Below are 115,343 nucleotides of genomic sequence, written 5' to 3'. Positions count from 1 at the left end.
ATACTTTCGAAAGTCTATTTGGGCAAAAAACAAAATGACAAAGCTATTTTCTATGTTAATCAGGCTCAAAAAGAAAACCTGAATTATACGAATACAAAGGATATTTACAATCAGTTTTCGAACCTGTATTTCAGTTTGGGAAATTATGATAAGGCTTTACAATACAAGGATTCTGTTATTATTGTTAAGGATTCGCTTAATGCCATTAAAAATCAGGCGATGTACCAAAACAGTGAGATCAAACTGAAACTTCAGGACTCACAAAAAGAATTGAAAAGCGAAAAAAGGTTAAAATTTTACGTTGCCGCGTTTTGTATTTCAATTTTGGCTTTATTAAGCTGGCTGTTCAGAACACTTTATTTAAAAAACCGACAAAAAAGAACCATTGCCGAGCGAAACGAACAAATCATTACTTTAGAATTAAAAAATAAAGAAAACGACAATCTTTTACTCGAACAACAGATCAAAGAAAAGGAAACCGAAGCTCTTCTGGAAAAAGAAAAACTCAAAAACGAGCTGGAAAGCAGAAACCGAAAATTAGCGGCAAACGCCATCCACATTGCTCAAAGAAATGATAAAATTGAGGAATATATTCTTAAACTGAAAAAAAATCCGGAAATTATTAAAAATGATCAGCTTTCTCAACAATTGGATCAGTTAAAATTAATTCTGACCAAGGAAGACAGTAATGACGATGATTTTTTAACCCACTTCGAAAAAATCAACAGTAAATTTATCGACAACTTAAAAGAAAAACATCCAGATCTTACTTTGAATGATATCCGATATATCAGTTATATTTATATGAATCTTTCCACCAAAGAAATTTCATCTATCTTTAATATCACCATTGAGGCCTGCAGAAAGAGAAAAGAAAGAGTTTCGAAGAAATTGAATCTCGCCAACTCAAACGACCTATATAGTTATTTATCAAATATTTAAATGGAAAAGTCACGTTTTTTCTCGTTCCGGTCTTACTAATTCCCTCGTGATTTAGCTTAAAGTTTTTTTCAAAAAATAAATTTGTGTCTATTAATCAATAGAACAGTTATTATGAAGAAAACAGCATTTACTTTATTTTTTATTCTGATTCTGCAGTTTACCTATGCGCAGGTAAGTTTCGCAGGAAATCCGGAATATGGACAGTTACGAAATTTTGTTTACGATAAAACCGTTCCCAACAAAATTTACGCAACAACTTATATTGATAAGCACATCATGGTCTCCAACAACAATGGAACAACCTGGAATGTCTTATACACCCTTCCCTATCCGGAATATGCGCCAAGTATTTCACAAATGAGACTTATGAATAATGGTACAGCATTGAGCTTCATCCAATATTTTGGTTTAGGAAGTTCGCTGAACAGGGTTATTGTATTGAATTTATCAACTTTAAGTATTTTAAAAGAATACAATATGCCTCCCAACGAAGCTGTTGAAAGCATAAGCAATTATTCTATTCTTGATAATGGTAATATGAATACTGCAACCATGTTTGCAAAAGGCGACAATGATAAATTTTTCAAAACTACCAACGGCGGAACTACCTGGACGAAGGTTTTTGATGCTGCAAATTATGAAAATGTTCTTGTAAACGATGCTATCATGGATCCTACAGACCCTCAAAAACTTTACATCGTTCGTAACGGAGGTCCCGGAAATGTAGATGGAGGTTTATTAAAATCAACAGATGCAGGAGCAACCTGGACAGAAAAACTTAATGGACTTATTCTACAATCAATCGCTATCAATCCTGTTAATCCGAACATTATTTACGCAGGAACAGGTGTTCTTTGGACATATCCAACTCAGCATGAGGCGGTTTACAAGTCTACAGATGCAGGAAATACTTGGACAGAACAAACCGGTATTACGTGGTCTACCAGTACTCAAGGATTAAAAAATGTTCCTAAAATTGAAATAAATCCCTATAAACCGAGCCATGTTATTGTTTTAGCAGACGACAGAGTTGCAGTAACAACAAATGACGGGACAACGTGGACTACCACTCCACATGCAGGCTTAACAGACGGAAGCTCTTATTTTTATGGGATTGATGCCACATTTGATCCTAATAATTTAAACAATGTTATCATTTCTAATAACCGTTTTCCAAAATTCTCATCAGACAGAGGAGTAACACTTACTTCCATTGCAAATCCGTTTTTTAATGGAATGGGAAAAATAAATGTAATTAATGACAACAGTGTTGATAAGTTAATTTACGGAGTGCAATATGGCTACACTGTGAAAAACCTTACCAACAATCAGGAAACGCCAATCAACGTAATGCCTCTTAACGAAAGCCCGATGGATGGACAAATCGGCTTAATGTATATCGACAAAAAGCATGCGGGAAGAGTCTACACCTATGAATCATCTTTTATGGGTAACAATATTAATGTAAGTGATGATTACGGAGCTACTGTAACGCCGCTTTACAATACTTATGACACTGGTTTTACAGCTGCAGAAACAGATCCTGTTAATCAAAATATCGCTTGGATTGCAACTTTCAATGGTGTTAACGCAACTTTGATTAAATCTGACTTTACAAATACAGGAAGTCCTGTAAACGACATCATCACTTTACCTTATGATGAAGATTATATTTATGGAATTAAAGTAAATCAAAACAACTCCAATGAAGTATTGGTAACTGTTGGTAACAGATTGTTTAAAACTACAAACAGCGGAACTTCATGGACGGAAATTACAGCAGGTTTGCAAGGTTTAACGCTTCCAAATATTGCTTTAAGCTTAGTTCAGAATCCATTAAATGCAAGTCAGTACACAATGGCCGCTTCAAATGGTATTTACACCTCTCTTGATGCAGGAAATACATGGTCTAAGATCTACGACGGAATGGTAAATAAAGTTGAACATTCCACAAAACAAAACGGACAGATTATAGGAATTACCAACACGTATTTATCTACTCTTCCAAAGGTTATCTACACCAGCAACGGAGGAACAAACTGGCAGGAAAGAACAGCTTCCAACTATTTCAACACAACAGTTTTAGACGGTACAGCCCGTTTTGTAGATGCTACAACTGCTGAAGTTTATTTAACTACTAATTCTTTAGGTATTTTAAAAGATGTTATCTCTTTCACAAACTTAGGAACTTCAAATCCTGGTATTGTAAAAGATGACATTAGTATTTATCCGAATCCGACTCAGGACGTGATTAATATTAAATTAGGTAAAAATGCTACAAAGTTTAAAGTAACGATCTACAGCACAGCAGGACAATTGATTTTAACGTCAGAAAATAAATCAAGTATAGATATTTCCGGTTTAACGAAAGGAGTTTATCTTCTAAAAATAGATCAGGCAAATACACCGACAATAATTAAAAAGGTTATCAAAAAATAGCTTCTTTAACGTTTTTTTACAATCCTTAAACCGCCTCTCCCAAAGGCGGTTTTTTAAATTATACCTGAATTTTAATCAATAAAGAATAAAAAATCAATTATTGTAAATAAAAGAAGAATAACCGTTCATTTTTTATATTTTCATTAAAATCTTATAACATTTTATACCTCAGTTATCATTTTAATATATAAAAACAAATCATACTTTCAATACTATTCATCCTCCGTTTACGTTGAAAATAAGTATATTCGCTTTTTTAATTTTAAATCGAACATGAAGAAGATCATCTCTGGATTATTTTTATTCTCTACCATCATTACATTTGCTCAGGAAGCAATAAAGTTTCAGGAGTTGCCGTTTAAAGATCTCGTTGCTAAAGCAAAAAAAGAAAACAAAATTGTTTTTATAGACGCTTATGCTTCTTGGTGTGGCCCATGTAAAATGATGGAGAAAAATATTTTTACTCAAAAATCTGTCGGAGATTATTTCAATTCCAGTTTTGTGAGTGCAAGATTTGATATGGAGAAAGGTGAAGGAAGAGAAATTGCTGCAAAATATGGAGTCCGTTCTTATCCAACTTATCTGTTTTTAAATGGTGACGGAGAATTGGTTTCTCAAAATTCTGGTTATATGGAAGAAAGTCTTTTCTTATCGATGGCCAAAGAAGTGAACTCACCAAATAACAAAAAAGGTTCTCTAAAAGACCGTTTTGCGAAAGGGGAAAAAGATGCTGAATTTTTGATTAATATCATGAAATTAAACTCAACAAGTGATTTTGAGTTCGCCAAAAAAGCCTCTGAAAGATATTTTGAAAATAAAAAGAAAACCGATGAACTTACAAAAGATGATATCGGATTTTTATTCTTCTTTTTAAAGTCCACCGAAGATCCTAATTATAAAGTTTTTTCTTCTAAAAAAGCTGAAATCATTAAATTTTTACCTGAGGAAACTTACAAAGAATTTGATAATCAGTTAAAATTAGCAAAAGTTGTTGAGGAGTCTATTGATGATAAAAATAAAAAGATCAACGACGAATATTTCATGAAAACAGCCGAGCCTTTGGTTGGAAAATTGGATGCTCAGACTAAGCTTAATCAGACAAAATTAGCCTATTACGAACAAAACGCGAATTTTCCTGAATATGAAAAAACAGCGTTAGAATATTATAAAAATTCTGATTCTTTTGAACCAAACGAATTACTAAAAACAGCATGGATTTTTTCTGAACACGTAAAAACGCCATCATCATTAAAGAAAGCTCTTGAATGGGCAGAAAAATCTGTAATGAGAGGCGAAACTTCGGAAAACACCTATATTTTGGCAAGACTTTATTTCTTAACCGGAAATAATGAAATGGCAAAAACCTTTGCTGAAATGTCTAAAAATATAGCTTCTCAATCTCAAAAAGATTCTACTCTGGCAGAAGGGTTATTAAAACAAATAAAATAACAAATGTTAAAAGTTAAATTGCTCACAGGATTCCTAACCTTATCTTTATTAGGAACAATCAATGCTCAGGAACAAATTAGTGAAAAGAGTGTTTATCTAAAAGTAAATGCTCCGTTCTTAGCTATAGGAATTTTAAATGCAGGTCTGGAGCATCAAATCAGTAAAAAATACACCGTACAAGCTGATGCTTTTATCTCTCCATGGAAATCTTTCGCAGGTCATGAATTACAAAACTACTCTGTATCTGTAGAAGGAAGATACTACTTTAATGAAGCTTTTAAACATTGGTATGTTGGAGTAAACCTTGCCGGATCAGCCTTTAATTTGCAAAAATGGAATTATTGGAATGATAACATTTCAGAAAGTGAAGACGGCTTAACAACCCATATAAATTCAAATCTTTATCAAAAAGGCTATTCTATTTCATTGGGAGTTACCGGAGGTTATCAATTCCAGTTATCAGACAGATGGAATATGGATATATATGCAACTGTCGGAACATCTCAAGGCTTTTACAAAGGATATGACCGTAGTACAGGCGAGCGTTATGATGTTGCCACCAAATATAATAAAAGTGGCGAAATTATCCCATACAGAGGAGGAATTATGATCTCTTATAAATTAAAATAATACAATGAAACTTTTCGGAAGAAACCATATCATCATTTCAGCAATCACTTTTGTCATTCTTTTTTTAATGAATTTCATTGGAAATGATCAGACTGATAAATTACAAAGCGCCCTAATGATAGCTGGTGCAGGAGTAATCGGCTTAACCATCGGACTTTTTATTCTGAATAAAGGTAAAGATGACAAAACTCCGCCGCCGGATTTTGACTAGTCAGAAGGTGAATGGTCAATTTAGCTTCGATAGTCAATCGTGAATTTTAAAATTCACAAGCGTAGCGAATTGACCATTGACAATTCACTTTTTCATCAGTTTTCGTAAACAACATATTTCGTTCTTATTTTCTCGAATTTATCTAAATCTGATTTCCAAGAAGCTTTGATTTCTTTGATAGATTTTCCAGCGATGATTTGTTTTCTCAGCTCATCTGTTCCAGCCAAAGTATCAAACCATAAGTTTTTAAGAAAGAAATCCTGTTGTGAATTTTTGTAGTTTTTATATGCTTTAATAACCCACTCAAGGTTTAATTCTTTTAAATCTGTTGGATAATTAGATAAATTTTCACCGTAACATAATTTACCGTTTAAGAAAGGATCTTTTGCCCCAAAGTTAGGTTTTGGAGTAAATTGATAAGGCAGATCTTTCGTCCATGGAGAACCATAAATTTGAAAAGGTAAGTCCGTTCCTCTTCCAGCAGAAACCTGAGTTCCTTCAAAAAAACATAAACTCGGATATAAATTGATTGATTTATCGTTCGGTAAATTCGGAGATGGTTTATCTAAAATTGGATAACGCATTTTCTTATGATAATTTTGCATCTGGATCAGAGTATATTTTGTCTGAACTCCATTTTTCAGCCACTTTTCGCCGTTGACCATTTTTCCATATTCTCCGATTGTGAGTCCGTAAACGACAGGAACTTCATGCATTCCTACAAAACTTGTCCATTTTTTCTTTAAAACTGGTCCGTCCGTATAACCATCGTGTGGATTTGGTCGGTCTAAAACCATGATCTCCACATTATTTTCTGCTCCGGCTTCCATTAAATAGGTTAAAGTAGAAATATAAGTGTAAAATCTAGCCCCAACATCCTGAATATCAAAGATAACAATATCAAGTCCTTTCAATTGCTCAGGCTTTGGCTTTTTATTATTACCGTACAAAGAAACAATGGGAATTCCTGTTTTCACATCTACTCCATTTTTCACCTTTTCACCTGCATCGGCATCTCCTCTGAAACCATGTTCAGGAGCGAAAATTGACTTTATCTTAATATTATTTTTAACTAAAAAATCTACCAGATGAGTTTTATCAATCATCAAACCTGTCTGATTGGTCACAATCCCGACCGTTTTTCCTTTTAATAATGGTAAATATGTTTCAGGACGGTCTGCTCCGGTTTTAAAAGTACCAACATTGCCCGTTTGAGAATAATACTGATTGAATACTCCTAAAAAAATTAGGCAAATCAGAAGTAAATTTTTAATTTTGAAATCTAAATTCATAAGCTTGAAATTTCCTTTATATTTCTCTAGAAAAATAGCGTTTTCCAAAGATAACAAAAATAACCTTTCAAGGGTTATCATCTTCATAGGCAGACTTTCTGTGGCTTTAGGAATTATCGTTTCACTGATCACGGTTTCCACAGGTTTCGGATCCAAAAAAGCGATTAAAGAAAGACTGGCAGATTTCAGCGGACATATTACGGTAAAATCTACACGATCGAATTCGTCCTACAATACTTCCGTTCTCGATAGTCAGGGGTTGGATATTCCAAAAATAAAAGAAATTCCCGATGTAGAAACCGTTCAGAAATATGCAATGACTACAGGAATTATGCGTAACGAACATAATTTTGCAGGAATTATATTTAAAGGTGTCGGAAAGGATTTTGACAGTTTAAGATTCAAAAAATTTCTTGTTGCAGGAACGACTCCAAAAATTACAGAAATAGGATATAATAATGGCGTTACTATTTCTCAAAAAATAGCAAATGATCTTCATTTAAAGGTTAAAGACAGCATTGTTACGATATTTTCGAAAGCAGATCAGAAGCCTATTTACAGAAAATTTGAAGTTGTCGGAATTTACAAGACCGATATCAAAATGATTGATGAACAGTTCGTTATCGGCGGAATCAATCATGTGAGAAAAATTCAGGATATGAAACCTAATGAGATCGGCGGAATTGATATTTTCCTGAAAAATGTAAACGATATCGACAGGGATTTCCCCGAAATTGAAAAGTTAATCGGCTACAAAAACTACGCAGAAAAAGCAACAGAAAAATTCCCGCAAATTACAGACTGGATCAGTATTTTTGACACCAATATTGCATTGATCATCGTCATTATGCTGGTTGTAGTTGTCATTAATATTATCATGGTTCTTTTGATTCTTATTATTGAAAGAACAAATTCTATTGGTTTACTTAAAACCTTGGGCGCAAGCAATTCTCAAATCAGAGCGACTTTCATTAATTATACTTTGATTATTATGATTCCCGGACTTTTGTATGGAAACATTATTGGTCTTGGATTGATTTTATTACAGAAGTTTTTTGGAATTATTAAATTAAATCCTGAAAATTATTACGTGAGTACCGTTCCTGTAGATCTGAATCCTATCGCGATTATTTCAATTTCTGTTGGGATCTTGATTATTTCAGGATTGGCTTTGATTATTCCTAGTTATTTGATTAGTAAGATTTCTCCGGTTAAGGCGATTAAGTATAATTAAAAGTGAATTGTGAATTTCGCTTCGCTAGTTAATTGTGAATTTTACTTTGCATAAAGTTTATCATTCCGGAGGAATCTAGACTCGCATTAGCCTTTCAACCGTTGAGATTCCTACGGAATGACAAAGAGAATGTTGAAATTAATGCTTTAATTTTTAAAGAGATTGCTTCGTCGCTGCGCTTCTCGCAAAGACAAATAGGAATAATGGTGACAAATATCCTAGCCCCGATTGCAGCATTTGTTTGAGCTCATTTTTCAGGTTTCGGCGGCGGCTTTGCCGCCGCCGAAACCTGAAAAATAGCGAGTGCGGAAAGCGGGAAATAGCTCCCGAAAAATGAGTAATAAATAATTGGTAATAAGTAATAATTTATTCGGCTTTCAAAATTCACCATTGAGAATTCACTTAATAATATCCAAATCATAATCGTTAATTATCTGAAAGCTGTATCTTTGCACCGCATATAAAAAACATTTATGAAATACGCAAAAAACATCCTTGAAACTATCGGAAATACGCCACTTGTAAAGCTTAATAAGGTTTTGGGTGAAGATTTTCCGGCATTAGTTTTGGCAAAGGTTGAAACCTTCAATCCCGGGAATTCTGTGAAAGACAGAATGGCCCTGAAAATGATTGAAGATGCTGAAAAAGATGGGAGACTAAAACCCGGCGGAACCATTATTGAAGGGACTTCCGGAAATACCGGGATGGGATTGGCTCTTGCTGCCATCATCAAAGGTTACAAATGTATTTTTGTAACAAACGCTAAACAGTCAAAAGAAAAATGTGATATTCTTCGTGCTGTAGGTGCTGAAGTAATCGTTTGTCCAACAGACGTTAAGCCTACAGATCCGCGTTCTTACTATTCGGTTTCTAAGAGATTGGCAACTGAAACAGAAAACGGATGGTACGTTAATCAATACGATAATTTATCAAACAGAACAGCTCATTACGAGTCTACTGCACCTGAAATCTGGGAACAGACAGACGGACAATTAACTCACTTTGTAGCCGGAGCCGGAACAGGAGGTACCGTTACAGGTTGTGGAACTTTCTTTAAAGAAAGAAATCCTAACATTAAAGTGATTGGTGTTGATACGTACGGTTCTATTTTGAAGGAATTTCATGAAACGGGTGAATTGCATTATGATCATGCTTACACATACATCACAGAAGGAATTGGTGAAGACATTATTCCTGAAAACTACGATATGTCTGTAATTGATCATTTCGAAAAAGTGACTGATAAAGACGGAGCAATCTACGCTAGAAAATTAGCTAAAGAAGAAGGAATTTTCTGCGGATATTCTGCGGGAAGTGCGATTGCTTCTTTGATTCAGATGAAAGATCAGTTTACGAAAGATGATGTAATTGTTGTGCTTCTACACGATCATGGTTCAAGATATGTAGGGAAAATCTACAACGACGAATGGATGAAAGAAATGGGTTGGTTGGATTAATCAATTTTCATTATAAAAACAAAAATCAGAGTAAAATTTACTCTGATTTTTTTATTGTTTGATATTTTTCTTAAATACTTGTTTCAGTAAGCTGTACTCTTTTTCGCTCATTGATTTTCGTGGAAACATATAATTGAATTTGCCTTCCAGAGAAATAAATTCGTTATTTGATTCAAAATACTTAAAATCTTCCCACTTACTTAATTCTTCCTGATGATTAAGATTGACGTTAAAAATTTCATCATTAAATCTCAATTCATAGATTTTAGAATTTTCCAATGACTTTAAATATCCATTAACCTGTTTTTTCCATTTTGAAACCTTGTTGATGCTTAAAGAAAGATAAACCGCACAAAGTAGAAATAAAAAGCTTACAAAATATAAAATCCCAAATTTTTCTTTACTTAAATCACCTTTAAAACAAAAGAGAATCAACAAAATCAATCCTACAACAATGGTTGTAACAGTTTTCCCTCTTGTCGTTGGTGAAAAAAATAAACTTCCCTGATTACCATTGAAATAAATTTCTTCGAAATCCTGTCTTTTAGGTTTTAATACAATAACCTTTTCTTCATTCATAATAATTTGATCTAATATTTACAAAGATAGGATTTTCATCCTATCCTGAATTAAGTCGTTCCTTCGGAACTCCTTAAAATATTGACAAATCAAATATCTTCATATTGAGAACTTATTCCGGAAAGTTTGTTCATTAATTCACGATTTTTACTTTTTAAATCTTCCATTTTACGAAGCATATCATGAATGACTTCTAAACCGGGAAGATTAATTTCCAGATCATAATGCCAATTGGTAAATCTTTCAAAAACCGGCAGATCTTCATACATCAGATAACGGATTTCATTTTCAGTCTGAATAGTCAGCAATCCGGAATCTACCAATTCATCAAAAAAAGTGATCTCAATATTGTATATTTTTACGAGCTCTTCTCGCGATATTCTTTCACTCATAGCCTAGGAATTTTTAAGTTGTTCAAAAAGTTCTTTTTGCTTTTCTGTAAGATTTGTCGGTAATTTTACTTCATAAGTCACAAACAGATCACCAAATTGTCCTTCTTTTTTGTATACAGGAAAGCCTTTTCCTTTCAATCTCACCGTAGTTCCGCTTTGTGTTTCGGGTTTTACTTTGAGGTTGACACTTCCATCCAACGTATTTACTTTTACGTCGCCACCTAAAACTGCTGTGTACAAGTCAATCGGAATCTTTGTTTTCAAATCATCACCAATTCTTTCAAAATCAGCATCAACCGGAATATTGAAAATGATGTATAAATCTCCGTTCGGGCCGCCGCTAGCTCCAGGATTTCCGTGACCTTTTAACTTAATTTGCTGTCCGTCATACACCCCTGCAGGAATCGTAATTCTTACTTTTTTACCATTAATATCAAAAGTTTGCGGATGAGTTGTTGCAGCATCTCTTAAATTTAAATTCAGTTCTGCATGAACATCCTGACCTTTGAATTTTCCTGATGCACTTCCTCTGGAACTTCTGCCAAAACCACCACCTTCTCCACCAAACATACTTTGGAAAAAATCTGAAAAATCTTCACCTTCGCCAAAATCAGCACCGGAAAATCCGCCACCATAATTGCCACCTTGATTTTGCCTTTGTTGCTGCTGAGCCTTTTCGTATTCTTCACCGTGCTTCCAGTTTTCTCCGTATTTATCATACTTTGTACGATTTTCGGGATTACTGAGAACTTCATTGGCTTCGTTCAGCTCTTTGAATTTTTTTTCAGCTTCTTTATCGTTGGGATTAAGATCAGGATGAAGTTTTCTCGCCTGTTTTCGATACGCTTTCTTAATCTCATCCTGCGTCGCGCTTTTATCTACGCCTAAAATTTTATAGTAATCTATATAAGCCATAAAAACGATTATTTACTCAAATTTAACAAATTTATGCCTGAAAATAATATAACGGAATGTTAAAAATAAAACTATCTTTGATAAAAAACCTGCATGAAAGAAGTGTTTAAAAACTACTCAGGAATTATACTTTTACTCCTCGGGATCACTGTTGGAAGCATTATCGGAATCGTTGCTCCCAATTTTGTTGATTACATAAAACCTTTGGGAGATATTTTCCTGAATCTTCTTTTTGTAAGTGTAGTTCCGTTGGTATTTTTTGCCGTTTCTAATTCTATCGCTTCCCTGGAACAGCAATCGAAGTTTGGTAAAATCATGCTGACGATGGTTTTTACTTTTCTTTTTTTCATTTTAACAGCAGCTATTTTTACCATTTGTGTTGTTTATCTCTTTCCTGTTTCCGGAGTTTCGGGAAGTAAGGAAATTGTGGAAGAAGCGGCTAATAGCGACAGTTGGGGAAATAGAATTGTAGGTTTCTTTACCGTAGGAGAATTTACTCAGCTTTTTTCAAGACAAAATATGCTGGCTCTTTTAATTTTTGCTTTCATGACAGGATTTTCAGCTAGAAAAGCGGGAGAAAAAGGACAGGCTTTCAGATCTTTTATTGCATCAGGATATGAAGTTATGAAAGAATTACTTTTATTAATTATGAAAGTAGCACCGATTGGGTTGGGAGCTTATTTTGCGTATCAGGTCGCGACTTTAGGACCTCAGCTTTTCGGATTTTATGCTAAACCTTTAGGTTTATATTATATTGCAGGAATTGTTTATTTTATAGTATTTTTTTCATTGTATGCTTTTATGGCCAATGGACAAAATGGAGTGAAAAGTTTCTGGAAAAATGCAATATACCCTACTCTTACCGCTTTAAGTACGTGTAGCAGTTTTGCGACAATGCCTGCCAATTTACAGGCTGCCTCTAAAATTGGTATTCCAAGTTCTATTGCGAATCTTGTGATTCCGATTGGGACGACTTTGCATAAAAATGGTTCTTCTATGTCTTCGATTATTAAAATCTATGTTGCTTTCTTAATTATCGGAAGAGATTTTTTTGATCCGATGAATCTACTTTTAGCATTAGGAATTACTGTTTTTGTAAGTATCGTTGCAGGTGGAATACCTAATGGTGGATATATTGGAGAAATGCTGATGATTTCGGTTTATAAATTACCTCAGGAAGCCATTCCAGCGGTGATGATTATCGGAACATTGGTTGATCCTTTGGCAACGGTTTTAAATGCAGTTGGGCAAGTTGTGGCCTCGATGTTTGTGAATCGGTTTGTTAAGACTTGATGTTTTGTTTGTTTAAACACTAATTACACGAATGTTTCTCACTAATTTTCATAAATAATTTAAACTCAAATATCTGTGTTATTTATGAAATCTGTGGAGACTTTTAACCACAGATTTTCACAAATTTGCACAGATTTTTTTGTTTCGTGGATTTTGCGGGATTGAGCAGATTTTTATTCACTACGTTTTACAGGTTCTAGGTTTTTGAATTCTTCAGGAGTAAAAAGTTTATATTCTACTTTAAATGTTTTTCCTAAAGGCGTTTCTAATGAAAATCCACCTGGTCCGAAGCCGTCTACAACATCCAATGTAAAGTGAGAATATTTCCAGTATTCGAATAAATCGCGGTCGATCCAAAATTCGTGACCGTTGATAGTTCCGATCATGGCATCATTCATTCTTGGATAGAATCCTCCTTTTTCGAAACATTGGGGTTGGGTTCCTTCGCAGCATCCTCCGGCTTGGTAAAACATAAGTTCGCCATATTTTCTTTCTAACTCCCAAATGACTTCAAGGGCTTTTTCTGTGACTGAGACTCTGGATATTTTTGTTTCCATTTTTTTGTTTTATTGGATTTATTAAAGTTAAAAAATATATAGTGTAAATTATGTTTATTTTTCATTTTATATAGAATAATACCCGATCACAAGTTATATTATTAAAAAATAATGGAACCCATTTTTATTAGCCAATTTATATCTTGTTACACATAAAAGAAATTTATCCCTAAAAAGAAATGCAATAAATATGAAAATAGAATTGATAATTTTTACTAACATTTTTTAAATGAAGATTAAAAATATAAATGCTGAATGGATCTAATCCGATTCAGCATCTATAATAACAAAAAAAGGCTTACAAATTATTACTATCTTGTAGTATATCCACCATTTGCAAAAATGGTTTGCCCTGTAATCCACCAGCCATCAGTTACCAAGAACTCTACCAGTGGAGCAATATCTTTGATATCTGTTAACCCACCCAAAGCTGCAGCTGATTTGTGATATGCAACAGCATCATCGGCCTCTTGGCCATAGAAAAAAGGGGTGTCCATAGGGCCGGGAGCAACTGCTGTCACAGAAATTCCTCGTGCTCCAAATTCTTTTGATGCTGCTCTTGTGAAATGCTCTACAGGCGCTTTCATACCTGCGTAAGTAGAATATAGTCCTGTGTAAGCAGCAAGAAGTGAAGTTACGATAGTACATATTTTACCTCCATCGCTTACCTTTTTCCCGGCTTCCTGAAGGAAGAAGTAAGCTACCTTTGAATTTACATCAGACATGATATCATATTCTGCTTCTGTGGTTTCTGTAAATGGCTTCTTTAATACCATACCCACCGTATTGATTGCAATATCTACAGCTCCAAACTTAGCTTTGGTTTCATCAAAGAATTTGGTAATATTTTCAACATTTTTTAAATCTCCCTGAAACAAGAACGCCTCAGCTCCCAAAGCCTGTACTTCTGCTAATGTTTTTTCGCTCTCTTCTCTTGAGCTTTCGCTGTTGTAGTGAATTGCAAGCTTAGCTCCTTTTGCTGCAAAATTTTTACTTAATAATCCACCTAAGTTTTTACCTCCTCCGGCGATCAAAACTACTTTTCCTATCAAATTGTGTGTTGTCATTTTTTAAATTTTGTTTTAGTTAATATTATAATTTTGTTTAATTTTTAGCTGAAAGTATTTTATTACTTCCCTTTTTGTTAATCCACAAATATTAGTTTAGTTCAAAGAAATAATTCTATTTCGCATATAATTTCCGCCACTTGGTTACCGTATTCCTACTTAGATTAAAATAATTTGCCAGCTGAGTATTATTCAGCATTTGTTTTTGCTGGTAATCCAATATTTTTAAAATAGTTTTTTGATCGTAGGATTTACGTTTTTGATTAAAAGCCAAAGTATCTTTATCCTTCAGATTAAATATTTTAGAATTTAGGGTAATAACATCCATGATCGAAAATTGCTTCTTCTCAAGATAATTTTTGAATTCTTCTTTTCTTTCCGGATATTTTTTTATGATAATATCTTCGAATATTCTTTGATAATCAGGTTTACTATTTTTCATTTTTGTAAATTCTTTCTTAAGCCATGGTTGATTTTTTTTAGCGAAAACTACATCTGCAATTTGTATCTTTTGATGCTGACATGTTATTGTACCTCATCAGATTTGCTTATCCATTTGTATAAAGTTGTTTTGGGTATTCTGTAGCCTTCCATAATCTGTTGTTTTGTTTTTTCACCAGACTTTAGAGAATCAAGAATAAAATCTATAATTTCTTTTGTGTATATGTTTTTTCTAAATTGTGGTAATGAAGTTTCTTTAGATTTCATCTCTTTTTGATTTGAAGAATAAAACAAAAGGTGTTGAGAATAAATTCTAAAAAAATCATATTCCAGCAGTTTACTCCATCTTAACAAAATATTAGAATCAATGCTTGTTGATGCATACATTTTTTCAATATCTTGTTGCTCACATCCTAAAAATTTACATATCCGAAAGATGTCGATGTTTGTCTCTTGTACTCGCTTTTCAATCAGGTTACCTATGTGTATATTCTTAAAGTCCATTTTAAAATCGTTTTTTATTTTTATCTGTTATATCTTCATTTAAATACATTTCAATTCAGATTGTAGAAATACTTATGACTTTCTATTTTAGCCTTTTGCTTTTTTAAAACTATTAATAACTATAATTAGCCTTTTCTAGTCACAGAAAGAAATATTTTCTTTTCAGTACCAACTTCCATACACCACCATTTGAATTCATACCATCTGTAGGTAACAGGATCCACCTGAACCTGTAAATTTGTTGTAATAACTTCTGCAGCAGAATTAGTCCAGAATACAATATTGTTGGCATCAACCTGTACAAAGTTTCCTGATGTCAAACTATTGTTAAGGGAAGTTTCATTTTCATTTACCTGAGTTGCAAAGGTCTGATAACTTACCAATTGTGTACCCGTCGCGACATTATAGACTCTAGGATCATAATATGATGAGCTTACTCCCTGTAAATTCATTTCTAACCCGTCTAATTGAGGTAAAGCAGAAAGACTGTTTGCAGTAACATAAGTTTTCAGGTTAAAAGAACTCGCATTTGCTGTAGCAGCAGGAACAGTGTAAACTCTTGATAGAGTTTCCCCGATATTTATAGTACCACTACCTGAACCGGCAGTTGTTGGAAGACCAGTAACATACCCCAATACACCATTCGCATCAGCAACTACCGTTCTTGTCGCTGTAAAAGTTTGGTTTTGAGTTGCAGAAGCACCTCCGCCACTTTGAGTATAAATTGCATTAGCTGTTCCGTTTAAAGGAAGAACTCTTAGACGGGTATTTCCATTAACATCAAGTCTTTCGGTAGGAGGAGATGTATTAATAGCAACATTTCCTTCCCCTGTTATTCTCATTTTTTCTGTACCGACCGCACTTGAGCCTGCACTTGTTGTAAATATAAGAGGGGCAGTAGTTGTAGTATAACTAGTCCCTAAATAAAATCCACGGGAATCACTTGTTGATACTATTTGACTTGCGCTCTCCGGATCCTGAAACAATTGAAGATTAGAGTTTATTCCATTACTATTATTATCATCAGATGCTATAATAATACTTCCTCTCTTACCATTGCCAAATCCTCTTTGGTTTATTCCTCCGTCATTATACCAGATTGTAGACTGTTCAGCACCGGCAAAAGTTAGCGAAAATCCATTATTGGTTAAAGTTCTGCTGCTTGTTAATGATCCGTTATTGTTATAAATATTCACATCATTTATTTTCATTCTCTGCCATGCAGTTCCGTCAAAATAATAATATCCTGCAGAAGTAACGTTAATAGTCTGCCCCGCCGGAGCCGTATCAGCTGCTGTTGCATAAACTATTGCAGCTAACTGGTTGTTTGTATACGTTTTAGCTCTCATCTGACTTCCCGTTAACCTTGGAGCTCTTATACCATCCAGAATAGTAGCAGTAGCAGGAGTTCCTGCAACATCTAATGTAACTTGAGGATTGGCAGTCGTTATCCCGACATTGCCTTCTCCGGTGATACGCATCTTTTCCGTCGCTAATGCACCTCCTCCTATACTTGTGCTTATGGTAAGCGGGGCAGAAGCAGTAGAGCCATTTGTCCCTATATCCAGAGAGGTGGAATTAGAAGCAGCCTGAATTTGTGCAGGTCCATTATAAAACTGTTGTAAAAACAAGTTAGAACTGTTCCCTCCGGAAATTACAATTGCACCATTTCCTCCAGAACCCTGACGGTTTTCCTGGTACAGAACACCCGTCGTGCTCCACGAAGTCCTTTGATTTGGTCCAGTAATATTAAATTCTTTACCATTCAATGTCATTGTTCTAGAAGCTCCAGCTCCTACTAAAGAGCCATCAGAATTATATATATTTTTATATAATACTTTCTGCCATACATTTCCGTCAAAAGAATAATATCCAGCTTCGTTGATATTAACTCTTTGTCCAGATGTATCACCTCCTGATATATCGGTAATATAGATCAAAGCACCTCTCTGATCCGCTGCATACGTTGCAGTATTGGCTGTAAGCTCAGCACGCGTAATACGTGGAGCCTGAAGCCCCAATATCTGGGTATTATCCGTGATATTGCCTCCTGTATCACGCTTGGCACTTACGTCCATTGTTGTTTTAGGAGTTGCTGTGTTTACTCCGATCTGGGCTGAAACTGTTGCACTTACTAAGATAAGCGCTCCTGCTAGTAATGTAAATTTTTTCATTAGTGTTAGAATTTTGTTTTTAAATATTGCTTGTTTTTATACTTGTACTCAAGTTTCCATTGAAATAATATTTTCATGGTTTGTTAAAATCAGAGCACCCCTTTTTAGTGATGATTACTCTAAAAAAATATTAGTTATTTAGTTTTGCATTATAAATTCGAATTATAATAGTGTACTGATGGTTGCTTATCAGACTATTTAATGCTCTTATTAGATCCCTTTATTTTATGAACATGTTCTAAACTGTAACCCATCGCATTTTTATCAGTCTTCTTTGCATTAATCACTATTCCCCCTAAGCCTATATAAGCATTCAGCTTCACGGCATCATTGGGAGAGAACCCATCTTTACCTGAAATAACAACATCATATTTACTTTTAAGATCAGCCACAGATAAATCTGTATTAGACAAGTCGACATTTACATCTGACAGGGTAAAACTTTTCGTTTTCTTTAGTTTTTCCGCGAGATCATATTTCAACGCAGAATCCAGCTGGCTGATCAGTAAATTATTGTTATTCACAAAATCCCACCCGTCCTTTGTGTATCCTATTTTTATAAGTTGGGCTGCTTTAGCACTCGCACTACTTCTGAAACATTCTGACCATGCCGGGGGAGATCCCTGATACCCTTTTACACATTTATCCGTCAGATCATATATCATCATTCCCGGTTGCGGATTGGCTATTATTCCGGTATTGGCTACCCTGTTAAGATACAGGGCCTTATTATTAGAGGCAAGATCAAGATCCGCACTTTCATGAGGAGTTTCTGTCTTCACGCCTATTTGGCTGTACATCATAGCACTCACCAAAAATGCTAATGTTTTTATCAACTGTTTAAACATCATTTTCTTAATTATTTGGTATTATTAGCTAAATAAATCACTGTCCTAATTTTGAATACATCTCACAGCATGGCCATTCATACGTGTACTATTTTCATAAGGTCTTGCATCTTGTGATGCACCGGCTGAAAATTCATAAATCATGACATAAATATACCCTGCTGCCGGAGCTACAGCTGTTGTGGTGGTAGAACTCCAATATCCTCCAAAGTCTCCAAATGTTGCCGAATTTCCTGCACGCGTAGGCTCTAAAGACATCTTAAGTGCCGTATTGTATCCAGAGTTGTTAAATCCTTCGCCTGTTACACGTGCTTTCGCCATCCAGTTATTCACTTCAAAAGTCGCAGGCACTCTGAAACCGCGTGGGCAAGGGTTGTTGGCACTCGATTCACTTTGCCATAATGTATTATCCAGATTTACCCTCCAATCCGAAGTAGCATTTCCTGTAGTATTATAGATAAATTGCGCGTGGGTAGGATTATCACTTTTTACAGTACTCACAGGATTTACCCCTGTACCACTGGATCCATTCGTCCAGTTCATCAGCTCATGTCCATCAGGCTTTCTGCCCCATTCGAAACAGCTTCCGAATGCTCTGAAATCATTGCCTGCCGTAGCCTGCTGAAGAGGATTAAAATTAGCATTTCCCACTAGGGAATAGGTAGCCCCCAAATTATTATTCAGCCATATTTTTCCATCTTCTGCCAACACCGGGAGATAGAGAAAATTGTGCCTATTTTGGGTACCCGCTCCTCCATTATCCTGCAATCCAAACATTCTGTCGGGGATACCAGGGATATCTCTCAGTTCATAATTCGTTAATGCTCCTGTACTGTTGTAAGGATACTGAAACATTCCCAGTAATATTCCCAGATAATCGGCACCAATACCTGCATTAAGATCTAGCTGCTTTACATTAAGTGTACCGCCAATAGACCTTATAGTTGCTGTAATAGAAGTTGTAGCGCCACTGTAGGCTTGTGATGCCCACAGAAGCTCCAATTGGCGAGAGATTCCATCCTGAGTGAGAGATGCCGGAACGGTAATAATACTGCTCCATGCATTGACGGTTCCACTTCCCGAAGCATTATCCACAGGGATACTTACGGTAATACCAGTAGTGGTAATAGCTCCCTGTAAATTTAATAATGTGGCTTCATTCACTCCGTCTGCGTTTACCGTATTGGTAGTCGCGGATCCTGTAGGGGCTGTGTATGGGAGATAATCCTGATCATATAGGGAGATCATCCAATATTTTCTGTTCTGCATTAAAGTGATAGATCCCGGTAATACTCCTGAAGAATTTGCAGTAACAGGGAGCGATACAGTACACGTTTGCCCGCCTATACTGATAGGAAAAGAAGCTGTTCCCGAAGCAGATGGAGTACCACTTACTGACAAATGAAGACTTCCATTTCCTGTTGCAAATAGACCAGCCTGCAAAGTCGCCGTTAGTCCGGTAATTCCGGTTGATGCTATGGTTTGTGCAGGATAATAGCCACCATCCCCTCCATTATAAGGTACTGTAAGTGTCCCGGAATAGGGCTGTCCCTGTGCAACTCCCGCAGGATTCAGCGTTGCAGAACTACAGGTAAGAGAAGTTATTGTTCCGGAAGCTACCGCCGTTCCGCTGAAGCAATCAGACCATAGCGCCGGAATACCCTGATAGGCTTTTATACAATTGTTTGCCATGTCATAAATAATCATTCCTACCTGAGGATTTGCCACAGCTCCTGTATTGGCTACTCTATTAAGATAAAGTGCTTTATTGTTAGATCCCAATTCAAGATCTGCACTTGTATGGGGGGTTGGTGTATTGATTCCGATCTGACCTGATACTTTTGTCATCAAAAAGGAAAAAACCACCGTAGCTAATAGTAATGTGTTTTTCATATATGTATGCTTTTTTATATTTTTTTGTTGTTTCAGAATTTGTATCATTTTCCCATGAATGCTACTTTTAAATCTTTTATAGAAATAACCGCAGTATTGTTATAATACATTGTATAGAGCCGGAAAAATTTGTTTGACAGAAGAATACAAGCGTCTGTTTATTCTTTAAATGATATACAGATTATATTCTTACAGTAGCATCAGCTTTGTAAACTATAATAAATAGTGACAAAGTAATCTGGTGGTATACTAAAATGATATTTCAGCATATATTGTGAATCCTAAACAGAAATGCGACCTCATCATAAATTGTTTGTTTCATACTTCTATATAAATCTGCTAAGATTTCTTTTTTAAAACTGTATCAGAAGAGATACATTGTAGTGTAGTTCGGCATAATTTTTTTTTGTGTTGTTTTTTATTTTAAAAGAAAAGGAGGAAGACTTTTTTTCAGCCTTCCTTTTTCCCTTGAGTTTTTATGGTTTCCAGAAAGACCAAACTGTACCGTTGTATACGGCAAGCTGTCTTTTTGTAGTATCATATACCATCATTCCCGCACTCGGATTAATGATGTTAAGATGCGGACTTGCCACTTTTGGTAAGACCATTGCTTTATTGGTGTCTCCCAATACAAGTATTCCCGGTGTATTATCCGTACCTCCTGTTGTGTAAATCGTAACTTTAGCTCCGGGCTGCTCTGTCTTGTCATTTCCTTGAATTCTTAGATCAGCTACTCCGGTAGTATCAACACTTAGGTCGAACCAACTGTTATCTTTCAAGTATTTTACTTTATGATCTGTGGTATCGTAGATTACTGTTCCATTTTCCGTGATCCCGGTTTTATCTGTGACGTATGGAAGAATAAGTCCTCTGTTTTCTGTATCACCAAATTCCAGAGAAACAGATCCGTTTGACACACTCGCTTTACTGATTCCAATCTGCGCATGGATATAATAAGTGGAAAAAGAAACCATTAATAATGTTATTATTTTTTTCATTGTTATTGATTTTATGTTTAATAAAAAGGAGGCTGAGACATGAATTCCTCAACCCCCAACCATAACTAATTAATATCTAGTCCGGACAAGTCTGTGTCGTTAAACAGTACCATCCGTAAGTAGTACCTCCATCCTGTGATGTGTACATTTTCATACACTTATTAGTAATATCATATACCAACATTCCTTCTACAAAATTCGCCGGTGCAATACCTACAGGATTTCCTGCTGAAAATGCCAATCTGTTCGGAACAAAACCTTTTGTTTTAGCTTCTAACACCAACCATGCTCCTGTACGCACTGCAGGCCAGTTATCGCCTGCCGCACCCGCTCTGTCAAGAGAACTAATACCTACTTTACTGATTAATGCAGGATTACCTACACTTGCCACAGCACCAGGTTTGTAACATGCTGTAAGAGCATCTCCTTCTGCGAAAGTGATATATCTGGCAGTGTTGTCTGTGTCAAAACTATTGTTAAAGACCCATTTACCGGATCCTGTGCTTGTACCTGATACAACTTTTACATTAGTGGTAAAAGCAGGATCATCTGCAATCAACATAAAGACAGTTTTCCCCAGAGTAGTTCCAATTCCTGTGTAAGCAACAAGGTTACTTTCGAAGTATAAACCTCCGGGAGTATTGGTACGTTGAGACAGCCATGTTCTTGCAATTCTTCTATAAAGTGCTGAAGAGACTGTAAGGTTTGCAAGTGGTGTCGTTGTAATATTATTATCTCCCAACAAAAAGTAAGTAACATCATTTGTAAATGCGCTACGGCTTGCATCAAGGTTTGGCAATACAAAATTATTAGTAGTAGCAACCGTAAGTATTGTACCTGCATTGACACTTTTTGATACTTTTTGATCAAATGCCTCAATATTATCTTTAGCAACACCAAATACGTTATTGTTATAAGTTGTATTTAGCGCACCACTCCAAACTGTACTTCCTTCTGTTGCTATGTAATGATCTGTTGCAACACGTCCCAATGTAATACCATATTTAATGGCAAGATAAGTATCAACTTTTCTTCTTTCTGCTGGGGTAATATTTCCGCCACCGTAGATGATGGTTTCACCGATATCTCCTATAATACCTCCATTATCGCTGGTATTGCCAGTCCAACGGGTATCACCAAATACATGGCCTCCTAAAGCAAGTCCCATTGCTCCGGTATTTACTGTACCCACATTAGCTGCACCATTCAGCCCTCTTGCCAAAGTTGTATTGGTGAATGTATTATACATAATACTAGGAATTGTTGCAGAATAATCTAATCCTGAACCAGGTAATTGTGTTCCGCCTCCTACAGGTCTTCTTTCTATCACAGTACTTGGTAGAAATCCTAAATAATCCCAAGACGAAGCATCAGTTGTCGCATTATTTGCCGTTATACTGAAGAAGTGAGGGTTTGGACTTGAAGGAGATGTTATTCCGCTCTTAGTAAGTGTAAATACATCATTGCTCGTATTGGTGATTGTTTGCGTAGTATTATTACCCAATGTCTGAGTAATTGCTGTAAAACTAACTCCCGGATTGTAGTTGAAAGAAGTAACATCTCCAACTTTATATTTCGGTAATGCTTTTCCTGCAATCTGAGCTGAAACTGTACCTGCAAAATAATCTTTCCAAGAAGTTACGTCTGTACTGTTCCCGGTATTAGCAGCATCAATATCTGCTCTGTACCACTGGCTTAGTCCGTTGATAACACCTCCCGGAGCATGTCCAAATGCTGCGAAAGTGAAATACTGTCCATTTGCCAATGTTACCTCTGCATAGTTATAAGTAACACCATTCACTGTTTGAATATTCAGGGACATATCTGTTACCGTATCTGTATTATCAATTACAGCATCAGCACTCTGAATCAGTCTAAGCGATGTTAAACCTGCAGGCCAGGTAACACGAACTGTTCCAACGCTTCCTGTGTTCTGAGTTTTCCAGATAGATTCGAAACGATAATTAACTCCTGTAATTCCACTGATAGGAATTGTAAGACTTTGTTTTAATCCATTGTCTCCTACCATTAGGAATTGTCCGTCTGTTAAAGTATTGGTGTTTAAAGCATTTGTGTTTGCCAATGCACCTCCGGCACCGATAATTAATTTCTGCCCATCATTAATGCTTTTTGACTGTTTTTGATGTAAATCAGAGACATAATCATATGCGATACCAAAAATATTATTATTGTAGCCAGTGTTCACGGAACCATTCCATACATTCGTAGAGCTACTGCTTAAATAATTTGGAGTATTGGCAGTATTTAATGTAATACCTCCTTTTATAGCCAGGTATGAATCAACCTTGTTGACATCATTGGCAGAAAGTGTACCATCAAAAACAATAGTTTCAGACATGGTCATTCCGGCTCCATCATCATCGCCGCCGGCATTTGCATTTCTTCCCAATATAATTCCTCCATCTGGACCTGTTGTTATGCTGGAATAAGTAATGTTTCCTCCAGGAACAGCTCCATTGAACGCTCTTGTAAATAATGTATTGGTGAAGCTATTTCTTACAATTGTAGTATTTGTAAGCTGATTATATCTATACCCTGTAGCAACTGTACTAAATAAAGGAGCTGCCGCTGTATTAGTTCTAACTATTACATTATCGGCACCAAGTCCGGGGCTATCATAAGAGTTACCTCCTGTTAGATTTGAATAATTTAATCCCATAATTCTATCCCAGTTATTTCCTGTAACCGGAGTAGTGCTTGTATAGACTGTGTAATTTGCTCCTGAAAGAGAATTTAGAACACTTGAGTTTCCTAAAGCATTTGCAGATACAAATGTTACTCCCGGATTAAAGTTTAGATTAAGTCCGGTTCCGGTCACTGAAGTCGGAGCAGATGTACTGCTTGATAATGTAGGTATAACAGGTACTTTACCTGCTGAGTAATCTGTCCAAGTTGTTACTGCGCCAGTTGCTGGAGCGACCCCTTTATCAGCTCTGTACCAAAGTGAAGAAAGTACACCTCCCGGAGCATGAACGTATGCAGCGAAAGTAAAATAATTTCCATCACCAAATGTTACGGTTGCTGTGTTATACGTAACACCATTAACTGTTGTTGTTCCAGACATTGGAATAAATGTATCCGCAGCATCTATTGTTGCATCAGTAGAACGGACTAAATGAAATCCTTGCATCCCTGTCGAAGGTCAAGCCACTGTAACAGTTCCTACACTTGATGTATTTTGTACTTTCCAAATAGAAGCAAAACGATAACTAGTAGCTCCTCCGGGAGCTGCAGGATTAGCTAAAGCTACAGAAAGACCTTGCTTTAAACCATTATCTCCGACTATTAAGAATTGACCGTTCGTTAAGCTATTTGTATTAAGGGCATTTGTATCGGCTAAGGAATTTCCCGCTCCAATAATTAGTTTTTGTCCGTCATTGACACTTTTAGATTGTTTTTGATTTAATGCTCCATCATCTTCTCTCGCGATCCCGACAATATTGCTATTATACCCGGTGTTAGTTGTTGAATTCCATACAACTGCTGCTGAACGATTCAGATAATCAGTTGGTAAAGTGCCCAATGCATTTGTGAGGGTAATACCATACTTAATACCTAAATACGAATTCACCTGTAGTTTCTCCGTATCGGTCAATACTCTATCGAAACTGATAACTTCTGAGATATTTCCTCCTGAAGAGTTATTTGTACCTCCATCTTCATGGATAAATAAATTATTCCCAATTCCCCTGTTAGCGTTTACACCTCCAGATGCAGTTGATGTAGCTCCATTCATACTCAAAGTAGTGGTATGGGTTCCAGATATCCATTTTGGCAGATAATAAGAATTAATGGTAGGGATATTACTATATCTTGCTAAAGAATTAGGATAGTTAGGCGTTGCCTGATAATTGTCCTGCCAGAAGAAATAGGATTCAGTTGCAGATTGACTCGCAAACCAGGGCACATCTAAGCTGCTTCCCGGAACAACATTATTCCCAAAAGACACCATCGTTAGTTGTTGTGCAAGATTAGCCTGACTCTGCAATACAAAAGTACTCAAGTCTCTGTGTGAAAAGTCCGGGAAAACATCAGCCAAAACTAATCCATCATGTGTTGATAAAGTAATATCTGTAACAGAAGGATTAAAATTATGAATTGCATTCTGAAAAACAGGAGATCCTGTATAAGCCTGTACTGCTGTACCGCCAGATAGTCCATAGTTGACCCATGAAGTTACATTACTTCCTGTTGTAGTTGTGTTGGTTCCATCGTTTGCTCTTAACCATACTGCTGGTAAAGCAACTCCTCCAGGAGTCTGCATATACGCTGCAAAGGTAAAATACTGGCCATTTGCCAATGTTACATCTGCATAATTATAGATAACACCATTTACAGTCTGAGTATTGACAGACATATCCGTTATTGTATCTGTATTGTTAATCACCACGTCAGCACTCTGAATAAGTCTTAAATTAGTTAATCCTGATGGCCAAGCAATACGTACCGTACCAACACTTCCTGTATTCTGAGCTTTCCAGATAGATTCGAAACGATAGTTAACTCCTGTAATTCCACTAATAGGAACAGCAAGACTTTGTTTTAAACCATTATCTCCCCAGATTAAATACTGTCCATTATTAAGAGAAGTTGCATTCGCCGCATTAGTATTTGCTAATCCGGTTGTTGAAATTAATACTTGCTTGCCCGAATTCGTACTCCAAGACTGTTTTTGGTTCAATCCTGTGGCATCTCTAGCAATACCTGCAATATTATTGTTATAGCCTGTGTTTCCTGAAGCACTCCAGACTACGGCACTTGATGAGTTTTTGTAATCTCTGGTTCCCTGAGCATAAGTTGTTCCATACTTTATTGCCAAATAAGATTCAACCCTGTCCATTTCATCAGCAGTAAGTCTATTCTCAAAGATCAACATTTCGTTTACCTGGCCGTTTATAGAACCATAATTGGTATCTCCACCTACGCGGATATCTCTGGCATTGACATCAAGAACAGCATTTTGTAACTGACTTCCTGAGTAATCTGTTCTACTACCATTTAGAGATACGGTAGAGGCAGCATAAGAAGCATTTGTACCCGCTCCATTTTGCCAGTTTACTCCTGCAGTGAAATAAAAATTACTTTGAAAACTATTAGTCGTTACTCCTTGATAACCCGGACCTCCGGTAAAAAATAATAAATTATTAAGTCCATTGTTAGAAGTATGTAATCCCGGATAATCCATAGTAGAATCGAATCCGAAAATACCACCTTGCGTTAATGTATTTAGATATCCTGCCGTAAATAATGTTCCATTTGTACGGTCTATGATATTTACTCCAGCTCCAGGTTGGAACTCCATCCATTTACTCTGAAATGTAACAGTGGGATTAAAGTTTGCTAATGTGGTACTATTTGAAAATGTAGGGCGTAATCCGGCAGTTGCCTGCAAAAGATTGAATCCGTTACCTTGAGCATCATTCCATTGATACACTGTCGAGTTATTAGCTGAGCCAGTAACTCCGGCATCTGAAAACAATGTACCCGAAGCATCAGCTTTGTACCAAGCAGCAGGAGTAACTCCTCCCGGTGACTGTCCGAATATTGGAACAATTGTGCAAATTAATGCAAGGCTTATTATTCTTAGAAAATATTGAGGGATCATATTTTCGATATTTATTTTGGTTATACATTTCAGATTAAGTGTAATTAACTTTAAACCTGAATTAGAAAAAATTCCGTGAAAAATTGTGTGCAAATTTTCTCTTGAGATGTGCTTTATGAATGACAGCAAGTATCTCAAATGAAAAAATTAATTAGAGATTAAGATTCTCTTCAACCGTATAAATTCTATTAGAAGAAAGATTTATAAAGATTCGCAGATTTTCCAGTTAAGTATGAATTAAGATAATATAGCAGGTGGAGGCCTTGTAAAATTATATCGATCTGTAATACTCTTTATAAAAGGGAAAGAATATGTGTAGTAAAACTTTTTATTATATAAATTAGGAATTACAAAATCATACGTTTGGATCAACTCAGCAGATTTGAAAGTATTGTTGGTTGTAATAGTTCCAACTTTGATGTAATCACCGCCTGTTTGAAAAGAACTGTCTGACGGATCTTTTGATACGTGTGTTGTGATTTCCGGCTTTGGAATTTTATTTTCAATCTGAACTTCCTTTTTCGCCTTTACAACTGCTTTTACTTTTTTCTTCACATGTTTCTTATAACCTTTACTAATGGAAGAGGATAAGGGTTTAGATGTTTGTGAAAAATTTTCTATTCCATATACGCTGGTTCCTTCTGCAACACGAATTACCGTTGCTTCTGTTTGATCAACCGAGGAAACAATAGAAGAGTCTACAACATTTTCAGAGGAAGGCTTGTCTGGAAAAGCGAAAACAGAATTTGAAATAAGAATTAGGAATAATGAAAAAAAGAAACCAAATTTCCCGTGGTAATTTGTACCACGTTTGGGAAAATTGGATTCTTGTCCTTTTGCATCATTCACAGTTTTAGTTTTTATGATTTTATTTCAATAAGTAAGAGGAAATATCCTTATTGGAATCTTGGACAATATTACAGTGATATTTTATGGTTAAATAAAAGATGTTATAAGCAATTCAGTAATTCTGATAAAAATTATTGTTTTACAAATAAATATAATTGATTTGCAGTACTTTATCTGTTTTAACGAAATAACGATCAATGGAAAAAATGATTAGTTTAATCAAGAACGGATATGAAATTATAGTACATTCTAGTAAAATTGTACAACGATAATTTTCTTAAAATTAAAAATATCAACTGTTCTTTGAGGAATTTAAATAAAAAATCCATCGCAACAAGTAATGGATTTATTATTTTAAACTTAGCATGATTTGTGAGCAAAAGTTTTACATATAATTATTCTGTGTTTTAGAGACTGAATGTAGAAGATTTACAATGAGATCAAAAAATTGATTTGTTTTAGAAATGATAAAATTATAGCTAAAAAGATTTTTTGTTTTATCCTTGCTGAATAAAATTAGATGTTATCTTCATTAAGTTTCTGAATAAAATAAGCGGGTGTTACTCCATTTATTTTTTTAAAAGCTACAAAAAAGACCTGTGGCGATGCATATCCGCAGATTTCCGCAAGATGACTTATTTTATAGCTTCGATACTTTGGTTCATTATAGAGTTTATGAACGATATAGTCAATCTTTAAACTATTACTATAACTGCTAAAACTATGAGATTTATGATTCTTTATGATTTCAGAAAGATATTTGGCATTTGTATTTAGCTGAGTAGAAAGCAAACTGATGGTGAAATTGGGCTTAAGAAACTCTTCTGAATTTTCAAAAGCTTCCAATTGATCAAGAATTCTTTTCTCCGTATCAGATGAGATTAAATTTTTGGGTACTGTATTAGTTTCTATCGTATGAGGTACTGATTCATTTTTAATTTTGTCTATCATCAACTCGTAGTTCTTATGCAGCTTTTTATTGTTTCTTCGCCAAAGAATAATTGTTGCCAATCCTGCAATTAATATGAAAGCTCCTGTAATGATCCATAGGTTTTTATAATTTTCCTTATTTTCTGTATCAATTTGAGCGACTATTTTCTTCATGGTAGAATTAGATGCTTTCCTTTCTTCGGAATATAAGCTGTCATTAAGAGTGGTATATACAGATTGATAAAATTTTGAATTTTCATTATCATCCTTTTCTAAATAAGCTTCAAGAAGAAGTTTATAAGATTGCAGTCTTGTGTTGGGATTGCTATGTTGTTTTTCAAATTTTAGTGCTTTTACACTATATTCAATCGATTTTTCTGTTTTCTTTTCTTCAAGATACAGTCTAGATATGACATTATAGGTTTGTGCTTTGTTTACCGGATCAGTGTTAAGTTTTTTGTTTTCATAAATTTCCAACGCATCCAAAAGATGCTTTTCTGCCAAACTTAATCTGTCTTTTTTTTGTATATCATCCAGATATAGTATGGCTACTTGCATATTGTTATAAGCGATAAGGTCGTATTTTTCATCAATAGATACAATGTTTCCTCTGTTACTTATCATTTTTGCCATTTCAAGACTTTTCATGTAATTACTATACATGGAGTCAATTGCACCTTTTTCTTTTTTTCTACTTTCATAGTAGATATTCATATTTTCATAAGTATATGCAAGTGCTCTTCTTTTTTTATCATTATTTTCAATTTCTGATGCGTAGCTAATTGCTTTTCTAAAATCCATTAGACTTGCATCAGGTAGTCCAAAATATCCTAATACTAATGCATTTCGTCTATAAATATTGGATATATGGCCGTATGTATCTTTTTTATTTTTTGCCGTTTTTTTTAGTTCGTTTCCGAGATCTATTACTTTCTTATCTTTTTCTATCCCCATATACAACCCCATTAAATAATCACCGCTACGCAGAACGCCGTCTTCGTAAGCATATTTTTGTGATTCAGATTTTAATTTTAAAAGTTGTGGCTCATGTTTTGGGTCAATAAATGTTTTACTGTCTTTAAGAATTTTGTTTAATTCTTTGTCGATAGCTTTTGTTTCAGGAGTATTGCCCGCAGGTTCCACACTTTGAGCCCATAAGACTTGGAACGAAAACAGAATAAACAATAAGTAGAATTTCGTCTTAATGGGGATCTGGTTCATTAGTTTTGAAGGTTATTAGTATTTAAATCAAAAATACAATAATACTAGATTATCTAAAGATAAATTTTGTTAATTGCATATTCGAAGTAAAAAACATCTTTAGTTTAATCCCAATTAATTTAATCTGAGCAATAAATATGAAAATATTAAGAGAAGCGATGAAGAGAATTAAAGTTCTTCCCAGGGAAGAACTTTTTTAAAATTTAATTATCCTTCTACTGGTATATCTGGCACTATAATATAGCATTCTGCATTAATTGGGACACATACTGCAGCTTCAGGACAATAGTAATTCCCAGGAAGACATTTTGAAATAGATGCCGCTCCTTCAATTGCTTTCAGTTCTTTTCTTGACAGAATTTTTAAATTTTTCATAATAATAGAATTTGGTTTAGTTAAAAAATTTTGTGACTTTTATATACTCTAAGTTAGTAAAACATTTTTTGAGATTGATAATTAAAATTTATTTATAATCAAATCTGTCTTCGTCAGGATACCAATAGGAATATAAACTTGGTGTCATAGTTCCATTTTCGTACGACTTTATATTATTTTCCAAACTCATTGCACTAGCAAATGCAACTACCCTACCTGAACTTTTTTCCACTAAAAAAGGGGTACCTGGTGTCAATGCTTTGTTAATATTTCCTGTTAAAATAAATTCTTTAGATTGATAATAATAAATGCTACCATAATATTTTTTAATAATTTCTTCTGTTAATATTACCACTTCAATATCAGATCCTCCAAATTCTGCTTTTCTTTTTAAATAACGTTCTGCTAAATTTAACATCTCTTTTTCTGTTAACATATTTTCATTTTTAGTCCTTTTAATTCAAGGAATTATTTTAATCGTTTTTTGACATGTATTTTTTATCTATCATACGTTTTTCAACTACAAGAAGTTGACTATTTATGATTTATTTATTAGATAAATGTAACGATTAGGGCATTACATTTCTAATCACTACATATAATTAAGCTATTTATTCTCTCGTCCAGGTTACAATAATATAAAATGAGGTTCCTCGTTACTCATGTTATACCTTTAGGCAATGTAATTATCTCAAGGAATCTCAACGCATCTTCAATAATGTATGGCCTTATACTTTCTTTTGGTTTCCAACCATTATGAAGAAAATATCGAATTAGCTCTGCTATAACAGCCGGCCGATTCAAATTGATCTCATCAGTTTGTTGCTCATTAACTGGGTATGTTTTATTATTAGGTAAACGAGGTTTATACTTATACAACCAAATTACTCCATCATCGGGATAACCTACGCGCCATTTTTCTTTTTTTACATCTGATTTAAGAGTTAAATTATCCTCTTCTCTAAACGAAAGTTGAAGCGGAGATTTTTTATATCCTTCAAGATAAATCACAACCTTTTCAACACATGTTGAGTATTCATAATTTGTTAAATGAAGATGCAACCTTTTCCATAAGTAAGTCTCATTATCTATTTTAATTTTCCGTAATATTTTTTTTTCATTAACTGTGTTTTTAAAATGCATTATGACTTTCAAATTACGCATTGCGTCAATCTGATTTATATAATATTCGTAAAGCTATTTATGCCTCTAATATAAAATTTATTTTGATCTTTATTTAAGAAGTACGTCGCAAGTTTATTGGAAGCCATAAAATATACTTGCAAATATTTTAATTAAGCAAAAATATTTAGGATAAAAGGCGAGTTTACTTTTACACTCATCAACACCACCTTAACATGAGTTTAAATTTGTAGTAATTCTCTTTACAACACCACCTTAAGATGAATATAATTTTGTAAGTAATTAATGGAAACTGCTAATATCCTCTCAGAGTAGCTTCAGAAGATAAGGTAAGCAAAAATGAAAAAGGAACTTCATTTTGTCTTTATATCTAAAGTATTTTGATGTAACAGAAGTTTAGAGAGACTGAATATAAAATTTTATATATAAAAATCACACAATTTTATCTTTAGAGTATAGAGAAATATGAATTACAATTTTATTAAAAACAGTAAAACATGGTTAAATTTTAATAAATAAATAAATAAATAAATAAATAATAGAATAATGAACATCATTACTTTATGCGTCCTTCTTATCGGACTTGGATTATTGATCCTATTCGGAATAGGATTATTTAGAAAGAAAAAGTTTAAAGGGTATTTAAAAGTCCTTAATCTTTTTGAGGGAGGATTTGAATCTGAAGATTGATGCTTGTTCAGGATTGGGTGGATTTAGCCCCCCCCTTCCTTTTTTTTGATGTATTATTCAGCTAAAGTTTAGCAAACCCATCTTATCTCAAATCGGGAAGATATTTCTTACAAAAGATTTACCTCTAGAAATAAAAATATTTATCAAAGAAAAGTCCGGAGAAAAACTCTACCGGACTTCTTAAACTCATATAATTTAACTTGCACTTCCGGCAATATCGAGAACGATCCTGCCATCGATCTGTCCCGCTTTCATTTTATCGAAAACTTCGTTGATGTCTTCTAATTTTGCTGAAGTTACCGTTGCCTTGACCAATCCTTCATTCGCAAAATCCAATGCTTCTTGAAGATCTTTTCTTGTTCCAACGATTGAACCTCTTACTGTGATTCTTTTTAAAACCGTTTCGAAAATCGGAAGTTCAAAAGAACCGGGAGGAAGTCCGTTTAAGGCGATCGTTCCTTTTCTTCTAAGAACATCAATTCCTTGTTTGAAAGCTATTGGAGAAACAGCTGTGATCAATGCGCCGTGCATTCCGCCGACTTCCTTATGTAGATATTCTCCAGGATCTGTGTTTTTTGCATTGACCACTAAATCTGCTCCTAATTTTTTTGCTAATTCTAATTTATCATCTGAAACATCAATTGCAGCGACATGCATTCCCATTGCTTTTGCATATTGTACGGCAACGTGCCCCAATCCGCCAATTCCTGAAATAGCCACCCATTCTCCAGGCTTTGTTTCGGTTTCTTTTAAGCCTTTATAAACGGTTACTCCCGCGCAAAGAATTGGGGCAATTTCTAAAAAGTTGACATCTGATTTTAAATGTCCGACATATCTTGAATCTGCAATCACATATTCTGCAAAACCACCATCAACACTATAACCGCCATTCTGCTGAGCATGACACAATGTTTCCCAACCAGTGATACAATAATCACAACAGCCACAAGCAGAATATAACCATGGAACTCCAACTGCATCACCTTCTTTTACCATCGCTTCCGGTCCGCAGGCTACGACAATTCCGACTCCTTCATGTCCGGGAATTAATGGCATTTTGGGTTTTGCAGGCCAGTCACCGTCTACAGCGTGTAAATCTGTGTGACAAACACCACAGGCGATTACTTTTACTAAAACTTCATATCTTCCCGGCACTTTTACAGGAACTTCTTGGATTTGTAGCGGTTGTCCGTAGCCTTGAACGACTGCGGCTTTCATTGTTTTTGGGATCATATTTTGATTTTTTTTGGTTAGTTTTTAGTTTGATTTTTTGCTTTTTCTTGAAAGCCTTGTCAAGGTTTTGAACCTTGACAAGGCTCATAAGATATCCTGCTCATCCGGAAAATACCAAATAAGTGAAAATAAACGTACTTTTTGCGTGAGGGATAGGAAGGGTCTCGTTTGAAAAACGAGAGTACGGAGCGAAGCGGAGCACCGAAACGAAGTGGAGCTCTGGATAGCCCGACCGTTTTGCCTCGGCCTAAGCTGAGGCAAACGGGCACGCCCTAATATTTAAAATTAAAAGAAACCTAGTTTGTTTTTGTTGTAAGAAATCAACATGTTTTTGGTCTGACGGTAGTGATCTAACATCATTTTGTGGTTTTCGCGACCGATTCCTGACTGTTTATAACCTCCGAAAGGTGCTCCTGCAGGATAAGAATGGTATTGATTGACCCAAACTCTTCCCGCTTGGATCTGGCGCGGAACGTTGTATAACTGATGCGCATCTCTAGTCCAAACTCCTGCTCCAAGACCATAAATTGTATCATTCGCAATTTTGATTCCTTCTTCTTCATCTTTGAAAGTCGTGAACGCCAAAACAGGTCCGAAAATCTCTTCCTGAAAAATTCTCATTCTGTTGTTTCCTTTGAAGATCGTTGGCTGGATGTAATATCCGTTTTCAAGACCTTCTCCAACATGATTCACTTCACCTCCGACAAGAACCTCAGCACCTTCTTCTTTTCCTAATTTGATGTAAGAAAGAATTTTATCTTTTTGAATCTGAGACGCCTGAGCTCCCATCATCACCGTTTTATCAAGAGGATTTCCGACTTTGATGGCTTTTACTCTTTCGATCACTTTTGCAATAAATGCATCTGCAATGTCTTCCTGAACCAATAATCTCGACGGACAAGTACAGATTTCACCCTGATTTAGAGCAAAAAGAACCGCACCTTCGATTGCTTTGTCTAAAAATGCATCGTCTGCATCCATTACCGAACTAAAGAAAACGTTTGGAGATTTTCCGCCTAATTCCAATGTCACCGGAATGATATTTTCTGTTGCGTATTGCATTACCAGACGACCTGTAGCCGTAGAACCTGTGAATGCCGCTTTATTCACTTTTGGATTCGTAACCAACGCTCTTCCCAATTCTGCCCCGAAACCGTTAACGATGTTCACTACCCCATTTGGAAGCAAATCTCCGATGATTTCCATTAAAACCATGATAGAAATTGGGGTGCTTTCTGCCGGTTTTAGAACTACACAGTTTCCTGCTGCCAAAGCTGGAGCAAGCTTCCAGATTGCCATTAATAAAGGAAAATTCCATGGAATGATTTGAGCGATTACTCCAAGTGGCTCATGAACGATCAATGAAACAGTATCTTTATCCAGTTCGTTGTGAGAACCTTCATCTGCTCTGATCACTGAAGCAAAATATCTGAAATGATCGATTGCCAAAGGTAAATCTGCTGCCAAAGTTTCTCTTACAGCTTTACCATTGTCGATGGTTTCAACTGTTGCTAAATATTCAAGATCTTGCTCGATCCTATCGGCAATTTTGTTTAAAATAATACTTCTTTGCGTTGAAGAAGTGTCTTTCCAAGTCTGGAATGCTTTTTCTGCCGCGTTGACAGCCAATTCTAGATCTTCTTTAGATGAATGTGCTGCCTGAGTGAAATTTTTCCCGTCAACCGGAGAAACTACGTCAAAATATTGACCATTGACAGGAGCTGTAAATTTTCCGTCAATATAGTTATCATATTTGCTTTTGAATTCAGGCCACTGTAAAGCTGTGCCTGATTGTTGTTCTGTAATAGTGCTCATATTAGTATAATTTTAATTTTTCTGTTCAACCAAATTACACTTACCTAGCACAAACGTATAGCATAATCCTACAAAAAAACATCAAAATAGTGCAGATGGCTAATTTTATAGTTTTATTAACAACTGCGTAGCGTATAAATTTCTATATTTGATAGAAGAGGCAATAAAAAATGTTTAGAAATGAATGATAATAAATTTTTATTAAATACTCCTGAATTAAAGACGGAGAATCAGCTTTTAAACTTAATTGAAAATCAGACGAAATTTAATCTAAACAATTGTGAATTTAGCATCTATGAAACTCACAAGACTGCTTTTGATGTAAAACTTCATTTTGAAAATATCGCTTTTACAGCCATGCTCCGTGGCAAAAAACATATGAAACTGGATAATAAAACGAGTTATTTCGACTATTTTCCGGGAGAAAGTATTTTGGTTGCCCCCGGAGAAACAATGGTGATTGATTTTCCTGAAGCCGATGAAACTCCGTCACAATGCATTTCTTTAAGCCTTAATCCAGAATTTATCGAGAATTCTTTAAATCATTTAAATTATCATTTACCAAAAGTTGACGAAACTTCACAATGGAATATTCAGCTTGATGAGTATTTTCTTTTTAATAATAAATCTCTTACCTCTGCAACCAACAACATTATGAGAATTGCGATGGATGATAATTCTCAAAAAGACATTATGGCAGATTTTGCTTTGAAAGAACTTCTCATAAGACTCATGCAAACCCAAGCAAGGAGTATGGTTGAGAAAAATATTGCTAAAAATAAATCTAGAATTGGTTTTACAGTGGATTATATTAAAAATAACCTTCATCAAAAATTATCGATTGACAGCATTGCTAAGTTGGCTTATGTAAGTAAATCCAATTTCTTTAAAATGTTTAAAGACGAGCTAGGAACTTCTCCGAATGAATTTATTTTGCAGGAAAGAATTAATAAGGCAAAAGAATTATTGGCGAGTCAGAACAGTATTAAGGAAACAGCCTATCAGACAGGATTTTCTGATACTAATTATTTTACCCGAGTGTTTAAGCAGTTGGTGGGGGTAACTCCGAAAAGTTTTCAGGATAATACTACGTTTAATAAGTAGATTGTTATTATTATTCAAATCATTTCTACAACATCAAAATTTGCATCTTTTTTGCAGCACCTCATCTAAGATAGCCTAAGTTATCCGCTTATTACGATGAGAGCATTTATTATCATTACTGCTTTATTATTTTCTGCCAATGCATCAATCAATGCACAAGGTAAAGGGCAAAAATTCAGCATTCAGAATAGCTTAAAACAAATTGATTTATGGCCATCCCATATGCCGAATGCAGGAGGTACTCGGAGTTCGGAGCTCATTAGCGATAAAGGATCTGTAACGAATGTTTCCACCCCAAGACTGATCGTTCATCCCCCCAAAAACCCAATGGAACTGCAATTTTAGTGATCAGTGGCGGTGGATATGCTCACATTGAGCTAGGAAAAGAAAGTACCCCAACCGCTAATTGGTTGCAATCTGAAGGAGTGACAGCATTTGAACTCATTTACCGTTTACCTCAGGAAAATTGGAGCAGTACAGATGTTCCTTTTCAAGATGCTCAGCGCTCTATTAGAATGATTCGCAATCTGGCAAAGCATTACAACATTGATCAAAATAAAATCGGAATACTCGGATTTTCCGCAGGCGGGCATTTGGCAGGTATTACCTCTACTCTTTTCAATAAAAAATTTTACAAGCCTGTTGATAAAATAGATTCCTTATCTGCGAAACCTGATTTTGAAGGACTTATTTACCCCGTGATCTCAATGCTTCCTCCCAATAATAAAACCCACGCCCAAAAAAGTATTCTGGGAACTCAGCCAACAACCGAACAAGAGATTGATTTTTCTGTAGAAAGGCAGGTGAATACAAATACTCCACCCACATTTTTAGCACAGGCCTTAGATGATCCTATTTCTCCGGTAGACAATAGTTACCTGATGGATAAAGCATTAAAAAATGCAAACATTCCTGTTGAAATGCATATTTTTCAGACCGGTGGACATGGCTGGAGATTAGGTAAAAAGAATAGTGAGGTTTCTGCTTGGCCCGGACTTTTTAAGACATGGGTTCAGAATAGTGGCTTTTGGAAAAATTGAATATTCACATAAAAACCACCTCATTAAGAAGTGGCCTTAAAAATTTATGATAATTAATTCTTATTTCTGATAGTGATAATACCTAGCTCCCATCAAAACAGGACTTTCCGATTCTACAGATTCCAACCCAAATCCTTTATAATTTTGATTAACAGATTCTTCCAATTGTTTTCTATGAAGCTTTTCATAAGTCTCAAAATCAATAGATTTTCTATTTTTAAGATTTTCAAATAGATCCCATTTGGAAACAACACTTTTCCAATTTCCAGAAACTCTTCCTACGAAAATTTTAGATTTTGATCCGCTTCCGTAGCCTAGAAACCCAATTTCAGAATCTTTTAATTCTTCATTTTCATTAAAAGAAGTCTGTAATGCTGAAAGTAAAGCCATAAAAATTGAAGCGGTGTACATATTTCCGATTTCAGAGGATGCACGTTGTGATTTTTCAATTGTATCATTAATAAACTGAATATACTTTTCGGATTTCGCTACCGCTTTTTGTTCCTCTGGAGTTTCATACGGAAGTCCGTTTTCCAAGCTGTAAATTTCAGTGAAAACTCTTTTGCCGTGGAAAGCATAAGGAAGATGGAAGATCAAATATTTCCAATTTTCATAAGGTTTGTTTTTGCCTGTAATTTCTTTATAATGATCGTAAGCTTCTCTTATCCTGCCCTGATAACATTGGTTGGAATATTGTCCGTCAAAAACCGGTTCATCTGTAAAAATTTCAATTTTATCCGGAAAAGTTTCTGAAGCGTTTGTTAAATCTTCTTTTTTATACTGACGTCTCGGTTTAAAAAAATCAAAAACACTTTCTGTGGCTACTCCCCAATTATTTTCGATTTCCAACAAATCAGGTTTTGAAGAAATCAATAAAGAAACTGCGCCACCACCCTGCGTATATTCTCCGGAAGAAGCCAATTCGTATTTAGCGTAATCACTGGCGATTACGATTGCTTTTTTATCAGGATTCACTCTTACAAAGTCTAAAGAATTATGTAATGCATCTACTGCTCCTACACATGCGAAAGTCATATCCACAACATCACAATTTCGGAAACATCTTTCTCCAAATTTACTTTCTAAGATTTTTTCAACCATTTGCATTGCGTAAGAAGCGGTTGGTTTTGCGGCATCCAATGCACTTTCTGTACCCAGATAAATTCTGGCAATATCTTTTGGATTAATCGTATAATCTTTTATTAATTTTAATAAAGCTTCTGCTGCGAAAGTAGCTGCATCTTCATGAACATCCGGAAATCCCATTTTATGTAACCCTAATCCCTTTTCCAATTTTGCGGGTTCAATTCCTCTTTTTTCTGCTAAATCTTTAATTTCCAAATATAAAGACGGTACATAATAGCTAGCTGCCTCGATTCCAAAAGTCATAATTCTGTAATTTTAATACTAAATTATAAAAGATAATTCAAAAAAACGGTTGTTATTTACCTATTTTTTATCATTAATTATATTTAAATTAAAAAAGCATCCCAAAATGAGATGCTTTACAATTTATATTTTGTTTTTTATTATTTAAAATCTTCGATCGCTTTATTCAGAACATCAATTTGAGGATTGATACTTGATGCTTTTTGAGGATTTTGTTTTAACAAGTCCATTTTTTTGCTTAAACCATCCTTCAATATCTGAGAGATCATCATTTTTGCCTGTGGATTATCTCCCATTTGGCTTTTTGCATGACCTATCATTTTAGTAATACTTTCTGTTGCTTTTAGATTGTCGGAAGACATGATCCAATTGAATCCTTCTTCCGCAGATTTACCCAACTCCGGATTTTGGAATTTAACAAAAGGATAAAATGCTGCAATCGGAGCAATATTAGCCATTTGAGAAGTCACTTTATTTTTGACAACAATAGGTAACATTTGCGTCAAAAGATCTTCTGAAGCACCGCTTAAATCAATTTTATCCGCTAAAGAAGCCATTCTTGATGGGTCAATTGCCGAAATAGCTCCCAATGAATTCCCTCTCACGGCATTAGAAACAGCATTCACGCCTTTTTCAAAAATCGGAAGGTATTTTTTATCTTTCGTTTTTGCTAAAGCTGCAATAGCCGAGGCCTGAGTTAAGGTTTTCGGATCGTTTGATGCTATTTTTTCAACATCAGTTCCTAAAGCTTTCATTTGTTCTGGATTCGTTAAATCCATCAATTCCAACGCTTTCATTCTCACTCTGAAATATGGATCTTTTATCCCCGCAGCCAACAATTTCGTTGCGGCAGGATTTTTTCCAACCTGATCTTTAATCCCGTTCAAAGCAGCATATCTGTTTTTGAATTCTTTTGAATTCGTGAACTGCATTAAATATTGCTCAGGAGTTTTTGTATCCGTAATATCTGCCACTAAAACACCATCTGCATTAATATTAATTAAATCCGGTGCTTTTGAAACATCAAAAGTAAAGATCGTTTTAGGCTCTGCATTTACCCAAACATTATATCTTTTTGGTTTACCATTGTCATAAACATCAATCGCCAAAGGAAATTCAAAAGGTTGATCCTGAGTTTGGTTGATCGTTACCGTAACTTGTTTTTTAACAGGTTCAAAAGTAGAAGAATAGTTCAATTTCGGGTTTCCGTTTCCGAAATACCATTGATTGAAGAACCAGTTCAGGTCTTTTCCGGAAACTTTTTCGAATGATAATCTTAACTGATGCGCTTCTGCATTTTGATATTCATTGGTTTTTAAATAATCATTCATACCTGCGAAGAATGCATCGTCACCTAAGTAGTTTCTTAACATGTGAAGAATTCCTCCGCCTTTTTGGTAAGTCACCAAATCGAAAACATCTTCACGAGATTCATAATTAAATCTCACCAAGTTTTTCTTGAAATCAGAAGGATTGTGAATGTATCTGTTAACATCTTCCAATTGATGATAATCGGCCTGATCTTTTCCATACTTATATTCATTCCAAAGGTATTCGGAATAGTTGGCAAAAGATTCGTTTACCGTAAGATTACTCCAACTTTCTGCAGTCACCAAATCTCCAAACCAATGGTGAAATAATTCGTGGGCGATTGTGTCTTCCCAAGTATTTTCATCAATTAACTGTCCAGGTTTTTGCAGAATATCACTTCCGTGAAGAGTCGCTGTTGTGTTTTCCATCGCTCCACTTACGTAATCTCTTCCTGAAATTTGCGCATATTTTGCCCAAGGATAATCGTAACCCATTTTTTTAGAGAAAAACTCGATCATTTCTGGAGTATTTCCGTAGATCTGTTTTGCATAAGGTTCGTATTCCTTTTCAATATAATAATCTACAGGAATATTTTTCCATTTGTCTTTCACGATCGCATATTCGCCCACTCCCATGAAAAAAAGATAGGTTGAATGTCTTTTATCCATCACCCAATGGTCGGTTCTCAATCCGTTTGATTCTTTTTGAGAATCTTTCATAATTCCGTTTGAAAGCGTGACATATTTATCAGGAACCGTCATATAGATTTCCTGAGTAGACTTTTGATTCGGCTTATCAATTGTTGGAAACCAAGCCGAAGAAGATTCTGTTTCTCCCTGCGTCCAGATTTGGGTTGGCATATCGGGATCTTTTCCTTGTGCGTTAATGAAATACAACCCTTTTGCATCATTAATTGCCGCACTTCCCTCCTGTTTCACCTCATTTGGGCGAGAAGTATATTTAATGTAAACCGTATAATCCTGATTTTTCTGATAGGTCTTATCTAAACTGATCTTTAAAACATCATTTTTATAGTCATATTTTAAAGGAGATTTTTTGCCGTTGATATCTAAAGCTACCTCATGAATCAACATTCCTTTTGCATCAAGCGTCAATTCGTTGGTAGGATAAAAATAAGGTGAAGCCGTTAACCATTCTTCCCCGTTCATTTGCTCCTTCTGATAATCGAAATTTACTTTTAGCTTGGTGTGTTTCAGTTCTGTTACTTTGGTATGAGTCGCTCTGTACACCTTTTCTCTGCCCGAAGTTTCGGTTTGTGCCGATACATTTGCGGAAAAGAAAATTCCAAGTATAGCAATCGATAAAATGGCCTTTTTCATCTTTATTTATTAATTATTTTTTAGAATTATTTTTTGTTAGAATATCGAAAATATCATTGACTACCGTTTCGTAATCACCTTTTTTAAACTGTTCTTTGGTTTTATTAAAAGCTTTTTTCAGTTCGCTTTCGGGGTTGTCATCATCAATGATTTCTATTGAATCTACTCCTTTTACCTGAAATAAAAGTTCTTTCAGCTTTTCGGCATCTGCGTTTTCTTCAATATTGATTTTTAGATATTTCATATTTGATAAGTGTAAAATTTGCTTTGAAAGTTACAAAAAAAGTGAAGTTTGTAGGCTTCACTTTAATTTATATTTTATTTTTAATTAAATCGCAACAGGCGCTTTAATTCCCGGATGCGGATCATAATTTTCTAAAGTAAAATCTTCAAAATTAAAATCAAAAATATCTTTAATTTCCGGATTTAATTTCATCGTCGGCAACGGTCTTGTTTCTCTTGAAAGTTGTCTGTTTACCTGCTCAAAATGATTGTTATAAATATGAACATCTCCAAAGCTATGAACATAATCCCCAACTTCAAGATCGCAAACCTGTGCAACCATCATTAATAACAATGCATAACTCGCAATATTAAAAGGAACTCCCAAGAAAACATCGGCGCTTCTCTGATATAATTGAAGTGATAATTTTCCATCTGCTACATAAAACTGAAATAAAGCGTGACAAGGCGCCAAAGCCATATTTGGAATTTCAGCAACATTCCATGCAGAAACAATCAATCTTCTAGAATCTGGATTTTTTTTGATCTGATCGATAACATCAGTAATCTGATCTACAATTTTTCCGTCTGCACCATTCCAGCTTCTCCATTGCGCTCCGTAAACAGGACCGAGATCACCATTTTCGTTTGCCCATTCGTCCCAAATGCTTACTCCGTTATCATTTAAATATTTAACGTTGGTATCGCCTTTCAAGAACCAAAGAAGTTCATAAATAATAGACTTCAAATGCACTTTTTTAGTCGTTACCAAAGGAAAACCTTTCGAAAGATCATATCTCAGCTGATACCCGAAAACGCTTCTTGTTCCGGTGCCTGTTCTGTCAGTTTTATCGGTTCCGTTGTCTAAAATATGTTGTAAAAGTTCTAAGTAATTTTGCATTTTGAAAAGCTATTTTGATGGTTCAAATTTAGAAAAATATAAGCGATTTTTTATTATCATAGGTCATAAAAAAAGCATCTATTCTCATAGGTGCTGTATATTATTTGTAGTAAATTTTACTTAAATCGCTGTGTATCCACCATCCACAAGATAATATCCTCCTGTCATGAATGAGGATTTTTCAGAGCTTAAGAATAATACCAATTCTGCAACTTCCTGTGGTTTTCCTAATCTTCCCATTGGGTGTTTTGCAACCAAAGCTTCTTTCATATCTCCACTTGCGCTATCCAACAATGGTGTTTCAATGTAAGCGGGACCGACTGAATTACAACGAATTCCTTTCTGCCCGTATTCTGCTCCGATATTTTTTGTTAATCCTACCACAGCATGTTTTGCAGTTGTATAAGCTGATGAAAGCGGTGCCGCAACCGTCCCGTGGATAGAGGCAATATTAACAATAACTCCACCTCCGTTTTTTTCCATTTGCTGGATTGCATATTTACAACCATAGAAAACTCCGTCTAAGTTTACACTTAAAACCTTTCTCCAACTATCTAGATTGTAATCTCCTGTGAGAGCCGGCTCGCCACCAATTCCTGCATTGTTGCAGATGATATCTAGCCTTCCGTATATTTCTGTGGTTGTTTTCACTAAAGCCTCAACTTCTGTAGGGTTTGATGTATCTGCTTTTACAAAGGATGCTTCATTTCCTTCCGATTTTATCTGCTCTACAGCCTGTTTTCCATGTTCTTCATTGATGTCTGAAACAATAACTTTCGCACCCTCTTTTGCATATGTAAGCGCAATAGCCAAACCGATTCCTGAACCTGCTCCTGTAACTATAGCCACTTTATTATCTAAAATTCCCATATTGATAAAATTTTATATGATTTTTTATTAAATATTTATGTCTAAGTTACGATGAAAATTCTTAATGCTTCAAAAGTAAGCAATAAAGTTTTCTTAATTTTTTAAAGAAAAATGTTAATTTAAATTTAGCTTACCAAATATTCTCAATCGTTTGATGAATATTATTTATAGCGAATGTTTCGCCGGCTTTCTTAGCATACATTGCTTTCACTAACGGTGATTCAGCAGAGACAGTCATAATTTTTTGATTATCAAAAATGATTTCTCCCAACGATGCCGAAATATAAAATAATCCTTTATCTGTTTTAACCAATGCTCCGTTTTGAACTTTCGAAGATGGTTCTGCACTTATTTTCTGAACAATAGCTTGTTGATTTAAAGTTTCATTCAGTTGCCTTTGTAGATTATTGATTTCCTGTTGCAACATTTCTCTTCCCGTTTCATATTTATCCCCCATTGAGCTTTTGGTATCGTTGCTTGATGCTCTGATTTCGGCAATAAGGGTTTCAAAGTTTTGAATTTTTTCTGAGATCTTCAATTTTATGATCTCCAGTATTTTAGATTTATCCATTTTCATATTTTGACATCACACAAATGTATTTATTTTCATTAAAAAATCTGTTTTTTTCATCTTTTTAATTTGTCAACATAATACCACTATGAAAAGATAATTTTTCACCATAATTTGAATAATATAAAATTCTATTCTAAAATTTCAATTTATTCATTAATTAAATAAAATAAATCAATTATAATCAATCATTAGAGTTAATTAATAATTTATATATAATTAACACAACGAATAATTATATTATATATATTTGCCGACTAAATAAAAAAAACGACATGAAAAAAAAATTATCTCTTCTTACATTTACTTTAATGTATACTACATTTTTCGCACAGGTTGGAATAAATACGTCGAATCCACACACCTCTTCTGCTCTTGATGTACAATCTGATACTAAAGGACTTATCGTTCCAAGATTGACTTCTACCGCAATTACAAGTCTTGCCAGTTCAGCAAGTGAAGGACTTATTGTTTTTGATAAAGACCAAAAGAAATTTTTAGGCTGGGACGGAACAAAATGGCAGAATTTAGGATTTGAAGGAACCGGAGGCGGAGGTTCATTATTAACAGGAACTATTTTTACACAAAGTTTTGAAACTGGTGATTCTGTAAACTATACAACTACAGGATTCGCACCTTCAAGTTTTAATTTTACAACCGGCTCTACGGTAACAGGAGATGCTCCCGCTTCATCAAGTTTATTTTCTGATGGATCAAGAGGCTTCGGATACTCAAACAATAACAGTAGCGGAACAAATTCTTATATAGAATTTAATACTGTTGACGCTTCTACTTACACGAGTAATATCACATTGAGTTTTGATGTTGCTGCATTTTCTATTGGAAGTACGGGTAACGGCGTTGAAAATAGTGATGTAGTAACGATAGAAGTAAGTACCGATGGCGGAGCTAATTACAATACAAAATTGACATTAACAGGAGGAAATTCGTCAACAGGTTCTAACACAAGATGGGCATTTTCAGGAAGCGGAACAGGAACAAACACTTATTCTGCATCAGGAATTACGGTAGCATCATCCAATGCTTCAACAAGCTCAGGAATTACACTTACAGGTGCACAGGCGATTACAAAATTGTCTGTAACAGGAATTCCTAATTCAAGCCAATTGAAAGTAAGAATTGGTGCCAGAAACAATGCTTCAACAGAACTTTGGGTTGTTGATAATGTTAAATTACAGGCTTTGTAATTTCTTGATTTGAATAAAATAATGAAAGCGGACATGAATTGTCCGCTTTTTTACTTTTTGACTAATATTTTAATTTATTTTTCAAATACAGCGTAATCTGAAACTTTGAAATTGAAATCTTTTCCGTTGGTGAAGTCTCTTTTTAAGCCATCAAAAACATTTTTAAAGCTTCCTGAAAGATTATCATCCTGAATACTGAAATTTACAGGCTCTTTTGACATATTTAAAACAACCAGAACCTCATCTTTTCCATTTTTTCTAATGTAGGCTAAAATTTTATCGTTTGCTGTCGTGTTTAAAAGATGGGTTCCAACATTTGAATCACCTCCTCTTAGTGCCGGATTTGATGATTTTAAACTTAACAACGTTTTATAAAAATCTGAAACCTGATAGATATTTGTCCATTTTATAACATCTTTTTCAAAGAATTCCAGTCTTTTCATATTGGGAAGTTCCTGTCCGGAATATAATAATGGAATACCATTCCAAGTTGCAGAAAATACAGCCATTGGTTTTGTGATTACACCGTATTTTTCATATTCTGTTCCGTTCCATGAATTTTCGTCATGGTTTGTTGTAAACCAAGCTCTCATGGAAGAATCTCCAATGTTTGAGTACTTAATCAACAGGTCTTTTAAATCCTGCAAAGGCAGATTTTTATTGTAATAATCTGCAGATTTGTGCATCCAAGACCAAGAATAACTTGCATCGAAAACTTTTCCGTATTCGGGAGTTTCAAGTTCATCAAATTCACCTAACCAGAAAAGTGGCTTTACAGTTTCAACTTCAGGACGAGCCTGTTGCCAGAAATCGACTTCTACCCACGAAGCAAGATCACATCTGAAACCGTCGATATTGGTTTCTTTAACCCAAAATTTCATAGCATCGATCATTGCTTTACGCATTTCCTGGTTTTTATAATCCAGTTCGATGATATCATCCATTCCTGATGCAATGTGGAATTTCCCGTCCGGATCTTTTAAATAAAATTCTGGATGTGTTTTTGTCCAGACGTGATCCCAGCCTGTATGATTTGCAACCCAGTCGATGATAACCTTGAATCCCAATCTGTGAGCTTCGTTCACCATGTGTTTGAAATCGTTAAGCGTTCCAAATTCAGGATTGATGGAAGTGTAATCTGATGCAGCATATGGACTTCCCAAACTTCCTTTTTTCTTTTCCTGAGCAATCGGAGTGATCGGCATGAACCAAAGCGTCTTTACTCCCATTGATTTTAAGCGTGGCATTTCTTTTTCGAATGCTTTAAAAGTTCCTTCCTTGGTATATTGTCTGACGTTGACTTCGTAAATATTAGTAGAGTGTTTCCATTCCTTCGGCAAATCCATAGTGTTTTTATTTATATTTTGAGTGGTACAGGAAACAATTCCCAGACCAATTACGGCAAGTAAAAATAATTTTTTCATTAATCAAGTTTTAACAAAAATAATGAATCGTAATGTAAGTGAGTGAATTGTTAATGGTGAATTTTGCTTTGAAAGTGAATTTTTTTAGTGAAATGAAGAAGTAAATAGGTGAATTTTATTTTTTTTAACGCAAGGCTCGCAAGGTTTTTTTTGATTTTCGTTGTGTTTTTAAGATCGCAAAGGCGTTTCACTCAGCGAAGGCTTGGAGTCATTGCGAGGAGCGTAGCGACGAAGCAATCTCTGTTAATTAATAGCTTTTTTGAGATTCTATGTTTAGATTCTTACAGAATGACAAAGTGTATGTTATCTTATTGTTTTGAGATTGCTTCGTCGCTACGCTCCTCGCAATGACGGGAAAAATTGAAAAAGGCGACAAATACCCTAGCCACGATAGTAACGGTTACCCCGCAACAAGGAGTTGGGGAGTTGGAGGGTTGAGGCGTTGGAGCGCGTTGGCGTGAGGAGTATGAGTGGATAGCGGGAAATAGCTCCTGAAAAATAAAGGAAGTTGGAAGAGGGAAGCTGGAAGTTTATCATGTGACAGATTCCTCCTTCGTCGGAATGACAAATATTACGTTGATTTTTTAAATAAAAAAGCCCTGAATTTTCATTCAGGGCTGTATATTTTAAGTATTATCTTTCGTCGTCGTTATCGTCGTCATCATCGAAAACATCGTCGTCATAGTTTTCTTCTTCCTCATCATCGAAATTGTCATCATCTTCATCTGCAAAACTGCTTCCTCCTGCAAAGTCGTCCTCGAAAGCAAAATCGTCTTCCATTAAAGGCATTGCAGATTTCTTTTTACCTCCTGCACTTCCGTTTTTGCTTGGTGCTTTCAACGGAACGTTTCCAAATCTGTAGACTGTGATCGGATAATTTACTCCTTTTGTCTCGTCGATCACCTCAACAAGCTCACAGAAGAATTCCCAAAGATCCAGAAATCCGTATTGGAACTGCGCCTTTTTACCAGCACTTTCAAACGCCTCATCAATGTATACATCCGACATAATCTCCCCATCACCATCATCACTCATATCTTCTAACGGAACAGTTTTTACGATCGTACCGTCATCTTCCAATAAATTAAAAGTTGATAGTTCCTCGCCCTGAAGGCTGAACGCACTTTTAATTCCTAAGTGTAAGTTCCATAGCGTCTGTTTTCCTTTAACTTCGATATCACGGAAAATATCTTCTTTTGCATCTAATATTACGCGGATTTTGTAAACCATATCAGTTTTATAAATTACTTTTTTGCCTTTGTTATTATGATTAATCTCTGTTGCAAATATATAATAAATGACATGTGACAAAAAAATATTTATGAATTTTTTAAAATATTTTTTTTTCTTACATTTTGCAGAAATTATTTACTTTTCTCAAGCATAAAACTGAACTTCGTACCTTCGAGATAGACACTCTCTACCGTAATGTTTTCGTTATGAGCCTCAAGGATATGCTTTACGATGGCCAATCCTAATCCTGAACCACCCTCTCTTCTACTTCTGCTGGTTTCTACACGGTAGAATCTCTCAAAAATTCTTGATAAAACTTCTGATTTTATTCCCATTCCGTTATCGATGACTTCTATCAGAACTTTATTTTTCAGCACGCTTGTTTTTACAACAACTTTTGCTTCCTGTCTGTTCGCGTAATGAATCGCATTGGAAACTAAATTGATGAAAACCTGCGAAATCTTTTGTTTATCGGCATCCACAAAAATCTGAGGATTTAAGGTCTGAATCTGCAATGTTGTGTTGTGTTTTTCAGCTTCGAGGTCTAGGAGATCGAAAATTTCTTTGATCAATAAATTAACATCAAATCTGGAAACAGTAAGATTGATTTCTCCGGCTTCAAGCCTGTTGATCATATCCAGATCTGTAACAATGGCAATTAATCTTTCAACCGAAATATCAATTCTTTCTAAATATTTATCACGAATCGTAAGATTATCAACTCCGCCATCTCTCAACGTCTCCACATATCCCTGAATGGAAAAAAGTGGCGTTTTAAGCTCATGAGAAACGTTTCCGATGTATTCTTTACGGTAGCTTTCCATTTCTTTCATCATATCAAGCTCGGTAACTTTTTGTTGATTAAGATCTGAAAATCTTTCTCCCAATTCTTTAATGGTAATATTTTCATCGTTATCATGAACAATTTCCTGCGGTAAAAGCAAAGAAAGTCCACGAACCTGTTTTTTACCATAATAATTAAACAATAGTTCTAAAACCAAATAATTAATGATAAAAATAAGGATGAGACATATAAACAGTCCAATTTTAAAGAATGGGGTTTTGTAATAGATATCCTTTAGTGAATCAAAAACGATTACTAGAAAGAACATCACCAATGTCAATAGACATGATGCGACGAGGGTAAGTCTGTAAAATTTCAATTTTACAAAGTTTTTATTGGTTTATGTAAAGTTAGGTTTTTTAAGCTATAAAACGATCAGCTTATACCCAATCCCTTTTAGAGTCTGAATGGTATTAATTCCCAGTTTTTCTCTTAATCTTCTGATGTGAACGTCGATCGTTCTTTCTCCAACGATAACATCGTTCCCCCAAACTTTCTCCAGAATCTCTTCTCTTTTAAATACTTTTTCTGTATTTGAAGCTAATAAATAAAGAAGATCGAATTCTTTTTTCGGAAGTAAGAACTGTTGCCCGGCTTTTGATACTCTGAAGTTATCTTTATCAATAATTAAATCTCCGATTTCAATTAATTTAGCATTATCTGAAACCTGAGAAGTTAACTGTAATAAAGCATTAACTTTAGAAATAAGAATTTTCGGTTTGATTAGTTTTACGATGTAATCATTCGCTCCTGCCTGAAAACCTGCTAACTGAGAGAACTCCTCGCTTCTTGCAGAAAGGAAAACAATAAGTGTTTTGTGAAGTTCTTTTATTTTACGAAGTTCCTGACAAGTTTCAATACCGTCTTTTTCCGGCATCATTACATCTAATAAGATAAGATCCGGAATAATTTGTTTAGCTTTCTCAATCCCTTCATTACCATTGGTAGCAGTGGAGATATCATAACCTTCCTTTTCTAAGTTATAAGACAGGATCTCTAAAATATCCAGTTCATCGTCTATTAAGAGTATTTTCTTTTGGTTCATTTTTAATTTTTACTGAGTCAAAGTTAACAATTTTTAAAGCATAGATTAATAAATAAACTATCGTTCACATAAAGTTAACAATAATGACATTTTGTTAATGTTTAGTTAAGGAAAATTTAAATTTCGCTAAACCATTTTCACCACTAATGTTTTATTCCTTTGCACCGAAAGAATCAGTAAATAAAGTAAGTAAAATAATGAAAATTTATAAACTTAGTGTTGCAGTCTTATTTTTATCCGGATCTGTATTTTATGCTCAAGAAGTAAAAAAAGATACAATAAGTAAGGAGAAAAGAATTGAAGGCGTAGTAATCCAAGGAAGCAGTAGTAAGAAAACTGAAACTGCTGTATTAGGAGAGCAAAAGAAAGCTATTATTCAAAAACAGGCTGTAAGTGCTGAAGAAATTTCCAGAAAAGGAATTTCCAACGTAGAGCAAGGTCTTACAAAAGTAACCGGAATCACTACGGTAGAAGGAAGAGGACTTTTCGTAAGAGGTTTGGAAGAAAGATACAATTACCTGTTGATCAACGGACTTGGATCACCTTCCAATAACCCATTCCAAAAGATCATCGCATTAAAGCAATTCCCAACCGATGTTGTTGGTAAATTAAATATCTACAAAACCTTCAACTCTAATCTTTACGGAGATTTTGCAGGAGCGACTTTTGATATTGAAACGCTGACGATCGATAAGCCATTTACAAAAATAGAATTCAGCGTAGGTGTAAATACATTGAGTACTTTTAGAAACAATTTTAAGATCGCTGAAGGAGCAGATGGCATGAACGGGTATTTGGGATTGAATTCCAGAGATAGAAGATTACCTAGCGAAATTAAAAACTCAAGACCGAATAATTACAGATTTACAGCAGATGAATCATTAAGTTCATTTAAAGACTCTTGGAATGTAGATAACGTAAAGACAATGCCTAATACAAGTATTGGATTTACAACTGCTCAGAAAGTAAAAATGGGTGGATCAGGTAGTTTAGGAGTTCTATTTTCTTTGAACCAATCAAACAAATTTGAGTATAAAGACGGTGCTAATAATCAGTTTAGAGCACAAGGTCAAGGTTCACCTATTGAAAACATGAACTATCTTAATCGTAAACAATATAATTACGAAACAGAATCTTCGGTTTTATTAGGATTAGGATATAAAAATAAGGGAACCAATGTTAACTTAAATGCTATCTATTTACAAAACGCAAATAATATTATTGAAGACAACTTTGGATATAAAGATCAAAGAGTTCAAAATATTAATGATGGTTTTTTTAGAACAAATCAATTGGATATTTCAAGATTTTTGGATTTGCAGCTGACTGCTTCCCAAAAAATCAACGACAGAAATCAAATAAAAGCAGGAGCTAGTTATGTAATCAATAACTACAGTCAACCAGACAGAAAGATAATAGAAGGGAACCGTAGTGATCCTACAAATAACGGTCAACTACTTTCTGATGGATATGTACAAATGAATTACGGAGGAAACAACCTTATCCGTCAATATTTAGATGTAGATTCTAGATTCTATGGTTCAGCTTTTGCGGAATATCAATTGTCTTTAGGTGAAAAAGGAGATAGAAAAGAGTATCCTATTCAGATTGCATTGGGATATAATGGATTTACAGATTTTAGAAAAACATCTTATCGATTTATTTTCGGACGTCCTAAAACAGGATTCTCAAATCCGATTTTTGTAACGAATGTAGATACTCCTCAAGCAATATTTGATGAATCAATAAAAAATGGAAATTTGTATTTCCAGGAAGGTTCTGATATTTCTCAATTCTACTCTAGTTTTTATCAGATTATCAACGGTGGTTATGCTAATATTAATTTTAAACCAAATGATTCTTGGGATATTTTAGTAGGTGCCAGATATGAAAATGATATGACACTTATTCGTTATTCTGAACCAAGTGCTGAAAATAAAATAAACTTAGACAAAAAAAACGATTTCTTTTTACCATCATTGGCTGTAAAAAAAGCTCTTAATAGTAAAAATAATTTAAGATTCTCATTCAGTAAGACTATTACACGCCCAATCCTTATTGAGACAATGCCAATCACTTATATCAATCCAGATAACGTAAATATTGTCGGTAATCCGGAGATTAAGAATAGTGAAAACTACAACATCGACTTGAAATGGGAATATTTCCCAACTACAAAAGAAATGTTTGCAGTAAACCTATTTGCAAAAAGAATAGACAATGCAATTGAACGTTCATTGGTAGCTTCAGGAAATGCAACAGGTTCTACCATCACTTTTTATAATGCCAAAAAAGCAGATTTATTTGGGGTTGAGCTTGAAGGAATTTTAAATTTAAATAGAATTTCAGAATCTCTGCACAATTTCACTTTAGGTGCAAATGCTACAATCATGCATTCTAATGTTGAAAGAAGCGAGAAACAATTGAATATGGAACAACCGGAATGGTTTGCAACAACCGGAGAAACACTTCGTAAAAGAGGTTTACAGGGAGCATCTCCTTATACAATCAATGCAGATTTAAAATATGAGCTAAAAAACAAAAATAATCTTGCACACACATTCTCTCTTGTTTACAATGTTTCCGGTAGTAAAATCTATGCGACAGGAGGTGCTGGTACAGATAATTACTATGAAAAACCTTTTAATCAATTCGATTTTGTATATCAAGGACAACTAACAAAAAATTGGAATTTAAAATTTGCAGTACTAAATATTTTAGACAGCAAATACAAAATCTTACTTGGTGACAAAAACTATCTGCCACTTAACCTAGAAAATGACAACAATACCCTTACTGACTATTACAGAGGTATCACATTCAACTTCACTGTAGGTTATACATTCTAAAATAATTAAAAAATAAAAAAAGTATAAAATGAAAAGAAGAGTTTTATCATTATTATCGTTAACAGCTGTGTTAACTCTAGCCTTAAACTCATGTACAATTGATGTAAATGACGGCTTAGGAGAAGGAACTACGGTTACAACTCCAGGAACGACTGAAAGTGTATTAAGCGGAAGCGGAACATTAGCAGGAACAATTTCAAAAGACCTTTTAATTAAAAAAGGAACCTATACATTAGACGGAATCGTTAAAGTAACTAATAACGCAACAATCACAATTGAAGCTGGGGCTACTTTTAATGTCGTTACAACTAAAACAAGTGGTTTAGTAATTCTACAAGATGGGAACATCAACGCTGTAGGTACAGCTTCCGAGCCTATCGTATTTACTACATCTACTAAAACTCCAGGAGATTGGGGAGGTATTACATTATACGGAAATGCTCCAATTAAAGCTATAAATGGAAACGCATCTGCTCTTTCTGAGGATGGAAACAATGTGTATTACGGAGGAAATGATGCCAATGACAATTCTGGAACGATGAAATTTGTTCGTGTTGAATATGCAGGTAAAAAGATCGGTGACGGTACATCTGAAACCAACTCTATGACATTCTATGCTGTAGGAGCTGGAACTACTTTAGAAAACCTTGTGACTTATAAAGGAACTGATGACGGTTATGAATTCTTCGGAGGAACAGTAAGTGCAAAAAACATTGTTTCTTACGGTAATTTCGATGATTCTTTCGACTGGCAGGATGCTTGGAGTGGACAAAACAATACAAACTGGTACGCTTTCCAAACAGGAACAGGAAACTTCGGAATGGAAATTGAAGCTTCTAGTAACGTTGATAATGTAGCTCCAAAGATCTCTAACATTACGTTAATCAGAGATGCTAATACAAACCCTGAATCTGCTAACTCTCCTGAGATCTCTGCGATTCAGTTCAAAAAGCACGGAACAGGTATTTTCTCTAATGTTTATATCAGTGGATACAAAAATATCGGTAACCAAAAAGGATATTCAGTTCTTATTCAAGATGCTGCAACAGAAACAAGCCAGGTAAATACTGGTAAAATAAAAGTAGAACCTCTTACTTATTTGAATTCTGATAACGCAGGAGTTTGGGGATATGCTTACACTCCAAACGGAGGAAAAACCTTCACTAATGTATCTACAGTAACTAAAGTTGCTTTAACAGCAGGAGCTTGGGCTACGGTAGACGGAGTAAACCTTTTAGCTGGACTACAATAATCAAGTAATTAGTTTCTTCATATCAAATTGAGAACCAGCCTTGGAAATATACTTTCCGAGGCTGGTTTATTTTATATATTTTTGATGTTATAATTTTCAAATTATAAAAGCTTTATTTTTTATAAACAGAAAACTTCGGTTGGGAAATAGACAGAAAAATGGTAATTTGGATCTCAAAATTATTTAATTTAAAATAATATCTATTTTTTAGAGTTTTAAATAATAACAAAGCACTAAAGACAGCAAAAGAATAAAATCTAAAAATATTATGAAAAAAAATCACTTAAAATTAATTGCCGCAGCTTTATTCATCAGCACTACGTTTACGATATATTCTTGCAGTAAGGATGATGATGAAACTCCAACAATAACTCCTGTGGGGATTGCTGTAGATTTTAATAATTTCAAAGGTGAAGTTCCAAGCGGGCAAACGGTAACGTTAGACCCTACCAAAGTATATAAATTAACAGGATCTGTCATTATTAAAGATGGCGGAAAACTTGTAATTCCTGCCGGAACAAGAATTGTTGCCATCAGCGGAGCTTCTTGTTATGTTACCGTTGAACAAGGCGGTCAGCTCTTTGCAAACGGAACAGCGGGATCTCCGGTTTTATTCACTTCAAGTGCTGCCACTCCGGGAAGCTGGGGCGGAATCGTTATTTGCGGTAAAGCGCCAATCAATACAGGAACAACTGCAACATCCGAATTAGGAAATGCAACGTATGGAGGAACATTAGCAACTGATAATTCCGGATCTTTATCCTTTGTAAGAATTGAATATGCAGGAGCCATTTTTACAGGAACTACAGAATTCAACGGACTGTCTTTATTCGGTGTTGGTAACGCAACGGTAGTAAACAATATTGCTTTGCTTAATGGTTCAGACGACGGTATTCAAATTTATGGTGGAACAGTAAGTCTTTCCAACATTGTTTCTCTAGGTAATGAAGACGACGCTTTTGAATGGACTGACGGCTGGAACGGAACCGCAACCGGAATCTACACAAAAAGAAGAGCCAACGGAACCGGAAATACAGGAATCAAGGGCAGTAATAACGCAACCAATCCGGATGCAACGCCAAGATCTAATCCGACCATCAAAAATGTAACTTTCATTGGAGGTACAACAGGAGAAGCTGATGCCGTAAAATTAAAACTTGGAACTTACGCAACCTTTAACAATGTAGTCACTTCCAACTGGAACACAGGAGTGAATATTCAAAGTGATGCTTCTGCAACATATTTTAATGGTACCGAAAAAATAACTGACGTATTGTTTGGCACTGATGTTACCAAAAAGGTTTCGATAACAAATACAGCTGGTACAGATATAACTCTATTACCTGATACTTACACTGAAAAATCAGACGCTACAGGAGCTGGAAACGGAATTTTAACGCCGACTTGGGCTACAGGAGGCTGGTCTTCTCTTTAAATTTAAATATAAAAAATACATAGAACAACAGCCTCGAAAATTACTTTTCGAGGCTGTTTCATTATAAAAACAAGGATTAAAAAATATATTAGATTTTATTTATAGTAATCTTACTTCTTCCAAAATAAATTACCATTATTCATTAAAGCTTCAACAGCAGACATTCTTGAAACAGCTTCTGCGGAACAGCTTGCATCAACCAAAATAACATTCGCTTTATCTCCAACTTTTGGCCATTGCTGGTTTCCTTTATCATCTAACGGAAGAATATTTTGCGTCGCAAACTGCAACGTTCTAGAAAGTTGAAATTCTGTAGCATATCTGTATAATTCGGCAATTAAATTCGCTTTTTGAAGCATATTTCCCGATCCGAAAGTACTCCAGTAATCCTGAACGTTATCATTTCCGATCAAAACTTCTACCCCATATTTTTTCAACGTCGGAATCGGCATCACTTTTCCGGTGAATGGAACGGACGAAGCAATTCCCACTTTTGCAGAAGCTAATCTTTCCGCAATTTGTTCTGCTTCTTTCTGATTTAAATGAGCTAAAGCAAAAGCGTGACTTACGAAAGTTTTTCCTTGAAGTTTAGGATTTTCAATGGCTTTATCAATTAAATAATTAATGGTTTTCATCCCAGACTCTCCTACTTCATGCAAATGAATATCAATTCCTTTATTATTGTCCAAGGCTAATTGCACTGTAAAATCAAGCACTTTTTCAATACTTCCGTCGATACTCAAAGGATCAAGTCCACCAATAAATCCTACATGCGGTAATTTTGCCACCTCTTTCATCAAAGGAACAGAATCCGTATAATACAAACCATGTTGCGGAAAAGCCACCAATTCTGCACCGAAAGAATCTTTTTTATTCTCTAAAGCTTTCTCCAGATTTTCTAACGATTTCAAGCCTGAAGTCGGATCAATATTGAAATGCGTTCTTACATAATTGGTTCCATAACTTTGCAGCAGATCAATTAATTGTTCTGCCCTTTCTACCGAAGTTTTCAACAGTTCCGTAATGATTTCCTGTTCGTAAGAAATCATATCTTTTACTGTTTTCTTTTTCGGAGAAAGTGTTTGCCACGGCAGTCCGTACCATGTTTTATCCAAGTGAACATGCATATCTTTGAAAGCAGGAAGCATTAGTTTCCCTTTTGCGTCAACAGCATCAGAATTTGCATTGTTTGGTTTAATTGATTTTATTTTTCCGTCTTCAATTTCAACACAGAATAAGTCTGTTTTTGTTTTGATAATTTCTTCATTATCATATTCGAAACCCGTTTCCAAACGGACATTTTTCAACGTATAATTTCCTTTAGCAAGAGGGTGATTTTGTAATTGCATGATCCCAAGTTTAGTCCTACAAAATTACACCCGCAAAATCTTAAACAGGAGTATCAATTATGTCTTGTTTTGTATCAATTATTCTTTGAATTGAGAAGGCGTCATTCCGGTTTGTGCCTTAAAAAATTTTGAAAAACTCGCATGATCATAAAAACCGAGGTCGTAAACAATATCTTTTACAGACATTTCCGAGACTTTTAATAAACGTTTCGCTTCGAGTAAAATTCTGTCCTGAATAAGTGAAGAAGCCGATGTATTAAGGTTTTTCTTACAGACAATATTTAAATAATTGGCAGAAATATTAAGTTTTTCGGCATAAAAAGAAACCGACCGTTCTGTTTTAAAATGAATATCAATTAAGTTTAAAAATTTAGAAATAATTGGATTAGAATTATACACTTCAAAATCTTTGAAAGCACCTTCAACTGATTTACTCACCAGCAAACCAATCAATTCGCTTCTCTTTTGAATCACTTCCCAAAAGGTATTTTCTTCATTTAATTCCTTTTGAATGGTTTTAAATTCATGTAAAATTAGGTGATAAATTTCCTCTGAAACAGTAAAAGCAGGATGTTGAAAATAATAGGAAGCCGAAAATCTCAACGCCGGAAGAAAACTTTCATACCATTCCCGGCTGATCATTAATTGATACCCAACCGTCTCTTTTTCAATCACCCATTGATGAACCTGATCCGGAAAAACCAGATGAATCTGATGATTTTCAACCTGATATTCTACAAAATCAATTGTGTGAGAACCTTTTCCTTTTTCGAAAAGATTAATGATGAAAAAATCGTGTTTATGAGGTTCATCAATTCTTCTTTCACCATACAATTCATTGAATAACAAATTACAACCCTGCGATTGCTTTTCTGCAAATTCATGAATTCCTAAAATGGGAAAATAATCCGGTTGATGGCTCATTGTGTGTAATTTTTCTCAAAAATATAATAAAATTAATCTCTGATCTACACGCAAGGTAAGATTTTAACTATTACTCTAATTTTAATAATCTACAATAATATGTTTTCAATAAGCCTTGTCAAGGTTTAAAACCTTTACAAGGCTCACGATCCTGAAATACATTTAAAAATCAAAACACAATATTTCCCTGATGGATCAAAGATTCTACATTTGAAATTCTTGAAACTGCCTCTGCTGAACAGCTTGCATTAAGGAAACTCAAATCTGCATTGTCTCCAACTTTTGGCCATTGTTGAACTCCTTTATCCTCCAATGGAAGAATATTTGCCGTTGCCAATTTTAAGCTTCTAGATAATAAAAACTCTGTTGACTGACCATATAATTGCGCCATTAAATTGGCTTTTTGCAATACACTTCCCGTTCCGAAAGTGTTCCAATGATCGACGATGCTGTCGTTTCCTGTTAAAACCTCAACATTATATTTATACAAGGTCGGGATCGGCATAATTAAGCTTCCGAAAGGGATTGTAGAGACAATTCCGATTTTTGCGTTGGCTAATTTTTCTGCTATTTCTTCCTGCTTTGGTTTTTCTAGTTTCCCTAAAACGAAGCAATGACTTAGATAAGTTTTTCTTTTTAATGAAGGATTTTCATTCACTTTATCAATTAAATATTCAACAGTTTTCAAACCAGATTCTCCGCTTTCATGCAAGTGAATATCGATTCCTTTTTTGTTGTCTAAAGCCAGTTGAACTGTAAAATCAATTGTTTTTTCAATCGCTCCGTCAATTGTGAAAGGGTCTACTCCACCAATAAAATCGATATCCATTTTCGCTGCCTCTTTCAAATACGGAACCGAGTCTGTATAAAAAACACCATGCTGCGGAAAAGCTACCAATTCTGCTCCGAAAGTTTTCTTTTTGTTGTCTAAAGCTTTCTGTAGATTTTTTAAAGATTCTAATTTTGACGTCGGTTCAATATTCACATGACTTCTGGCGAAAGATGTTCCTTTTGATTGTAACAATTCAATCATTTTCTCAGCTTTAAACGTTGAGTTTTTCAACATTTCTGGAAGCATTTTTTGCTCCAAAGCGATCATTCCTTTTACTCCGCCTGTTCTTTTTCGGACTGCCTGCCATTTGTCTCCGTAAAAAGTTTTATCCAAATGAATATGCATATCTTTAAAAGCAGGGAGCATTAAAAATCCTTTGGCGTCAACCGCTTTTGCATTCGGTTGATTGGGAGCTATTTTTGAGATTTTTCCGTTCTCAATTTCGATGTAAAATAAATCGGTTTTTGTTGAAATTACTTCACCTTCTTCATATTCAAAACCTGTTTCAAGACGAACATTTTTTAAGCTTAATTTTCCTTTTGCAGAAATCGTTTCGCTATCAAAAATTGAATTTGCCATCATAATGTTGGGAGCTAAAGTTAGTCCGGCCATTGCCAGCGCTGAGCTTTTAAGAAAATCTTTACGAGATATGTTTGAAGTGTTCATTTCCAATCTATTTATTACAAATTTAAAAAGAACTGAAATGTTGGAAGTGTATGGTTTATTGCATTGTTTGTATGATTTATTGAAAATTCTTTTCACAAATTATTTTTAATCACATAAAACAGCATCTTCGTCATCCTGGAAGTATTTCAACAGCTTTATTGATAAAATAGTCTAGATTCCTGCGGAATATTTTTTCTCCCACAGATTTCACAGATTTACACAGATGATTGTGTTTTATTTGTACTAAATATTAGTGCAATTTGTGTTTTAATCAAAATAAAAAAGGACGAAGTTTTAAACCTCATCCTTCTATTTTTTTTATCTTTAAATTTTAAGAAAAATCAAATTTTCTGACCGCTTCAAGCGTCATATCAATTTCTTTATCCTTAATTGCATCACTGATGAAATACGTTTCATATCCACTTGGTGGAAGATATATTCCGTTTGTCAACATTTGATGGAAAAAATTATTAAATAATGAATGATTTGCTTCCTGTGCTTCATCAAAATTAGAAACTCTATTGATATGGAAGAAAACAGACATCATTGAACCTTTTCTGTTGATCTTATGAGCAATTCCTTTTTCATTTAAAATTTTTCCGATTTCAAAATCTAAAGTTTCTGTTGTTTTATTAAGATTACTGAAGAAATTTTCATCGTTTCTGATCAATTGAAGCGTTTTTAAACCTGCCCTCATTGCCAAAGGATTTCCGCTTAAGGTTCCGGCCTGATAAACTCCGCCTTTTGGAGCTAAATGATCCATAATTTCGTTTCTTCCCGCAAAAGCACCAACCGGAAGCCCACCTCCAATTACCTTTCCATAAGTAACCAAATCAGCTTTTACATTATACAGTTCCTGAGCACCACCAAAAGCCAATCTGAAACCCGTCATTACTTCATCAAAAATCAATAAAGCTCCGTTTTCGTCGCAGATCTTTCTTAAGTTTTGAAGAAAATTATTTTCAGGAAGAACGCAGCCCATATTTCCGGCAACAGGTTCGATAATTACGGCTGCAATTTGACCCTGGTTATGTCTGAATAAATCCTGAACCTGCTCAAAATCATTATATCTTGCCAACAAAGTATCTTTTGCTGTACCTTCTGTCACTCCTGGAGAATTCGGGTTTCCAAAAGTAGCTGCACCACTTCCTGCTTTGATCAAAAATGAATCTGAATGACCATGATAACAACCTTCAAATTTCACAATTTTATCTCTTCCCGTGAAACCTCTTGCCAATCTTACAGCACTCATACAAGCTTCTGTTCCTGAAGAAACCATTCTGATCTGATCGATATTAGGAACATTATCTACGATGAATTTTGCAATTTCAGTTTCCAATTCTGTCGGAGCACCGTAAGAGAAACCTTTCTCTGCCTGAATTTTTAATTCTTCCAACACTTCTGGGTGTGTATGACCTAAAATAGCAGGACCCCAAGAATTGATGTAATCAATATAAGTATTGTCATCAGCATCTGTAAGGTAAGCTCCTTTTGCAGACTTCATGAAAACAGGAACGCCACCCACAGATTTGAATGCACGAACAGGAGAATTTACCCCTCCCGGAATGTATTTGTAAGCTTCATCGAATAAAGCTGAACTTCTTTGATATTTCATTTTCTATTTTTTCTTTATTATTTTACCCTTCGAAATAAGGGGTTCCATCTTCTCCTGCATAGTTTCTCAAACCATTTACCATTTTATAATACAGTCTAAAGGTATGTCCGTTTCTCCAGACATTTCCTTCTGGAAAAAATTGACCTTCCAAGATTTTATTGTTGGGAAAAATTGTTTGAAATATTAAATTATTTGGATCGTTTTGATCAGGCTCAGAAAGAACAACTAATCCTGAACCATCAATTAAACCTATTGATGTATATTTAATCGGATAAACCTGATTAGAATTTTCATCAGCTAATCCAAATAAATTAGATGAATTTGTTGTAAGAATGTAAGGTTTTCCGTTATAGAATTGCCATCCAACATAAGCAATTTCAGATATACTTTTATACATTCTTTTGATCTTGGGAATATAAATTCCTATATGCGAATCTTTAGAAACAATTTCCAGGAAATTAGCTTTAAAATTGATTTGATAAGCATTTTCATCTTCGAAAGGCTTAATCATTTCTAAATCTTCATCATCAAGATCGTCCCAAGTTAATTTAATCTCTTTTGGCTCTTCTATATGAGTAGTAATACCTGTTCCCCACCCGCGATCATTGATTGGATGCCTTTCGGGCTCAATATATTTGTCAAGCCTCATCTTTGTCTTTATGGAATAATTATAATAGTCAAACCCATCGAAAACCAGATAATTTTCACCACTTATAGTAATCGGTTTATCAGAAATAAAAGGCATTATGATTGTAGCATTGCTGTCAATTATTCCGAACTTACCGTTTTGTTCAGCATGAAAACCCCTGACAGATTCATCATACCAACTTATGCTGTAATATTGCGGCTGTACGGCAATAAATTTGTTAGCATCGCACAATCCCCATAAATTTCCTCTTCTGAAGGGAATATATTTTTGTTCTTGCGAAAAAAGGGTGCACGATATGAAAACTAAAAATATCCATAGATATTTAAAATTCACATTTACTATTTTCATGGTTTGGGTTGAGTATTAGTTTCTAGGTTTTTTGTCTATCAGATAAATTAACTGTCCTGCAGATGGTTGCTGACCTTCATCCATTCTGTTTTTTGCGTACAATTTATGTAATTTAATTCCGAATTTTTGAGCAATATCATGCATATCTTCTCCTGAAAGAGCTTTGTAAGTTGCCGTATTTCCATCTGAGTTTTTAGATTCAAGGAAAACAATTTCGTCTTTTTTCAAAACATCGCTTTCCAATTCGTTCCATTTGGTAAGTTTGCTTTCGCTTACTTTGAATTTATTTGCGATGAACTGAACATTCGTATCCTCAGGAATAATGATATATTTTAAACCGTCATTTGGATGACTTTTAATTAAAATTGAATTAAGGATTTCAGCTTTTGTCTTGATTCTTTCCACTCTTTTCTGCTGTTGAGCGAAAGAAGTTTGCTTGTAAGGAACATTTACTGTCACAGGATCCTTCTCTTTCTTTACAAATTTTGAAGGCTCTAATCTTGCCATGAAAGATCTGTCATCTTTCAAATCAGGATACATTCTAAGAACTGCGTACAAAACTTCTTTAGAATTTGTATTGTCGAATTCATACAGTTTATATCTTTCAATTTTACCTATTAAGATAGATGCATATCGTGGGTTTGTTGCATAACCAGCCTTTTTCAGACCATGAGCCCACGCTTTATAATCTTTCATATCTAAATTGAAAAGACCTGTATAATATTTTCTTGTTGATAAAAATATAGAATGGTCTTCATAAGATTGTCTTGGGTCTTCATACACTCGGAAACACTCATTGGGAGCGTCATCGGTATGTTTCATGGTTTTCCCCGTCCAATCTTCTTTACATTTTATTCCGAAGTGATTTTTACCCTCCAAAGCCAATCTGCTTTGTCCACCACCAGTCTCAAGAAGTCCCTGAGCAAGCGTGATAGAAGCAGGAATTTTATACTTTTCCATTTCTTCTACTGCATATTGAGCGAATTTTTGGATGTATTGGTCTTCAGTAGCCCAAGTCTGAGCCGAGAATTTTGATAAAACTAAAAGGCTTATTAGTAAGAAAAGTCTTTTCATGTTTTTCAATTTTACTTTATATAATTAAATTTTTATTCTGTTTTTCTAAAAGCAAATTTGCTCCTTCAATTCCTTGTAATCCACCTGTGTGAAAGCACAAGATCTTGCTGTTTTCAGGAAAATATTCTTCATCAATCAGTTCAAAAAGCTTCTGCATCATTTTTCCTGTATATATCGGTTCTAACGGAATTCCGTATTTCTCCTTGAAATCATTGATAAAACGGATGTTTTCATCTTTTATTTTACCATAACCTCCAAAACTTGAATCTATTAGATTGAAATTTATTTTTAAGGTTAATTCTGAAATTTTATTTTCCAAAGAAGAATCGTCAACTACCTTAAAACCTATAACTTTCTGATTATCTTCACAAAATTTGGAAATCCCGGCAATTGTACCTCCGGTTCCAACTGCGGTGCAAAGATAATCAAAATCTTTTGTTTCGTTATTCAGCATCATTTTTACGCCCTGTACGGCATCTTCATTGGTTCCGCCTTCCGGAACGATCAGCGCATCTGGAAATTCATGCTGTAGAAATTCTGATAATTTTTCTTTATTTCGGTATTCTTCGCGGGTGATGAATTTTAAATTCATTCCGTTTTTTTTTGCAAAAACTAAGGTTGGATTATCTCGCCATTTATCTTTTAATTCTTCTCCTCTAATGATTCCCAATGTTGGAATTCCTGCTAAATTTCCGACAGCAGAAACAGCAGAAATATGGTTTGAAAATGCTCCGCCAAAGGTTATGATATAAGGTTTTTCAGTATTTTGATTTACATAATTATTGATATTGTGGAAAAGCTTCCAATATTTATTTCCTGAAATTTGAGGATGAACTAAATCTTCTCTTTTAATGAAAAGTTTTACGTTTTTATTGATATGAATTTCCTGAATGGGGATTTTTCCTGTTGGGAGTTGTAATAACATTCTTTTTAAATGATATTTATTTTGAACAAAAATACTGTTTTTTTTAAGTTTGCAAGGGGGTTTGATTCAGCTAAAGAAATTTTATTTTCCATGCAGATTGTCATTGACTTCGTCGAATCTTCGATTTCAGAGTGGAACGAAGTGGAGTATGGAATCTACATTTTGTAATTAAAAAGATTGTTTAAATTCCTACAGAACGATAAAAGTAGCGTTGAATTTTTTTCTCCCACAGATTTCACTGATTTGCACAGATGTTTGTGTTTAAATATTAAGTTTTGGCTAAAGCCAGAGGATTGCCTATTTATCACAAACAGGCTAAAGCCCGTTCCTATTGATCTCGAAATACTGTTTTGTCATTTAACAAAATCAATTCCTAATTTCTAATTCCTAATTTCTAATTCCTAATTCCTAATTCCTAATTAATTACAAATACTTTCTAAAGTTCCAGAATTTTCTTTTTTTGAGATAATTTAAATCAAATTCATTCGCGTAGGCTTCTCTTTCGAAAGAGATTCTTTTGTAGGCTTGGTAGCTGTCTTTTAGTTTAAAAAACCAGTAATAATATTCGATGACATAGAAAATGTAGAAGAAAACAATAAGCATTTCCAACTGCTGTCTGAGGTGGATTTTTTCGTGATTGATAAGTATTTTATTTTCCTTATCTTCGGTTTTCCTAACGAAGATAAAGGGAAAAAGAGCGATGCCATTAATTTTAAGTTTTTTTAATGGCTTTTGGCACACAATTATCATGATAACAAATATAAAGTTTTTTGACTTAGAGATTTAACTTATGGCACTTTTTGACATCAAAGAAGGTGAAGACTTTTACTACAACGAGCAAGGGTATAAGGTTTTTACGGAAAAATTTCATCTGAAAAGAGGACATTGCTGTAAAAGTGGCTGTAGACATTGTCCTTACGGATACGATAAAAAGACCGATACATTCATTAAAAACGATAAAAAAAATAAATAAAATGAAAAAATATATTTTTATTTTGTTAGCTGCGGCTACTTTGGGTTTAACGTCTTGTAGTCCTTTTCAAGTGCGTTCAGACTACGCCGAAACTGCCAATTTCACTTCTTATAAGACTTATAAAATAAGAATTGATGATTTGAAGCTGAATGATATTGATAAAGACAGAGTGTTGAACGAATTGTCTAGACAACTACAAGCCAAAGGACTTCAATCGGGCGAAAATCCTGATTTGATCGTCAATGTAAAAGCAAACCACAAGAAAGTTACAGATATTAACAGCGGATCACCTTACGGAATGTACGGTTGGGGCGGATCTTTCGGATGGGGTCTTGGAATGAGCAGAACCTGGACAAGCAACTATAACGAAGGAGCAATTATTGTTGATCTTGTAGATTCAAAATCTCAAAAACTAGTTTGGCAAGGAATCGGAAGCGGAATTTCCGTTGATTCTCCTAAAGCAAAACAAAGACAGATTCCTGAGATCGTGGCAGAGATTATGAAAAATTATCCTCCTCAGAGAAAATAATTAAGATTTAAATCAATCAAATATATGAAAGTCAATGCAAGTTTTTGTGTTGGCTTTTTCTTTTAAATAAAAAGGCTGCCAACAATTGTCAACAGCCTTCCTTCAGTCAAAATATAAAAAATCATTTATTTTTTTATCGCCTTGAACGATGTATTTTTTCCGTCTTTATATTGAAGAGTAATAAAGTAAATTCCTGAATCTAAATCACCCAACTGTAATGTAGCCGTAGGTTTTTGAATAGTTTTTATTAATCTTCCAACAGCATCGCTGATTGTAATCGTTTGCACATCTTTAATATCAGAAATATTGATTATATCATGAAAAGGATTCGGATAAGTTTTCACTTTATTTAAAACAGTTTCATGAGTTCCTAAATTTGTTGAAATCGGTTCCCAAACCGCATCATCCCAATAATGTCCCGCAAAAGAGGTTCCCGGATTACGAACCGCCAATCTTGCCGTTGAAGGAACTGATGTTGGTACCGTAAAAATTCTCTCTGAAGAACTGTCATAGGTCGTGTTTGTGATAGTAATATTTTCTAAAACCACAAACGTAGACGCATCCGCAGGATCTGTCATGTAACCAAATTCTAAAAACCCGGCAGAATTTGCTTTCACTTTAAATCTGAAACGGTGCGTTCCTTTGTTAACGTTCGTCAGTTTTGGAAGTATCACAAGCGAAACTTTTCCTGTACCATAGCCAAATTGGTAGATCTGGCTCGTTCCCGAAGCGGGCTGTGTACTCGAGATGATCTGACTTGCCCCGTTCAGAGCAATTCTTTCCCAGCAACTAGGAACAATACTGTTTGGTGAAGCGTACGTATCAAAATTCTCCGAAAAACTATCCAGAGCATTGCATTGGGCACTAACGAATGAAGTGCATAAAAAGCCTATCAATGGAAGGCTCATTTTAAATTGTAAATTTTTAATCATTCTAAATAAAAATAATAAAACAAAAATAGCTATTATTAAATAGTATAGAAAACAATTTTATTTTAATTATTTATGAATTATATCATGCGTAATATTATGAAATTGATAAGCATAATTTACTAATGCTTCTTTTTGAATCATTAAATGTTTTCTAATATTTTATTTTTAAGTTTTGGCTAAAGCCAAATTGATGGTTCATATTTAAGATAAGCGGACTAAAGTCCGCTCCTATTGATTTGAATATTGACACCAAAAAAATTATAATTTTCAGAACAGTTTTATTTTAATTAAAATCTAATGCAATGCCTATTAAAATTAACAATAACGTAATTTTTTATTCATAAAAATGTAGTAATCTTACTGACCAAATTATATTTATATGAAAAAAATTATCTTATTTCTGATATTCTCAGGATCTATCAGCGCTCAGGCGCCTGCAGGATATTACAATTCGGCAAACGGATTGACTGGAGCATCTTTGAAAACAACATTAAGCACCATTATTACAAACGGACATCAGGACAAAGGCTACGGCGGATTATGGACAGGTTACAAAACCACAGATATCGACAAAAATTATGAAAATGACGGTTCAATTTTAGATATTTATTCTGAAAAACCAACCGGAACCGATCCTTATAAATTTACGCCGGGAACCAATCAGTGTGGAACCTATTCGGTGGAAGGAAACTGTTATAACCGTGAGCATATTGTTCCACAAAGTTTATTTAATGAAGCTTCTCCAATGGTTTCTGATATCAACTTCATCCGAGCTACAGACGGAAAAGTGAACGGAATGAGAAGCAATTATCCTTTCGGGAAAGTGGGAACTGCAACTTTTACTTCTAAAAATGGTTCTAAGCTTGGAAATTCTGTGTCTTCAGGATATGCGGGGACGGTTTTTGAGCCGATTGACGAGTTTAAAGGTGATATTGCACGTATGATTTTCTATTTCGTGACGCGTTATCAAAGTAAGCTTTCTACTTTTTCTACAGGAAATATGTTGGGAAGTACCGCTTTTCCGGGATTGCAGACTTGGGAACTGAATGTTTTACTGGCTTGGCATAGTCAAGATCCTGTTTCTCAGGCAGAAATTAATAGAAATAATGCTTCTTATACTTATCAGGGAAACAGAAATCCATTTATTGATAATCCGAGTTATGCAAATCAAATTTGGGGTTCTCAACAGCCTTCGACAGATACGCAGACTCCCACAACTGTTACAGGTTTAACTATTCCATCAAAAACATCAAACAGTATTTCTCTTTCATGGAATGCTTCAACGGATAATGTTGGTGTTACTTCTTACAATGTTTACATGAACGGAAGTCTGAAAACTACGGTAAGCTCAACCTCAACAACAATTTCAGGTTTAAATCCTTCTACAAGTTATAATTTCTATGTTGTGGCAAAAGATGCGGCAGGGAATTCTTCAACAAATAGTTCAACCGTTTCTGGGACAACTAATGCTGGAACTTCTACTCCATCAACCAATTGTGTGAATGAAACTTTTGAAACCATTCCGGCAAGCAGTGCATCTTATTCGACAAGAACATGGACGAATGGGGGAATTACATGGACAGCAACAGATTCCAGAACAGATCAAACAATTTCTACGAAAGCGATCACAGTAAGAGCCGGTTCGTTAAAATCTAGTTCTTCAGCTAATGGAATTGGTTCTTTGACGGTAACAACTCAGTTGAAATTTACAGGAAGTAACGGAACATTTAATGTGGTGGTAAATGGCGTAACGGTAGGAACTATTCCTTACAGTGCAACAGTTGCGACGACGACGATCAATAATATTAATGTTTCAGGAAATGTGGTGGTGAGTTTAGAAAATAATTCATCAAGTGACAGAGTTGCAATTGATAATTTAAACTGGACTTGTTATTCAGGAACAGCAAAACAGAGCGTTTCTTCTTTGGAAAAAGCTAAAATTATCGATTTGCAGATCTATCCAAATCCGGTTTCTAATCAGGAGATTTTTGTAAAAGGTGAAACTCAAAATATTAAAAAAGCTGAGATCTATGATTTGCAGGGAAAAGTGATGCAGACAATTTATCACCCTTTTAAAAACAGTAGAAATTCACTTAAAATTAAAAATTTAGAACAGGGAATTTATATTTTAAAATTGGATAATACGACATTGAAATTTGTGGTACAGTAAGAATTTAGAAAAAATTAAATTCATCTTTGCCATTCTGGGTAAATGATAAAATTGTTATTGAGATTGCTTCGTTGCTTACGCTCCACGCAATGACAAAAAAAAGACTTCTCTTTGATAAGGGAAGTCTTTTTTAACTTTAGTTTTCTTCTTCTATATTACTTAAGTTTTACGTATTTATTTTCGATACCTTGATATACAATTGTTAAAGTATCGTTTTTAATCTCATAATCTGTTTCGTCTTTTTCATTGGTTGCTTTGTCAACGGCGATTATTTTATGATCTTTTACCGTGTAAGTTGATTCCAGTGAATTTTGCATTTTTCCTTCACCAACGTACTGAATAAATTTTCCGTCTTTTGTAAATTCTAAAACAATTTTTCCCATTGTGTTTGTCGTTTCCAAATCTTTAAGCATTCCTTCCCATTTGCCGATAAGTTTAGGATCTTCGTTTTTTTGTGAACTGCAGCTTAAAGCCATTAAACAACTGAAAATAATCAACAGGTTTTTCATTTTTTAAAATTTGGTTATTAGATTTAGTAAATTAGATTAATTTTAGGTTTTATTTCATGTAATTATACCATGGAGATTCTTTTGGAGCAGGATATTTCAGTCCAAAAACTACATTATTTCTATAAGCATCTTTTGTAACAGACAAGTACTGATTTTTAATTGTACCGTCAGATTCTATGGAAATACTCAATATATAGTAAGAATTATCCTTGTCCCAAAAGAAAGACGTTGGATATTGAAATGTATCCGGTTCATTTTTGATCCAGACAACATCATTTGGAAATTGATTTTTAAGATTTGTAAATATCTGCTTGGAAGCCTTTGCATCTACATGCGCTTTATCGATAATTTGGGTTGTAGGTTTTCCGTTTCCTTTTAGAATTTTATCGACAAACTGTAGAGAATATTTGGGATCTGCATGGGTTTGTATCGCGGCAACCTTATTTTTATAAACCGTAATTCTGGTTCCTAAATTTTGATCTAAAGCGATATTGCCATAGGTTACGTTTTTATTTTCATCGGCATAATACTGGATTACACTTTTTTCAGGAGTTTCATCCTTTAGAAAAATATTTTTATTTTCAAAATCGTATTTTTTAGCATCTTCTCCTAAAGAAACCGATGTTAAATCAAAGGATTTACTTTCACAGCAAAGGTTTACTAATGCTATTAAAATTAATAATCCATAATGTTTTGCTTTCATAATATTTGTATTAATCTATTGTATTAATTTCTAAAATATAGTAATAAAGTACATAAACCATTAAATATCAAAATACCTACCCCGCACCACATCGACAACCGAATTCTCTTTTTCAAATCATTGTTTGAAATATAAGTGAATAGCAAACAGGCAAAAAATCCTGCCAAAGCCGTGAAAATACAGGTAAAAAAGAGCATAATCCAATTAATTTCTAAGGCATTGGCACTTGCTTGAGATTCTGAATCTGATATTTTAACCTTTTCGCCTATCTTCAAAGGCTTATTGGTGGTATAGTCTAATGTTTTTATGATTTCCTGTCCGTTCTCATTACTATATTTAACTTTTGGGAAAAATACCGGACGATCGTAATAAGAAGATCCTTTGAAACTTTGCGTTTTCACAAGTTCTTTTTTGTAACCGATTACCGTTGCTTCATATTTTAATTCAACATAAGCTCTGTATGTTTTCTCCCAAATAAAGGTGTATGAGGACACAAAAGTCATCGTATTGATACAAATCATTAAAAGACAGACAAAGAAAAGAACAAACCCTTTTTCTATGATGCCTCCTTCCTTTTTATCGGGTGATTTGCTGCGTAATTTTTTATAAATTCTATATCCGATGAATAAAGAAATTATATTGATTAAAACGACAAAGAATCCAAAAAAAGTCATGCTGCTAGATAATAGTTAATCCGTTTTGTCTGGATCTCATGTGTAATTTCACCTCCAATTCTACGTTACTTTGTTCCTCAAGATCAGGGCTCTTGAATTGTAACGCCTGAGTACCGTCTTTTCTCATTAATCGTACCAATTTTCCATCGCCCATAATTTCCATATTTACATTTTCACGGCTTAATTCTTCAACGGGTAATTTTTGAGAAAACAGCTCTACACCGCCTTCTAAAAAATCTTTTTTCCTGTCTTCTGAAAAATAAAATGCCTGCTCCTGAAGATTTCTCTTTTCGGCGGACATTTCTAAATATTTATTAAAATCATGCTGTTCCAAGACTTCTTTGATCTTCCAATAATAAGTATAAACTTCATTAAAAAGTTCTTTTTCAGGAATATCTTTCAGGTTAACAGAATTCTGCCATCCATCCAATACAAAAGGAAGCTCTACTTCGATCTCTGTTGCGATTTCAAAATGAGGATATCTGATATTTGAACTCAGACCATTCCATGGTGATTCTATTTTAGGGCCAAATGAAACTCTGGTTTCTTTAATATTATCGGCATCAGCAACAAAAAGATCAATACCAAGATATGAATTTTCTTCGGTTAACAACTGCTCTCCATGTTTGGGAGACATTTTGCCCACCACTTTATATTTACCGCTTTGCAAAAGAACATGATTAATGGGTGCCATTACCATGTTTCTTTCGTTTCCACCCGTTTGTTCTCCTTTCCATTCATCTACAAGTACATCGTTTACGTAAACTTCTGTTGCGCAAAATGAGTTAACGTTTAAATGATAGTACGGATTCTGTATTTTATCCATTGTTATAATTAAATATAATGTTTTTCAAAATAATATTCTGATTTATCCAAAGCCTTTTCTTCCATTTTAAAACTGCTTTTCCACCAGCCTACTTCACCTTCTACCGTTCCAGTAATAATCACTCCCGAAAATTTTATAACAGGTTGATAATACAACCCTTTATCATCAGAATTGATAATGAAATCTCCGCCGAAGAAAGCTTCACCTTCTAATCTGGCTTCAGCTCTAAAGTCAATTATTTTCTTTTGTTTATTTGAATTAAATTTACCTCCAACTTCAATGGCGAGTACAATTTTCACGCCCATTTTACCGCCAATAGTGGTTTTACCGTCAATACTTACTTTGCCGCCTATAATTTTAAGCGCTTCCATTTCGATCTCCAGCTCACCATAAAAAGTTCCTGTGAATGTAACAGCTCCACCAATTTTTTCAATTCCTTTTCTGAATTTATCAATTAGTTTAGCAGCCGCAGGGTTTCCGGTTAATCCATACGACAATGCCGTGATTGCACAACCCAAAATATCGATGATAACCTCTGCACCAATAATAGGTTTTAATCCTAAATTAATTTCTCCTGTAGTTCCTAATACCTTGTTAGTTCCCTGTCTTTCCAAATACCACTTTCCTACGAAAGTCAGTTTTGGATATCTGATATCAAAAGCTACGGGAATTCCTGTAGTTTTAGCTGTACTCTGAGCAAAATTAATGACATCCTGCAAAATTCCTATAACACGGGCAATAAAACTGGCTGCCAGCTGAATTCTATCAGAAAACTCATTGGTGAAAGATCTTTTGGTAACACCGCCGTTCCATTCAGCAGCTAATCCAACTCCAATTGAAATCGGGATTTTTCCCGTTTCATTCATTCTCCATCTTTTATAGCCAGCTTCTCTTGATTTTTCCTGATGCTTGGCATAAATATTACCCGGAGGCATATTGGTCGCTTTATAATTGGAGACATTTATTAAAAACTCAAATGCCAACTCCCATTTGATGTCCGGATAAGCGTTGATTAAGATCGTCGTTCTTTTGTCATTACTGAAAAATCGACAGCTATGAACATGCAAATGAAACTGATTCGGATTGGTTGCTGATGGCCAAATATATTTTATAGGATTAATCGTAAACCTCGTTAAATCCGAATATATTGGATAACTGAAAGAAGGTGTATCAAATGTTTTTTTGGTATCACCGCTATCTATTGCCTGACCTACATCTACAATGTAACTTTGCTTTTTGTGCTTATTGTTTCCTCTAAAACAAGCTTTTGTATCATAACCAGTAATATCTATGGTTAGTTCCTTTTTTACAGGTACAACAATCTTATCCCAAGCAGTTGGTTTACTTGGTGCGACTACTTCATAAATAATCGTGTGGGCATCATGAGCATTGAATGTAAAGGAAATATCAACTCTTCTGTTGGTCTCATAATCCTTCTCATTTTTATATTTAATATTGTCTCGGCCCAATTTGTCATCGGTAGGATCTATTTCTCCTTTTCCGACTGAGATAATTCTTCTGGGATCTAATCCGCCATCTGCAAAGAACTTTTTCACAATATCTGATCTTCTTTGTGAGAGACCTTTGTTGTAATTTTCTTTTCCGATAACACATGCATAACCGCTAAGATTAATCGTAGAATCTTTATGTTCTAAAAGGAATTTCAGTACATTATTAAGGACGGCTTCACCATCTTTATCTATTACCGTAGAATCAAATTTATAATAAATTGTTCTGTAGATTTTTTCTTCAAGAACCTGTCCTGCTATTTTTCTTAATCCCTTTCCATTATCAAATACAGGAACAGTTGTAACGACTGCCTTTCCTTCTTTTGTATCGTTTTCTGAAATTTTTATAACTTCAAATTTACACGGTTCATACCTTTGGGCATTTACATCTGGTTTGTATACTTTTGTAGGAGTTTGGTTTTTGCTGACATTGGCATTTGTAGTAATGACTTTATTTTTTACATTCAGATAAATGGCATGAAGATCATCACCCAGATTATCTTTAATATACTTGCCTGAACTACTGTCCTTTACTTTTATATAAAACTCTTCTACATTTTGGATGTTGTCAACATGCGCCATCCAAGAATAGGTATTTTCTATTTTTAAATTAACCTCACCATCAATTACCTGAACATCGGTATAAACATGTACTACCTTATCTTTTTTTGCAGCCTGCTGGTTCCAAAGCTCTATCGTGAGATTATTTCCGTTAAGTCCCTCTGTTGTAAGATTAAGGTAAACGAGGTGTCCATAGGAAATATAATTGTTTTTGTCTTTATTTTTAATGCTGGTTTTGCTTCCTCTTTGAGTTGTCCATTTACTTGTGACAATTTTGGGTTCGCACCAACCTCTTACATATAAACCAACATTATTTTTAGTATCTCTTTTCCCGGAAAGACTGGCTTCGATATAGTAATTATAGCTTCCGCAATATTGTTTATCAATAAAGAATTTATACCCATTGGTAGATGGAGCCTGATAGATAATAATTTTGCGATCGTTAGTCTGTCTCGTCCAGATGACGGGCTTCTTTTTTTCTTCAGCAGTGGTATCCGGCAACCATTCGGCAACCTGAAAAGTTACATCCTGATTGGGCACAATAGTAAATCTCTGACCTACAACAGACATTTTAGGATAATAATTACCTTTTATAATCTTGATTTTTTTTACTCCTTTAGCCATCAGTTTTTTCTTTATATTACACCATCTTTTCCACCTTTGAAAGCAGGCTGTTCTTTGTACATACTCTCTGAATCTACCAACGGATTGATCTGCTGTTGCACATCCGGATCCGCATTTTTAAAATTCTGCTCACTGGCTTCAGCTCTCTGTCCATGGTCAATAATCTCGATACATGGCGTTCCTGCAATGGCACAAACTGCCTTGCTGTCTTCTAAAATGATAAATCCTCCATTGCTCAATTGTACTTTATCATAAAAGTTTTGCCATTCGGTGACCATAATTTTGCACGGCGGTGGCGGAACTCCCATTTTGGGGCAATTTCCGAATGTATTTTTCTCAAATGTAGCGGCTCCGATTTCTTTTGTGGTGACAATCAGTTTTTTGGAAGCGCTTTTGTCATTTGCATATTCTTTTTTGTGCGAAAGCACTTTTAACTTATCAGGCATTTGCCCGAATTGGCATTTGCACATAGCACCTTGTACTACAATATGTTTTTCTGCCATAATTTTTTACTCTTTTTATCTGTGTGATATTTTTTAATTCTCATCGATACTTGCTACAACAACCGAGATTTTTTTTCTCTCCTTCAGCATGATATCGCATTCTAAATACAATGATTCCGGGAAAGAATTTTTTCCGTTTAAATAATATTGGATTCTAAAAGATCCGTCTTTATTCATCACAGGGTTTTCTTCTACAATAAAGGAAAAAGGAGCTCCGTTGATAAAATCATAAGAACTTCTGTCTTCATTTAATGTTCCGTTTCCTTCTATATTTATTAGGTCATATTCGTCTTTCAGCGGATCAATCTCCAACTCAATCTGATATTTTGGTTCTACCGGATTATTCACAATCGGAAAGCTTTCATTTCCGTTGACATTAAAATTCTGACCAAAACCTTGATATACTCCGAGAAATAAAGTTCTCAGGAAATAATCATTTTTCATCAATAAGCTTACGGCATCGGGTTCGCTTATCGTTTTTTCTATTTTAAGACAGTACTCGTCTAAAGTTTCACCATCAAATTCTTTGTACAGTTCTTCTTTAACATCATTCCATCTTTCATTGAATACGGAAAGATTTTCCACAGCATTAAATTTCCCCTGCTGATCTACGCTGACCTGTAGAGGATACAAAACTTTTGAGGTTTTATAGGCTAATAAATCGGCAATTTCATTGACTTCTTCTTCATTTAAATAAAGATTCGAAATCCTGTTTATTTCAAAAAAATGTAACTGTTTTTCTGATCTTAACCAACGTACTGTGGCTTCATATTTCAGTTCATTTTTATTGTTTCCATTTTCAATATTGATGATAACACCATATTTTTTGAATGATTTTTCGGGTTGAAAGATCAATCTGTTTCCGTGATCGAACTTTACTAATCTGTTTTTATCAATTACCGCAGTTCTTGGAATAAAAAGTTCTTTCTGACCGGTAAAATCAATTAAAATCATCTCCTTGACACCACAATTGTTATTGTGAAATAACTTTAAAGCATCTTCGGATATGTTGTACAGAGAAGCAACACTTTTTAAAGTTTCGTTCTTTTGGACGATATGTTTGTTAAATTTCTGCATATAAATGATTTGCAAATAAATATTTTATCCTCATATTTTATTTAATACTGAAAATATATACAGCGAGAAAAATAATTCCCACCATGATTAATATTATATTTGTAACTCTATTTTCTTTATTTCTGGATGTAAAAAAGCTCACTATTAATTCTATAAAAAGCAAAAGACACCATATCGCCATCCAGCAGATATTCAAAACAAGATCCATGGGAATTGACATTCCGCTGTTTCCTCCTATATTAACCTGCTGAGGATTAAACCAAGAATCCCAATTAGCGTAAATATATATCGACAAAAAGCCTATTAACAATAATGCGACCCTTACAATCAGATGTTTTTTCATTTAATAAAAATTAATGCAATACTCTCACTCTGTCTGATGTTGGATCCATTCCAATACCTTCTCTTCTTGCCGACCAGTGCAGATATTTATTTCTAAGAATTCTTAAATCATCCTGCTCCTTCATTTCTCTCTGATAATCTGCATATTTCTGTTCCGGAATTGATGCTCCGCCGTAGGCATTTTCAACGTCTTTGTATCTTTTGAAAGTGTATTGTTTTCCGTTTTCCATCGCGTAAGATCTGAGACGGTCTTTTACCCTCACCAACAAAGGATCTTCTGAAATAGAATACACTTCATCAGTCAGTTTTTTGATGGTTAAAGGAACCGTCTTCTGAACGCCATGTTCTGCCATAAAATGCAATGGAACATAGCTGTATCTCTTTACCAGATCGCGTGATCCCGATAATGTTAAATAAAAACCGGGGTTAATTTTAAGCTGATCTTCTTTGTACCAGGCGTCTGCGATAAGCTGGCTTCTTAATTCTTTTAATTTTGTGCTGGTTGTCCACGATGTTTCAATTTCTTCCCAACTCTCGGTTCCGTCTTCATAAGCTCCGCCAACATCACAGTGTACGCCGGGAAATGTTCTTTCGGTGCCTACGTGCACGTGGGTAAGGTCAAAATTTTCTCTGTGCTCATTTTCTGCCACAAAATGGATGACTGTTTGTGCTCTTCCGATATCATTTAAGCTTAATTCTTCCACATCGTTGTGGAAATTCGGCGTAGCAGAAAAACTTTTTGAATAAGAAGAAACGGTATCATAAATGCCTAAAAATCTGATTTTTAAAACATCAACTATAATTCCGGCTTCCTGAAGTTTTAGTCCTAAATGTCCCCATTTTGGAAGATCCTGACCTTCCACTCCATCGCCGTCGCTGTCGGAAAGAACGGTAACACTCATTCCTTCGCTTGAATAGGTTCTTGAGGTTGCTTTGTATTTTGATTTACCAATTTCATGAACAAAATTTCTGGCCGCCGCCGCACCACGGCTGAAACCGAAAACATCAAAAGTAAGTACCGCAATTTTATCTGCTTTTTTTGCGTTTTTGATATTTTTCACTTTTTTCACAATCTCTTCACAGCCTTTTTTTACTTTTCCGCGGATTCCGGTAGGCCCAGTTCCGAAGGCGTAGCCCAACATTGAATCTTTTTCCTTATCATCTGTACCAATTCCTTCAATGTAAATTCCAAAATTTTTATCGTAGTTATCCCAAAGACGTGCTACATTACTCCAATCGTTATTGTAACTGTTGTTATCGGTAGGATTTCCTCCTTTTTTCTTGTATGCATCAGTTTTTTCCCTTCTTTCGATGGTATTGGTTTTGTTATTCAGGGTTCCGTCAAAAAACATCCCGAGAGTAATGTCTAAGACCTCCTCTTTGGTTTCTTCTGGTGTATAATCTCCAAATTTATTATTGTGCATCTTTCTTATTTTAAAATTGATGAATAAGGATAAATTATTCTATTTTTCGAGATAATCTGATCTTGGCTTTGGTAATTGGAAGCTCCTGTTTTTCTGTTTTTAATGACAGAGATGCTTTGGTATTATCAGGATTAACTTTAATCACCAAATCTATATTTTCTTCTTTTCCTAATTTTTGAAAAAGTTCAAAAATTTCTTTTTCGTCGAAAGAATCTATCCAGACTGCATATCTGTTTTTGCTTTTATCTCTCCAATAAAAACCACAGAATTTTGGAACAGCTCTTTTTTGATACGTATCATTATGTAAGCTTTCTGCGAAAAGATTTTCCTGTTCTCCGTTGTAATTATTAAATCCGAAATCGATCCATTCACCGCCTTCTGGAACCATGACCGAAGGTTTCCAATTATATCTTTCTCTGTAAACTTCATAAACATCAGGATTTGGATAGCCTTGTTCTTTTATTTTTGCTCTTATTTCAGGTTTAAATGTTTCATAAGACGGGTCATCCAGCATTCTGTCTGCAAAACCTTCTTTCAACATATATTTTGCATTTTCGTATGCTTTTTCCTTTGTAATAATTGTATCATGAGCCTGAAAAGCTCCAACTTCCTTCTGGTTTCCGGGGCCGTTGATCCATAATACAACTCTTCCTTTTGGCGCCAAACCAACTATAAAATTGGTGTAAGTTGTTTTTTTATTATTATCCTGATCTATAAAACCTTTTTTAAATAGATCATTTATTTTTTCTTTATCTAAATCCCATTTTCCGGTGTAAAATTTTCTTTCAACTAAAGAATACCATGTAAATTCTAATTTGTGAGGAATTTCCATCAATCTGGTTTCTACACTCATCGTTCCGCCTTCATTTCCCCAGCCTGTATTTTGTGTTCCCCAAATGGCATCAAAGCCGTAACTGAAATCATCAGCGATAATAGCTCCTTTGTACACTTCCATCGGATATTCCTGCGGTGCTGAGACGGTTCCTAACCAATTATATTTTTCTTCCATTCTTTTATTTTGACAACTTATTAATGAGAAACTGCACACAACAAAGAGAATCAGGAACTTGAATTTATTTGTTCCCATGAGACATTATCTTTTTATTGCTTGCCAAAACAAGGTTTCCTTTTTTAGCTTCTGTATTGATCTTTTCTGCAATTTTTTCAACTTTTTTACCAACACTCAGATGGTAGGAATCATTTACCTTGATCAATATATTTTTTGCGGTTTTTCTTATTGCCATGATTAGAAAAGTTTAGATTTTTCGGCACTGTTGAATTCTACAATTTTTCCACTCTGCATGGTCATATTTTCTTTTTCGCTGAACATTGATATTTCTCCTGCAATTTCATTAGAAGTTTCAGATTGTCTTCTGAATTCCTTTTCCACCATCTCGGTTCTTGTATCCGAAGATTCCTTGATATCACCTGTTGCCGTCATCATAATATCTGTTCCGGCAGTGGCAACAATATTTTCGTTCGCAGAACTTGTAATACTTTCTCCGGCATCAATTGAAATTTCTTTTCCGGCAGTGATGCTGATATTTTCTCCAGCTTTTAGAGTGAAATTTTTAGGTGCGTTGACCGAAATATTACCCTTACCGTCCATAAAGAAGTAATTTCCGCTTGGATCGATGATATTTACGCTTCCCTCTTCATCATTCATCAAAATTCGGATTCCGCTTCTGGTTTGAATTGATTTTAAATGATTATTAACTCCGCCACCTAATCCAACCGCTCCGTGGAACATTCCGCCCATTACGAAAGGTCTGTCGGGATGATTGTGAACAAAATTCACCATCACCTGATCTCCAACTTCCGGAATGGCAACATATCCTCTGTTTTGAGTGATTTCGTCTGTTCCACCCGCATCAGGACTCATCATTCTGATAAAATGAGTGGTTTCGCTCGTCTGCCAGTCAAATCTCACCTGAATTCTGCCCTGTCCTTCCGGATCAGCATTTGAAATTACGGTTGCAATTTGCGGTTCAGCTTTTGGAGCTGTAAATTCTGGCTTAGGTAAAAAACCTGTATCTGAAGCGATTCCTTTAAAACTTCCTTTATAATGTCCTAAAGTATCAATTTCATGTTCAGTTTCCGTGACCATGATTTTAGTGAAATAAGAGCTTTCATTAGTATCAACTTTTCTCATCTGAACATCAACCACGCAACCCGGATGTAAAAACGGAACGGTGGTAGATCCTGATAAATTAAAAACATTCACCGCTTCACTTCCTGAAGTGCTTTTTTGAGAATATTCAACATCAAGATGTGTTGATGCTTTCACAGGAGCTATGCGTAAAGAAGGTGTTTTAAAAATTTTATCGTTGTGTTCGTAAGCTGTTTTGGCCAAATCTCCAACATGCTGAATCGGTGTTGCTCCGGAAGTCAGTTTTTCATGTTTATTGCTGTTGTAGCCGTAGAATTGAGGTTTGGTGTGTACCGCTTTCAATTCAACTTTAATATCATTAGCGCTGCTTCCGTAAACAATTTTAATAGGTTTATTTTGAGGAGGAAGTTTTCCGAAATGAAGAACTTCACCGTCATAATAAAATTGTTCGCCATAAGCTTCCGCCATTCTTGCCAGATAATTGTAATGTGTTTCGTCGTATTGACTGCTGTAAATAATCTGAGAATAATCATTCGTATCAATTCTGATATCAAAACGACCTTTATCAATTCCCTGTTTAATAACCTCTTCAGCGATGATGCCCATATTTACGGGTTTATCACCTCCAAAACTTTGAATATGCGGAGCTCCGTCCAATAAAATTGTCGGGCTGTAACCTGATAAAACAATATTACCAAGACTCATTTTTTCCTGACTGAATCCTACTCCGGTAATTACTCCCACGAAGGTTCTTTCAGGGCTTTTATCAATGTCTTTATAAGAAATAACGGCTGTTAAGCGTTTTCCTAAGAATTTATTGGCTTCTTCTAAAGTGTGTGTCTGGCGGTCTCCCAAAGTATCGTGAGCCAAAGTAAGCGTAAACTCATGGTGACGCTGAGCACTTTGTTTTAAATTAAAATGCTTGTAATACTTTATCACTTTACCCTCAATTACTAAAGATAATTTGACCAAACGGTTGATTCCCGTGTGATGATTTTCAGAGACTCCATCTGCATTTTGGGAAGGACGAAACGAATTGCCTCGCGCCTGTTCAGGTGTGGTAGACATAATTTTGTGATTGTGATGTTTTTAAATTTATAAAAATTATTCAAACAAAGAAAATTTATAAAGTACAAATTGCGTTTTTGCTTTATAAAATAAACTTCTACTACAGGTAAAAAAAGACCGTCTTGAGGGACAGTCTTCTATAAATGTTTCTTACTTCTTGAGACTTAGCTAGATGGCCAAAGTCCTTCGTAAGCAGAATTTCCGTAATTGATTTTCTCTGCGCTTATCACGAAGCTGATCAGCATACTGTTTTCGTCTACAGCGTCAAAGTCTACTTCATGCTGGATAACGTAACCGTTTTCCCAGTTTAAAGTGATCAAAGTACCTTCTTCATGAGATTTGTTGAAAGTAACTTCTCCGCTTGTCGGCTTGTATTTACCGTTCAGTAAGCTTTCCAGAATATCTGATTTTTCTGTAGCTTCGATTGTAAGTTTTATAATTGCGTTAGATGGGTCTGATGCTACACGTCCTGAAACGTCTGTAGATCTTGCGACACTATAATTAAGTCTTAATAGTTTTTGACCTTCGCTTCCGTTGAATTTTAAGATTCCTCTTGAATTTGCTGCCATATCTGTAAATTTTAATCAATAAAGATTTTATGATTTTTTATTTTTGGTATAACAAAGATATATTTCAGGTTTCGATTCAGAAAGCTTTTACCGTGTAGATTCATATTTTGTAGTAATTCTACGATTCTTTTTCGCTTTTGTGTGAATTTAGATTAAAAATTTACAAATCAATCAAGAGAAGTTAACTTAAATTTTTTTCCATAAAAAAGACCGCAAAATTTGCAGTCTCTTTTGTTTTATCTGAGGATTTAATTATTGTCCCGTTAATTCTTTGATTCTTTCCTGCATCAGTTGAGGATCTTTCAGAGCATCCCAACCTAACGTAGAGATCACCACGACCAAATAGGCAATGTATAAAACACTTAATATAAGTCCAATGATACATAATATTCTACCTGTATTCAAATTGCTGTAATCTGAGTAAAGATCCGGGTTTTTCTTATACAGTTCGTTATCTTTTTTGTAAAGATACAATCCGATAATCCCTGTGATAATACCTACTACTCCGTAGCAACAACATCCGATGATAGATACAATTCCTAATACAAGTACCGCTGTGGCATTTGGTAATTTTTGTTGATTCATAGTTATAATTTTAATGTTTTAGTGCAAATTAAGATAAAAATGTTTGTAAAAATAAGCAATTACCATTATAATTGAATTAATAATCGCCATTATAATTAAAACATTTCCATAGTTTCTTTTTTTATCAATAAAACTTATTGCTACGGTAAATAAAAATATCAAAAGCGTATAAACAGCCGGAAACATATGAAAAGCATCAGAGAATCTCCCCTCAAAAACCATGACAATAGCTCTTTGGGCACCACAGCCAAAACATTCTATTCCTAAGAACTTTTTGCTTGGACAAGACAGCATGAAATCCTCTATTTTCATCTTTTTAAATAATTAATTTTATAAAATTAAGAAGAAATTTTCGCTCTTAAATACTGATGTGGAAAAAAGCATTCTTCATTCATCTCAAATGATCCCTGAACCGCGATGTATGGATTTCTTAAGATCTCTCTGGCAATAAAAATTAAATCAGCATCACCTTTTTGAAGAATTTCTTCCGCATGTTCTACTTTTTTAATTAAACCAACTGCACCGGTTTTTATTTCTGCTGCATTTCTTACCTGAGAAGAAAGAGGAACCTGATAGCCATCAAAAAGAGGAATCTTTACTCCATGAATGTTTCCCCCGCTTGAGACATCTACCAAATCAACTGAATGATTTTTTAATATTTTCGCCAATTCTACACTGCTTTCAATATTCCAGCCATTTTCAGCGTATTCTGTTCCGGAAATTCTTACAAACAGCGCAACATTTTCATTTAATTCTTCATTTACAGCATCTACAATTTCTAATAAAAATCGGATTCTATTTTCAAAACTTCCTCCATATTCATCCGTTCTGATATTGGAAAGCGGAGATAAAAACTGGTGAACCAAATAACCATGTGCACCGTGAATTTCGACCACATCAAAACCTGCTTTTACAGCTCTTCTTGCTGCTTCTTTAAAGTTTTGAACCTGTTCTTTGATCTCTTCTACTGTCAAAACGTGTGGAATTCTTTCTGTCGGATGATAAGGAATCGGGCTTGGCGCAACGGTTTCCCAACCTTCTTCAACAGGAATTTGCAAATTGTTCCAAGTTGAGCCTTTTCTTCCTGCATGTGCAATCTGAATTCCTATTTTGCTGTCTGAATTCTTGTGAACAAACTCAACAATTTTCTGTAGTTTTTCCGCCTGTTCGTCATTCCAGATTCCCATGCAATGGTTGGTGATCCTTCCACGAGGTTCTACGCCGGTTGCTTCTACTATAATTAATCCTGTTCCGCCCTGCGATCTGCTTCCGTAATGTACGTAATGGAAATCATTAGCCATTCCGTTTTCACTAGAATACATACACATCGGGGACATTACCCAACGGTTTTTTACTTCAACATTTCTGAATTTTATAGGAGTGTATAACATGTTTGATGTTTTGAATTTTAATTTAAAATTTTGAAGGACAAAATAATATTGCCCACTTGGTGAAAAAGAGGTAATTTTATCCCCCTTTTTTAGGTCCACAATATATGAAAAAAGACATACAGATAGGTTACGAATATTTTAAAAATAGCAGTGAACTTAGCGATATAGAAAATACTTTGTTCGCAAGAGCAAAACAAGCCAGAGAAAATGCTTACGCTCCTTATTCCAACTTTTTGGTGGGTTGTTCGGTTTTATTGGAGAATGGAGAAATCTTTTCTGGAAATAATCAGGAGAATGCGGCTTTTCCGTCAGGACTTTGTGCTGAGAGAACGACTTTATTCTGGGTAGCAGCCAATTTTCCGAATGAAAAGATTAAAAAGATCTTTATTGTTGGCGGACCAAGAGAATTTCATGAGAAAAATCCGCCCATTCCACCTTGTGGAGCTTGCAGACAAAGCTTAATTGAATATGAAACCAAACAGAATGAAAATATTGATCTTTATTTTTCGAGCATGAATGATGTGGTCGTGAAAGTGAATTCTATTAAGGATTTGTTGCCGTTTTATTTTGATGCTACTTTCTTATAGTTTGTGAGTGCTTTTTTTTAGCGCAAAGATCGCAAAGGTTTTCTTTAAAATCATTGAGAATATTTTTCGTTCGCAAAGGCGTTTCACTCAGCAAAATTTATTGTCATTACGAGGAGCAAAGCGACGAAGCAATCTTTTTTATCACTAATTGTTTTATGAGATTGCTTCACCTTCGGTTCGCAATGACGGGAACAATTGAAAAGGCGACAAATACCCTAGCCCCGATTGCAGAGAAAATCCTTTTTTGAAAAAAAAAGATTGTAACGGAAAGCGGGAAATAGCTCCTAAAAATAAATAAAATTGTTAATGGGTAATTATTTAAGCCTTTTACGATTTTGCATTTCAATTTAATAAATTATCTTTGCAAAAATTTTGGTTTCCAGTGTATTGGAATGAAAAGGGAATTGGGTGAGACCCCCAAACTGTCCCCGCAACTGTAAATCGCAACCGAAATTTCTACGAAAAACCACTGTGCAAACGGGAAGGTGTAGAAAAGCGAAAGTCAGGAGACCTGCCAAAATCATAATAAAAAAATAGATTGCTTTCGGAGGAAAAGTAAAATAGTGATGGATATAAAAAGATCTTTAGTACTGCTTTTTTCGTCTTATGGTTGTTTTCTTTTCGCACAGGAGAAAACCATTGACACCGTTTACGTTTTTGATAACCAAATGAGTAAGGTTAAGCTTTTTCATAACGTTACCACCATTACTCCTCAGGATGCTGAGAAAAACTCAACCAATCTTTCTGAAATTTTACGTTTTCAATCTGCCGTTTATATCAAAGAAAATGGTCGTGGAGCGGTTTCTTCACCATCTTTCAGAGGTACAACAGCTTCGCAGACTGCCTTTGTATGGAACGGAATTAATATTAACTCTAACTTTTTGGGTCAGGGTGATGTTAATAATATTCCTTTTGGGGGATTTGATCAGCTTATTGTAAAATCAGGTGGAGGAAGTGTAAGTTATGGCAGTGGCGCGATCGGTGGAAGCATCCATTTAAATAACAATCTGGATTTTAACAGAGGAGCTCACGCTTCGTTATTTTCTGAGGCGGCATCTTTCGGTACTTTTAATAATTTGCTCAAAGCTTCTTACAGCAATGAGAAATTCAGTTTTAAGGCTTCCGGTCATTATTCTATTAGTGAAAATGATTATGAAGTTGAACAATCAAATAATTATATCAACAGAAACGGAAAATACAATAATACCAATTTCAATTTTTCGGCAGCTTATAAAATAACACCTCATCACCAAATCTCTTGGATCTCTGAGTTTTTTAATGGAAATCAGCATTATCCTGTTTTCTTTGAAAGCCAGACTCCGACGAAATATGAAACTCAAAATGTAAGAAGTTTAATTTCTTGGGATTGGAATAAATCTAAGTTCAGCAATTCATTTAAAGCGGCTTATACAGAAGAAAATTTCCAATATTTTGGCAATATCAACGGGCCAAAAACGAGTGGCGGAACAGGGAAAAATTATATCCTGAAAAATGATTTTAATTATTTTATTGTTCCAAAATTAAATTTCAACTTAATTACAGAATTTCAGGTTAATAAAGGCGAAGGTTATGCATCCGGAATCGATCATATAAGTAGAAATGTAGGTTCTGTAGCGGGATTACTTCGTTATTTTACAACGAAAGATCTTCGTTTTGAAGCCGGAGTTAAAAAAGATTTTGTTGAAGATATCAGTTCGCCACTCCAATTTTCGTTTTCAGGAAAATGGAATGCTGTTGATTGGTATAATGTGGGAATCAGTGCTTCAAGGAATTTCAGATTTCCAACATTTAATGATCTTTACTGGAGTCCGGGCGGAAATAAAGATTTAAAACCTGAAACATCTTATCAGTTTGAATTGAGAAATCAGTTTAACATTGCTGGTGTACAACTTTCAGTTACTCCGTATTATATGAAGATCAAGGATATGATCCAATGGCTGCCTAGTCCGGTAGGATATTATTCAGCTTTTAACACTAATAGAGTTGAATCCTACGGAATTGAATCCAGAATCGATTATGAAAAAAAATTCGGGAAGCATAATTTGAGAACGAATCTAGGCTATTCATACACCAAATCTACCAATCTTGATACTGGTAAACAGTTGATGTACGTTCCTTTCCATAAGTTATTTGGAAATATTGATTATCAATATGACTTTATGAGATTGTATGTTCAGGGAATGTTCAATGGGTTGACTTATGCCGATACCAACGAAAAAAGAGAAGATGCTTTAGAACCTTATTTCGTGATGAATGCAGGTATTTCTGCAACGATTCTTAAAAATTATACAGTAGGTTTTAAAGTGAATAATATTTTTAACCAAGTATATGCAACGACGGCATTTTATCCGATGCCTTTGAGAAATTATAGCGTGAACTTGAATATCAATTTTTAAATAAATAATTAAATATAATGAATATCAGAAAAATTTTAACTCTTGCATTTGCGACAACATTACTTTTCAATGTTTCTTGTACTAATGAAACCACCGAGGAGATTCTGGAGGTTACCTTTGAAAATGGAGTTCTTATCACCAATGAAGGTGGATTTACAACTCCGACAGCAGAGGTTTCTTTTGTGACTAATGATCTTTCTGCATTAGCTAACAAAATTTATTCAGGAAAAAATAATGAAGTTTTAGGAAACGTTTTACAGACTATCGGTTTTGATTCTGATAAAGCTTATCTGGTTTCAAACGTACCTAATAAAATTGATATCGTTAACAGATACACCTTCAAAAAACAGGCTACAGTAACTACTAATCTTCAAAATCCAAGGTATATTGCTTTTTCGGGAAGTCAATATTACGTAACCAACAATAACTTTTTTGATGTAATGAAATTGAATGTCTATAACAAAGACAATTCTTTCGTAAAAAGCATCAGTTTCGCAAGATCTGCAGAAAAAGTAGTTGAAGCCGGCGGAAATATTGTAGTACAAACTGACGGTGTTACCTACGAATCTACTCCTCCTTACAGTGAATTGCCAACAGGATACACAATTACGATTGTAAAACCTTCAACAAACGTTGTTGACAAAACTGTAACGCTACCAAGCAACGGAATCATCAGAGATCTTATCTCTTATAGCGGAGATGCTTACGTTTTAGCCTCTGACAATACGAATTCTTACATCTATAAGATCAATTCAACTACAGGAACGTTTACAACGACAACGTTGACGGCAATTCCTCAAGCTCAGAAATTAAGAGTGGATGGTAATAAGTTTTATTTCACTAACTCAAGCAACAAAATATATTCTATGACTGTAGGTTCTACAACTGTTCCTACAACTCCTATTGTGACTACAACAGGAAATCTATACGGATTTAATGTAATTGACGGTAAAATTTTCGCTTCTGATGCAAGCTTCACTGCAGACAGTAAAGTGAATGTTTATAATGCAACTAATGGTTCTTTATTAAAAACTTTCACTACAGGAATCGGAACCAACGGTTTCTATAAAAACTAAAATTTACGCTTCGGCGTATAATATATAAATTTTTATTTTTTTTCATCATTTGTGTTTTTTATCCGGGCGTCTCTTCGAAAAGGCGGCCGGATTTTTTTATTTAGTTTTATTCAGAATATATTTTAAACAAGACATCTCCAAAAAACCGATAAACCACCATGTTGGAAATCTAAAATATGTATAAAGAAGTGTGAAATTATCTACAATCTCAACATCTTTTGTAACCTTTTGAATTTCAAAATACATAGACAAAACGGGAGTCAAAAAGCCGAATAATTAAAATGCAACCAGATAAACTATCCAGTTGCATTTTTTTATTATTTTATATTTCCAGACTCCGAAATTAAATATTAGCATTAAAACTAAAACATAAAAATCAAACGTTCCTAAAAGCATATATTATATTTTCAAACCTAATTTCTCGGCTTCTGCGATCACAAATTTTGTAGCTTCTTCTTTATCATTAAGAATTTCGCCTTCCAAAATGGCTTCCTTTACTTTTTCCTTTAAAATTCCGATCTCACGTCCGGGTTTAAGATTAAACATTTCCATAATCTCTTCTCCTGAAATGGGTGGCTGGAAATTTCTAACGTGATCTTTTTCTTCAACCTCTTTTATTTTAACGGCAACGTATTCAAAATTCTTTTTAAATCGCTCCTGTTTTTTAGAATTTTTTGTTGTTATATCAGCCTTACAAAGTGTAAAAAGATCTTCCATATCTTCGCCAGCATCGAACAACAATCTTCTTAATGCAGAATCTGAAGCATCATCTGTAATCAAAGCGATTGGACGAGATGAAAGTTTTACCATTTTCTGAACATACTTCATGTCTGGACCTAAAGGTAATTTCAACTTCTGAAACATTGTTTTTACCATTTTTGAACCTAAAAACTCATGTCCGTGGAAAGTCCAGCCTGTTCCTTCAACGAATTTTTTTGTTGGTGCTTTTCCGATGTCGTGAAGCAATGCAGACCAACGTAGCCAAAGATTTTCCGTGTTCAAAGAAATGTTGTCTAAGACTTCCAACGTATGATAAAAGTTATCTTTGTGCGTTTGACCTTCTACTTCTTCTATTCCTTTTAATTCGATTAATTCAGGAATAATTAGTTTCATTAGTCCAGTTTCTTCCATCAATGTCAATCCTATTGATGGTTTTTTGGAAAGCATGATTTTATTAAATTCAACCATGATTCTTTCCATTGAAACAATTTTGATTCGCTCTGCTTCCTGTTTTATGGCTTCTAAAGAATTTTCTTCGATTTTAAAATTTAAAGTTGATGCAAAACGTACTGCTCTCATCATTCTTAACGGATCGTCAGAATACGTTTGAGCAGGTTCTAATGGAGTTCTTAAAATCCCTTTTTCCAGATCTTCAACACCATTGAACGGATCAATCAACTCTCCGAAATTATCTTTGTTTAAAGAGATCGCCATTGCATTAATGGTAAAATCTCTTCTTTTTTGATCATCTTCCAACGTACCGCCTTCTACTTCCGGTTTACGGCTGTTTTCTGTGTAGCTTTCTTTTCTGGCACCTACAAATTCAAGCTCCAGATCTTTGTACCTGATCATCGCCGTTCCGTAAGTTTTAAAAACAGAAACCTTCATTTTAGGATCTATTTCTTTGCCCACACTTTCGGCAAGCTCAATTCCGCTTTGTTCGGTCACAAAATCAATATCCGTTGAAGCTTTTCTTTTTATCAAAAGATCCCGAACATATCCGCCGACAATATATACCGACTGATTATTTTTGTCCGCGACTTCAGAGATTATTTTGAAAAGCTTTAAGTTTTTATTTTGATTAAGATTAATGAACATTTTTTTAGATGCTTAAATATTTAAAGTTTAGATATTAGATTTACAATCAGAATTCAAATTATATCCGAATTACCGACCATTATCTAATGTAAAACCACTAAGAAATTAAGTTTATCAAGCCGCTGACTTCATATTCTTAATGCCTTAATGGTTGAATGATTTTGCAAAGATAATTAAAATCTTTTCTTTTACTCGCGAAGAACTTTTATTCTGTTATCACTCCATATTTTTATCACAGATGAACCTGAATATTTTGATACTTTCTCTCTATCTTCCTCCACCGCATAATCTACCGAATCAATAATTTCTTTTGAGATATCCGAAAATTTCAACGGACTTTTATCTCCACTGAAATTCGCTGAAGTTGATACCAAAGGTCTGTTTAATTTTGTAATTAATTTTTTACAAAAATCATTTTTCACCAAACGGATTCCGATACTTCCGTCTTCTGCTAATAATTCTTTCGGCAATCCTTTTGGATTTTCATAGACTAAGGTTACAGGCTTTTCACTCAAGTCCATAATTTCCCAAGCCATTTCCGGAACGTCTACCAAATCCTGTAATCTCTTTTCAGTTTCTACCAAAATGATCATGGATTTATTTTTTTCACGCTTCTTAATATCAAAGATTTTGTTGATGGCGTCTATGTTTGTTGCGTCACAGCCAATTCCCCAGATTGTGTCTGTTGGATATAGGATGGTTCCGCCTGATTTTAATATGTTGATGATGTTTTCCATAATTTAATCTAAACTTTTTGAGTTTTGGCTAAAGCCAGACTGAAAATTTAATATTGATAAACGGGTTAAAACCCGTTCCTATTGATTTTATTCGACCGCAAATTTACAAATCTTTAGACATAAAATTATAAATTAAAACGCTCTATTCAATAGGAATGGGCTTTAGCCCATTCAACTAAAAGATAAAATCATTTGGCTTTAGCCAAAACTTAAATTACAAATTTGTATCTATCCATAAATTCCTGATATTCTTCCGAAAACGTTTTCTTGTGGTGGTGCTTTTCCTGATTTTTAATATAATTTCTTACAGAATCAATCATCGATTCTGAAACTGATACCGCAAAGTATTCATCTTGCCATGAAAATTTTTCTTTTGTCAATTGATTTTTATTAATCCAATTGGAAGATTCTCCTTTTATTAGTTGTACAATTTTTTCTAAATTTTGATTTGATCCTAAAGAAATCAGACAATGGCAATGATCAAAATAACCATTAATCATATCTAAATAAATACCTTTTTCTGAAGCATTTTCTTTAATATGTTTCCAAACTTTTACTCTTAACTCTGGCTTGTCTAAATAAGGAATTCTATTTCTTGTTGAAAAGACAAGGTGTACATAAATTTTAATGAATGGCATTTGTGTTGTTTTGCCAAAAATAAGAATTCATTTTAAATTTTGGCTAAAGCCAATTGATTTTCTGTCATAAAAAAACGGGCTAAAGCCCGTTCCTATTGATATATTTATAATATTTTATAAAATCACAACTTCGGCAAATACCTTTCCTCAATAATATTCAAATGATGAATATTATGTCCAACAATTAATTTACCGATAGTTTCTACAGAAATTTCGTTTCCATTGGCAGTTCCGATATTATTTAAAACTGATGGATTTAATGTTTCCAATAAAATTTGAGAAGATTTTCTGATCAGTTTATATTCTTCCAGCAAAGATTCTAAAGTTCTTTCGTTAGCAAAAGAATTGTTAGCATACAATTCTTCATCAAAGCCCGGAAGTTCATTTTTATCTCCTCTTGCAAATGCTAAAATTCGATATTGAAAAATTCTTTCTGTGTCTGATAAATGGAGAAGCAATTCTTTCAAAGTCCATTTTCCTTCATCGTAAGCAAAAAGAGATTGTTCTTCTGAAAGTTTTGAATAAATATTTATCGTTTTTTCTCCGGAAATTTTCAATTCTCCCAACCAATCTTCGGATGGAATATTGTCTAAATATCTCTGAACGTATTTTTGAAAATCAGTCATGTTAATATGGGTAATAAGTAATATAATTGATAAATGATAAGCGATAATTGATGACGATCTTACTTTAATCATTTATAATTTATCAATGATCATTTATGAATTGTTCGTCCATTCATAGAAGTTAACAGAATCATACAATTTGAAACCGCAAGCCGGGTACAATTGATTTCCGATGTCGTTAGATTTCCCTGTTTCCAGCAAAACTCCGCAGGCATCAGTAGATTTCGCCAATTGTTTAGCTTCTTCAATTAATTCTTTTGAGAAGCCTTTTCCACGGTGGTTTTCGTTGACATATAAATCATTCAACAGCCAATATCGTTGCATTCTTGTTGAGGAAAATATTGGAAATAACTGAACAAAGCCAATTAAATTTCCATTTTCTTCAGCAACAAAAATTTCGGAATCTTTATTTTCGATTCTTTCGTTCAGAAAATTTTCAGCGGCAGGAATATCAGATTCTTTATGATAAAAAACTCTATATTGATCAAATAATTCAGTCAATTGAGGCAAATCCTGAATGGTAGCTTTTCTTGTATTTTTCATGCTAATTATAAATGATGGTCGTAGCTTAAAACTCTTTTCATTTTCCAGTCTTTACCATCCAAAATCCATAAAATAGTGAATTTTGCACGGCTTCCTTTCTTCCATTTTCCATTATTCAATTCAGCGAAATCATGTTCACCTTCCTCAATGAAAGCATACAAAACATTATTGTTGTATAAAGGATAAACTTTCATACTGTTAGGAACCAATTCACGTTTCACCTTATTCGGATTACCACAAATATTATTTTTGATAGAAGCAGTGAAAGCTTTTTCACCTGAAGTAATTCCGCCTTTGTCGTGGTAAAATTCTAAATCATCACTCACGATAGAAGGATAATGAGAAAGATCGCATTTATTAAATCCGATATTGAATATCAAACTGTCTAATTTCTTTGCCGTCTTGTATAATTCATCGGTGGTTTTCACCTGAGAATATGCAATTTGACTTAAAATTAATAGAACTAAAATCTGGATTTTTCTCATTATACTTTATTTTTTTATTAACCACAAAAGACACAAAAGCTTTTACACTTAAGTATTTTAAAGTTCATTATTACTCTCCATAAAAATACACTTAAGTTTTTGAAAATCTTTGATTTTTCTGTTTTGTGAGCTTTTAAATTAAATATGCTTAAACTTAATAATTTATTTTGTGTCTTTTGTGGTAAAAAACTTTATTAAGAAAAAGCTTTTTCTAAATCTGCAATAAGATCTTCTGCATCTTCAATTCCAACGCTTAAACGAACTAAATCATCGGTAATCCCAAGTTCAGCACGTTTTTCAGCAGGAATAGAAGCGTGAGTCATCAACGCAGGGTGATTGGCAAGAGATTCTACTCCACCAAGAGATTCTGCTAACGTGAAAACTCTTACTTTCTCTAAAAACTTAACCGCATCTTCTTTTTTACCAGATTTGAAAGTGAAAGAAACCATTCCTCCAAAATCTTTCATTTGAGCTTTTGCCAATTCATATTGTGGGTGAGATTCCAATCCCGGATAAATTACTTTATCTACTGCAGGGTGAGATTCAAGGTATTTCGCCACTGCCATTCCGTTTTCTGAATGTCTTTGAACCCTCAATGCCAATGTTTTAATCCCTCTCAACACCAAATAAGAATCGTGTGGTCCTAAAATTCCACCACTTGCAAACTGGATGAAGTGAAGTTGATCTCCCAATTCAGCATCTTTTGCAACCAAAGCTCCGGCAATAACATCAGAGTGACCCCCTAAATATTTCGTTGCAGAATGCATTACGATATCAGCACCCAAATCAATTGGTCGCTGTAAATAAGGTGTCGCGAAAGTATTATCAACAGCAACTAGGATATTTTTTCCTTTTGCAATTTCTACAACAGCCTTAATATCAACCAATTTCATCAATGGATTCGTTGGTGTTTCAATCCAGATTAGTTTTGTTTTATCTGTAATAACGTCAGCGATTTTTGAAGCATCATCAAAATTCACGAACGTAAATTTCAATTGATATTTTTCAAAAAGTCTGGTAAACATTCTGTACGTTCCGCCATACAAATCATCTACTGCAACAACCTCATCGCCTGGATTTAATAATTTTAAAACACAGTCGATTGCCGCCAAACCAGAACCGAAAGCAAGACCTCTTGCTCCGTTTTCAATGCTTGCCAAAGAGTCTTCCAACGCCTGTCTTGTAGGGTTTGCCGCTCTTGAATATTCATAACCTGAATGTACTCCAGGACTTTTTTGTGCGAATGTAGATGTCAAAAATACAGGAACATTCACAGAACCCGTTGCAGATTCGTGATGTTGCCCTCCGTGAATAACTTTTGTATTAAAATTCATACTTTTTTGCTTTAGGCTTTAAGCTTTAGGCAATAGGCTTTAATCCTTTCTGCTAAAACTTAATGTTTATTAATATTTTTAGCTTAATCTGTACGCAAAAAGCTTACCGCTTACTGCCTACAGCTTATCGCTTTTTACATTTTTATTGCAGACTTTACAGCAAATTCTTCTGCGATCTGCTCGATCCATTGTGCTACATCGTCCTCTCCTGTTGCTCTTTGGTACGTACTTCCAAGAGAAACTAAAATTTGGTGGATAAACATTTTCATTTGATCAACAGGCATTTCTTTTGTCCAAAGATCAATTCTTAATGCCTCCATTTTTTTATCATCCCAAACGGAAATCATCGTTGCTTTCGTGTCTTCTTTTTCAACACCTCCATCTTCTGCATTCCAAGTAATTACTTCAGGAATGTGGTTTTCATCTAATTCAACGTCTATCGTAATTTGAGTCTTTCTCATAACTTTCTATATATTTCTAATAATTCTATTTTTTACTGTTGGCTTTTAGCGCAACTTCTAACTTCTAACTTCTAACTTCTAACTTCTAACTTCCCAGCCTTATTTAACTTTCGGCTTATATCCTGATTGATTAAAAATCGTTGTAGCATCCATTTTCAGAAAATCTACAAGTTTTGTATCAGGTTTTTCTTTAAAATAAGCTCTACAAACCTGCCATCCTGCGAAAATTCCGACTTGTGGTGAAGATTCATTGTCTATTTCTGTGTAAAATTTGGAGAATGGTCCCGGAGCAATAAAACGCTCTACCAATCTGTGATCGTCCCCAAAAATCAGGTTATTTTCAACAAAATAATTCCAAATATTAGCTTCATTTGTTACTGTCCAGTCATATTGTTTTTTGGTATAATTCATTTTCAGATAGTCAGGAAAATTCGGTAAAAATGCATCCTGAACCATCATTATTTTTCCATTAAGAATGATCTGATCAATAAATTTTTGGTGATCAGGCGATTCTTTAACCACATTTTCAGCAAAAATCTGTGAAACTTTAGGTACAATATTCTGAGGATTCATTGATTTCTGGAAATACAGTTCCAATCCTTTATAATTAGGATTTCCGTCTCCCATAAAACCTGTAACATCTATGAACAGAAGGTTTCCTTTATCATCATAAAAAATAGGATCCTGAATCATTTGTAAAGCCGATGAAAACAAAAACACTTTCGGACTTTTGAATTGAGGAAAATAATATTTAATATGAGAAAACAATTCCTGAAGCTCTTTCTGAAGCTTATTCTGGTCGATTTTACCGATTGCTTCTTTATACAATTTTACTTCTCCGGCGTCGGTTCTTCTTTTTCCGAAATCTGCATCAGAGACCGTTCCCTGAAACCAAGGAAATTGAGCTTTAAACTGATCTAAACTTACATTCGGATCATAAAATTGTTTCGAAATATCAGTAATTTCAACTTTTTCGGCAGGGTTTTTGACTTCCACATTCCATTGGTTCTGAGCATCTTTCTTACAAGAATTCAAAGCCAAAACTAAGAGTGAAGAGAGTGCAATAGTTCTAAAAATCTTCATTATTTTTACATGAAATTTAAGTTTACAAAAATACGGATTTAAACACAACCAAATGATGAAAAATAAAATATTTATAACAACGATTTTAAGCCTGACATCTGCCGTTTTCTTTGGTCAAAACCTTACTTTTAAGGATAAAAACCTCGAAAAAGCGGTCGCAGAAAATTTTGATATTAATAAAGATAAAGGAATAAGTAAGTTTGAAGCAGAAGCAATTACTAACTTATTTTTAGTGAATAAAGGCATTACTTCAACTGATGATCTGGTTTATTTCAAAAATGCTACAATGGTCGTTTTGGATGATAATGCAATTGCAAATGCAGCAATAAAAAACCTCAGCAAATTGGAATTATTTTCTTGCACAGGCTGTAAGATTTCTAAATTTGAGGCTGATAATGTGCAAAATTTAACATCTTTATATCTTGACAATAATGCTATTGAAAATATCATGTTCAGAGTAGCACCGAGAATTAATCAGTTAACTTTATCATTAAATAAATTAAAAACGATTGATCTAAGTACACTGAAAAATTTAAGAAAACTAAATCTTGAACATAATCAACTTCAAAAACTGGATATTTCTTTAAATAAAGATATGCAAACCTTGAATTTAGCAGGAAATAAGATGAAAGAAATGGACGTAAAAAAAGGTTTAAAAACTGATGTTACTATTTTCTTAGATGAACAAAAAGAACAATAAATCAAATAATAAAGTCTATTAAAGTCAAATTTTAATTCAGAAATAATCATCTACCTCGAAACGTAAAGATATTATTGAGAATACATTTCAAAATCATGATTTTAAGACAAAAATCCTAAGTTTAGATGCAAAAAAACCACTAATTTTGGAATTTCATTTTTATTTGAAGCTTCAAAAGGAAATGACATGAACAAAAACGGATTGAAAACACAAGTAACAAAGTAAAATATTCTAATAAATTCAGAATAGACTAAAAAAAATATAAACAATGCAGACACAAAAAGTAACAGATCATATTGTAAACTGGTTAAAAGATTATGCTACAAAAGCAAAGGTAAATGGGTATGTTTTAGGAGTTTCCGGAGGTGTGGATTCCGGAGTTGTATCTACTTTGGCAGCAATGACGGGATTAAAAACTTTGTTAATTGAAATGCCGATTCGTCAAAAAGAAGATCAGGTAAACCGCGCTTGGGAACACATGAATGATTTGAAATCAAGATTTCCAAATGTAGAAACAATGTCTGTAAATTTAACTCCTGCTTTTGAAGAATTATATAAAAGTTTCGATGTTCACGATGATCTTTATCCTAATGAGAAATTGGCTTTTGCCAATACAAGATCTCGTTTAAGAATGCTTACGTTGTATTATTACGGTCAATTGAACGGACTTTTAGTATGCGGAACAGGAAATAAAGTAGAAGATTTCGGAATCGGTTTTTATACAAAATATGGTGATGGAGGTGTTGACGTCTCTCCTATCGCTGATCTTTATAAAACTGAAGTTTATAAATTAGCGAAATCTTTAAATCTGGTTAAAAATATTCAGGAAGCTATTCCTACTGACGGACTTTGGGATGTTGACAGAACGGATGAGCAACAGATCGGAGCAAGCTATCCCGAATTAGAAAAAATTCAAAAAGAATACGGAACAAAAACGGCTGACGATTATGAAGGTCGCGATAAAGAAGTATTTTTGATTTTCGACACAATGCATAAAGCAGCCAAACATAAAATGGATCCTATCCCAGTTTGCGATATTCCTGAGGAATGGAGAGAAGGATAAAATGTGAATGGTGAATCGTCAATTGTGAATTTTAAAAATTGACGATTCATTTACGAAGTAAAATTGACAATTGACATTAAATCATGAACAGTAAAACAAGGCCTTTATTTTTTATCTGTCTCGGACTTCTTTTTGGAATGTCTGCGATGTACATTTACAATAATTTTATTGCTGATAAAAAAGATAATTCAAATACTGTAAAAACAGAAACCGTTACTTATGGTAATGCAGAAAATCAAAATTCAGTTGATAATTCTTCGAACCAACAGCCGATTGATCAGTTAACGAAAGATAAAACGGTCATTAGTTATGTAAAACAAAATCACCGACTTCCTGATTATTATATCACAAAAAGTGAAGCCAGAAAGCAAGGCTGGGATCCGTCAAGAGGAAACCTCTGTGATGTTTTGCCCGGAAAAGCAATTGGCGGAGATAAATTCAACAACAGAGAAGGAAGTCTGCCAAAAGATGAAAAATATTTTGAAGCCGATGTAAATTACAACTGCGGAAACAGAAATGCAGACCGAATTATTTTCACCAAAAACGGAGATGTTTATCTTACCAAAAACCATTATAAAAGTTTTGAAAAGCAGTAGTTAGAACGGTCATTGCGAGGAGCGAAGCGACGAAGCAATCTCAATAAAAAATAAATGAAAGCAGGTTTTATTTATATCATAACCAATAAAAATAATACAACTCTTTATACTGGAGTAACATCAAATTTGCCTAATCGTATCCAAGAACATAAAGAAAAATTTCATGAATTAAGTTTTACAGCAAAATATAATTTGCAAAAATTAGTTTATTGGGAGTCTTTTCAAGAAATTGGAGATGCAATTTTTAGAGAAAAACAAATTAAAGCAGGTTCAAGACAAAAGAAATTAGATTTAATCAATTCTATAAACCCTGAATGGAAAGATTTAACGGATGAGATCAAAGAGATAATGAATCGTTTTTGAGATTGCTTCGTCGCTTCGCTCCTCGCAATGACAAATAAATTAAAGAAATAATAATAAAGATATGAAGACAATATATATAGACTTCACCGACATTGGTGACGATGAAGATTTTTACACTCAATTAAAAGAAAAAATTACTCTTCCTGAGCATTTCGGGGATAATTTGGATGCCCTTTCCGATGTTCTTACAGGAGAATTGGAAATGCCTCTTCACATCGAATTTGTGAACATGACCGTAGATCAGCTTGAAAGCTTTGAAGATCTGTTAACAACTTTAGAAGAGACTGAAGAAGAATTGGAAGGTTTTACTTTCAGTTATTATCTAGAACAATATGAAGGCGACGATGATGACATCGAAGAAGAAGAAGAAGAAGATAATGATGAAAACGATGAACAAAAATAATTAAATTCTGATCATCAAATAAAAAAACAAAACTCGCAGGGATGAGGCTGCGAGTTTTTTGGTCAGTCAAGTTTTTTTAAGTGTCTAATCTTACTTTACTCTTTTATGAATTTATAACTCTGCGAAACTTCCCCTTTCACAAATATTTGTAATACATAATTCCCTTTAGATAAAGATGCTACGTCAACCTGATCTTGTACGGAATTTAATGATATTACTTTTTGACCGACCATATTGTATATTTCTGCTTTTTCAATTTTACCAGCTCCTTTTATGTAAAGAATATCTTTAACCGGATTTGGATAAATTGATACATTCGTTTTATTTTTAACTATTTCATTCGTTGCAAGAACCTCATTCGGAAGCTGAAGATAAAAAGCAACTATTTGACTTGAGGAATTCATTCCTATCCCTGCAATTTTTTTCCCGTCCTGAGATATTGCCAACGGAAGAGACATCGTCACACCTTGTGTATTGACCCCTACCGATGTAGCATAATCATTTAAATTAACACGTCCTCCTGCCTGAGTCCAAATAAAGCCTTCTCCAGTCATGGGCGGTCCGGGGAAAGGCCTGAAAAAGCCAATCACTGTTTGTCCGTTAGCTGATATTCCGGTCGCACCACCTCTGAAGAAGACGGAGGAATTAGGATGTGTTATGTATGTAAGTCCGGACACACTGTTCCAAACATAAGGTTCTGGATCACCTGTTCCGATAATTGTATTTCCGTCGGCCGAAACTCCTCCGGCTTCCCCTACATTATCGCCATTACTATCTTTAATAAAACTTTCTACTCCGTTTACCCATTTTGCACCGCTTCTGGTTCCGTCAAAGTCGTCTTGCCAGCCAACGATTACAGTTCCGTCTGTATTTATGGCATTTGCTCTTGAACTACTTCCGGGAATCATGCTTCCGAGATCTACTACTCCACTTTGAGCATTCCATTTTACAGCATGTGCACTTCCTGCAGTAATCCAACCCAAACCTACAATTGTATTACCGTTTGGTGTCATTCCCCAAGTTGAGCTTACACTTCCGTCCCATCCGGTAGGAACAAGTCCACCCTGATTCGTCCAGGTAGAAGTTGCCACATTATAGTTTGAGATTTCATTAAAACCTGTTGCCGCATTTGTAGCTGTAGAACCTATCTTTGTTCCGTCACCGGAAATAAGCGTTCTTCCTGCTGCGGGATAGCCATTGGTTAATGATCCGATCTGAACCATTCCATTTACGGCGTCCCATTTAAAAATATCTCCACCGCTCGTCTGCATACTTACGATTCCGTTATCAGAAATACCGCCAACAGTATAATTACCTGCTGCCATTACCGTGAGCTGTGCATCAGCCACTGAAAATCCAATCAAACTACAAGCAAATAATGCTTTCCTTGAAATTTTATAAATATTTTTCATATTTCTTTGGGTTTACTATTTTGAATTGGTGGAAACAATATTAATATTATATTTACTCATTGAAAAGATAATGACTTACAAAATTCGTGAAATTTAAAAGAACTTAATATTTAAATCTCTAAAAAACAAACCTATATAAAAACTTTATTTTGAGGACAGATCGTAAAAAGATTGAAAAAAAACCTATAAAAAACAACCCATTGATCAAAAAAATGCTGAAAAGTAATGCTCAGCTGTTGATTCTACTATTCTTTTCAGTTTTTGTAAACGGACAGTCGAGCCCGGATTTTAATATTTTAGCGGATAAGGCTTTTCAGAAATTATACCAAAATCCTGATGACTGCATCAGTTATTCACAAAGTCTTCTCATCAGCGATCAGAGCATTGAACACAAAATTGTATTGCAAAATATAATCTCCCAAGCATACGCTATGAAAGGAGATTACGTACAGTCTGTGAACATCTTAAGCCAAAAAGAAAACGGAGAAAAAGAAAGTTTTTCTTACTTTATGCAGATGTTTGGAGATTATAATCTTGCCGACCAATATCAGAATTTAGATCTTTATAATCAATCTCAGGAAATTATCTCTAACCTTCTGTCTGACAATAAATTATTTAATAAAAGTGAAAATCCAAAGATAAAAATTACGATTGCAAAATTATATCAACTTCAGGCTCTTAATTTCGGGATTAATAGAAATTACGTTTCAGCATTAGAAAATCTCGATAAAAGTGATCAGTTTATCAATGATAAAAATGAAGAAAACAAGATCATTGGAACCGAAAATAAAATCTTCCGTTCATCTTATTTAATGAGGCAAAATAAATTGGAAGATTCAAGAAAATTGCTTGAAAAAACAATTTATAACATTAATAATCAAGAAAATAACACTTTTCTCTACGCACTTGCTTATGAAAACTTGTCACGTTATTTCTTCCTCAAAGAAGACTATAATTCATCAATTCAGAACTTAGAAAAAGGATTATTGAAAATTGAAAACATTCCTTATGACGGATTGAAAATTAAAATTTATGAATCTTTAGCTAAAAGTTATCTGGCACTTCACAACGACGAAAAATATCATTATTACAATAAACTTTATATTGATCTGAAAACAAAATTAGATTCCAACACCAAAGAAGGAATCCGATATATTGTAAAACTGGTTGAAAATCATCAAAGTCAAAATCTTGAATTTCAAGAACAAAATGAATCAAAGAAATTTTGGACATTAACATCGATTATCTTATTAATTATCATCAGTTTAATTTCCTATTTTTTAATTGCAACCAGAAGAAATAAAGACCTGAAAAAGCAACTCGATTTCTTTGAAAAACAGAAAAAATGGGAACAGACGATTCATATAACCGTTCCAAAAACGGAAGAACCTATCATTATTGTTGATAAAATTATTGAAAAAGATTCCAATAAAATTTCCAAAGAAAAAGAAGATGAAATTCTGCAAAAACTGGAAGAATGGGAACATACAGATCGATATTTAAACAAAAACATGTCACTTTCTATGCTTTCTGCGCAAATGGGAGTCAATACCAAATACCTTTCCGAAGTCATTAATACTACCAAAGGAAAAAACTTCAATGGATACATTAATGAATTGAGAATCAATCACATTGCTCATCTATTAAAAACAGATTGCACTTACCTCAATTATAAAGTAAGTTATCTCGCAGAATTTTCGGGGTTCTCCTCCCACAGCGCGTTTACGACCGTTTTTAAATCTGTGACGGGAATGTCTCCCAATGTTTATATTCAGGAAATCAGTAAAAACAGAGCATCATGAAATTAGTTTTAAAAATACTTGTATTCACTTTTTTGATTTGTCAGATTTCTGTTCATGGACAAAAAATTTCCGATGATTCTCTGATGAAAAAAGCTCGTCTGGAAATTTATGATAATCCGGAAAAAGCGATAAATATTGCTAAAAATCTCTTGAAAAAGGAAAAAGATATTAATAAATCTATTACTATTTATTTACTTCTTTCGACTGCAAATATTGCCAAAAGAAACTTTGACGAATCGCTTCAATATATTTTAAAAGCTAAAGAATTGTCTCAAAAAACAAATGATTCTAAAATGCAGATCAGCGTTTTGGTTTCTGTGGCGATACAATATCAACAGATGGAATTGTTCAGCAAAAGTCTTGAAACCCTTAATGAAGCTGATATTCTTCTTGAAAAATTACCCGACAATGTTCCCGAAAAATTGGTTGAAACAGCCAGAAGTTATGCCATTCGCGGAATGATTTATAAAAGCCAGTCCAATTCTGAAATTGCCCTTGAAAAATTCCTGATTTCAATCAAAAATTTCGAAAAAGTAAAGGTTAAAAAAAACTCATTTGCCAATATGAGTGTTGTTTATTACAACATTGGATATTGCTACATCAATCTTAATCAGACAGAAAAAGCTAAGTCTGCTTTCTTGGAATCTATTAATTATGCTCAAAAAAGCAATGCCAAAAGTTTAGAAGCATTTGCATTAAAAGGTCTTGCCGAAATGCATAAACAAAAGCATGAAAACGAAACTGCTTTAAATCTTTTACTAAAAGCAGAAAATCTTTGTAAAAATACAGGCGATCTTGTTCTAAACGAAGGAATTTATAAGGAAATGTCTGAAAATTATCTCGCTACAGGAAGACCGGATTTGTATCAAACTTACAATAAAAAGTATTTTGAGATGCGCTTCAAAAGAGAGCAGAATGAACTTACCTCAATCAATCATTCTATAGATAATCACAATAAAGAAACTGTAAAAAAAAGCAGTGAGATCAAAAATTATTACAAATACCTTACAATTTCAGTTGTTGCTTTCAGCATTATTTTGATAGCATTATTTTCATATTTAAGCCTGAAAATAAGAAGACAAAATAGAAATTATCAGAAAGAAATCCAAAGACTTATTAAATCATAATGGAAAATGTTTAAAAAAAACATTACAACATAATCAACAATCCGTGATTTAATTTACACTATTACAACCAATAAAATAATTTAAATAAACATTGTGTAATTTTTTATAAATATTAATACAAATTTAACTTGCATACTATTTAAATAATTCGGAATTTCGCAAAACACAAATTGTAAATTAAAAATTCTAAAACATAAAATTTACACACGATGAAAAACACAACTACCAATTGCTGCAAATGGTTATTTTTACTTATTTGCCTATGCTTTCTTTCAAACCCTATGAAAGCACAAACGTACACCAACACGTATAATGGAATTAATTACTCATCCACCAGACCCTACAATCTGAATGTCGTTTATTTTGTTCCGAATGACATCACTCTGGACATCACTTATAAATCCAGATTAAGTGCTCTTCTGCTTTGGGGACAAAATTTCTATAAACAGAATATGATCAGCAATGGCTACGGTTCTAAAACTTTCGGGCTTTTCACCGAAGTAGCAAATCCAAATAATATTAAGATCATACTTATTCAGGGAGCACATCCAAGTTCGGCATATCCCTATAATGATGCCAGCCAACTGACTGCTGAGATTAACAGTTTCTTTGCAAACAACCCATCACAAAGAACAAGTGAACATACCCTTGTTATTACAGCTGCTGCAGATTTAGCTACAGCAAATGTTCCTTTTTATGGTACGGGAAAAACATGCTATGCTCTCGATTATCCACAATTCGACATACAATACCTAGGAACCTACACTTATACATTCACAGGCTGGTTTGGAGGAATGATGCATGAATTAGGGCACGGAATGAATCTACCTCATAGCCATGAAACAAATACCGAAACCAACAATCCGAATCAGGGAACAAACCTCATGTTTTATCATGGTACTTTGGGAGCTTCTCCTACTTTTGTAAACCGAGCAGGAGCTGCTATTCTTAACAATTCTCAAATATTTGCAGATACTCCAGGCGTACGTTATAATGGGCATTCCGCAAGATTTAAAAGTATTCATACATCCTTTAGTGGTGGAAATCTAAATGTATCAGGAACTTTTGAATCTAATAGAACTGTAAAAGATGTAAATATTTACCAAGACCCTTATGCAACTCCCAGTGCAGGTTATTATAGAACAGCATGGTCTGTAGCACCTATTGGAAATACTTATTCTGTAAGTATGCCTGTAAGTGAACTTTCTACAGCCACCACCGGACCCTATAATTTACAAATAGAACTTGTACTAGAGAACGGAGAAGTAGAATTCATTTACCTACCTTTTTCTTATGCTAACGGAATTCCTGACATTAATGTAAATTTTGACGGTGTTTCTGCCTGCGTTGGAGGTTCATTACAATTCTCTACCACTACTACCGGAACATCATATAAATGGCAATATTTGTCTGGTGCAAGCTGGCATGATTATCCGGAAGCTACCGTACCAGGATATGCTACGTTTTCCGGCACTCAAACTCCAACGATGACAATATCTAATATTTCATCTAACTACATAGCAGACCCAAATACAATAAGAGTTGGCAGTACACAAGCTGACGGATCTATAAAATATTCTGGCGTGCAAACCTGGAGAGCAATTAATTGTACACTGGCAACATCTGAAATAAAAGAAGATAAAGAACAAAGTGTTTATCCAAACCCTGTAAAAGATGAATTGACGGTTAATTTAGGCTCGGTTAAAGACGATTATGATATAGAAATCATTAATAGTTTAGGTCAAATAGTTTATAAAACAACAACTTCCGATCAAACATTGAAGGTTCAATTATCCGATAAAACTTCCGGACTTTATATCGTCAATATAAAAGGCAGTAAAACAGGAAGTAATAAGTCTATTAAAATTATTAAAAAGTAATAACAACAATTTACCACACAAAAAAAACTCGCAGTAATTGCGAGTTTTTCTTTTATATTTAATCTAAAATTATTTTCCGATAACCTCAGTAATCGGATTTCCGACATTTCCACTTGGGAACTGAATTTTTAATAATGAAGACACTGTAGGTGCAATATCCGTCATGAAATATGGCTTATTACTTTCTCCATGCTGAATTCCCCAACCCATAAAAATTAATGGAATGTGTGCATCGTAAGAATTCCAAACACTATGTGTCGTTCCTGTTTTTGCATAAGGCGGAAGCATAGAATCATGAGAAATTAATTGAATATCTCCACTTCTCTGTCTATTGATTCCGTTAATAATTCTTTGTTTAATAGGCTCCGGAATAGAAGACTGAGCTACTTTCGTTACAGAAACTGCATATAAAACGGTAGGATCTTTTTCTAATTCTTTAACCGTAAAATCTACAACATCATCCAATTCGATCTTGTTATCTTTTAATAATTTTCTATCAAAATAAACCTGATAATTATCAACAGCATTGATTAATTTATCAACCCCGAATTTAGCTTTCAATTTATCATTAATATCTTTTTCCATTCCTTCACCGAAGAAACCTGTTGGAAGTTTATGTTCTTTCAAAAATCCTACAGAATGCGCTCCACCGTGGTCAGCAGAAAGGAAAACCGTATACTCTCCTTTTCCAACTTTCGAATCCAAATAGCTGAAAAACTGAGCCAAATCTTGATCTAATCTTAAATAAACATCTTCCACCTCAATAGAATTGGGTCCGAATTTATGTCCCGCATAATCTGTCGAAGCTAAATTAATCGCTAAAAAGTCAGTAATCGCATCACTTCCTAATTTTTCACCTTCAACAGAAGCTTCAGCCAACTTTAAAGTAAGCGTATTTCCGAAAGGTGTATAACGGATGTTATCTTTTCTCTCCTGATAATCTTTTGCTAAATTACTGTAAGGGAAAGTCGGTGTTTTTGCGCTTCCCAAAAGCCCTTCCCAAGAAGAATTATCCGGCGAGCTTTCTGTGTATTGATTGATCGGAAGCAAAGTATTCCAACCATTTGCAACTAATTTTCCCGGTAAATCCTGCGCATTGAAATCTTTCATCCATTTCGGCAGATCATTCATATACCAAGTACTTGTAATGAAATCTCCTGTAGAATCATCAAACCAAAAAGCACCATTCGGAGTATGACCGGCAGGCAAAATCGAAGCACGGTCTTTTAAAGAAACGCCAATCACTTTTCCTTGAAAGTTGGTTGCTAATCTTAATTCGTCCGTCACCGTTGTAGACCAAAGATTTTTTGGAGAATGGCTTCCTACTTTAGCATTGGTAGTTCCGACAGGCTGAACGCTTTCATCTGTTGTACAATATACATTTTTACCTGTTTCTTTATCATTCCAGTCATTTCCTGCAATCCCATGAATCGCCGGAACCGAACCCGTATAAATAGAAGTATGCCCCAAAGCCGTAACCGTAGGGACATAAGGAATATGAACATTATTTAATGAATACCCTGTACCCAATAATCTTTTGAAACCGTCGTTTCCAAACTTGTTGTAAAAACGATACAAATAATCCCAACGCATTTGATCCACCACCAGACCAACAACTAATTTTGGTCTTTCTAATTGAGAATTTTTATTCTTCTGAGCATTAATTGTAATTACGGACAGAAAAGTAGCCGCCGCAATTGAAATTTTCCTAAGCATCTAGTAAATTTTTATTGAGAGCAAATTTACGTGTTTTGAAAGTTTTGGAATGTGAAATTATAATTAATTTTGAAGCTTAGATTTTATTTATATGTAATAAAAACAACTTGCTTATCAACTAAAATCCAATTTATTTTAATGATACAAATCAAAAAACTAGAAAAACTCACCTCCAACCCAACACTCAATTGGGGATTTAATGGTTATGAAACCGATAAAATCTTTGCTGTTTCAAGCATTGAAATTGGGAATACTTTTGAATTTAATATAAGAGAAAAAAATCAACATTATAAGAAAATCTGGGAAACAAATTCCGAGGATATTGATGAACTCAATAAAATTATTGAACAAGGACATTCTTTCGGAGCTTTTGAAAATGACGAATTGATAGGCTGGATTATCTGTGAGTTCAGAGAATGGAATAACAGTCTTTTTATCGAAAATATGTTGGTCAGTGAAAAATTCAGAGGACAAAGTATTGGTAAATTATTCATTAAAAGCATCAACAGAGAAGCTAGAGAACTTCAATGCCGAATCGTAGAACTGGAAACCCAAAACACCAATTATTCCGCCATTAAATTTTATCAGAAAGCAGGCTTTCATTTCACGGGAATTAATACAAAATTATACAATGATTCCTCGGAAACGGCTTTGTTTATGAGCTTTGATGTCATAGTTTAAAAAAACTTTTTTAATAATTATTTTTTATTGATACATAAATATTATCTTTAAAAATTACTTATTATCATGAAAAAGACGGTATTTATTTTATTCTTTTTTCTGTTACAACAATTTATTTTCGCTCAAAAGGAACAATATTATGATTTCATCAAAACATGGAATTTTATTAAATATTACCATCCTGATCTTGCAAGTGGAAAAATTGATGCCGACAGCTTGTTTCTAGTTACAATTAAAAATCTCAGTTCAAAAGATGATTTTAATTCTGTTATTGGAAAATTAACACAAAATTTGAATAAAAACTTCACAATTCCGGCTCCAATTGAAACATCAAAAGATATTTTAACAAAAAATCAGAGTTTCAAATGGTTTCAGAAAAACGGGAAAATAAATTCCGAAAACAAAGCTTTATTGGATATTATTTACAACCATCGATACAATTTTGAACTTTTAAAAGATGGAAAATCAGTGAATGATGAAAAAAAATATCCGTTCCCAAAAAATGAAAATATTCCGTCTGAATATCGTTTGCTGACATTGGCAAAAATCCAGGGAATTGTGGATTATCTTTTTCCACATAAATATATTATGGATAAAGGCTTTGACGAATATTTTAAAAATATTTTAGATGAAAATTCAAAAATAACTTCAAGAAAAGATTTTGAAATGGTATTGGCTAAGCTGGTTTCAAAATTTAAGGACAGTCATGCAATCAGCTTTTACAAACAACTGAATTACAGAAAAGATATTTTCCATGGCATTTATCTTGCGCCATTTGATTTTCAGATTGTTGATGATCATATTTTGGTAACAAAACTTATTTTCCCTGAAATCTGTTCGAAAGCTCAGATTAATGTCGGAGACAGAATTACTTCCGTTAATGGCAAAAGTATTCCTAAAATCATCAGAGAAAAAGGAGAATTATTATCGACTTCCAATAATGAAAAATTGATTTTTCTTCTTTCAAAATATGAAAATAATCTGATCTGGACCGATGATCTTCCACAAAAGACTTTAGAAGTAAAATCAGCAAAAAATAAGAAATTTTCTACAAAAATTGATATGATTGATCCTTCTGGTAAAGAAAAATATGATCTGATTTTTAATTATTTACAAGATAAAATCAAGAAAATAGAAAAACGTGAAATTGTACATAAGGACGTTGCTTATTTTAAAGTTAATGAGACTTTAGGTTTTATAAATAATGTAAATGATGACAAAATGGATGCCGTAATGGATAGTATTCTAAGCAACGCGGCACAAAAAAAAGCCATAGTTTTTGATATGAGAGGATATCCTGATTGGGGCGGGTTCTTTTTTCATTATCTGTATAAATACTTCTCTCCTACCGAAAATTATTTTGGAAAATATTATCAACCGAATTTAAAAAATCTCGGAACTTTTACTTATAAAGATCAGAGCATCACTTATTTTCCTTCAATTCCGGGGAAAACGATTCATAATTACAAAGGAAAAGTTTTCATTCTAGTTAATCCGGACACCCGAAGCGCAAGCGAATGGTATTCGATGAGTTTGCAGAAAATTTTTCCGCAATCGTTGACAATTGGTCAACAAACTTCCGGTGCAGACGGAGATATGGTGAAAGTAAATCTACCGGGCGATTATATCTTAGAATTTACCGGAAACGGAATTTTTTATCCTGATAATTCTCAAACCCAACAAACAGGAATCAGAATGAATGAATTGATTAAATATAAAGATCAGGACATTCTGGAAAACCGCGATCTTGAGTTTGAAAGGGTTTTTGAACTTCTCAAATAATTTCATTTGATATTATCGACAAAAACTATAAAAGATATTCAAAATTTTATTTTGTACTAATCGGTACAATTATATACCTTTGTCTCATCAAAATAAAGAAATGGCAGGCAGACCAAAAATATTCGACGAAAATCAGGCAATTGAAAAAGCGACTGAAGTTTTCAGAAACAAAGGCTACGATACAGCTTCTGCAGACGAATTATTGAATGCCATGGGAATCGGAAAAGGAAGCTTTTATTTGGCTTTCAAAGGTGGAAAACAGGAATTATATCTTCGCTCTATCAAACAGTTTTCAGATAGTTTTCATCAAAAATTATCTGAAGGAATTGCAAATTCTGACAACGAAATAGAATTCATCAAACAATTATTTTTAGGATTAGCCAACGGTTCCGACTGTGATAAAGAACGAGGATGTTATCTGGGAAATGCATTAGTCCAGCTTTCCGAAAAAGATGATGAAATAAAAAAAGTATCAGCAGAAATTTTAAAAAATCTACAACACCTTTTTGCTGAAGTTATCAATAAAGCACAGAAAAATGGACAAATAAAAAGCACTGAAGATCCTGAAATTTTAGCTTGGCATCTTACCAATCTCTGGAACGGAATTCATGTTACAAAACGTATGGAAAATTCAGCCCAAATTCTTACTTCAATCATTGAACTTAATTTAAAATTACTCGATTAAAAATTTTTTCTCATATTTTGTACCAAATAGTACAATATTTAAATTTAATATAAATTAAACAAAAACAAATTATTATGAACATTACAGACAACACAATTTTGATCACTGGCGGAGGTTCAGGAATAGGTTTAGAAATTGCAAAAGCATTAAGTCCGGCAAATAAAATTATCATCGTCGGAAGAAACAAAGAAAAATTAGAAGCTGCGGCAAAAGATTTAGAAAACGTATTCACTATTCAGGCAGATATTACGAATGAAAGTGATGTTAACAGATTATTCGAAGAAGTGAAAACAACTTTCGGAAGTTTGAATATTTTAATTAACAATGCAGGAAATGCTTACGTTTACAATATTGCAAATGATGGAAATGCACATGACAAAGCCGTGGCAGAATTTACAACCAATTATTTCGCGCCAATCAGACTGTCTGAAAAATTCCTTCCATTATTAAAAGAACAAACCGAAGCGGCAATCGTGAATGTTTCTTCAATTGTAGGTTTTGTTCCGGGATCTCATCTTCCAACGTATTCAGATTCGAAAGCAGCACTTCACTCTCACACCAGATTGTTGAGATACGAATTGGCAAAAGATACCAACGTCAAAGTTTTTGAATTGATGCCGCCTTTGGTTGCCACAGATTTCTCAGCAGAAATTGGAGGTAAAGAAAATGGAATTCCAGCTTCTGATGTTGCCAACGATCTTGTAAAAGCACTTCAGGAAAATATTTATGAAGTTCGTGTTGGAGACACAAATTTATTATACAATAATTTCTTTGCAGCTACGGAAGGGGCTTTCGCTACTTTTAATAATTAATAAAAATGATACAGAAAACTCCTGTCGCTTAATTCGGCAAGTTTTAATATATAAATTTCATAGACGAGCTGGCGTAATTTTTTTGCGCTGGCTTTTTTATGGGTTATTTAAAAATTTTTATTGTTTCTAATTAGGAATTGATTCTATATAACTTATCTCTTACGGTTTCCTGTAGAGATTTTTTTTACTTAGAAATAATTTATAAATTTGATGCTAACCACGAAACTGTAATTGATATATGTCAAATCACACTATTTTTTTAGACACAAGTATTTTTGAATCAGAAAATTATTTTGAAGGAAGAAATATCAATTTATTATTACATCTATCACAACAAAATTTAATTGATTTAAAAATTACTGACATTGTTTATAGAGAAATTATCAATAGAATTACTGATCATGCAATAAAAGCTACAAACCTTTTTAAAACACAAAAGTTAAGTTTTGAAAATGATGCAAGGATATTAAGAAATATAAATATACTCGAAGAATATTTTAAGAAAGTCAATTTCAAAAAAATAAAAAATAGTGCAGTTTTAGAAATAAAACAAAGGTTTGAAGATATAATTAAAAATAATTCTATAGAAATAATTGATACTAGTGCTGCAAATTTAAAAGAAATTACAGATGATTATTTTGCAACAAAACCTCCATTTAAAGAAGGTTTAAAAAAAACTGAATTTCCTGATGCAATAAGCATTAATGCAATAAAATCCTGGAGTAATCAAAATTCAAAAGGCTGCTTTTTCATCTCAAATGATAAAGATTTCGAAAATTATGATAGTAATAGTATAAACTGTACATATAACTTATCATCATTATTGGAATTCCTTTATAAAGAAAATAGCGATATTCAATTCGAGGTAATCAATAAAATTTATAATAATGCAAAAACTCAAATAGAAGAGTCAATAAATTCTTTACTATCAGGTGATTTAGAAGCTGCAGCTTATAATTATTTAGATAAGGATTATTGGATGGAAGACTTAGAACTAAATTTTATAGAAATTGATAATTTAGAGATTGTAATAGGTATAATAAATGAAATTGAAGAAACAAACTTCACTTTCGAAATGGAAGTAAGTATATCGTATAGTGTTGATTCTGAGTTTATAGATTTAAGTCATGCAATATATGATAAAGAGGATGGAACTTGGTATGGTGAAGAAAGAGTAACTGATGTAAAAAAGTTTAATTCAAATGTTATTCTTTATCCATATTTTGAATATTATCCTGATAAAACAAATGGAAAGTTTATTGAAATAAGAGATTTTGATATTGTTGATACAGAAGAAATTTAATTTTCAAAATTCTTGCCCCTCACAACAAATAAAGGTTGAGCCTCACAACAAAACCTTAACCCAAAATAAACCCCAACTTTGTACTGTAAAATTTAAACAAAATGGAAAACTTACAGACAAAGAAAACAGTTTTGGTAACAGGAGGTACAGGATTTTTGGGAGTTCATACCGTCCTGCAATTATTGCAACAGGGGTGTGAAGTGAAAACAACTCTTCGTTCATTAGCGAAAAAAGACACTATTTTAAAAGCTTTGCAAGAAGGCGGAATTACAGATTTTTCAAACCTTTCATTTATTGAATCAGACCTTACAAGCGACAACAATTGGGATGAAGCCGTAAAAGGTTGTGATTATGTCCTTCACGTGGCATCGCCCTTTCCTGCTCAGGATCCGAAAGATGAAAACGAACTCATCATTCCTGCAAGAGACGGAGCTTTGCGCGTTTTGAAAGCGTCGCGTGATGCGGGTGTGAAAAGAGTGGTTTTGACCTCATCTTTTGCGGCCGTCGGTTACAGTAAGAATATTGCAGACCATATTTTCACGGAAGAAGACTGGACGGATGCCAATACTGAACTTCCGGCTTACATCAAATCAAAAACCGTCGCCGAAAAATCTGCCTGGGAATTTATCGAAAAAGAAGGCAATGGCTTGGAGTTGACGGTCATTAATCCTGTCGGAATTTTCGGTCCTGTCATCGGTGGAATCACTTCTGCTTCATTGGATATTGCAGTTTCAGGGATTCTAAACGGAACGATGAACCAAACTCCACCTTTCACGATGGGCGTAGTAGATGTGAGAGATGTTGCGGACATTCACATCAAAGCGATGCTTCATCCGAATGCTGCGGGAGAGCGTTTTATCACAACTTCAGACGATGTGATGAGCTTTTATGATGTTGCCGAACTGTTCAAAAAAGAAAGACCACAATACTCTTCTGACATTCAGAATTTGGAACCAATCGGCAAAGAATTCTACAAAGAAATGTCAAACAAAAAAGCAAAAACCATCCTAAACTGCATTCCAAGAAGCCGTGAAAAAGCTCTATTAGCAAGTGCAGATAGTTTAATGACAAATCCGTAAATTTGTAAGACAAGTCATTGTAAAACCAACAGTTAAACTTCGACAAATATAAAACGACATAGGAAGCTGAAGCGTTAAGAAAATTTAAACTTAATCCGTTAAAAAATTTCCATTGTTTGAAGCGCGACAAAAATTTTGAATTCGCGCAAGTTTTGGGGATTTTAGGATTAATTTTAAATTTTTAGCGTAAGTTTCCAAGTCTTGAATTTTTCGTTCTTTTGTTTCAAGACAAAAGGACATAACAAAAAAGAAAAAAATTGAAATTCAATAATCTACATTCCTGTCATTTAGGTCCCGAAATTTCTCCGGAACAGTTTATCCCTGAACATTTCTTTTTGTTTTTACTGAAAGGTTCAATGGTTTCGTACGATGGTTACAGGCATTACAACATGAAACCCGGTGATTACTGTATTGCACGGAAAAATCATTTGGTTCGTTATACAAAATATAAGGAAGACGGGGAGTTTGAAAAGGTAATCATTGCTTTTGATCAAAAATTTTTAAAGAAATTTCTGGAACGTCATCCTTTTCAAGCCGAGCCAACCGACAATAATGATTCTTTTTTATTTATTAATGAAGATAAATTAATTAAGAATTTCATACAATCTCTCGAACCTTATTACAACGGAAGCGAGCAGTTGGATGATACTTTTGTGGATATAAAACGTGAAGAATTGTTGATGATTTTGTTAAAGAACAATCCTGATCTGAAAGATATTTTCTTCAATTTCAATGTTCCGCATAAAATTGATTTGGAGTTGTTTATGAATCATAATTATAAATTCAATATCAGTCTGGAACGTTTTGCTTTTATGACAGGACGAAGTTTATCTACTTTTAAAAGAGAATTTAAAGCAATTTTCAACACCACTCCAGGAAAATGGCTGATGAATAAACGTCTTCAGGAAGCCTATTTCCTTTTGGATAAAGAAAATAAAAAACCGACAGATATTTATGTTGATCTTGGCTTTGAAGATCTCTCCCATTTTTCTTTTACGTTTAAAAAATTGTATGGAATTTCACCTTCGGAACTGAAGCAAAAAAATAAATCATATTAAAATTCAAGTCTCTATCAAAACGATAGAGACTTTTTTTGACTACACAAAAAGTAGATTTGGCTACGCATAGCTTTTGAACAATCCTGAACTTTGTTTCAATAAAAAATCAAACAAAATGAAAATTATCGTAACAGGCTCGTTAGGAAATATCAGCAAACCACTGACAAAAGAATTAGTAAGAAAAGGACATGATGTTACCGTTATCAGCACCAACTCAGAAAGACAATCAGAAATTGAAGCATTGGATGCTAACGCTGCAATCGGTTCTATGGAAGATGTGGATTTTCTAACCAAAACATTTACAGGTGCAGATGTAGTTTATGCCATGGAAGCATTAAATGCAGGCGTTTTCTTTGATCATAACATCGATTTCATCGAAGCTAATACTCAGATCGGGAAAAATTACAAAGAAGCTTTTGAAAAATCGGACGTGAAAAACATTGTTCACCTTAGTAGCATTGGCGCTCACCTTCCAAGCGGAAACGGAATTCTTGCCTTTCATTACAATGTAGAAAAGATTTTAAATGAACTTCCACAAGATGTTTCCATTAAATTTATGCGTCCGGTTGGGTTTTATTATAATATGTATTCTTTCATTCCAACCATTAAATCACAAAACTTAATTATCCAAAATTATGGTGGAGATGAAAAAGAACCTTGGGTTTCGCCTTTAGATATCGCCACTGCCATCGCAGAAGAAATTGAAAAACCATTCGATGGAAGAGAAGTTCGCTACATTGCAAGCGAGGAAATTTCACCAAATGATATTGCAAAAACTTTAGGCGAAGCCATCGGAAATCCTGAACTGAAATGGTTGACCGTTCCTGACGAAGATTTATTGAACGGAATGATCAATGCCGGAATGAATCCAAAAACGGCTAAAGGTTTCGTAGAAATGAATACTGCCAGAGGAAACGGAGTTTTATATGAAGATTATTATAAAAACAGACCTGTTTTAGGAAATGTGAAAGTAAAGGATTTTGCTGAAGATTTTGCTAAAGCATACTTCAAATAAAATTTTCTTTTGTCTTGAAACAAAAGAAACAAAAATTCAAGACTTGGAAACTTCCGCTAAAAATGAATTCTGTTCTCTAAAAATTCTAAAACTTGCGCGAATTTATTATTTGTTCTTCGATTCAACATTTGTCTCGCGCTTCAAACAGTAGAATTTTCTTAACGTTCACAGAATTAATTTTCTTAACGCTCCATTTTCCTATGTCAGATCATCAAGCTAAATTGATAAAATTATTTTCATTAATTTAATACAAAACCTAAATTTATAAAATGAAACAGCCCATCAGACTCAAAACCATCAGTGAATTTCATCAATTTCGTGGACTTCCGAAACCTGAACATCCGCTGATCAGTGTTATAGATTATAGCACGATCAGCCATGATCCTGATATTAAAGAACTGAGCTGGATTTTAGATTTTTATTCGATTTCTATTAAAAGAACTTCTAATGCGAAAATAAAATACGGTCAGCAGGAATATGATTTTGATGAAGGGGTAATGTTTTTCATGGCTCCGGGACAGGTTTTTGGCGTTACTCTTGATCCTGACACAAGTTTACAGGCAAAACATACGGGATGGATTTTACTCATTCATCCCGATTTTTTCTGGAACACTTCTTTAGCCAAAAACATTAAGCAATATGAATATTTTAATTATTCAGTGAAAGAAGCTTTATTTCTTTCAGAAAAGGAAGAAGATGTGGTTAAAAATGTTGTTCAGAATATTCAAAACGAATATCATTCAAATATTGATCAGTTCAGTCAGAATATTATTATTTCACAGATTGAAACATTGTTGAATTATGCTGAACGCTTTTATCAAAGACAATTTATTACACGAAAAATTTCCAATCATAAAATTCTTGATTCATTAGAAAAATTATTATCCGATTATTTTAATAATGAAGATCTGATCACAAAAGGACTTCCTTCTGTACAGTTTGTTGCCGATCAATTGAATGTTTCGGCAAGTTATCTAACCGGATTATTGAAAGTTTTAACCGGACAAAGCACTCAACAGCATATTCACGAAAAATTGATTGAAAAAGCAAAGGAAAAATTATCCACAACTCAATTGTCTGTGAGCGAAATTGCTTATGAATTGGGTTTTGAACATCCTCAGTCTTTCAGTAAATTGTTTAAAAATAAAACGAGTGTTTCGCCGTTGGAGTTTAGGCAGTCTTTTAATTAAGAATTTACATGAACTAAATTTCATTTAGATAAAAACAGTTTAAGATAAAAATAATATCTTAGACCAATGAAATATTTAGAAAAAATTCAAGGATTATTACCTTTAGGCTATTTATATCTAATTGTTCTTGGACTTTTAAAGGAAAGCATTCTTTTTTATCAGTTGGGAATAAATATTTTGAAATATTCCTCTATAAC

107 protein-coding genes and 1 riboswitch (2 of these 108 running past the window's edge) are annotated in these 115,343 nt (G+C 34.2%); of the genes, 40 read left to right on the top strand and 67 right to left on the bottom strand.

The genetic code is table 11. The annotated features are described in order from the left end of the window. The 5 genes from SB689_RS12525 to SB689_RS12505 form a co-directional block, all read left to right on the top strand. On the top strand, window positions 1-942 hold the 3' portion of the coding sequence (locus SB689_RS12525; RefSeq protein ID WP_410692477.1) for a tetratricopeptide repeat protein. It extends 696 nt beyond the left edge of the window; the window shows 942 of its 1,638 coding nt (coding positions 697-1,638); its start codon lies off the left edge, out of view; it ends in the stop codon at window positions 940-942. A 111-nt stretch (window positions 943-1,053) separates the two neighbouring features. After that, entirely contained in the window at window positions 1,054-3,381 is a 2,328-nt protein-coding gene (locus SB689_RS12520; RefSeq protein ID WP_410692476.1) for a T9SS type A sorting domain-containing protein, read from the top strand. Between the two features lie 273 nt (window positions 3,382-3,654). Continuing rightward, window positions 3,655-4,830, top strand: a complete 1,176-nt coding sequence (locus SB689_RS12515) for a thioredoxin family protein (protein WP_410692475.1) — start codon at window positions 3,655-3,657, stop codon at window positions 4,828-4,830. Window positions 4,831-4,833: 3 nt separating this feature from the next. Further along, on the top strand, window positions 4,834-5,460 hold the full coding sequence (locus SB689_RS12510; RefSeq protein ID WP_410692474.1) for a DUF3575 domain-containing protein: 627 nt from the start codon (window positions 4,834-4,836) through the stop codon (window positions 5,458-5,460). A 4-nt stretch (window positions 5,461-5,464) separates the two neighbouring features. After that, on the top strand, window positions 5,465-5,671 hold the full coding sequence (locus tag SB689_RS12505) for a hypothetical protein (protein ID WP_410692473.1): 207 nt from the start codon (window positions 5,465-5,467) through the stop codon (window positions 5,669-5,671). A 95-nt stretch (window positions 5,672-5,766) separates the two neighbouring features. On the opposite strand, the gene SB689_RS12500 is transcribed toward SB689_RS12505, so the two are convergent. Then, window positions 5,767-6,963, bottom strand: a complete 1,197-nt coding sequence (locus tag SB689_RS12500; protein ID WP_410692472.1) for an exo-beta-N-acetylmuramidase NamZ domain-containing protein — start codon at window positions 6,961-6,963, stop codon at window positions 5,767-5,769. Window positions 6,964-6,967: 4 nt separating this feature from the next. Here SB689_RS12500 and SB689_RS12495 point away from each other — a divergent pair, with 4 nt between their 5' ends. Both SB689_RS12495 and SB689_RS12490 read left to right on the top strand, forming a co-directional pair. Then, window positions 6,968-8,197 (top strand): ABC transporter permease, encoded by a 1,230-nt coding sequence (locus SB689_RS12495; protein ID WP_410692471.1) that lies wholly within the window; start codon window positions 6,968-6,970, stop codon window positions 8,195-8,197. 473 nt (window positions 8,198-8,670) lie between these two features. Then, window positions 8,671-9,654, top strand: a complete 984-nt coding sequence (locus tag SB689_RS12490; RefSeq protein WP_066756066.1) for a PLP-dependent cysteine synthase family protein — start codon at window positions 8,671-8,673, stop codon at window positions 9,652-9,654. A gap of 51 nt (window positions 9,655-9,705) precedes the next feature. Here the strand turns inward: SB689_RS12490 and SB689_RS12485 are convergent, their stop codons facing one another. From SB689_RS12485 to SB689_RS12475, 3 genes are all read right to left on the bottom strand, one after another. Next, the gene (locus tag SB689_RS12485) at window positions 9,706-10,233 is read right to left on the bottom strand and encodes a hypothetical protein (RefSeq protein WP_410692470.1); all 528 of its coding nucleotides are present in this window, start codon (window positions 10,231-10,233) and stop codon (window positions 9,706-9,708) included. 89 nt (window positions 10,234-10,322) lie between these two features. Then, window positions 10,323-10,625, bottom strand: coding sequence for a chaperone modulator CbpM (locus SB689_RS12480; protein WP_410692469.1), 303 nt, complete (start codon window positions 10,623-10,625; stop codon window positions 10,323-10,325). A 3-nt stretch (window positions 10,626-10,628) separates the two neighbouring features. Then, entirely contained in the window at window positions 10,629-11,540 is a 912-nt protein-coding gene (locus tag SB689_RS12475) for a DnaJ C-terminal domain-containing protein (RefSeq protein ID WP_410692468.1), read from the bottom strand. 93 nt (window positions 11,541-11,633) lie between these two features. Between SB689_RS12475 and SB689_RS12470 the strand changes: the two genes are divergently transcribed. Continuing rightward, window positions 11,634-12,833, top strand: coding sequence for a dicarboxylate/amino acid:cation symporter (locus SB689_RS12470; RefSeq protein WP_410692467.1), 1,200 nt, complete (start codon window positions 11,634-11,636; stop codon window positions 12,831-12,833). A gap of 173 nt (window positions 12,834-13,006) precedes the next feature. On the opposite strand, the gene SB689_RS12465 is transcribed toward SB689_RS12470, so the two are convergent. The 15 genes from SB689_RS12465 to SB689_RS12395 all read right to left on the bottom strand — a co-directional run bounded on the left by SB689_RS12465 (window position 13,007) and on the right by SB689_RS12395 (window position 31,480). Next, window positions 13,007-13,390 carry a DUF779 domain-containing protein gene (locus SB689_RS12465; RefSeq protein WP_410692466.1) on the bottom strand — a complete coding sequence of 128 codons (384 nt, stop codon included), beginning with the start codon at window positions 13,388-13,390 and terminating at the stop codon, window positions 13,007-13,009. A 311-nt stretch (window positions 13,391-13,701) separates the two neighbouring features. Beyond that, window positions 13,702-14,457 (bottom strand): SDR family oxidoreductase, encoded by a 756-nt coding sequence (locus SB689_RS12460; RefSeq protein WP_410692465.1) that lies wholly within the window; start codon window positions 14,455-14,457, stop codon window positions 13,702-13,704. A gap of 115 nt (window positions 14,458-14,572) precedes the next feature. Further along, complete coding sequence (locus tag SB689_RS12455) at window positions 14,573-14,899, bottom strand: helix-turn-helix domain-containing protein (protein WP_410692464.1); 327 nt, start codon at window positions 14,897-14,899, stop codon at window positions 14,573-14,575. Window positions 14,900-14,982: 83 nt separating this feature from the next. Then, window positions 14,983-15,402 carry a transposase gene (locus SB689_RS12450; protein WP_410692463.1) on the bottom strand — a complete coding sequence of 140 codons (420 nt, stop codon included), beginning with the start codon at window positions 15,400-15,402 and terminating at the stop codon, window positions 14,983-14,985. A 125-nt stretch (window positions 15,403-15,527) separates the two neighbouring features. Further along, entirely contained in the window at window positions 15,528-17,576 is a 2,049-nt protein-coding gene (locus SB689_RS12445) for a hypothetical protein (RefSeq protein WP_410692462.1), read from the bottom strand. Window positions 17,577-17,770: 194 nt separating this feature from the next. Further along, window positions 17,771-18,427: a hypothetical protein gene (locus SB689_RS12440; RefSeq protein WP_410692461.1), complete on the bottom strand. Its 657-nt coding sequence runs from the start codon at window positions 18,425-18,427 to the stop codon at window positions 17,771-17,773. A gap of 42 nt (window positions 18,428-18,469) precedes the next feature. Then, on the bottom strand, window positions 18,470-20,317 hold the full coding sequence (locus tag SB689_RS12435) for a hypothetical protein (protein WP_410692460.1): 1,848 nt from the start codon (window positions 20,315-20,317) through the stop codon (window positions 18,470-18,472). Window positions 20,318-20,793: 476 nt separating this feature from the next. Then, window positions 20,794-21,315, bottom strand: a complete 522-nt coding sequence (locus tag SB689_RS12430; protein WP_410692459.1) for a hypothetical protein — start codon at window positions 21,313-21,315, stop codon at window positions 20,794-20,796. 76 nt (window positions 21,316-21,391) lie between these two features. Further along, window positions 21,392-24,466, bottom strand: coding sequence for a beta strand repeat-containing protein (locus tag SB689_RS12425; RefSeq protein WP_410692458.1), 3,075 nt, complete (start codon window positions 24,464-24,466; stop codon window positions 21,392-21,394). 12 nt (window positions 24,467-24,478) lie between these two features. Further along, window positions 24,479-26,941, bottom strand: coding sequence for a hypothetical protein (locus tag SB689_RS12420; protein WP_410692457.1), 2,463 nt, complete (start codon window positions 26,939-26,941; stop codon window positions 24,479-24,481). A 237-nt stretch (window positions 26,942-27,178) separates the two neighbouring features. Then, a complete protein-coding gene (locus SB689_RS12415; RefSeq protein WP_410692456.1) occupies window positions 27,179-27,790 on the bottom strand; it encodes a hypothetical protein in 612 nt (203 codons plus the stop codon). 516 nt (window positions 27,791-28,306) lie between these two features. Beyond that, window positions 28,307-29,941 (bottom strand): hypothetical protein, encoded by a 1,635-nt coding sequence (locus SB689_RS12410; protein WP_410692455.1) that lies wholly within the window; start codon window positions 29,939-29,941, stop codon window positions 28,307-28,309. Between the two features lie 207 nt (window positions 29,942-30,148). Then, window positions 30,149-30,316: a bacteriocin-like protein gene (locus SB689_RS12405; protein WP_410692454.1), complete on the bottom strand. Its 168-nt coding sequence runs from the start codon at window positions 30,314-30,316 to the stop codon at window positions 30,149-30,151. An 88-nt stretch (window positions 30,317-30,404) separates the two neighbouring features. Continuing rightward, complete coding sequence (locus SB689_RS12400) at window positions 30,405-30,752, bottom strand: hypothetical protein (protein WP_410692453.1); 348 nt, start codon at window positions 30,750-30,752, stop codon at window positions 30,405-30,407. 224 nt (window positions 30,753-30,976) lie between these two features. Then, window positions 30,977-31,480 (bottom strand): hypothetical protein, encoded by a 504-nt coding sequence (locus tag SB689_RS12395; RefSeq protein WP_410692452.1) that lies wholly within the window; start codon window positions 31,478-31,480, stop codon window positions 30,977-30,979. A 525-nt stretch (window positions 31,481-32,005) separates the two neighbouring features. On the opposite strand from SB689_RS12395, the gene SB689_RS12390 reads away from it, so the two are divergent. After that, window positions 32,006-32,149 (top strand): hypothetical protein, encoded by a 144-nt coding sequence (locus SB689_RS12390; protein ID WP_410692451.1) that lies wholly within the window; start codon window positions 32,006-32,008, stop codon window positions 32,147-32,149. A 195-nt stretch (window positions 32,150-32,344) separates the two neighbouring features. Here the strand turns inward: SB689_RS12390 and adhP are convergent, their stop codons facing one another. Continuing rightward, window positions 32,345-33,382: an alcohol dehydrogenase AdhP gene (adhP, locus tag SB689_RS12385; protein ID WP_410692450.1), complete on the bottom strand. Its 1,038-nt coding sequence runs from the start codon at window positions 33,380-33,382 to the stop codon at window positions 32,345-32,347. A 285-nt stretch (window positions 33,383-33,667) separates the two neighbouring features. Beyond that, a complete protein-coding gene (locus SB689_RS12380) occupies window positions 33,668-35,197 on the bottom strand; it encodes an aldehyde dehydrogenase family protein (protein ID WP_410692449.1) in 1,530 nt (509 codons plus the stop codon). Window positions 35,198-35,377: 180 nt separating this feature from the next. Between SB689_RS12380 and SB689_RS12375 the strand changes: the two genes are divergently transcribed. From SB689_RS12375 to SB689_RS12365, 3 genes are all read left to right on the top strand, one after another. Then, complete coding sequence (locus SB689_RS12375; RefSeq protein ID WP_410692448.1) at window positions 35,378-36,301, top strand: helix-turn-helix domain-containing protein; 924 nt, start codon at window positions 35,378-35,380, stop codon at window positions 36,299-36,301. Between the two features lie 96 nt (window positions 36,302-36,397). Next, window positions 36,398-36,646 carry a hypothetical protein gene (locus SB689_RS12370; protein ID WP_410692447.1) on the top strand — a complete coding sequence of 83 codons (249 nt, stop codon included), beginning with the start codon at window positions 36,398-36,400 and terminating at the stop codon, window positions 36,644-36,646. Further along, window positions 36,646-37,341: an alpha/beta hydrolase gene (locus SB689_RS12365; RefSeq protein ID WP_410692446.1), complete on the top strand. Its 696-nt coding sequence runs from the start codon at window positions 36,646-36,648 to the stop codon at window positions 37,339-37,341. The genes SB689_RS12370 and SB689_RS12365 overlap by 1 nt, the downstream gene beginning before the upstream one ends. A gap of 60 nt (window positions 37,342-37,401) precedes the next feature. Here SB689_RS12365 and SB689_RS12360 read toward each other — a convergent pair whose 3' ends face one another. From SB689_RS12360 to SB689_RS12335, 6 genes are all read right to left on the bottom strand, one after another. After that, window positions 37,402-38,730, bottom strand: coding sequence for a hydroxymethylglutaryl-CoA synthase family protein (locus tag SB689_RS12360; RefSeq protein ID WP_410692445.1), 1,329 nt, complete (start codon window positions 38,728-38,730; stop codon window positions 37,402-37,404). A 140-nt stretch (window positions 38,731-38,870) separates the two neighbouring features. Further along, a complete protein-coding gene (locus SB689_RS12355) occupies window positions 38,871-41,381 on the bottom strand; it encodes a M1 family metallopeptidase (protein ID WP_410692444.1) in 2,511 nt (836 codons plus the stop codon). Between the two features lie 13 nt (window positions 41,382-41,394). Beyond that, a complete protein-coding gene (locus SB689_RS12350) occupies window positions 41,395-41,625 on the bottom strand; it encodes a hypothetical protein (protein WP_410692443.1) in 231 nt (76 codons plus the stop codon). Window positions 41,626-41,709: 84 nt separating this feature from the next. After that, complete coding sequence (locus SB689_RS12345; RefSeq protein WP_410692442.1) at window positions 41,710-42,504, bottom strand: thymidylate synthase; 795 nt, start codon at window positions 42,502-42,504, stop codon at window positions 41,710-41,712. 120 nt (window positions 42,505-42,624) lie between these two features. Continuing rightward, on the bottom strand, window positions 42,625-43,374 hold the full coding sequence (locus tag SB689_RS12340; protein WP_410692441.1) for an SDR family NAD(P)-dependent oxidoreductase: 750 nt from the start codon (window positions 43,372-43,374) through the stop codon (window positions 42,625-42,627). 130 nt (window positions 43,375-43,504) lie between these two features. Further along, on the bottom strand, window positions 43,505-43,951 hold the full coding sequence (locus SB689_RS12335; RefSeq protein WP_410692440.1) for a hypothetical protein: 447 nt from the start codon (window positions 43,949-43,951) through the stop codon (window positions 43,505-43,507). 269 nt (window positions 43,952-44,220) lie between these two features. On the opposite strand from SB689_RS12335, the gene SB689_RS12330 reads away from it, so the two are divergent. Next, complete coding sequence (locus tag SB689_RS12330) at window positions 44,221-45,153, top strand: hypothetical protein (RefSeq protein WP_410692439.1); 933 nt, start codon at window positions 44,221-44,223, stop codon at window positions 45,151-45,153. 74 nt (window positions 45,154-45,227) lie between these two features. Here SB689_RS12330 and SB689_RS12325 read toward each other — a convergent pair whose 3' ends face one another. From SB689_RS12325 to SB689_RS12310, 4 genes are all read right to left on the bottom strand, one after another. After that, window positions 45,228-46,577 (bottom strand): alpha-amylase family glycosyl hydrolase, encoded by a 1,350-nt coding sequence (locus tag SB689_RS12325; protein ID WP_410692438.1) that lies wholly within the window; start codon window positions 46,575-46,577, stop codon window positions 45,228-45,230. 633 nt (window positions 46,578-47,210) lie between these two features. Then, entirely contained in the window at window positions 47,211-47,807 is a 597-nt protein-coding gene (locus SB689_RS12320; RefSeq protein ID WP_410692437.1) for an IS1096 element passenger TnpR family protein, read from the bottom strand. Between the two features lie 134 nt (window positions 47,808-47,941). After that, a complete protein-coding gene (locus SB689_RS12315; protein WP_410692436.1) occupies window positions 47,942-48,973 on the bottom strand; it encodes a sensor histidine kinase in 1,032 nt (343 codons plus the stop codon). A gap of 45 nt (window positions 48,974-49,018) precedes the next feature. Continuing rightward, the gene (locus SB689_RS12310; RefSeq protein ID WP_410692435.1) at window positions 49,019-49,699 is read right to left on the bottom strand and encodes a response regulator transcription factor; all 681 of its coding nucleotides are present in this window, start codon (window positions 49,697-49,699) and stop codon (window positions 49,019-49,021) included. Window positions 49,700-49,896: 197 nt separating this feature from the next. Here SB689_RS12310 and SB689_RS12305 point away from each other — a divergent pair, with 197 nt between their 5' ends. The 3 genes from SB689_RS12305 to SB689_RS12295 all read left to right on the top strand — a co-directional run bounded on the left by SB689_RS12305 (window position 49,897) and on the right by SB689_RS12295 (window position 55,235). Further along, window positions 49,897-52,548, top strand: a complete 2,652-nt coding sequence (locus tag SB689_RS12305) for a TonB-dependent receptor plug domain-containing protein (RefSeq protein WP_410692434.1) — start codon at window positions 49,897-49,899, stop codon at window positions 52,546-52,548. Between the two features lie 28 nt (window positions 52,549-52,576). Then, window positions 52,577-53,800 carry a hypothetical protein gene (locus SB689_RS12300; RefSeq protein WP_410692433.1) on the top strand — a complete coding sequence of 408 codons (1,224 nt, stop codon included), beginning with the start codon at window positions 52,577-52,579 and terminating at the stop codon, window positions 53,798-53,800. A gap of 268 nt (window positions 53,801-54,068) precedes the next feature. Next, window positions 54,069-55,235 carry a hypothetical protein gene (locus tag SB689_RS12295; protein ID WP_410692432.1) on the top strand — a complete coding sequence of 389 codons (1,167 nt, stop codon included), beginning with the start codon at window positions 54,069-54,071 and terminating at the stop codon, window positions 55,233-55,235. A gap of 110 nt (window positions 55,236-55,345) precedes the next feature. Here the strand turns inward: SB689_RS12295 and SB689_RS12290 are convergent, their stop codons facing one another. From SB689_RS12290 to SB689_RS12255, 8 genes are all read right to left on the bottom strand, one after another. Next, window positions 55,346-56,584, bottom strand: a complete 1,239-nt coding sequence (locus SB689_RS12290) for an amidohydrolase (protein ID WP_410692431.1) — start codon at window positions 56,582-56,584, stop codon at window positions 55,346-55,348. Window positions 56,585-56,662: 78 nt separating this feature from the next. Continuing rightward, a complete protein-coding gene (locus SB689_RS12285; protein WP_410692430.1) occupies window positions 56,663-57,508 on the bottom strand; it encodes a helix-turn-helix domain-containing protein in 846 nt (281 codons plus the stop codon). A gap of 169 nt (window positions 57,509-57,677) precedes the next feature. Then, a complete protein-coding gene (locus SB689_RS12280; RefSeq protein ID WP_410692429.1) occupies window positions 57,678-59,006 on the bottom strand; it encodes an amidohydrolase in 1,329 nt (442 codons plus the stop codon). A 331-nt stretch (window positions 59,007-59,337) separates the two neighbouring features. Beyond that, the gene (gene hemL / locus SB689_RS12275) at window positions 59,338-60,621 is read right to left on the bottom strand and encodes a glutamate-1-semialdehyde 2,1-aminomutase (RefSeq protein ID WP_410692428.1); all 1,284 of its coding nucleotides are present in this window, start codon (window positions 60,619-60,621) and stop codon (window positions 59,338-59,340) included. Between the two features lie 22 nt (window positions 60,622-60,643). Continuing rightward, the gene (locus SB689_RS12270) at window positions 60,644-61,618 is read right to left on the bottom strand and encodes a hypothetical protein (protein ID WP_410692427.1); all 975 of its coding nucleotides are present in this window, start codon (window positions 61,616-61,618) and stop codon (window positions 60,644-60,646) included. Between the two features lie 15 nt (window positions 61,619-61,633). After that, complete coding sequence (locus SB689_RS12265; protein ID WP_410692426.1) at window positions 61,634-62,692, bottom strand: glucosaminidase domain-containing protein; 1,059 nt, start codon at window positions 62,690-62,692, stop codon at window positions 61,634-61,636. 16 nt (window positions 62,693-62,708) lie between these two features. After that, window positions 62,709-63,617, bottom strand: a complete 909-nt coding sequence (locus tag SB689_RS12260; protein ID WP_410692425.1) for a 1-aminocyclopropane-1-carboxylate deaminase/D-cysteine desulfhydrase — start codon at window positions 63,615-63,617, stop codon at window positions 62,709-62,711. Between the two features lie 423 nt (window positions 63,618-64,040). Continuing rightward, entirely contained in the window at window positions 64,041-64,367 is a 327-nt protein-coding gene (locus SB689_RS12255) for a hypothetical protein (protein WP_410692424.1), read from the bottom strand. Window positions 64,368-64,407: 40 nt separating this feature from the next. On the opposite strand from SB689_RS12255, the gene SB689_RS12250 reads away from it, so the two are divergent. Beyond that, window positions 64,408-64,590 (top strand): DUF5522 domain-containing protein, encoded by a 183-nt coding sequence (locus SB689_RS12250; protein ID WP_029294953.1) that lies wholly within the window; start codon window positions 64,408-64,410, stop codon window positions 64,588-64,590. 1 nt (window position 64,591) lies between these two features. Continuing rightward, a complete protein-coding gene (locus SB689_RS12245) occupies window positions 64,592-65,119 on the top strand; it encodes a DUF4136 domain-containing protein (RefSeq protein WP_410692423.1) in 528 nt (175 codons plus the stop codon). 125 nt (window positions 65,120-65,244) lie between these two features. Here the strand turns inward: SB689_RS12245 and SB689_RS12240 are convergent, their stop codons facing one another. Further along, window positions 65,245-66,027, bottom strand: a complete 783-nt coding sequence (locus SB689_RS12240; protein ID WP_410692422.1) for a T9SS type A sorting domain-containing protein — start codon at window positions 66,025-66,027, stop codon at window positions 65,245-65,247. 403 nt (window positions 66,028-66,430) lie between these two features. Here SB689_RS12240 and SB689_RS12235 point away from each other — a divergent pair, with 403 nt between their 5' ends. Then, a complete protein-coding gene (locus SB689_RS12235; protein ID WP_410692421.1) occupies window positions 66,431-68,221 on the top strand; it encodes an endonuclease in 1,791 nt (596 codons plus the stop codon). A gap of 155 nt (window positions 68,222-68,376) precedes the next feature. Here the strand turns inward: SB689_RS12235 and SB689_RS12230 are convergent, their stop codons facing one another. From SB689_RS12230 to namA, 16 genes are all read right to left on the bottom strand, one after another. Further along, window positions 68,377-68,730 carry a hypothetical protein gene (locus SB689_RS12230; RefSeq protein WP_410692420.1) on the bottom strand — a complete coding sequence of 118 codons (354 nt, stop codon included), beginning with the start codon at window positions 68,728-68,730 and terminating at the stop codon, window positions 68,377-68,379. Window positions 68,731-68,779: 49 nt separating this feature from the next. Then, window positions 68,780-69,433 carry a hypothetical protein gene (locus tag SB689_RS12225; protein WP_410692419.1) on the bottom strand — a complete coding sequence of 218 codons (654 nt, stop codon included), beginning with the start codon at window positions 69,431-69,433 and terminating at the stop codon, window positions 68,780-68,782. Window positions 69,434-69,456: 23 nt separating this feature from the next. Then, window positions 69,457-70,107: a hypothetical protein gene (locus tag SB689_RS12220; RefSeq protein ID WP_410692418.1), complete on the bottom strand. Its 651-nt coding sequence runs from the start codon at window positions 70,105-70,107 to the stop codon at window positions 69,457-69,459. Window positions 70,108-70,111: 4 nt separating this feature from the next. Then, window positions 70,112-70,933: a hypothetical protein gene (locus SB689_RS12215; protein WP_410692417.1), complete on the bottom strand. Its 822-nt coding sequence runs from the start codon at window positions 70,931-70,933 to the stop codon at window positions 70,112-70,114. Window positions 70,934-70,941: 8 nt separating this feature from the next. Then, the gene (locus SB689_RS12210) at window positions 70,942-73,626 is read right to left on the bottom strand and encodes an OmpA family protein (RefSeq protein WP_410692416.1); all 2,685 of its coding nucleotides are present in this window, start codon (window positions 73,624-73,626) and stop codon (window positions 70,942-70,944) included. Between the two features lie 11 nt (window positions 73,627-73,637). Beyond that, on the bottom strand, window positions 73,638-74,129 hold the full coding sequence (locus SB689_RS12205; protein ID WP_410692415.1) for a DUF4280 domain-containing protein: 492 nt from the start codon (window positions 74,127-74,129) through the stop codon (window positions 73,638-73,640). A 33-nt stretch (window positions 74,130-74,162) separates the two neighbouring features. Beyond that, entirely contained in the window at window positions 74,163-75,206 is a 1,044-nt protein-coding gene (locus SB689_RS12200; RefSeq protein ID WP_410692414.1) for a hypothetical protein, read from the bottom strand. 37 nt (window positions 75,207-75,243) lie between these two features. Further along, a complete protein-coding gene (locus SB689_RS12195; protein ID WP_410692413.1) occupies window positions 75,244-75,549 on the bottom strand; it encodes a hypothetical protein in 306 nt (101 codons plus the stop codon). Window positions 75,550-75,559: 10 nt separating this feature from the next. Further along, window positions 75,560-76,972 carry a T6SS phospholipase effector Tle1-like catalytic domain-containing protein gene (locus SB689_RS12190; RefSeq protein ID WP_410692412.1) on the bottom strand — a complete coding sequence of 471 codons (1,413 nt, stop codon included), beginning with the start codon at window positions 76,970-76,972 and terminating at the stop codon, window positions 75,560-75,562. A gap of 34 nt (window positions 76,973-77,006) precedes the next feature. Beyond that, window positions 77,007-77,981 (bottom strand): DUF2931 family protein, encoded by a 975-nt coding sequence (locus tag SB689_RS12185; RefSeq protein ID WP_410692411.1) that lies wholly within the window; start codon window positions 77,979-77,981, stop codon window positions 77,007-77,009. 64 nt (window positions 77,982-78,045) lie between these two features. Further along, on the bottom strand, window positions 78,046-78,216 hold the full coding sequence (locus tag SB689_RS12180) for a hypothetical protein (protein WP_157886029.1): 171 nt from the start codon (window positions 78,214-78,216) through the stop codon (window positions 78,046-78,048). Window positions 78,217-78,218: 2 nt separating this feature from the next. Continuing rightward, a complete protein-coding gene (locus SB689_RS12175) occupies window positions 78,219-80,150 on the bottom strand; it encodes a type VI secretion system Vgr family protein (protein ID WP_410692410.1) in 1,932 nt (643 codons plus the stop codon). A 164-nt stretch (window positions 80,151-80,314) separates the two neighbouring features. Beyond that, window positions 80,315-80,719, bottom strand: a complete 405-nt coding sequence (gene tssD / locus SB689_RS12170) for a type VI secretion system tube protein TssD (RefSeq protein ID WP_072408290.1) — start codon at window positions 80,717-80,719, stop codon at window positions 80,315-80,317. 252 nt (window positions 80,720-80,971) lie between these two features. Then, window positions 80,972-81,304: a CCC motif membrane protein gene (locus SB689_RS12165; RefSeq protein WP_066755918.1), complete on the bottom strand. Its 333-nt coding sequence runs from the start codon at window positions 81,302-81,304 to the stop codon at window positions 80,972-80,974. Window positions 81,305-81,322: 18 nt separating this feature from the next. Then, the gene (locus tag SB689_RS12160; protein WP_410692409.1) at window positions 81,323-81,616 is read right to left on the bottom strand and encodes a DUF2752 domain-containing protein; all 294 of its coding nucleotides are present in this window, start codon (window positions 81,614-81,616) and stop codon (window positions 81,323-81,325) included. A gap of 26 nt (window positions 81,617-81,642) precedes the next feature. Then, a complete protein-coding gene (gene namA, locus SB689_RS12155) occupies window positions 81,643-82,695 on the bottom strand; it encodes an NADPH dehydrogenase NamA (protein WP_410692408.1) in 1,053 nt (350 codons plus the stop codon). 104 nt (window positions 82,696-82,799) lie between these two features. On the opposite strand from namA, the gene SB689_RS12150 reads away from it, so the two are divergent. From SB689_RS12150 to SB689_RS12140, 3 genes are all read left to right on the top strand, one after another. After that, window positions 82,800-83,282: a cytidine deaminase gene (locus SB689_RS12150; protein ID WP_066755912.1), complete on the top strand. Its 483-nt coding sequence runs from the start codon at window positions 82,800-82,802 to the stop codon at window positions 83,280-83,282. Window positions 83,283-83,638: 356 nt separating this feature from the next. Beyond that, window positions 83,639-83,816: riboswitch (cobalamin riboswitch) on the top strand. Window positions 83,817-83,848: 32 nt separating this feature from the next. Further along, window positions 83,849-85,678: a TonB-dependent receptor plug domain-containing protein gene (locus SB689_RS12145; protein WP_410692407.1), complete on the top strand. Its 1,830-nt coding sequence runs from the start codon at window positions 83,849-83,851 to the stop codon at window positions 85,676-85,678. Window positions 85,679-85,695: 17 nt separating this feature from the next. Next, entirely contained in the window at window positions 85,696-86,754 is a 1,059-nt protein-coding gene (locus SB689_RS12140) for a DUF5074 domain-containing protein (RefSeq protein ID WP_410692406.1), read from the top strand. Between the two features lie 399 nt (window positions 86,755-87,153). Here the strand turns inward: SB689_RS12140 and SB689_RS12135 are convergent, their stop codons facing one another. The 9 genes from SB689_RS12135 to SB689_RS12095 form a co-directional block, all read right to left on the bottom strand. After that, on the bottom strand, window positions 87,154-88,572 hold the full coding sequence (locus SB689_RS12135) for a CCA tRNA nucleotidyltransferase (protein WP_410692405.1): 1,419 nt from the start codon (window positions 88,570-88,572) through the stop codon (window positions 87,154-87,156). Between the two features lie 188 nt (window positions 88,573-88,760). Then, on the bottom strand, window positions 88,761-89,309 hold the full coding sequence (locus SB689_RS12130) for an L-threonylcarbamoyladenylate synthase (protein ID WP_410692404.1): 549 nt from the start codon (window positions 89,307-89,309) through the stop codon (window positions 88,761-88,763). Window positions 89,310-89,518: 209 nt separating this feature from the next. Then, a complete protein-coding gene (gene tnpA, locus SB689_RS12125) occupies window positions 89,519-89,947 on the bottom strand; it encodes an IS200/IS605 family transposase (RefSeq protein ID WP_410692403.1) in 429 nt (142 codons plus the stop codon). A gap of 122 nt (window positions 89,948-90,069) precedes the next feature. After that, window positions 90,070-90,645, bottom strand: coding sequence for a DinB family protein (locus SB689_RS12120; protein WP_410692402.1), 576 nt, complete (start codon window positions 90,643-90,645; stop codon window positions 90,070-90,072). Window positions 90,646-90,666: 21 nt separating this feature from the next. After that, window positions 90,667-91,116, bottom strand: a complete 450-nt coding sequence (locus SB689_RS12115; RefSeq protein ID WP_410692401.1) for a GNAT family N-acetyltransferase — start codon at window positions 91,114-91,116, stop codon at window positions 90,667-90,669. A 5-nt stretch (window positions 91,117-91,121) separates the two neighbouring features. After that, window positions 91,122-91,601 (bottom strand): nuclear transport factor 2 family protein, encoded by a 480-nt coding sequence (locus tag SB689_RS12110; protein ID WP_410692400.1) that lies wholly within the window; start codon window positions 91,599-91,601, stop codon window positions 91,122-91,124. 194 nt (window positions 91,602-91,795) lie between these two features. Beyond that, the gene (locus SB689_RS12105; protein ID WP_072408265.1) at window positions 91,796-92,935 is read right to left on the bottom strand and encodes a cystathionine gamma-synthase; all 1,140 of its coding nucleotides are present in this window, start codon (window positions 92,933-92,935) and stop codon (window positions 91,796-91,798) included. A gap of 134 nt (window positions 92,936-93,069) precedes the next feature. After that, a complete protein-coding gene (gene gldC / locus SB689_RS12100) occupies window positions 93,070-93,396 on the bottom strand; it encodes a gliding motility protein GldC (protein WP_410692399.1) in 327 nt (108 codons plus the stop codon). 99 nt (window positions 93,397-93,495) lie between these two features. Then, the gene (locus SB689_RS12095; protein WP_410692398.1) at window positions 93,496-94,479 is read right to left on the bottom strand and encodes a gliding motility protein GldB; all 984 of its coding nucleotides are present in this window, start codon (window positions 94,477-94,479) and stop codon (window positions 93,496-93,498) included. Window positions 94,480-94,531: 52 nt separating this feature from the next. On the opposite strand from SB689_RS12095, the gene SB689_RS12090 reads away from it, so the two are divergent. The 5 genes from SB689_RS12090 (at window position 94,532) to SB689_RS12070 (ending at window position 97,604) form a co-directional block, all read left to right on the top strand. Further along, a complete protein-coding gene (locus SB689_RS12090) occupies window positions 94,532-95,179 on the top strand; it encodes a leucine-rich repeat domain-containing protein (protein WP_410692397.1) in 648 nt (215 codons plus the stop codon). 268 nt (window positions 95,180-95,447) lie between these two features. Next, on the top strand, window positions 95,448-96,242 hold the full coding sequence (gene nadE, locus SB689_RS12085; RefSeq protein ID WP_410692396.1) for an NAD(+) synthase: 795 nt from the start codon (window positions 95,448-95,450) through the stop codon (window positions 96,240-96,242). Between the two features lie 83 nt (window positions 96,243-96,325). Continuing rightward, a complete protein-coding gene (locus SB689_RS12080; protein ID WP_410692395.1) occupies window positions 96,326-96,838 on the top strand; it encodes a ribonuclease domain-containing protein in 513 nt (170 codons plus the stop codon). Between the two features lie 54 nt (window positions 96,839-96,892). Beyond that, on the top strand, window positions 96,893-97,201 hold the full coding sequence (locus SB689_RS12075; protein ID WP_410692394.1) for a GIY-YIG nuclease family protein: 309 nt from the start codon (window positions 96,893-96,895) through the stop codon (window positions 97,199-97,201). 61 nt (window positions 97,202-97,262) lie between these two features. Next, complete coding sequence (locus SB689_RS12070; RefSeq protein WP_410692393.1) at window positions 97,263-97,604, top strand: barstar family protein; 342 nt, start codon at window positions 97,263-97,265, stop codon at window positions 97,602-97,604. Between the two features lie 95 nt (window positions 97,605-97,699). Here the strand turns inward: SB689_RS12070 and SB689_RS12065 are convergent, their stop codons facing one another. Further along, the gene (locus SB689_RS12065) at window positions 97,700-99,016 is read right to left on the bottom strand and encodes a T9SS type A sorting domain-containing protein (protein ID WP_410692392.1); all 1,317 of its coding nucleotides are present in this window, start codon (window positions 99,014-99,016) and stop codon (window positions 97,700-97,702) included. A 212-nt stretch (window positions 99,017-99,228) separates the two neighbouring features. Between SB689_RS12065 and SB689_RS12060 the strand changes: the two genes are divergently transcribed. The 3 genes from SB689_RS12060 (at window position 99,229) to SB689_RS12050 (ending at window position 103,825) form a co-directional block, all read left to right on the top strand. Then, window positions 99,229-100,818 carry a helix-turn-helix domain-containing protein gene (locus SB689_RS12060; protein WP_410692391.1) on the top strand — a complete coding sequence of 530 codons (1,590 nt, stop codon included), beginning with the start codon at window positions 99,229-99,231 and terminating at the stop codon, window positions 100,816-100,818. Beyond that, the gene (locus SB689_RS12055) at window positions 100,815-101,945 is read left to right on the top strand and encodes a tetratricopeptide repeat protein (protein WP_410692390.1); all 1,131 of its coding nucleotides are present in this window, start codon (window positions 100,815-100,817) and stop codon (window positions 101,943-101,945) included. Before SB689_RS12060 ends, SB689_RS12055 begins: the two co-directional genes overlap by 4 nt. 281 nt (window positions 101,946-102,226) lie before the next feature. Beyond that, entirely contained in the window at window positions 102,227-103,825 is a 1,599-nt protein-coding gene (locus SB689_RS12050) for a T9SS type A sorting domain-containing protein (protein WP_410692389.1), read from the top strand. A gap of 69 nt (window positions 103,826-103,894) precedes the next feature. Here the strand turns inward: SB689_RS12050 and pafA are convergent, their stop codons facing one another. Beyond that, a complete protein-coding gene (gene pafA, locus SB689_RS12045; RefSeq protein WP_410692388.1) occupies window positions 103,895-105,541 on the bottom strand; it encodes an alkaline phosphatase PafA in 1,647 nt (548 codons plus the stop codon). A 138-nt stretch (window positions 105,542-105,679) separates the two neighbouring features. Between pafA and SB689_RS12040 the strand changes: the two genes are divergently transcribed. The 10 genes from SB689_RS12040 to SB689_RS11995 all read left to right on the top strand — a co-directional run. Continuing rightward, window positions 105,680-106,222 (top strand): GNAT family N-acetyltransferase, encoded by a 543-nt coding sequence (locus tag SB689_RS12040; protein WP_410692387.1) that lies wholly within the window; start codon window positions 105,680-105,682, stop codon window positions 106,220-106,222. 66 nt (window positions 106,223-106,288) lie between these two features. Beyond that, window positions 106,289-108,004: a S41 family peptidase gene (locus SB689_RS12035; protein ID WP_410692386.1), complete on the top strand. Its 1,716-nt coding sequence runs from the start codon at window positions 106,289-106,291 to the stop codon at window positions 108,002-108,004. Window positions 108,005-108,104: 100 nt separating this feature from the next. Then, window positions 108,105-108,689 carry a TetR/AcrR family transcriptional regulator gene (locus SB689_RS12030; protein ID WP_410692385.1) on the top strand — a complete coding sequence of 195 codons (585 nt, stop codon included), beginning with the start codon at window positions 108,105-108,107 and terminating at the stop codon, window positions 108,687-108,689. A gap of 74 nt (window positions 108,690-108,763) precedes the next feature. After that, window positions 108,764-109,501 (top strand): SDR family oxidoreductase, encoded by a 738-nt coding sequence (locus SB689_RS12025; RefSeq protein WP_410692384.1) that lies wholly within the window; start codon window positions 108,764-108,766, stop codon window positions 109,499-109,501. A gap of 238 nt (window positions 109,502-109,739) precedes the next feature. Continuing rightward, window positions 109,740-110,804: a PIN domain-containing protein gene (locus SB689_RS12020; RefSeq protein WP_410692383.1), complete on the top strand. Its 1,065-nt coding sequence runs from the start codon at window positions 109,740-109,742 to the stop codon at window positions 110,802-110,804. Window positions 110,805-110,905: 101 nt separating this feature from the next. Further along, complete coding sequence (locus SB689_RS12015; protein ID WP_410692382.1) at window positions 110,906-111,883, top strand: SDR family oxidoreductase; 978 nt, start codon at window positions 110,906-110,908, stop codon at window positions 111,881-111,883. Window positions 111,884-112,140: 257 nt separating this feature from the next. Next, entirely contained in the window at window positions 112,141-112,941 is an 801-nt protein-coding gene (locus tag SB689_RS12010; protein ID WP_410692381.1) for a helix-turn-helix domain-containing protein, read from the top strand. 115 nt (window positions 112,942-113,056) lie between these two features. After that, the gene (locus tag SB689_RS12005) at window positions 113,057-113,956 is read left to right on the top strand and encodes an NAD(P)H-binding protein (protein WP_410692380.1); all 900 of its coding nucleotides are present in this window, start codon (window positions 113,057-113,059) and stop codon (window positions 113,954-113,956) included. A gap of 269 nt (window positions 113,957-114,225) precedes the next feature. Further along, window positions 114,226-115,146, top strand: coding sequence for a helix-turn-helix domain-containing protein (locus tag SB689_RS12000; RefSeq protein WP_410692379.1), 921 nt, complete (start codon window positions 114,226-114,228; stop codon window positions 115,144-115,146). A 66-nt stretch (window positions 115,147-115,212) separates the two neighbouring features. Continuing rightward, a protein-coding gene (locus SB689_RS11995) for a hypothetical protein (protein ID WP_410692378.1) crosses the window boundary here: on the top strand, window positions 115,213-115,343 show its 5' end (the start). 469 nt of this gene lie beyond the right edge of the window; only the first 131 of its 600 coding nucleotides appear in the window; its start codon is at window positions 115,213-115,215; the stop codon falls past the right edge of the window.

Source organism: Chryseobacterium sp. SIMBA_038, assembly GCF_046535115.1.
Lineage (GTDB): Bacteria > Bacteroidota > Bacteroidia > Flavobacteriales > Weeksellaceae > Chryseobacterium.
This window is presented reverse-complemented; position numbering and strand designations above follow the sequence as displayed.

What these genes read in the sequence shown, in the direction of transcription:
- SB689_RS12520 (WP_410692476.1), top strand. Translation starts at nt 1,054, where the DNA reads ATGAAGAAAACAGCATTTACTTTATTTTTTATTCTGATTCTGCAGTTT.
- SB689_RS12515 (WP_410692475.1), top strand. Translation starts at nt 3,655, where the DNA reads ATGAAGAAGATCATCTCTGGATTATTTTTATTCTCTACCATCATTACA.
- SB689_RS12510 (WP_410692474.1), top strand. Translation starts at nt 4,834, where the DNA reads ATGTTAAAAGTTAAATTGCTCACAGGATTCCTAACCTTATCTTTATTA.
- SB689_RS12505 (WP_410692473.1), top strand. Translation starts at nt 5,465, where the DNA reads ATGAAACTTTTCGGAAGAAACCATATCATCATTTCAGCAATCACTTTT.
- SB689_RS12500 (WP_410692472.1), bottom strand. Translation starts at nt 6,963, where the DNA reads ATGAATTTAGATTTCAAAATTAAAAATTTACTTCTGATTTGCCTAATT.
- SB689_RS12490 (WP_066756066.1), top strand. Translation starts at nt 8,671, where the DNA reads ATGAAATACGCAAAAAACATCCTTGAAACTATCGGAAATACGCCACTT.
- SB689_RS12485 (WP_410692470.1), bottom strand. Translation starts at nt 10,233, where the DNA reads ATGAATGAAGAAAAGGTTATTGTATTAAAACCTAAAAGACAGGATTTC.
- SB689_RS12480 (WP_410692469.1), bottom strand. Translation starts at nt 10,625, where the DNA reads ATGAGTGAAAGAATATCGCGAGAAGAGCTCGTAAAAATATACAATATT.
- SB689_RS12475 (WP_410692468.1), bottom strand. Translation starts at nt 11,540, where the DNA reads ATGGCTTATATAGATTACTATAAAATTTTAGGCGTAGATAAAAGCGCG.
- SB689_RS12470 (WP_410692467.1), top strand. Translation starts at nt 11,634, where the DNA reads ATGAAAGAAGTGTTTAAAAACTACTCAGGAATTATACTTTTACTCCTC.
- SB689_RS12465 (WP_410692466.1), bottom strand. Translation starts at nt 13,390, where the DNA reads ATGGAAACAAAAATATCCAGAGTCTCAGTCACAGAAAAAGCCCTTGAA.
- SB689_RS12460 (WP_410692465.1), bottom strand. Translation starts at nt 14,457, where the DNA reads ATGACAACACACAATTTGATAGGAAAAGTAGTTTTGATCGCCGGAGGA.
- SB689_RS12455 (WP_410692464.1), bottom strand. Translation starts at nt 14,899, where the DNA reads ATGAAAAATAGTAAACCTGATTATCAAAGAATATTCGAAGATATTATC.
- SB689_RS12450 (WP_410692463.1), bottom strand. Translation starts at nt 15,402, where the DNA reads ATGGACTTTAAGAATATACACATAGGTAACCTGATTGAAAAGCGAGTA.
- SB689_RS12445 (WP_410692462.1), bottom strand. Translation starts at nt 17,576, where the DNA reads ATGAAAAAATTTACATTACTAGCAGGAGCGCTTATCTTAGTAAGTGCA.
- SB689_RS12440 (WP_410692461.1), bottom strand. Translation starts at nt 18,427, where the DNA reads ATGATGTTTAAACAGTTGATAAAAACATTAGCATTTTTGGTGAGTGCT.
- SB689_RS12435 (WP_410692460.1), bottom strand. Translation starts at nt 20,317, where the DNA reads ATGAAAAACACATTACTATTAGCTACGGTGGTTTTTTCCTTTTTGATG.
- SB689_RS12430 (WP_410692459.1), bottom strand. Translation starts at nt 21,315, where the DNA reads ATGAAAAAAATAATAACATTATTAATGGTTTCTTTTTCCACTTATTAT.
- SB689_RS12425 (WP_410692458.1), bottom strand. Translation starts at nt 24,466, where the DNA reads ATGCAAGGATTTCATTTAGTCCGTTCTACTGATGCAACAATAGATGCT.
- SB689_RS12420 (WP_410692457.1), bottom strand. Translation starts at nt 26,941, where the DNA reads ATGATCCCTCAATATTTTCTAAGAATAATAAGCCTTGCATTAATTTGC.
- SB689_RS12410 (WP_410692455.1), bottom strand. Translation starts at nt 29,941, where the DNA reads ATGAACCAGATCCCCATTAAGACGAAATTCTACTTATTGTTTATTCTG.
- SB689_RS12405 (WP_410692454.1), bottom strand. Translation starts at nt 30,316, where the DNA reads ATGAAAAATTTAAAAATTCTGTCAAGAAAAGAACTGAAAGCAATTGAA.
- SB689_RS12400 (WP_410692453.1), bottom strand. Translation starts at nt 30,752, where the DNA reads ATGTTAACAGAAAAAGAGATGTTAAATTTAGCAGAACGTTATTTAAAA.
- SB689_RS12395 (WP_410692452.1), bottom strand. Translation starts at nt 31,480, where the DNA reads ATGCGTAATTTGAAAGTCATAATGCATTTTAAAAACACAGTTAATGAA.
- SB689_RS12390 (WP_410692451.1), top strand. Translation starts at nt 32,006, where the DNA reads ATGAACATCATTACTTTATGCGTCCTTCTTATCGGACTTGGATTATTG.
- adhP (WP_410692450.1), bottom strand. Translation starts at nt 33,382, where the DNA reads ATGATCCCAAAAACAATGAAAGCCGCAGTCGTTCAAGGCTACGGACAA.
- SB689_RS12380 (WP_410692449.1), bottom strand. Translation starts at nt 35,197, where the DNA reads ATGAGCACTATTACAGAACAACAATCAGGCACAGCTTTACAGTGGCCT.
- SB689_RS12375 (WP_410692448.1), top strand. Translation starts at nt 35,378, where the DNA reads ATGAATGATAATAAATTTTTATTAAATACTCCTGAATTAAAGACGGAG.
- SB689_RS12370 (WP_410692447.1), top strand. Translation starts at nt 36,398, where the DNA reads ATGAGAGCATTTATTATCATTACTGCTTTATTATTTTCTGCCAATGCA.
- SB689_RS12360 (WP_410692445.1), bottom strand. Translation starts at nt 38,730, where the DNA reads ATGACTTTTGGAATCGAGGCAGCTAGCTATTATGTACCGTCTTTATAT.
- SB689_RS12355 (WP_410692444.1), bottom strand. Translation starts at nt 41,381, where the DNA reads ATGAAAAAGGCCATTTTATCGATTGCTATACTTGGAATTTTCTTTTCC.
- SB689_RS12350 (WP_410692443.1), bottom strand. Translation starts at nt 41,625, where the DNA reads ATGAAATATCTAAAAATCAATATTGAAGAAAACGCAGATGCCGAAAAG.
- SB689_RS12345 (WP_410692442.1), bottom strand. Translation starts at nt 42,504, where the DNA reads ATGCAAAATTACTTAGAACTTTTACAACATATTTTAGACAACGGAACC.
- SB689_RS12340 (WP_410692441.1), bottom strand. Translation starts at nt 43,374, where the DNA reads ATGGGAATTTTAGATAATAAAGTGGCTATAGTTACAGGAGCAGGTTCA.
- SB689_RS12335 (WP_410692440.1), bottom strand. Translation starts at nt 43,951, where the DNA reads ATGAAAATGGATAAATCTAAAATACTGGAGATCATAAAATTGAAGATC.
- SB689_RS12330 (WP_410692439.1), top strand. Translation starts at nt 44,221, where the DNA reads ATGAAAAAAAAATTATCTCTTCTTACATTTACTTTAATGTATACTACA.
- SB689_RS12325 (WP_410692438.1), bottom strand. Translation starts at nt 46,577, where the DNA reads ATGAAAAAATTATTTTTACTTGCCGTAATTGGTCTGGGAATTGTTTCC.
- SB689_RS12320 (WP_410692437.1), bottom strand. Translation starts at nt 47,807, where the DNA reads ATGGTTTACAAAATCCGCGTAATATTAGATGCAAAAGAAGATATTTTC.
- SB689_RS12310 (WP_410692435.1), bottom strand. Translation starts at nt 49,699, where the DNA reads ATGAACCAAAAGAAAATACTCTTAATAGACGATGAACTGGATATTTTA.
- SB689_RS12305 (WP_410692434.1), top strand. Translation starts at nt 49,897, where the DNA reads ATGAAAATTTATAAACTTAGTGTTGCAGTCTTATTTTTATCCGGATCT.
- SB689_RS12300 (WP_410692433.1), top strand. Translation starts at nt 52,577, where the DNA reads ATGAAAAGAAGAGTTTTATCATTATTATCGTTAACAGCTGTGTTAACT.
- SB689_RS12295 (WP_410692432.1), top strand. Translation starts at nt 54,069, where the DNA reads ATGAAAAAAAATCACTTAAAATTAATTGCCGCAGCTTTATTCATCAGC.
- SB689_RS12290 (WP_410692431.1), bottom strand. Translation starts at nt 56,584, where the DNA reads ATGCAATTACAAAATCACCCTCTTGCTAAAGGAAATTATACGTTGAAA.
- SB689_RS12285 (WP_410692430.1), bottom strand. Translation starts at nt 57,508, where the DNA reads ATGAGCCATCAACCGGATTATTTTCCCATTTTAGGAATTCATGAATTT.
- SB689_RS12280 (WP_410692429.1), bottom strand. Translation starts at nt 59,006, where the DNA reads ATGAACACTTCAAACATATCTCGTAAAGATTTTCTTAAAAGCTCAGCG.
- hemL (WP_410692428.1), bottom strand. Translation starts at nt 60,621, where the DNA reads ATGAAATATCAAAGAAGTTCAGCTTTATTCGATGAAGCTTACAAATAC.
- SB689_RS12270 (WP_410692427.1), bottom strand. Translation starts at nt 61,618, where the DNA reads ATGAAAATAGTAAATGTGAATTTTAAATATCTATGGATATTTTTAGTT.
- SB689_RS12265 (WP_410692426.1), bottom strand. Translation starts at nt 62,692, where the DNA reads ATGAAAAGACTTTTCTTACTAATAAGCCTTTTAGTTTTATCAAAATTC.
- SB689_RS12260 (WP_410692425.1), bottom strand. Translation starts at nt 63,617, where the DNA reads ATGTTATTACAACTCCCAACAGGAAAAATCCCCATTCAGGAAATTCAT.
- SB689_RS12255 (WP_410692424.1), bottom strand. Translation starts at nt 64,367, where the DNA reads ATGATAATTGTGTGCCAAAAGCCATTAAAAAAACTTAAAATTAATGGC.
- SB689_RS12250 (WP_029294953.1), top strand. Translation starts at nt 64,408, where the DNA reads ATGGCACTTTTTGACATCAAAGAAGGTGAAGACTTTTACTACAACGAG.
- SB689_RS12245 (WP_410692423.1), top strand. Translation starts at nt 64,592, where the DNA reads ATGAAAAAATATATTTTTATTTTGTTAGCTGCGGCTACTTTGGGTTTA.
- SB689_RS12240 (WP_410692422.1), bottom strand. Translation starts at nt 66,027, where the DNA reads ATGAGCCTTCCATTGATAGGCTTTTTATGCACTTCATTCGTTAGTGCC.
- SB689_RS12235 (WP_410692421.1), top strand. Translation starts at nt 66,431, where the DNA reads ATGAAAAAAATTATCTTATTTCTGATATTCTCAGGATCTATCAGCGCT.
- SB689_RS12230 (WP_410692420.1), bottom strand. Translation starts at nt 68,730, where the DNA reads ATGAAAAACCTGTTGATTATTTTCAGTTGTTTAATGGCTTTAAGCTGC.
- SB689_RS12225 (WP_410692419.1), bottom strand. Translation starts at nt 69,433, where the DNA reads ATGAAAGCAAAACATTATGGATTATTAATTTTAATAGCATTAGTAAAC.
- SB689_RS12220 (WP_410692418.1), bottom strand. Translation starts at nt 70,107, where the DNA reads ATGACTTTTTTTGGATTCTTTGTCGTTTTAATCAATATAATTTCTTTA.
- SB689_RS12215 (WP_410692417.1), bottom strand. Translation starts at nt 70,933, where the DNA reads ATGGATAAAATACAGAATCCGTACTATCATTTAAACGTTAACTCATTT.
- SB689_RS12210 (WP_410692416.1), bottom strand. Translation starts at nt 73,626, where the DNA reads ATGGCTAAAGGAGTAAAAAAAATCAAGATTATAAAAGGTAATTATTAT.
- SB689_RS12205 (WP_410692415.1), bottom strand. Translation starts at nt 74,129, where the DNA reads ATGGCAGAAAAACATATTGTAGTACAAGGTGCTATGTGCAAATGCCAA.
- SB689_RS12200 (WP_410692414.1), bottom strand. Translation starts at nt 75,206, where the DNA reads ATGCAGAAATTTAACAAACATATCGTCCAAAAGAACGAAACTTTAAAA.
- SB689_RS12195 (WP_410692413.1), bottom strand. Translation starts at nt 75,549, where the DNA reads ATGAAAAAACATCTGATTGTAAGGGTCGCATTATTGTTAATAGGCTTT.
- SB689_RS12190 (WP_410692412.1), bottom strand. Translation starts at nt 76,972, where the DNA reads ATGCACAATAATAAATTTGGAGATTATACACCAGAAGAAACCAAAGAG.
- SB689_RS12185 (WP_410692411.1), bottom strand. Translation starts at nt 77,981, where the DNA reads ATGGAAGAAAAATATAATTGGTTAGGAACCGTCTCAGCACCGCAGGAA.
- SB689_RS12180 (WP_157886029.1), bottom strand. Translation starts at nt 78,216, where the DNA reads ATGGCAATAAGAAAAACCGCAAAAAATATATTGATCAAGGTAAATGAT.
- SB689_RS12175 (WP_410692410.1), bottom strand. Translation starts at nt 80,150, where the DNA reads ATGTCTACCACACCTGAACAGGCGCGAGGCAATTCGTTTCGTCCTTCC.
- tssD (WP_072408290.1), bottom strand. Translation starts at nt 80,719, where the DNA reads ATGGCAGCAAATTCAAGAGGAATCTTAAAATTCAACGGAAGCGAAGGT.
- SB689_RS12165 (WP_066755918.1), bottom strand. Translation starts at nt 81,304, where the DNA reads ATGAATCAACAAAAATTACCAAATGCCACAGCGGTACTTGTATTAGGA.
- SB689_RS12160 (WP_410692409.1), bottom strand. Translation starts at nt 81,616, where the DNA reads ATGAAAATAGAGGATTTCATGCTGTCTTGTCCAAGCAAAAAGTTCTTA.
- namA (WP_410692408.1), bottom strand. Translation starts at nt 82,695, where the DNA reads ATGTTATACACTCCTATAAAATTCAGAAATGTTGAAGTAAAAAACCGT.
- SB689_RS12150 (WP_066755912.1), top strand. Translation starts at nt 82,800, where the DNA reads ATGAAAAAAGACATACAGATAGGTTACGAATATTTTAAAAATAGCAGT.
- SB689_RS12145 (WP_410692407.1), top strand. Translation starts at nt 83,849, where the DNA reads ATGGATATAAAAAGATCTTTAGTACTGCTTTTTTCGTCTTATGGTTGT.
- SB689_RS12140 (WP_410692406.1), top strand. Translation starts at nt 85,696, where the DNA reads ATGAATATCAGAAAAATTTTAACTCTTGCATTTGCGACAACATTACTT.
- SB689_RS12135 (WP_410692405.1), bottom strand. Translation starts at nt 88,572, where the DNA reads ATGTTCATTAATCTTAATCAAAATAAAAACTTAAAGCTTTTCAAAATA.
- SB689_RS12130 (WP_410692404.1), bottom strand. Translation starts at nt 89,309, where the DNA reads ATGGAAAACATCATCAACATATTAAAATCAGGCGGAACCATCCTATAT.
- tnpA (WP_410692403.1), bottom strand. Translation starts at nt 89,947, where the DNA reads ATGCCATTCATTAAAATTTATGTACACCTTGTCTTTTCAACAAGAAAT.
- SB689_RS12120 (WP_410692402.1), bottom strand. Translation starts at nt 90,645, where the DNA reads ATGATTAAAGTAAGATCGTCATCAATTATCGCTTATCATTTATCAATT.
- SB689_RS12115 (WP_410692401.1), bottom strand. Translation starts at nt 91,116, where the DNA reads ATGAAAAATACAAGAAAAGCTACCATTCAGGATTTGCCTCAATTGACT.
- SB689_RS12110 (WP_410692400.1), bottom strand. Translation starts at nt 91,601, where the DNA reads ATGAGAAAAATCCAGATTTTAGTTCTATTAATTTTAAGTCAAATTGCA.
- SB689_RS12105 (WP_072408265.1), bottom strand. Translation starts at nt 92,935, where the DNA reads ATGAATTTTAATACAAAAGTTATTCACGGAGGGCAACATCACGAATCT.
- gldC (WP_410692399.1), bottom strand. Translation starts at nt 93,396, where the DNA reads ATGAGAAAGACTCAAATTACGATAGACGTTGAATTAGATGAAAACCAC.
- SB689_RS12095 (WP_410692398.1), bottom strand. Translation starts at nt 94,479, where the DNA reads ATGAAGATTTTTAGAACTATTGCACTCTCTTCACTCTTAGTTTTGGCT.
- SB689_RS12090 (WP_410692397.1), top strand. Translation starts at nt 94,532, where the DNA reads ATGATGAAAAATAAAATATTTATAACAACGATTTTAAGCCTGACATCT.
- nadE (WP_410692396.1), top strand. Translation starts at nt 95,448, where the DNA reads ATGCAGACACAAAAAGTAACAGATCATATTGTAAACTGGTTAAAAGAT.
- SB689_RS12080 (WP_410692395.1), top strand. Translation starts at nt 96,326, where the DNA reads ATGAACAGTAAAACAAGGCCTTTATTTTTTATCTGTCTCGGACTTCTT.
- SB689_RS12075 (WP_410692394.1), top strand. Translation starts at nt 96,893, where the DNA reads ATGAAAGCAGGTTTTATTTATATCATAACCAATAAAAATAATACAACT.
- SB689_RS12070 (WP_410692393.1), top strand. Translation starts at nt 97,263, where the DNA reads ATGAAGACAATATATATAGACTTCACCGACATTGGTGACGATGAAGAT.
- SB689_RS12065 (WP_410692392.1), bottom strand. Translation starts at nt 99,016, where the DNA reads ATGAAAAATATTTATAAAATTTCAAGGAAAGCATTATTTGCTTGTAGT.
- SB689_RS12060 (WP_410692391.1), top strand. Translation starts at nt 99,229, where the DNA reads ATGCTGAAAAGTAATGCTCAGCTGTTGATTCTACTATTCTTTTCAGTT.
- SB689_RS12055 (WP_410692390.1), top strand. Translation starts at nt 100,815, where the DNA reads ATGAAATTAGTTTTAAAAATACTTGTATTCACTTTTTTGATTTGTCAG.
- SB689_RS12050 (WP_410692389.1), top strand. Translation starts at nt 102,227, where the DNA reads ATGAAAGCACAAACGTACACCAACACGTATAATGGAATTAATTACTCA.
- pafA (WP_410692388.1), bottom strand. Translation starts at nt 105,541, where the DNA reads ATGCTTAGGAAAATTTCAATTGCGGCGGCTACTTTTCTGTCCGTAATT.
- SB689_RS12040 (WP_410692387.1), top strand. Translation starts at nt 105,680, where the DNA reads ATGATACAAATCAAAAAACTAGAAAAACTCACCTCCAACCCAACACTC.
- SB689_RS12035 (WP_410692386.1), top strand. Translation starts at nt 106,289, where the DNA reads ATGAAAAAGACGGTATTTATTTTATTCTTTTTTCTGTTACAACAATTT.
- SB689_RS12030 (WP_410692385.1), top strand. Translation starts at nt 108,105, where the DNA reads ATGGCAGGCAGACCAAAAATATTCGACGAAAATCAGGCAATTGAAAAA.
- SB689_RS12025 (WP_410692384.1), top strand. Translation starts at nt 108,764, where the DNA reads ATGAACATTACAGACAACACAATTTTGATCACTGGCGGAGGTTCAGGA.
- SB689_RS12020 (WP_410692383.1), top strand. Translation starts at nt 109,740, where the DNA reads ATGTCAAATCACACTATTTTTTTAGACACAAGTATTTTTGAATCAGAA.
- SB689_RS12015 (WP_410692382.1), top strand. Translation starts at nt 110,906, where the DNA reads ATGGAAAACTTACAGACAAAGAAAACAGTTTTGGTAACAGGAGGTACA.
- SB689_RS12005 (WP_410692380.1), top strand. Translation starts at nt 113,057, where the DNA reads ATGAAAATTATCGTAACAGGCTCGTTAGGAAATATCAGCAAACCACTG.
- SB689_RS12000 (WP_410692379.1), top strand. Translation starts at nt 114,226, where the DNA reads ATGAAACAGCCCATCAGACTCAAAACCATCAGTGAATTTCATCAATTT.